Origin of the sequence: Sporomusa termitida (assembly GCF_007641255.1) — a bacterium.
Classification (GTDB): domain Bacteria; phylum Bacillota; class Negativicutes; order Sporomusales; family Sporomusaceae; genus Sporomusa; species Sporomusa termitida.
In genome coordinates, this window is record NZ_CP036259.1 from 5,063,329 (window position 1) to 5,177,500 (window position 114,172).

111 protein-coding genes (2 of these 111 running past the window's edge) are annotated in these 114,172 nt (G+C 48.7%); 91 read left to right on the top strand and 20 right to left on the bottom strand.

Annotation, left to right across the window (positions count from 1 at the left end; all coding sequences use genetic code 11):
- Window positions 1-1,395, top strand: the 3' portion of a protein-coding gene (locus tag SPTER_RS23320) for an N-6 DNA methylase family protein (RefSeq protein WP_144352574.1). 366 nt of this gene lie to the left of the window's left edge; 1,395 of the gene's 1,761 nt are visible here — the last part of the coding sequence; the start codon falls outside the window, past its left edge; the stop codon is at window positions 1,393-1,395.
- A gap of 55 nt (window positions 1,396-1,450) precedes the next feature.
- On the opposite strand, the gene SPTER_RS24960 is transcribed toward SPTER_RS23320, so the two are convergent.
- The gene (locus SPTER_RS24960; protein ID WP_170233381.1) at window positions 1,451-1,621 is read right to left on the bottom strand and encodes a hypothetical protein; all 171 of its coding nucleotides are present in this window, start codon (window positions 1,619-1,621) and stop codon (window positions 1,451-1,453) included.
- A 228-nt stretch (window positions 1,622-1,849) separates the two neighbouring features.
- On the bottom strand, window positions 1,850-2,131 hold the full coding sequence (locus SPTER_RS23325; protein WP_144352575.1) for a hypothetical protein: 282 nt from the start codon (window positions 2,129-2,131) through the stop codon (window positions 1,850-1,852).
- A gap of 342 nt (window positions 2,132-2,473) precedes the next feature.
- Between SPTER_RS23325 and SPTER_RS23330 the strand changes: the two genes are divergently transcribed.
- From SPTER_RS23330 to SPTER_RS23340, 3 genes are all read left to right on the top strand, one after another.
- Window positions 2,474-3,130, top strand: a complete 657-nt coding sequence (locus tag SPTER_RS23330) for a DUF3794 domain-containing protein (protein ID WP_144352576.1) — start codon at window positions 2,474-2,476, stop codon at window positions 3,128-3,130.
- A 36-nt stretch (window positions 3,131-3,166) separates the two neighbouring features.
- Window positions 3,167-4,114 carry an SPOCS domain-containing protein gene (locus SPTER_RS23335; RefSeq protein WP_144352577.1) on the top strand — a complete coding sequence of 316 codons (948 nt, stop codon included), beginning with the start codon at window positions 3,167-3,169 and terminating at the stop codon, window positions 4,112-4,114.
- A 351-nt stretch (window positions 4,115-4,465) separates the two neighbouring features.
- Complete coding sequence (locus SPTER_RS23340; RefSeq protein ID WP_144352578.1) at window positions 4,466-5,269, top strand: HipA family kinase; 804 nt, start codon at window positions 4,466-4,468, stop codon at window positions 5,267-5,269.
- Here SPTER_RS23340 and SPTER_RS23345 read toward each other — a convergent pair.
- Entirely contained in the window at window positions 5,231-5,716 is a 486-nt protein-coding gene (locus SPTER_RS23345; RefSeq protein ID WP_144352579.1) for a L,D-transpeptidase, read from the bottom strand. The two genes, SPTER_RS23340 and SPTER_RS23345, sit on opposite strands and share 39 nt — an antisense overlap.
- Before the next feature lie 142 nt (window positions 5,717-5,858).
- Between SPTER_RS23345 and SPTER_RS23350 the strand changes: the two genes are divergently transcribed.
- From SPTER_RS23350 to SPTER_RS23425, 16 genes are all read left to right on the top strand, one after another.
- Complete coding sequence (locus SPTER_RS23350; RefSeq protein ID WP_246105412.1) at window positions 5,859-6,707, top strand: cyanophycinase; 849 nt, start codon at window positions 5,859-5,861, stop codon at window positions 6,705-6,707.
- 12 nt (window positions 6,708-6,719) lie between these two features.
- Window positions 6,720-9,389, top strand: coding sequence for a cyanophycin synthetase (gene cphA, locus SPTER_RS23355; protein ID WP_144352580.1), 2,670 nt, complete (start codon window positions 6,720-6,722; stop codon window positions 9,387-9,389).
- Window positions 9,390-9,483: 94 nt separating this feature from the next.
- A complete protein-coding gene (locus SPTER_RS23360) occupies window positions 9,484-9,960 on the top strand; it encodes a chemotaxis protein CheW (protein ID WP_144352581.1) in 477 nt (158 codons plus the stop codon).
- Between the two features lie 10 nt (window positions 9,961-9,970).
- Window positions 9,971-10,831 (top strand): 4-(cytidine 5'-diphospho)-2-C-methyl-D-erythritol kinase, encoded by an 861-nt coding sequence (gene ispE, locus SPTER_RS23365; RefSeq protein ID WP_144352582.1) that lies wholly within the window; start codon window positions 9,971-9,973, stop codon window positions 10,829-10,831.
- 2 nt (window positions 10,832-10,833) lie between these two features.
- Window positions 10,834-11,517: a GntR family transcriptional regulator gene (locus SPTER_RS23370; protein ID WP_144352583.1), complete on the top strand. Its 684-nt coding sequence runs from the start codon at window positions 10,834-10,836 to the stop codon at window positions 11,515-11,517.
- 21 nt (window positions 11,518-11,538) lie between these two features.
- Entirely contained in the window at window positions 11,539-12,297 is a 759-nt protein-coding gene (locus SPTER_RS23375) for a nucleotidyltransferase family protein (protein WP_144352584.1), read from the top strand.
- 133 nt (window positions 12,298-12,430) lie between these two features.
- Entirely contained in the window at window positions 12,431-13,249 is an 819-nt protein-coding gene (purR, locus tag SPTER_RS23380) for a pur operon repressor (RefSeq protein WP_144352585.1), read from the top strand.
- A gap of 68 nt (window positions 13,250-13,317) precedes the next feature.
- Complete coding sequence (gene ilvA, locus SPTER_RS23385; protein WP_144353061.1) at window positions 13,318-14,526, top strand: threonine ammonia-lyase; 1,209 nt, start codon at window positions 13,318-13,320, stop codon at window positions 14,524-14,526.
- Window positions 14,527-14,660: 134 nt separating this feature from the next.
- Window positions 14,661-16,028 carry a bifunctional UDP-N-acetylglucosamine diphosphorylase/glucosamine-1-phosphate N-acetyltransferase GlmU gene (glmU, locus tag SPTER_RS23390; protein WP_144352586.1) on the top strand — a complete coding sequence of 456 codons (1,368 nt, stop codon included), beginning with the start codon at window positions 14,661-14,663 and terminating at the stop codon, window positions 16,026-16,028.
- A gap of 5 nt (window positions 16,029-16,033) precedes the next feature.
- Window positions 16,034-16,981, top strand: a complete 948-nt coding sequence (locus SPTER_RS23395) for a ribose-phosphate diphosphokinase (RefSeq protein ID WP_144352587.1) — start codon at window positions 16,034-16,036, stop codon at window positions 16,979-16,981.
- Window positions 16,982-17,109: 128 nt separating this feature from the next.
- On the top strand, window positions 17,110-17,766 hold the full coding sequence (locus SPTER_RS23400) for a GNAT family N-acetyltransferase (RefSeq protein WP_144352588.1): 657 nt from the start codon (window positions 17,110-17,112) through the stop codon (window positions 17,764-17,766).
- Window positions 17,759-18,577, top strand: coding sequence for a polysaccharide deacetylase family protein (locus SPTER_RS23405; RefSeq protein WP_144352589.1), 819 nt, complete (start codon window positions 17,759-17,761; stop codon window positions 18,575-18,577). Before SPTER_RS23400 ends, SPTER_RS23405 begins: the two co-directional genes overlap by 8 nt.
- A 1-nt stretch (window position 18,578) precedes the next feature.
- The gene (gene pth / locus SPTER_RS23410) at window positions 18,579-19,139 is read left to right on the top strand and encodes an aminoacyl-tRNA hydrolase (RefSeq protein WP_144352590.1); all 561 of its coding nucleotides are present in this window, start codon (window positions 18,579-18,581) and stop codon (window positions 19,137-19,139) included.
- A 4-nt stretch (window positions 19,140-19,143) separates the two neighbouring features.
- Complete coding sequence (locus tag SPTER_RS23415) at window positions 19,144-20,367, top strand: radical SAM family protein (protein ID WP_144353062.1); 1,224 nt, start codon at window positions 19,144-19,146, stop codon at window positions 20,365-20,367.
- Between the two features lie 677 nt (window positions 20,368-21,044).
- On the top strand, window positions 21,045-21,704 hold the full coding sequence (locus SPTER_RS23420; protein WP_211367373.1) for an N-formylglutamate amidohydrolase: 660 nt from the start codon (window positions 21,045-21,047) through the stop codon (window positions 21,702-21,704).
- 6 nt (window positions 21,705-21,710) lie between these two features.
- On the top strand, window positions 21,711-22,061 hold the full coding sequence (locus SPTER_RS23425) for a hypothetical protein (RefSeq protein ID WP_144352592.1): 351 nt from the start codon (window positions 21,711-21,713) through the stop codon (window positions 22,059-22,061).
- A 30-nt stretch (window positions 22,062-22,091) separates the two neighbouring features.
- On the opposite strand, the gene SPTER_RS23430 is transcribed toward SPTER_RS23425, so the two are convergent.
- Window positions 22,092-22,688 carry a ferritin-like domain-containing protein gene (locus SPTER_RS23430; RefSeq protein WP_144352593.1) on the bottom strand — a complete coding sequence of 199 codons (597 nt, stop codon included), beginning with the start codon at window positions 22,686-22,688 and terminating at the stop codon, window positions 22,092-22,094.
- 123 nt (window positions 22,689-22,811) lie between these two features.
- On the opposite strand from SPTER_RS23430, the gene SPTER_RS23435 reads away from it, so the two are divergent.
- From SPTER_RS23435 to gltA, 7 genes are all read left to right on the top strand, one after another.
- Window positions 22,812-24,347, top strand: a complete 1,536-nt coding sequence (locus SPTER_RS23435; RefSeq protein ID WP_144352594.1) for a GGDEF domain-containing protein — start codon at window positions 22,812-22,814, stop codon at window positions 24,345-24,347.
- 194 nt (window positions 24,348-24,541) lie between these two features.
- On the top strand, window positions 24,542-24,715 hold the full coding sequence (locus SPTER_RS23440; RefSeq protein WP_144352595.1) for a DUF362 domain-containing protein: 174 nt from the start codon (window positions 24,542-24,544) through the stop codon (window positions 24,713-24,715).
- A 185-nt stretch (window positions 24,716-24,900) separates the two neighbouring features.
- Window positions 24,901-25,311 (top strand): Crp/Fnr family transcriptional regulator, encoded by a 411-nt coding sequence (locus SPTER_RS25495; protein WP_246105414.1) that lies wholly within the window; start codon window positions 24,901-24,903, stop codon window positions 25,309-25,311.
- Entirely contained in the window at window positions 25,212-25,463 is a 252-nt protein-coding gene (locus tag SPTER_RS25500) for a helix-turn-helix domain-containing protein (RefSeq protein WP_246105415.1), read from the top strand. The genes SPTER_RS25495 and SPTER_RS25500 overlap by 100 nt, the downstream gene beginning before the upstream one ends.
- 282 nt (window positions 25,464-25,745) lie before the next feature.
- Window positions 25,746-25,886 carry a hypothetical protein gene (locus SPTER_RS24965; protein ID WP_170233382.1) on the top strand — a complete coding sequence of 47 codons (141 nt, stop codon included), beginning with the start codon at window positions 25,746-25,748 and terminating at the stop codon, window positions 25,884-25,886.
- A gap of 145 nt (window positions 25,887-26,031) precedes the next feature.
- Window positions 26,032-26,910, top strand: coding sequence for a sulfide/dihydroorotate dehydrogenase-like FAD/NAD-binding protein (locus SPTER_RS23450; protein WP_144352596.1), 879 nt, complete (start codon window positions 26,032-26,034; stop codon window positions 26,908-26,910).
- Window positions 26,910-28,298 carry an NADPH-dependent glutamate synthase gene (gene gltA / locus SPTER_RS23455; protein ID WP_144352597.1) on the top strand — a complete coding sequence of 463 codons (1,389 nt, stop codon included), beginning with the start codon at window positions 26,910-26,912 and terminating at the stop codon, window positions 28,296-28,298. The genes SPTER_RS23450 and gltA overlap by 1 nt, the downstream gene beginning before the upstream one ends.
- A 51-nt stretch (window positions 28,299-28,349) precedes the next feature.
- Here the strand turns inward: gltA and SPTER_RS23460 are convergent, their stop codons facing one another.
- The gene (locus SPTER_RS23460) at window positions 28,350-29,909 is read right to left on the bottom strand and encodes an IS1182 family transposase (RefSeq protein WP_144352598.1); all 1,560 of its coding nucleotides are present in this window, start codon (window positions 29,907-29,909) and stop codon (window positions 28,350-28,352) included.
- A gap of 89 nt (window positions 29,910-29,998) precedes the next feature.
- Window positions 29,999-30,688 (bottom strand): heparan-alpha-glucosaminide N-acetyltransferase, encoded by a 690-nt coding sequence (locus SPTER_RS23465; protein ID WP_144352599.1) that lies wholly within the window; start codon window positions 30,686-30,688, stop codon window positions 29,999-30,001.
- A 301-nt stretch (window positions 30,689-30,989) separates the two neighbouring features.
- Between SPTER_RS23465 and SPTER_RS23470 the strand changes: the two genes are divergently transcribed.
- The 3 genes from SPTER_RS23470 to SPTER_RS23480 all read left to right on the top strand — a co-directional run bounded on the left by SPTER_RS23470 (window position 30,990) and on the right by SPTER_RS23480 (window position 33,057).
- The gene (locus tag SPTER_RS23470; RefSeq protein ID WP_144352600.1) at window positions 30,990-31,334 is read left to right on the top strand and encodes a DMT family transporter; all 345 of its coding nucleotides are present in this window, start codon (window positions 30,990-30,992) and stop codon (window positions 31,332-31,334) included.
- A gap of 108 nt (window positions 31,335-31,442) precedes the next feature.
- Window positions 31,443-32,072 (top strand): DUF47 domain-containing protein, encoded by a 630-nt coding sequence (locus SPTER_RS23475; protein WP_144352601.1) that lies wholly within the window; start codon window positions 31,443-31,445, stop codon window positions 32,070-32,072.
- Window positions 32,065-33,057, top strand: a complete 993-nt coding sequence (locus SPTER_RS23480; protein WP_144352602.1) for an inorganic phosphate transporter — start codon at window positions 32,065-32,067, stop codon at window positions 33,055-33,057. Before SPTER_RS23475 ends, SPTER_RS23480 begins: the two co-directional genes overlap by 8 nt.
- Before the next feature lie 118 nt (window positions 33,058-33,175).
- On the opposite strand, the gene SPTER_RS23485 is transcribed toward SPTER_RS23480, so the two are convergent.
- Window positions 33,176-34,090 (bottom strand): LysR family transcriptional regulator, encoded by a 915-nt coding sequence (locus tag SPTER_RS23485; protein WP_144352603.1) that lies wholly within the window; start codon window positions 34,088-34,090, stop codon window positions 33,176-33,178.
- Window positions 34,091-34,286: 196 nt separating this feature from the next.
- Between SPTER_RS23485 and SPTER_RS23490 the strand changes: the two genes are divergently transcribed.
- From SPTER_RS23490 to SPTER_RS23505, 4 genes are all read left to right on the top strand, one after another.
- The gene (locus SPTER_RS23490; RefSeq protein ID WP_144353063.1) at window positions 34,287-38,066 is read left to right on the top strand and encodes a phosphoribosylformylglycinamidine synthase; all 3,780 of its coding nucleotides are present in this window, start codon (window positions 34,287-34,289) and stop codon (window positions 38,064-38,066) included.
- An 82-nt stretch (window positions 38,067-38,148) separates the two neighbouring features.
- On the top strand, window positions 38,149-39,282 hold the full coding sequence (locus SPTER_RS23495; protein WP_170233383.1) for an ABC transporter substrate-binding protein: 1,134 nt from the start codon (window positions 38,149-38,151) through the stop codon (window positions 39,280-39,282).
- Between the two features lie 16 nt (window positions 39,283-39,298).
- Window positions 39,299-41,074, top strand: coding sequence for a sensor histidine kinase (locus SPTER_RS23500; RefSeq protein WP_170233384.1), 1,776 nt, complete (start codon window positions 39,299-39,301; stop codon window positions 41,072-41,074).
- 2 nt (window positions 41,075-41,076) lie between these two features.
- Complete coding sequence (locus SPTER_RS23505; RefSeq protein ID WP_170233385.1) at window positions 41,077-41,448, top strand: VOC family protein; 372 nt, start codon at window positions 41,077-41,079, stop codon at window positions 41,446-41,448.
- Window positions 41,449-41,521: 73 nt separating this feature from the next.
- Here SPTER_RS23505 and SPTER_RS23510 read toward each other — a convergent pair whose 3' ends face one another.
- Window positions 41,522-41,743: a hypothetical protein gene (locus SPTER_RS23510; RefSeq protein ID WP_144352607.1), complete on the bottom strand. Its 222-nt coding sequence runs from the start codon at window positions 41,741-41,743 to the stop codon at window positions 41,522-41,524.
- Window positions 41,744-41,895: 152 nt separating this feature from the next.
- Between SPTER_RS23510 and SPTER_RS23515 the strand changes: the two genes are divergently transcribed.
- The 4 genes from SPTER_RS23515 (at window position 41,896) to SPTER_RS23530 (ending at window position 45,573) form a co-directional block, all read left to right on the top strand.
- Window positions 41,896-42,750, top strand: a complete 855-nt coding sequence (locus SPTER_RS23515) for a DUF2156 domain-containing protein (protein WP_144352608.1) — start codon at window positions 41,896-41,898, stop codon at window positions 42,748-42,750.
- Window positions 42,751-42,990: 240 nt separating this feature from the next.
- Window positions 42,991-43,833 (top strand): adenosylmethionine decarboxylase, encoded by an 843-nt coding sequence (gene speD, locus SPTER_RS23520; protein WP_144352609.1) that lies wholly within the window; start codon window positions 42,991-42,993, stop codon window positions 43,831-43,833.
- Window positions 43,834-43,870: 37 nt separating this feature from the next.
- A complete protein-coding gene (locus tag SPTER_RS23525) occupies window positions 43,871-44,482 on the top strand; it encodes a cytochrome b/b6 domain-containing protein (protein WP_144352610.1) in 612 nt (203 codons plus the stop codon).
- Window positions 44,483-44,559: 77 nt separating this feature from the next.
- Complete coding sequence (locus SPTER_RS23530; protein WP_144352611.1) at window positions 44,560-45,573, top strand: SpoIID/LytB domain-containing protein; 1,014 nt, start codon at window positions 44,560-44,562, stop codon at window positions 45,571-45,573.
- A 201-nt stretch (window positions 45,574-45,774) separates the two neighbouring features.
- On the opposite strand, the gene SPTER_RS25765 is transcribed toward SPTER_RS23530, so the two are convergent.
- Window positions 45,775-45,906 carry a hypothetical protein gene (locus tag SPTER_RS25765; protein WP_281289479.1) on the bottom strand — a complete coding sequence of 44 codons (132 nt, stop codon included), beginning with the start codon at window positions 45,904-45,906 and terminating at the stop codon, window positions 45,775-45,777.
- A 165-nt stretch (window positions 45,907-46,071) separates the two neighbouring features.
- Between SPTER_RS25765 and SPTER_RS23535 the strand changes: the two genes are divergently transcribed.
- The 6 genes from SPTER_RS23535 (at window position 46,072) to SPTER_RS23560 (ending at window position 52,201) form a co-directional block, all read left to right on the top strand.
- Window positions 46,072-46,494: a YwiB family protein gene (locus SPTER_RS23535; protein WP_246105653.1), complete on the top strand. Its 423-nt coding sequence runs from the start codon at window positions 46,072-46,074 to the stop codon at window positions 46,492-46,494.
- Window positions 46,484-48,157 (top strand): arginine--tRNA ligase, encoded by a 1,674-nt coding sequence (argS, locus tag SPTER_RS23540; protein WP_144352612.1) that lies wholly within the window; start codon window positions 46,484-46,486, stop codon window positions 48,155-48,157. The genes SPTER_RS23535 and argS overlap by 11 nt, the downstream gene beginning before the upstream one ends.
- 187 nt (window positions 48,158-48,344) lie before the next feature.
- A complete protein-coding gene (gene rpoE, locus SPTER_RS23545) occupies window positions 48,345-48,773 on the top strand; it encodes a DNA-directed RNA polymerase subunit delta (protein WP_144352613.1) in 429 nt (142 codons plus the stop codon).
- A gap of 94 nt (window positions 48,774-48,867) precedes the next feature.
- On the top strand, window positions 48,868-50,484 hold the full coding sequence (locus SPTER_RS23550) for a CTP synthase (RefSeq protein WP_144352614.1): 1,617 nt from the start codon (window positions 48,868-48,870) through the stop codon (window positions 50,482-50,484).
- 192 nt (window positions 50,485-50,676) lie between these two features.
- Complete coding sequence (gene sppA, locus SPTER_RS23555; protein ID WP_144352615.1) at window positions 50,677-51,603, top strand: signal peptide peptidase SppA; 927 nt, start codon at window positions 50,677-50,679, stop codon at window positions 51,601-51,603.
- 16 nt (window positions 51,604-51,619) lie between these two features.
- On the top strand, window positions 51,620-52,201 hold the full coding sequence (locus tag SPTER_RS23560) for a YIP1 family protein (RefSeq protein WP_144352616.1): 582 nt from the start codon (window positions 51,620-51,622) through the stop codon (window positions 52,199-52,201).
- Here the strand turns inward: SPTER_RS23560 and SPTER_RS23565 are convergent.
- On the bottom strand, window positions 52,198-53,865 hold the full coding sequence (locus SPTER_RS23565) for a DUF6044 family protein (RefSeq protein WP_144352617.1): 1,668 nt from the start codon (window positions 53,863-53,865) through the stop codon (window positions 52,198-52,200). The genes SPTER_RS23560 and SPTER_RS23565 overlap by 4 nt on opposite strands.
- A gap of 287 nt (window positions 53,866-54,152) precedes the next feature.
- Between SPTER_RS23565 and SPTER_RS23570 the strand changes: the two genes are divergently transcribed.
- From SPTER_RS23570 to SPTER_RS23590, 5 genes are all read left to right on the top strand, one after another.
- On the top strand, window positions 54,153-54,554 hold the full coding sequence (locus tag SPTER_RS23570) for a response regulator (protein WP_144352618.1): 402 nt from the start codon (window positions 54,153-54,155) through the stop codon (window positions 54,552-54,554).
- Window positions 54,555-54,726: 172 nt separating this feature from the next.
- Window positions 54,727-55,362 (top strand): hypothetical protein, encoded by a 636-nt coding sequence (locus SPTER_RS23575; RefSeq protein WP_144352619.1) that lies wholly within the window; start codon window positions 54,727-54,729, stop codon window positions 55,360-55,362.
- 32 nt (window positions 55,363-55,394) lie between these two features.
- Window positions 55,395-56,039, top strand: coding sequence for a fructose-6-phosphate aldolase (gene fsa / locus SPTER_RS23580; RefSeq protein ID WP_144352620.1), 645 nt, complete (start codon window positions 55,395-55,397; stop codon window positions 56,037-56,039).
- A 67-nt stretch (window positions 56,040-56,106) separates the two neighbouring features.
- Window positions 56,107-57,072, top strand: coding sequence for a class II fructose-bisphosphatase (glpX, locus tag SPTER_RS23585; protein WP_144352621.1), 966 nt, complete (start codon window positions 56,107-56,109; stop codon window positions 57,070-57,072).
- 146 nt (window positions 57,073-57,218) lie between these two features.
- A complete protein-coding gene (locus SPTER_RS23590) occupies window positions 57,219-58,118 on the top strand; it encodes a peptidoglycan DD-metalloendopeptidase family protein (protein WP_246105416.1) in 900 nt (299 codons plus the stop codon).
- A gap of 177 nt (window positions 58,119-58,295) precedes the next feature.
- Here the strand turns inward: SPTER_RS23590 and SPTER_RS23595 are convergent, their stop codons facing one another.
- Window positions 58,296-59,228, bottom strand: a complete 933-nt coding sequence (locus SPTER_RS23595; protein WP_144352622.1) for a bifunctional metallophosphatase/5'-nucleotidase — start codon at window positions 59,226-59,228, stop codon at window positions 58,296-58,298.
- A gap of 178 nt (window positions 59,229-59,406) precedes the next feature.
- On the opposite strand from SPTER_RS23595, the gene SPTER_RS23600 reads away from it, so the two are divergent.
- The 10 genes from SPTER_RS23600 to phoU all read left to right on the top strand — a co-directional run bounded on the left by SPTER_RS23600 (window position 59,407) and on the right by phoU (window position 70,449).
- Window positions 59,407-59,808, top strand: a complete 402-nt coding sequence (locus tag SPTER_RS23600; protein WP_144352623.1) for a hypothetical protein — start codon at window positions 59,407-59,409, stop codon at window positions 59,806-59,808.
- A 13-nt stretch (window positions 59,809-59,821) separates the two neighbouring features.
- The gene (locus SPTER_RS23605; RefSeq protein WP_144352624.1) at window positions 59,822-60,070 is read left to right on the top strand and encodes an anti-sigma-F factor Fin; all 249 of its coding nucleotides are present in this window, start codon (window positions 59,822-59,824) and stop codon (window positions 60,068-60,070) included.
- Window positions 60,071-60,168: 98 nt separating this feature from the next.
- Window positions 60,169-63,459: a transcription-repair coupling factor gene (mfd, locus tag SPTER_RS23610; RefSeq protein WP_425474377.1), complete on the top strand. Its 3,291-nt coding sequence runs from the start codon at window positions 60,169-60,171 to the stop codon at window positions 63,457-63,459.
- Window positions 63,460-63,649: 190 nt separating this feature from the next.
- The gene (spoVT, locus tag SPTER_RS23615; protein WP_144352625.1) at window positions 63,650-64,219 is read left to right on the top strand and encodes a stage V sporulation protein T; all 570 of its coding nucleotides are present in this window, start codon (window positions 63,650-63,652) and stop codon (window positions 64,217-64,219) included.
- A gap of 256 nt (window positions 64,220-64,475) precedes the next feature.
- Entirely contained in the window at window positions 64,476-66,077 is a 1,602-nt protein-coding gene (locus SPTER_RS23620; RefSeq protein WP_144352626.1) for a putative polysaccharide biosynthesis protein, read from the top strand.
- 1 nt (window position 66,078) lies between these two features.
- Complete coding sequence (gene yabN / locus SPTER_RS23625; RefSeq protein WP_144352627.1) at window positions 66,079-67,548, top strand: bifunctional methyltransferase/pyrophosphohydrolase YabN; 1,470 nt, start codon at window positions 66,079-66,081, stop codon at window positions 67,546-67,548.
- Between the two features lie 95 nt (window positions 67,549-67,643).
- Window positions 67,644-67,919: an HU family DNA-binding protein gene (locus SPTER_RS23630; protein WP_144352628.1), complete on the top strand. Its 276-nt coding sequence runs from the start codon at window positions 67,644-67,646 to the stop codon at window positions 67,917-67,919.
- Between the two features lie 135 nt (window positions 67,920-68,054).
- On the top strand, window positions 68,055-68,750 hold the full coding sequence (locus SPTER_RS23635) for a response regulator (RefSeq protein WP_144352629.1): 696 nt from the start codon (window positions 68,055-68,057) through the stop codon (window positions 68,748-68,750).
- A gap of 271 nt (window positions 68,751-69,021) precedes the next feature.
- Complete coding sequence (gene pstB, locus SPTER_RS23640) at window positions 69,022-69,777, top strand: phosphate ABC transporter ATP-binding protein PstB (RefSeq protein WP_144352630.1); 756 nt, start codon at window positions 69,022-69,024, stop codon at window positions 69,775-69,777.
- A gap of 15 nt (window positions 69,778-69,792) precedes the next feature.
- Entirely contained in the window at window positions 69,793-70,449 is a 657-nt protein-coding gene (phoU, locus tag SPTER_RS23645) for a phosphate signaling complex protein PhoU (RefSeq protein ID WP_144352631.1), read from the top strand.
- A 104-nt stretch (window positions 70,450-70,553) separates the two neighbouring features.
- Here phoU and SPTER_RS23650 read toward each other — a convergent pair whose 3' ends face one another.
- The gene (locus SPTER_RS23650; protein WP_246105417.1) at window positions 70,554-72,359 is read right to left on the bottom strand and encodes an ATP-binding protein; all 1,806 of its coding nucleotides are present in this window, start codon (window positions 72,357-72,359) and stop codon (window positions 70,554-70,556) included.
- Between the two features lie 177 nt (window positions 72,360-72,536).
- Between SPTER_RS23650 and SPTER_RS23655 the strand changes: the two genes are divergently transcribed.
- The 3 genes from SPTER_RS23655 to pstA all read left to right on the top strand — a co-directional run bounded on the left by SPTER_RS23655 (window position 72,537) and on the right by pstA (window position 75,634).
- A complete protein-coding gene (locus SPTER_RS23655; protein WP_144352632.1) occupies window positions 72,537-73,403 on the top strand; it encodes a phosphate ABC transporter substrate-binding protein in 867 nt (288 codons plus the stop codon).
- Between the two features lie 477 nt (window positions 73,404-73,880).
- Window positions 73,881-74,774, top strand: coding sequence for a phosphate ABC transporter permease subunit PstC (pstC, locus tag SPTER_RS23660; protein ID WP_144352633.1), 894 nt, complete (start codon window positions 73,881-73,883; stop codon window positions 74,772-74,774).
- On the top strand, window positions 74,774-75,634 hold the full coding sequence (gene pstA, locus SPTER_RS23665; protein WP_144352634.1) for a phosphate ABC transporter permease PstA: 861 nt from the start codon (window positions 74,774-74,776) through the stop codon (window positions 75,632-75,634). Before pstC ends, pstA begins: the two co-directional genes overlap by 1 nt.
- 16 nt (window positions 75,635-75,650) lie before the next feature.
- Here the strand turns inward: pstA and SPTER_RS23670 are convergent, their stop codons facing one another.
- The 4 genes from SPTER_RS23670 to SPTER_RS23685 all read right to left on the bottom strand — a co-directional run bounded on the left by SPTER_RS23670 (window position 75,651) and on the right by SPTER_RS23685 (window position 81,504).
- A complete protein-coding gene (locus tag SPTER_RS23670) occupies window positions 75,651-77,249 on the bottom strand; it encodes a CYTH and CHAD domain-containing protein (protein WP_144352635.1) in 1,599 nt (532 codons plus the stop codon).
- Between the two features lie 182 nt (window positions 77,250-77,431).
- Window positions 77,432-78,232 carry a zinc dependent phospholipase C family protein gene (locus tag SPTER_RS23675; protein ID WP_170233386.1) on the bottom strand — a complete coding sequence of 267 codons (801 nt, stop codon included), beginning with the start codon at window positions 78,230-78,232 and terminating at the stop codon, window positions 77,432-77,434.
- 39 nt (window positions 78,233-78,271) lie between these two features.
- Complete coding sequence (locus SPTER_RS23680; RefSeq protein WP_144352637.1) at window positions 78,272-79,426, bottom strand: MGDG synthase family glycosyltransferase; 1,155 nt, start codon at window positions 79,424-79,426, stop codon at window positions 78,272-78,274.
- A 155-nt stretch (window positions 79,427-79,581) separates the two neighbouring features.
- Window positions 79,582-81,504 (bottom strand): GGDEF domain-containing protein, encoded by a 1,923-nt coding sequence (locus SPTER_RS23685; protein ID WP_170233387.1) that lies wholly within the window; start codon window positions 81,502-81,504, stop codon window positions 79,582-79,584.
- 163 nt (window positions 81,505-81,667) lie between these two features.
- Here SPTER_RS23685 and SPTER_RS23690 point away from each other — a divergent pair, with 163 nt between their 5' ends.
- Genes SPTER_RS23690 through SPTER_RS23710 form a run of 6 tightly spaced genes read left to right on the top strand, consistent with a single transcriptional unit; the run spans window position 81,668 to window position 88,019 of the window.
- A complete protein-coding gene (locus SPTER_RS23690) occupies window positions 81,668-82,642 on the top strand; it encodes a SpoIID/LytB domain-containing protein (protein ID WP_144352639.1) in 975 nt (324 codons plus the stop codon).
- Between the two features lie 47 nt (window positions 82,643-82,689).
- A complete protein-coding gene (locus tag SPTER_RS25770; protein WP_281289481.1) occupies window positions 82,690-82,818 on the top strand; it encodes a hypothetical protein in 129 nt (42 codons plus the stop codon).
- 13 nt (window positions 82,819-82,831) lie between these two features.
- On the top strand, window positions 82,832-84,493 hold the full coding sequence (locus SPTER_RS23695; protein WP_246105418.1) for a spore germination protein: 1,662 nt from the start codon (window positions 82,832-82,834) through the stop codon (window positions 84,491-84,493).
- Window positions 84,480-85,592 carry a GerAB/ArcD/ProY family transporter gene (locus SPTER_RS23700; protein WP_144352641.1) on the top strand — a complete coding sequence of 371 codons (1,113 nt, stop codon included), beginning with the start codon at window positions 84,480-84,482 and terminating at the stop codon, window positions 85,590-85,592. The genes SPTER_RS23695 and SPTER_RS23700 overlap by 14 nt, the downstream gene beginning before the upstream one ends.
- A complete protein-coding gene (locus SPTER_RS23705; RefSeq protein ID WP_246105419.1) occupies window positions 85,561-86,808 on the top strand; it encodes a Ger(x)C family spore germination protein in 1,248 nt (415 codons plus the stop codon). Before SPTER_RS23700 ends, SPTER_RS23705 begins: the two co-directional genes overlap by 32 nt.
- On the top strand, window positions 86,805-88,019 hold the full coding sequence (locus SPTER_RS23710) for a Ger(x)C family spore germination protein (RefSeq protein ID WP_144352643.1): 1,215 nt from the start codon (window positions 86,805-86,807) through the stop codon (window positions 88,017-88,019). The genes SPTER_RS23705 and SPTER_RS23710 overlap by 4 nt, the downstream gene beginning before the upstream one ends.
- A gap of 9 nt (window positions 88,020-88,028) precedes the next feature.
- Here SPTER_RS23710 and SPTER_RS23715 read toward each other — a convergent pair whose 3' ends face one another.
- A complete protein-coding gene (locus tag SPTER_RS23715) occupies window positions 88,029-88,259 on the bottom strand; it encodes a hypothetical protein (RefSeq protein WP_144352644.1) in 231 nt (76 codons plus the stop codon).
- A gap of 117 nt (window positions 88,260-88,376) precedes the next feature.
- Here SPTER_RS23715 and yabP point away from each other — a divergent pair, with 117 nt between their 5' ends.
- From yabP to SPTER_RS23780, 13 genes are all read left to right on the top strand, one after another.
- Window positions 88,377-88,658, top strand: coding sequence for a sporulation protein YabP (gene yabP / locus SPTER_RS23720; RefSeq protein WP_144352645.1), 282 nt, complete (start codon window positions 88,377-88,379; stop codon window positions 88,656-88,658).
- 1 nt (window position 88,659) lies between these two features.
- Window positions 88,660-89,388, top strand: coding sequence for a lytic transglycosylase domain-containing protein (locus SPTER_RS23725; RefSeq protein WP_144352646.1), 729 nt, complete (start codon window positions 88,660-88,662; stop codon window positions 89,386-89,388).
- A 33-nt stretch (window positions 89,389-89,421) separates the two neighbouring features.
- Complete coding sequence (yabQ, locus tag SPTER_RS23730) at window positions 89,422-89,901, top strand: spore cortex biosynthesis protein YabQ (protein WP_170233388.1); 480 nt, start codon at window positions 89,422-89,424, stop codon at window positions 89,899-89,901.
- A gap of 146 nt (window positions 89,902-90,047) precedes the next feature.
- On the top strand, window positions 90,048-90,275 hold the full coding sequence (locus SPTER_RS23735) for an FtsB family cell division protein (RefSeq protein ID WP_246105420.1): 228 nt from the start codon (window positions 90,048-90,050) through the stop codon (window positions 90,273-90,275).
- A 106-nt stretch (window positions 90,276-90,381) separates the two neighbouring features.
- Entirely contained in the window at window positions 90,382-90,831 is a 450-nt protein-coding gene (locus SPTER_RS23740; RefSeq protein ID WP_144352649.1) for a S1 domain-containing RNA-binding protein, read from the top strand.
- A gap of 236 nt (window positions 90,832-91,067) precedes the next feature.
- On the top strand, window positions 91,068-93,524 hold the full coding sequence (gene spoIIE / locus SPTER_RS23745; RefSeq protein WP_144352650.1) for a stage II sporulation protein E: 2,457 nt from the start codon (window positions 91,068-91,070) through the stop codon (window positions 93,522-93,524).
- A gap of 113 nt (window positions 93,525-93,637) precedes the next feature.
- The gene (locus SPTER_RS23750) at window positions 93,638-94,429 is read left to right on the top strand and encodes a threonine/serine exporter family protein (RefSeq protein ID WP_246105421.1); all 792 of its coding nucleotides are present in this window, start codon (window positions 93,638-93,640) and stop codon (window positions 94,427-94,429) included.
- A gap of 12 nt (window positions 94,430-94,441) precedes the next feature.
- Window positions 94,442-94,891: a threonine/serine exporter family protein gene (locus SPTER_RS23755; RefSeq protein ID WP_144352651.1), complete on the top strand. Its 450-nt coding sequence runs from the start codon at window positions 94,442-94,444 to the stop codon at window positions 94,889-94,891.
- A 3-nt stretch (window positions 94,892-94,894) separates the two neighbouring features.
- Window positions 94,895-96,277 carry a tRNA lysidine(34) synthetase TilS gene (gene tilS, locus SPTER_RS23760; RefSeq protein WP_144352652.1) on the top strand — a complete coding sequence of 461 codons (1,383 nt, stop codon included), beginning with the start codon at window positions 94,895-94,897 and terminating at the stop codon, window positions 96,275-96,277.
- Between the two features lie 14 nt (window positions 96,278-96,291).
- Window positions 96,292-96,831, top strand: a complete 540-nt coding sequence (gene hpt, locus SPTER_RS23765) for a hypoxanthine phosphoribosyltransferase (RefSeq protein ID WP_144353069.1) — start codon at window positions 96,292-96,294, stop codon at window positions 96,829-96,831.
- A gap of 110 nt (window positions 96,832-96,941) precedes the next feature.
- Window positions 96,942-98,870, top strand: a complete 1,929-nt coding sequence (gene ftsH, locus SPTER_RS23770) for an ATP-dependent zinc metalloprotease FtsH (protein WP_144352653.1) — start codon at window positions 96,942-96,944, stop codon at window positions 98,868-98,870.
- A gap of 247 nt (window positions 98,871-99,117) precedes the next feature.
- On the top strand, window positions 99,118-100,206 hold the full coding sequence (locus SPTER_RS23775) for a YibE/F family protein (RefSeq protein WP_246105422.1): 1,089 nt from the start codon (window positions 99,118-99,120) through the stop codon (window positions 100,204-100,206).
- 49 nt (window positions 100,207-100,255) lie between these two features.
- On the top strand, window positions 100,256-101,320 hold the full coding sequence (locus SPTER_RS23780) for a uroporphyrinogen decarboxylase/cobalamine-independent methonine synthase family protein (protein ID WP_144352654.1): 1,065 nt from the start codon (window positions 100,256-100,258) through the stop codon (window positions 101,318-101,320).
- A 114-nt stretch (window positions 101,321-101,434) separates the two neighbouring features.
- On the opposite strand, the gene SPTER_RS23785 is transcribed toward SPTER_RS23780, so the two are convergent.
- The 3 genes from SPTER_RS23785 to SPTER_RS23795 all read right to left on the bottom strand — a co-directional run bounded on the left by SPTER_RS23785 (window position 101,435) and on the right by SPTER_RS23795 (window position 104,285).
- Window positions 101,435-102,073 (bottom strand): hypothetical protein, encoded by a 639-nt coding sequence (locus tag SPTER_RS23785; RefSeq protein ID WP_144352655.1) that lies wholly within the window; start codon window positions 102,071-102,073, stop codon window positions 101,435-101,437.
- A 122-nt stretch (window positions 102,074-102,195) separates the two neighbouring features.
- Window positions 102,196-103,608, bottom strand: coding sequence for a sensor histidine kinase (locus SPTER_RS23790; RefSeq protein WP_144352656.1), 1,413 nt, complete (start codon window positions 103,606-103,608; stop codon window positions 102,196-102,198).
- A complete protein-coding gene (locus SPTER_RS23795) occupies window positions 103,605-104,285 on the bottom strand; it encodes a response regulator transcription factor (RefSeq protein WP_144352657.1) in 681 nt (226 codons plus the stop codon). Before SPTER_RS23795 ends, SPTER_RS23790 begins: the two co-directional genes overlap by 4 nt.
- Before the next feature lie 226 nt (window positions 104,286-104,511).
- Between SPTER_RS23795 and SPTER_RS23800 the strand changes: the two genes are divergently transcribed.
- The 10 genes from SPTER_RS23800 to lysS all read left to right on the top strand — a co-directional run.
- On the top strand, window positions 104,512-105,492 hold the full coding sequence (locus SPTER_RS23800) for a biotin--[acetyl-CoA-carboxylase] ligase (RefSeq protein WP_144352658.1): 981 nt from the start codon (window positions 104,512-104,514) through the stop codon (window positions 105,490-105,492).
- Between the two features lie 28 nt (window positions 105,493-105,520).
- Window positions 105,521-106,087 (top strand): biotin transporter BioY, encoded by a 567-nt coding sequence (locus SPTER_RS23805; protein ID WP_144352659.1) that lies wholly within the window; start codon window positions 105,521-105,523, stop codon window positions 106,085-106,087.
- A gap of 130 nt (window positions 106,088-106,217) precedes the next feature.
- Window positions 106,218-106,982 (top strand): type III pantothenate kinase, encoded by a 765-nt coding sequence (locus SPTER_RS23810; protein WP_144352660.1) that lies wholly within the window; start codon window positions 106,218-106,220, stop codon window positions 106,980-106,982.
- A 215-nt stretch (window positions 106,983-107,197) separates the two neighbouring features.
- Window positions 107,198-108,166 (top strand): tRNA dihydrouridine synthase DusB, encoded by a 969-nt coding sequence (gene dusB, locus SPTER_RS23815; protein WP_144352661.1) that lies wholly within the window; start codon window positions 107,198-107,200, stop codon window positions 108,164-108,166.
- Between the two features lie 161 nt (window positions 108,167-108,327).
- Window positions 108,328-109,290, top strand: coding sequence for a hypothetical protein (locus SPTER_RS23820; protein ID WP_246105423.1), 963 nt, complete (start codon window positions 108,328-108,330; stop codon window positions 109,288-109,290).
- A gap of 115 nt (window positions 109,291-109,405) precedes the next feature.
- Window positions 109,406-109,927, top strand: a complete 522-nt coding sequence (locus tag SPTER_RS23825) for a helix-turn-helix domain-containing protein (RefSeq protein ID WP_144352662.1) — start codon at window positions 109,406-109,408, stop codon at window positions 109,925-109,927.
- 15 nt (window positions 109,928-109,942) lie between these two features.
- Window positions 109,943-110,845, top strand: a complete 903-nt coding sequence (locus tag SPTER_RS23830; protein ID WP_144352663.1) for a quinate 5-dehydrogenase — start codon at window positions 109,943-109,945, stop codon at window positions 110,843-110,845.
- Window positions 110,846-110,859: 14 nt separating this feature from the next.
- Complete coding sequence (locus SPTER_RS23835; protein ID WP_144352664.1) at window positions 110,860-111,954, top strand: shikimate dehydrogenase; 1,095 nt, start codon at window positions 110,860-110,862, stop codon at window positions 111,952-111,954.
- 260 nt (window positions 111,955-112,214) lie between these two features.
- Window positions 112,215-112,697, top strand: a complete 483-nt coding sequence (gene greA, locus SPTER_RS23840; protein ID WP_144352665.1) for a transcription elongation factor GreA — start codon at window positions 112,215-112,217, stop codon at window positions 112,695-112,697.
- 30 nt (window positions 112,698-112,727) lie between these two features.
- Window positions 112,728-114,172: the 5' portion of a lysine--tRNA ligase gene (gene lysS / locus SPTER_RS23845; protein WP_144352666.1), read on the top strand. 55 nt of this gene lie beyond the right edge of the window; the window shows 1,445 of its 1,500 coding nt (coding positions 1-1,445); it begins with the start codon at window positions 112,728-112,730; its stop codon lies beyond the right edge, outside the window.

Sequence of the window (114,172 nt, forward strand, 5' to 3'; positions counted from 1 at the left end):
GCCGTCGCTGCGGCGAAACTTCGCCTGGCCGAAAAAGGGGGCGGCAAGGTAGTTAGTGCCGATGATCAGCTGCTGGTCTGCGATAGCTTGATCAAATGGGAAAAGGCTGACCTGGCCGATAACTATGATCGCCGAACCCCGCACTTTGAACCTGCGGTCCGATTCTGGGGGCTGGAGTTTGATTATATTGTGGGTAATCCGCCGTACATAAGTTTTGGGTTAAACCGGGCAGGTAAAATGCCGGTAGATCAGGCCGAGTATCTAAAGCGAAATTATCCGCATTCCGCTCAGTATAAGCTAAGCTATTATGCTTTATTTTTTGAAAGAAGTATTCAAGCTTTAAAAACCGGTGGTTATCTGGGATTTATCACACCTGACAGTTACCTGCTCGGACGCTATTATTCCAAAATACGTGAATATATTTTAAAAACTTGCTCCATTAAGGCCATCAGCTTGGTAAAGAGCAATGTGTTTGCCGGTGTTTTGGTAGGAATCCCGGCTATTACTATTCTGCAGAAGATTAACCGGGATAGTGCTGAAACTGCTGTAGCGGTCAGTAAAATTGACAACAGCGGGCTAAGCATAGACACCTATCAGTATGAACAACAGTATTTTGCGCGGCAGGTATATAACCGGTTTCGTTTATTTTTTCACGCTAACGATAAAATCCTTATCGATAAGATCGAGCAAGCTCCGTACATGTTCAAAGATCTCACCAAAACCAGGACCGGAATGCGTTCATTAACCACGCAGGCTGATATTAAAGGCAAAGCTAAGCTAGGGCCCACCTGGCAGCGGGGGTTAATATCTTCTGGCCAGGTATTACCGTTTGGCCTTAATTATCAGGGGGACTGGCTGGACGTAAACCCCGATAAGCTGAATAAAGGCGGCTGGAATGCGGCAATTATGGCCGGACCCAAAATTTTTCTGCGCCAAACTGGTGACAGCTTAATTGCCACAATTGACAGATCCGGCTTATATCATTTAAATAATATCCATTCCCTGGTGGCTTTACGGGCGGGAATAAACCTGGAATTCTTGGTATGTATTCTTAATTCAAAGCTGATGAACTATTATTATCATACGGTAACCTTAGAAAAAGGCCGGCCGATGGCGCAGGTGGATATTGAAACTGTTGAGAAGCTGCCCTTAATGACAGATCGCCATTATACGGATAAATTAGAGCGGCTGGGGTTAAAGCTGGCCCCACGGTCAGGTGCTGTCTGCTGTAATAGTCTGGAACCGCATACTGAGACCAGGACGGCCGGAGAATTTGCAGCACTGTTCAATGAGATGAATACACTGGTCTACAACCTGTATGGCTTGTCGGACAGTGAAATTAGCTATATTGAGCAGGCTGAAGTTTTCAAACCGGAAAAATTTTATAAAGAATAATGATAAGGAAGGGAAAGGACGTCAGACGGACGCCCTTTCGCACCACATTTTAAAACTATTGTTTTGGGCGGGTTGTGGCTGCTGTAGTGGCAGATATAATAGTAGCAGCCTTTTTGCTAGTTAGATTGTCGGTGTCTTTGCCGCCATATGGACCCGGCTGGGCCTGGGGCTGGCCGAAGGGACCATGTTTTGAATTGACATTATCATCATAAATTTTACCCATCATTACATCACCTCCCGGTGATAGTGTTCCCTTAACTGATTGTTTCGCGTCTGGTAATTTTAGTTTTTGGAGTGAATGCTGCAAGCAGCCAAATGTTAGTTCCTGCTGGCAGTAAAAACCCGCGCTTCAACAAAGCGCGGGTTTTACATCCTGATAGAAAGTATACCTTTTCCCGGCTAAGGGCAACAGCGGCTTCAGGCTCGGCGCAAGCCGTGTTTTATTTACAGATAACTACCTGCACTTGGGACAGCCGCCGCGGTGCTCGTGATAGTCGAATTCAAAACCGCAGTGTGGGCACAGTTTAAATAGGCGGTACGTGCAGATTCTGTATAACTTATAGTAGCATTTATAGGTTTTCACGCATTCTTTCGTTGTCTGGCATTTCATTTGGGGGGTACCGCAAGACATATCCATGTCCTGGCAGTCATCCATATCGCACTTATCATATTTTTCATTACAGCCGCATTTGTCGTCATCGCATTTCCAGTGGGGGTGCTTTTTATAACTCTTCATTAAAATATAACCTCCTTATATTTTGAGAAATAAGTCGTTTTACCTGTAAGGCAGAACAACATCCTGCTATATACTATGAAGAATACTGAGAGAATGTTATGTTGATTTATGCATAACATTCTTTTTATTAGAAACTAGTGAGAGCAGCCGCTCACTTACAATACGAATAAATACATATTTATCAGTACTGTTTTGGGAGCTTAGTTCATAGTAATAGGTAGGATGTGCCTGCGCTAACAGCTTTTGATCAGGGTTGCTGTCCTTTGCCGTTTTTTAGTTTTTTGTCACATAAAAATTAGAGCAGGCATATATATAACTAGAATATAAAAGGGGGGAATCTGCATGAACGATAGAGCCAACAACAACTGCACTCTTGGTGCGGAAACGCAAACTATTATCGTGCGCCAAATAATAGGGGAAAAGGAAAAACAGAAAGCTCTGGATATTCACGTGGTTGTTCCGGAAAGGAAACCTTCGATTGAGCAAATTGTCGATGTATTTGTCAAAGAAGTAGAAGTTTGCAGTGTTGATGTTATTACTGATAAAGTTATAGTTCGCGGCGAATTCGAAATCAAGGCTATTTATGTAGCCTCCTTGCCTGATCAGCCTGTTCATGCTGTGGAAATCAAGCATTATAAATGGACTCTTGATATTGATATTCCCGGTGCTCGCAGGGGGATGGATGCTGAGGCCAGTGTAATTGTTGAGTTTGTTGACTATGATGTGGATGATCACCATCGCGCGTACAAGTACAAGAATTTTGAACCTATTGACTGCGACGACGATGATGACCATGACGACGATGATTGCCACGACCACGACCATGACCATGACTGCCATGACCACGATGACGGCTGCGGCGGGCATCATCACCACCATCATAAACACAATTGCCGGGAATTTGATGTATCGGTGATCCTGAAGGTCACGGCTAAGGTTATGACTGACCGCGAAGTAAATATCGGTACCAGCAGCCTGCCCAGCAAACCAAAGGGCTAACAGTCAGAACAAAAGCCTTAATAAGGGGGGGAAACTATGGATGATGATAAAACAAGGGTAGTATCAGCCTCGACTGATACTTTATCCACAACAACCAAGTCGGTTTCAGGTGTAACAACAGTTGAAAGTTCAGAACTGGTATGCGGCTGCCCGGAACCGGGGCCGGAGACTATTGAGGTTGAGCAGGTCCTGGGGGCCGAAATGGCCCAGCGGGTTGTGGAACTTGATATGATCGTACCAACACAAAAGCCGGACATTGAACAAGTGGTTGACGTATATGTAAAAGAATTAGAAATTACTAAAATTGATGTTATCAGGGATAAGGTCATTATTCGCGGTGAGCTGGAAGTAAAGGTCATGTATGTGGCCGACCTGCCCAACCAGCCGGTGCATGCTTTTGAGAAACGGCATATTCGCTGGACGCGGGATATTGAAGTCGATGGTGCTGAGCCGGAAATGAAGGCGACGGCCGATGTCGTTGTTGAGTTTGTGGATTATGATTTTCACTGCCATCACGATAGGCGTAAAGTGCATGTTACGATTGTACTTAAAGTCTGGACCCGAGTGGTTACCACCACGGAAATGGATGTATACGCATTAAGCCCTATCGATGAGGTTGGTGTGCTCTCAAGTTCCGGATCAAGCGATAAAGCCAGTGCCAGCCAGTTTGACAATGAGACCGTATCGGCCTCCGAAACCGGTGGCGGTGATATCGAGGCTTTCGGTGAGCAGAATGTAATTGTTACCGGCCCGATTATTCCTTCGGCCGGAACGCCCACCAATGTCAGCGGTACGGTAACTGTAAATGGCAATAATGTGAACATCAGATCCGGACCAGGCACTAACTTCCCTGTAGTCACCAAGGTTAACAGGGGTACAACGTTAAATGTAAGAGAGCAGGCTTTCGGATGGTACAAAGTTATACTGTCTGATGGATCCACAACTGGTTGGATTGCCAGCTGGCTGGTTAATGGCACTCCTTGATCCAGAAGACTAATGATAACGACCCAGGGATGAAGAAAATCCCTGGGTATTGTTTTACATGGTCAGAAAGTATATCGTTTTCTGATCATAAGTAAGAACGACTATACCCTAAAGGGCACAGGCGGCTTCTGCCGACGTCCTAAAGGACTTGGCACAAGCCAAGTCTTTTCTTAACCCCAGCAGAATTTATAAAAATTCGATGCTGCTATCTAAGGGATAAATCTTTACCCTAAAGGGCACCGGCGGCTTCTACCGGCGTCCCAAAGGACTGGCATAAGCCAAGTTTTTCTAATGAGAAATCCCGGAAGCTGGCGCTGCCGGGATTTTGGATAAGGGAGAGGAGTTGGCTAGATGTATCGGGCGATTGAATATCTGGGTCCAGTAGGCTTGGGGGCGACGTCTCCCCAATTATTCCGGGCTGAAACCAACCAGTGTGAGAAAAAGATATGTGTTGTCAAACTATCCGCTAATCGGCTGGGGGCTAAAGTGCTGGTAAATGAATTATTAGCAGCCCGGTTTGGGCAATGGCTTAATCTTTGTTTTCCACCAGGGGGGCCGATCGAGATCTCTCCTGAAGTCCTTGGCCGCAGCGGACGGCTGACTGCTGCCGGGGTACTGCCGGGCTGGCACTTTGGCTGTGAGTATTTAAAAGGAGCCGGGTATGTAACTAAATATAACCTTCACCGGGCTGTAAATAAAGAGCAAATGGCCGGGGTCATGCTTTTTGACCACTTGTTTCATAATCCTGATCGCACTAAAAATCGCAAAAACCTGTTGATCAGGCGAGAAAACTCTGGTTATAAGCTCTATGCGATCGATAATTCTCATTTATTTCGCCGGGGAAGATGGACAACTGAGATGCTTAAAGATCTGACAGATAATATAACTTTGAATCACCGGCGGTCTTATGGTGTCCTGCTTAAGTACTACCTGAAACCAACCCATTTCTTTAAATATGTGCAGGCGGTTAAGGATATTCCCGGTGATAAGTTTACTGAGCTCATTGACTCTATACCGGAGGCGTGGCTGCCTGAGCCCGGTGAGCGCCAGGCTTTACTGGAGTTCCTGGTGGCCCGGTGCGGTAAGGTCGATTGGGTAATGCGCCAGCTGACCGATTTAATCCCTGATATACATCGGCGTACCAACATTAACTAGGGCAAACAGCTCTTCCACATGAGCATTATGCATACGGATGCAGCCATTTGACACCATTTTGCCGATCAGCCAGGGAGCACTGGTGCCATGAACACCGTAAGCATCATAATTAAGTCCCAGCCAGCGTGTTCCTAAAATTCCGCCGGGGTTCACAATTTTAGTGGCGATTGCATAATTGCCGAGCGGGGTAGGGGTTGACGGCTTACCGATTGCCACTGGATACTGCCGCAGGGGGCTATTGCCGTCAAACAGGGTTAACTGCCGCTGGGACTTGACAAGCAGGATATTGGCTCTGGTCAGAACCTTGCTGGCCCTGTCAATACGAGGGGCCAGTGTTACCTCGCTGACCTCAGCGGACTGATTCTGGCAATAGGTGATATAACGCTCATCTTCGGCAAGTTTAATGGTTTTTAACGATTCCGGGAGATATATTATTCTTACATTCATCGCTGGTAAACCTCCGTTTCCCGATTTCTCTGCTTCATTATATTCAGATCACCTATAATTGGTCAGCGTAATTAAGAGTATAAAGATCTGGTATTTCTGGTAAAAATAGGAGTAAAGGTGAAAACAGGAGATATTCAGACAAATGAGTAAAAAAATGGCAGAGAAGCAACACGAAGCACCGGGCAGTTTATTTATTATCGGTGGTCATGAAGATAAAACAGGCGAATGTATGATTCTGCGCAAATTTGTGGACATGGCGGGCGGGCGGGACAGCCTGATCGTAATTATCGCCACAGCTACTGACGAACCCCGTGTTGTGGGCAGTGAATATAAAGAACTGTTTATTTTGCTGGGCGCTGCATCGGTGTACCTGCTGGCTATTGCCAACAGGGATACCGCGAATCAAACCCAGCAGGCTGAGATTATTAAAAATGCCACAGGCATATTTTTCACAGGCGGCGACCAACTGCGGCTGACAAGTATCTTAGGCGGCTCGGCAGTTGACGCCGCCATTCGTGCTGCCTTCCGGCAGGGAGCGGTTGTTGCCGGCACAAGTGCCGGTGCCGCCGTAATGAGCGAAACTATGATTGTGGGTGGTCACTCCAATGATTCCCCGAAGAAATCATCGCTTAGTATGGCTCAGGGCATGGGTTTTTTGCGTGAGGCGGTTGTTGATCAGCATTTTGCCCAGCGGGGACGGATTAACCGGTTGTTGTCCGCAGTGGCCCAGAATCCCCATATGATGGGTATTGGGATTGACGAAGATACGGCACTTATTGTTGGCCCTGACCGGGTGTGCCAGGTAGTCGGCTCGCAGACAGTAACTATTATTGATGGTAAAAATATAATCTTCTCCAATATATCAGAGTCTAATCAGAATCAACCTTTGGTTATATCCAATGTTTTACTGCATATTTTACCGGCAGGCTATGGTTTTGACTTAAACCTGCGTTTGCCGCTTCAGCTTACAGCATACTCTAAACTAGGTTAGGGAGGATTACTCATGGAATTAATATATTCACGCTTTATTGGCGGGCCCAATGTATATAGCTACCGGCCTGTAATCAAAGCCTTGCTTGATATTGGCGCCTATGAGGATATTGCCAGTAATACTATTGCCGGCTTTGTGGCGCGGTTGCTGGCTTTATTGCCTGGACTGAATCAGCACTCCTGCTCGCGTGGGTATGCCGGCGGTTTTGCCGAACGCTTACGGGAAGGAACCTATTTGGCCCATATTTTTGAACATGTTGCCCTGGAACTGCAAACGCTGGCCGGTCAGGAATATATGTCAGCCTTTGGCAAGACCCGGGGTGCCGGCCAGCAGGGTGTTTACCAGATTGTTATTGGCTGTAAATCAGGCCCGGTCGGGCTGGCCGCTGTCGAAGGCGCTTACTGCCTGCTTACAGCTGTGCTCAGGAACCGGGAATTTAATGTGCCCGAGCTGGTAGCGCGGTTGAAACGGGTTGGTGATGAAGCTAGACTGGGACCAAGTACCGAGGCAATTTATGCCGCCGCCAGGCGGCGCGGTATTCCTATATTACGCCCTGATTATGATAATAATTTTCTCATTATGGGTTATGGCAGCAGGCAAGAGCGGGTCTGGGCCACTGTTACCGGCCGGACAAGTTCGGTAGCTGTTGATTTAGTTGGCGATAAATATCTCACGAATAAACTGTTGCGCCAGAATGCCATCCCTGTGCCCAGCGGGTATGTTGTTGCCGGCAGCGCTGAAGCACTGACGGCATTTGCGGCTATTGACGGGCCTGTTGTTATTAAACCGGCCGGAGGGAACCATGGGAAAGGGGTAACCCTTAATATCAGGAGTGAAGACGAGGTTGAGCCGGCTGTTCAGTTTGCCGCTCAGTATGATGGGCGGGTTCTGGTAGAGGAGTATATAGCAGGCCGTCAATACCGGCTGTGCCTGGTTAATGGCAGACTGGTTGCCGGAGCTGAACGGATACCTGCGCATGTAGTTGGCGACGGCAGCCATACAATTGCTGAGTTGGCAGATATAGTGAACCTGGACCCGGCACGGGGCTCAGGCCACAGCCGGGCTTTAACCCGGCTGGAGCTGGACGCCGCTGCCAGCACTACCTTGGCCAGGCAGCACCTGACGCCTGCGTCTGTACCCCAAGCGGGGCAATATGTATTTATCCGGGATAATGCAAACCTAAGCGCCGGCGCCACCGCGGCCGATGTAACCGAGGTTATCCATCCTGATACGGTACGGCTGGTGGAACGGGCAGTGCGGCTGGTCGACCTGGATGTGGCCGGTGTTGATCTGGTAATGCCTGACATTACAAGGCCGCTAACTCTTAACAATGGCGCCATCATTGAGATTAATGCCGCCCCCGGTCTCCGGATGCATCTGTATCCGAGTGCCGGCGTAGCCCGGGATGTTGGTGCCGCTATTGTCGATTATTTGTTTCCCGCAGGCAGTGATGGCCGGATTCCCATTATAGCGGTTACCGGTACGAACGGTAAAACAACAGTGACCAGGCTGATTTCCCATGTTTTCCGTCTCGCCGGCCATAAAACAGGAATGACTACCTCTGACGGCATTTATGTGGACCAGGAATGTATTGCCGGGGGTGATACCACCGGGCCGGTAAGTGCGGCCATGGTATTGGCCGATCCCACAGTTGAGGTTGCCGTGCTTGAAGTGGCACGGGGGGGGATCATTCGCGGCGGCCTGGGCTATGATGCTGCCAATGTTGGGGTTATTACCAATATTACGGAAGACCATATTGGTCAGGATGGTATTGAAGATCTCGATGATTTAGCGCATATTAAATCACTGGTTCTCGAAACCGTGCGTCCTGATGGTGCGGTACTTCTTAATGCTGATGATCTCCGGATCGTGACCCTTAGATCACGGGTAAAAGCGGAAATTGTTTATTTTAGCGCAAAACCTGATAATATCATTGTCAGACGCCACTTAGGTGAAGGCGGCAAGGCCTGTTTTATTAAAAACGGGGTGATTTACCTGGCTAGGGGGCAGAATGAACAGCCGGTTATTAACATCACCGACATTCCGCTGACCTTGCAGGGGTATGCCGGGCATAATGTTCAGAATGCGGTAATTGCCACCGCTGCTTGCTGGTGCCAGGGCCTGCAGCCGGGAGAAATTTGCCAAGGACTTGTCAGTTTTTGCGAAAACCCGGGCCGGCTTATGCTGATGGATATTGGCGACTTTCGGGTTTGCGTTGACTATGCTCACAATCCGGCCGGCTGTCAGGCCCTGGTGAGTACGCTGCGGCGCCTCAAGCCTAAGCGGCTGATTGGTGTTATTGCGGCACCGGGTGACCGGCGTGATGATATCATTGTGCGTTTCGGCCGTGAAGCAGGACAGGGTTTTGACAGACTGTATATCAAGGAAGATGCAGACCGGCGCGGCCGGCAGCCGGGTGAGACGGCGGCGTTGCTTATCCAGGGCGCGCTGGAAGCCGGTTTGGCTGGAGACCGGATTACAACCGTCCTTGATGAGTGTGAAGCGGTGACGGCGGCCCTGGCGCAGGCTGAACAGGGTGATTTGGTTGCTGTCTTTTACGAGCAGTACGGGGTAGTTCTGGAAACCATAACAAGTTTTTATAAAACTGATGCTGCCGGCCACGACGGGGTTAAAGCCGAGTATCAGGAACTGGTCGTTGCCGGCGTGCGGGTTGAAGGGTAAGAAAAAAAATTTGTCGGGAAAATTGGCAGTTGCAGGCAAATACATGAGCAGGTAGAATATAATACTGTAAGATGTATGTGGAGGTGTTCCCGGGATGGAGACAAGTAGCCTAATTGTTGATCAGGAACTGCAACTGGTGGTTTTTCGTCTGGCTAGAGAAGAATACGGCTTGCCTATTACCAAGGTTCAGGAGATAAATCGCCTGGTTCCCATAACTAAACTGCCGCAGACGCCGGCCTTTATGGAAGGTATTATAAACTTACGCGGACGGATTATCCCCGTAATTGACTTAAGAAAACGTTTTCAGCTAGAGATTTCCAGCTATAATGATGAGAGCCGGATTATCATCGTCGAGGTTGATGGACAGACTGTAGGGATTATTGTGGATTCTGTGACCGAAGTGGTCCGTTTGGCGGCAGTAAGTGTGGAACCGCCGCCGCCGACCTTTATTCTTGATGCCAAATATATTCAAGGTGTAGGCAAGCTTGACGACCGGTTGCTTATCCTGCTGGAAATTGACCGGATTCTGACTTCACAAGAAACAATAACCTTAAAACAGTTAAGTGCCTAAGGTGTCTGGTATGCTGACACTTAAAGCCTATGCTAAAATTAATCTGGCGCTTGATGTGTTCTCGAAACGGCCTGATGGCTACCACGAAGTGGCTATGATCATGCAGTCCGTTAGTCTTGCCGATACAATAGTGTTAACTGAACAGCCGGCAAGCATTGATCTTAGTGTTACTATTCCGGGTTTGCCGGCAGATGGCAGCAACCTGGCTTATCGTGCCGCCGCGCTGCTGGCGGAATATGCGAAACCCGGCAAGGGCGTACACATTCACCTGGATAAGCAAATTCCGCTGGCGGCAGGACTGGCCGGCGGCAGCGCCGATGCCGCCGCAGTGCTCAGGGGACTTAATCAGCTGTGGGAGCTTAACCTGAGCGTGGACGAGCTCAGCAAACTAGCAGCACAACTGGGATCAGACGTACCTTTTTGCCTGTATAACGGCACAATGCTGGCAACAGGCCGGGGAGAGATTGTAAGGCCATTGCCGCCGCTGCCTGACTGTTATGTCATATTAGCCAAACCGGCGGTTGCGGTATCAACCGCCTGGGTGTATGGCCGGTTTACGGCTAATGAGATCAGAGTCCGGCCGGATATTAATGCAATGTGTGAAAATCTTGCGCAGGGAAACCTTGCCGGTGTAGCCGGCCGTTTGACAAATGTTCTTGAAAGTGTCACAATTTCGGAGTATCCGCAAATTGCAGCAATAAAAAATGCTATGTTGACATACGGGGCCATGGCGGCATTAATGTCAGGCAGCGGCCCTACTGTATTCGGTCTTGCCGGCTGCCAGCGCCAGGCTGAAAAGATTGCCGGGCAGTTAAAGGCGCAAGGGGTGCCGGAAGTATTTGTGGCAAAAACTGTATCAAAGGTGGAGTGATTGTGGAGAGGCGATTGGTACCGATTAAATTAGACAGCTATAAACCGCTGCGGGAAGTTGTGGCGGAAACGCTCAGAGAAGCGATTGTAAATGGCACGCTGAAGCCTGGCGAGCGCCTCATGGAGATTCAGCTGGCTGAAGAACTGGGGGTTAGCCGGACACCGGTCCGTGAAGCGATTAGAAAACTGGAACTGGAAGGGTTTGTGGTGATGATTCCCCGCCGGGGAACCTATGTGGCTGATCTGTCAATCAAAGATATTAATGAAGTCTTTGAAATCCGGACAGCTCTTGATGTTTTGGCAGCCGGACTTGCCGTTGAACGCATTACCGAGGATGAACTTGAACAACTCGAACGTCTGCTGGTCGAGATTGGCGAGTTGATTGAAGAGGACGATGCCGACAAAATCGTAGAATCTGACAGCCAATTCCATGATATTTTATACAGGGCCAGCCGGAATGACCGGTTAGTGGGTATTATTAATAATCTTAGAGAGCAGTTTACCCGTTTTCGGTCAATCTCGATTCAGTATCCGGGCCGGATGCAAAAATCAGTAGAAGAGCACCGCCGACTGGTGGAAGCGATTGCCAGCCGGGACACCGATCTGGCGCAGCAGCTGGCCCGCGAACATATGGAAAACTCAGAGCAGACACTGCTCCAGGATCTGAACGAACGCCGTCAGACTTAAATCTCGAAAGGGTGTATTCACATGTATGATGCTATAATCCTAGCTGGTGGCGAAAACAATGAGCACCTAAACCGTTATACATCCCAGCCTTATGAGGCGATGATTGATATTGCCGGTAAGCCAATGGTTGAACTTGTGGCCAGTGCTCTGGCGGCCAGTTCACAGGTATCCCGCATCTTTATTGCCGGTCCGGTTCGAGAACTGACCCAATGCTCCTTTCCGGACAAAGCAGTCATTGTGGCTGGCGGCCGGACGATCATCGAAACCATCAGCTTAGGGATGAAAGCATTAGGACATGAAAACCTGACACTGGTAGTGACGGCCGATATTCCCTTGTTAACGCCAACGGCTGTCGAAGATTTTCTGTCACAGTGCGCCGGTATACAAGCCGATTTATATTATCCTATCGTTACCCGGCAGGACCATGAATACCGGTTTCCCGGGAATAAGCGTACTTATGTGCGCTTACAGGAAGGGACTTTTACCGGGGGGAATATTTTCCTGGTCAATCCTAAAATAGTGGCACCGTGTATGACGGTGGCGGAAAGAATTATTGCTCATCGCAAGAACCCCTTTAAGTTATGCTGTTTGTTAGGCTGGACCTTTGTTGTGCAGTTTCTTTTCGGCAGGCTTAAACTAAAGCAAGTGGAAAAAAGGGTTGGCGATATTTTAGGGATCAAAGGTGCGGTTATTCGGTCGCAGTATGCCGAGCTTGGCATTGATGTGGACAAACCCAGCGATTTGGAATTAGTGCGCAGCTGTTTTATACAAAGTCTTTAAAGACGCGGATAATCCGCGTTTTTTGTTTTTTTTCGCTGCCGGGCAGGAATTGCCGCGTCTATAGAGAATGTGAATAAAAAAATATATTTAGGAGAAAATATTCGGTATTTCCTTGATTGTGGAGGCAGTAAGAATGAATAAAGTACGGAAAATGGAGCGGGTATCTGCATTAACCAAGCTGATTGCAGACAGGCCCCGGCATTTGTTTTCACTCAGTCAGTTTAGCGAGCTGTTTGGGGCCGCTAAATCAACAATCTGTGAAGATATTACCACCATAAAGGAAACCCTGGGGCATTTTGGGCTGGGAACCATTGAGACAGTCGCGGGGGCAGCCGGCGGAATACGGTTTATTCCTGCAGTATCGCCCCAAGAGACCGACAGGCTGCTGCAGGCACTGGCTCAGCGGCTGGCTGAACCTGACCGTATTATCCCCGGCGGTTTTTTGTATATGTCAGATTTACTGTTTACCCCGCATCTAATGGTCAAAGTAGGCGAGATATTTATGGAACGTCTGGCCCATTTATCGCCCGATTATATCCTGACAGTTGAGACTAAGGGGATTCCGCTGGCCTTTATGACCGCCCGGGCCTTTGACTTGCCGCTGATTACTGTGCGGCGCGGCAGCAAAGTAACTGAGGGCTCGGCAGTTAGTATCAACTATGTAACCGGATCGTACAAACGCATTCAGTCCATGTCGCTGCCTAAACGGGCCCTGCCGGCCGGGGCCAAGGTACTGATTATCGATGATTTTATGAAAGCCGGCGGCACCGCCCGGGGCATGGTAGATCTGGCCCAGGAGGTAGGGGCTAAGGTGTGTGGTATCGGTGTACTTGTGGCCACCGCCGAGCCTGAGCCCAAATTAGTGGAAGACTATCTGGCCTTGCTTATTTTACATGATGTACATGAACATACTAAAGTAACAGATATCAGGCCGGTGCTTACGACCGGCTGATGTGATCTTACGGGCTGTAAGTGTAAGCCGATTATTCGTGTAAAGGGGGCAGACAGGTGTTTAATCCTATGACCGGTGTAACACTGTCAGATATTGAGCAAGCCAGGGAGGTGCTGGCTGGCGTTATTCATCATACTACTCTTGATCGCAGCAGTACTTTTAGTTCTCTGGCCAGCAGTGATGTTTATTTAAAATTAGAAAACCTGCAAAAAACCGGGTCTTTCAAGATCCGGGGTGCCTATAATAAAATTAAGAGCTTAACCCCGGAGGAAAAGCTGCGCGGGGTTATCGCCGCTTCGGCGGGCAATCATGCCCAAGGCGTCGCTTATGGTGCCAGGGCAGCCGGGATTAAAGCCACGATTGTCATGCCGGAGATTGCGCCTTTGGCAAAGATTACGGCTACCCGGGGCTATGGGGCTGAGGTTGTCCTAGCCGGAGGCGTCTATGATGAAGCCTATGCCAAAGCGATTGAACTTCAGGCCGAAACCGGCCAGACCTTTATTCATGCCTTTAACGATCATGCCGTTATTGCCGGGCAGGGGACCATTGGTCTGGAAATATTAGCGGATCTGGAAGATGTCGATGCCATTGTTGTGCCTATTGGCGGTGGTGGTTTGATTGCCGGTATTGCTGTGGCCGTGAAAGAATTGGCGCCGCATGTAAAAGTGTATGGCGTGCAGGCCCAGGGGGCACCGGCCATGTATATGTCCAAAAAGGCGCATGCCATTAAAACAACCAGGGACGCGGAAACCTTTGCTGATGGTATTGCTGTTAAAATTCCCGGGGACCTGACTTTTGCGCTGATCGAAAAATATGTGGATGATATTTTTGTCATTGATGATGAAGCAATTGCCGGCACAATTCTGATGCTGTTGGAGCGGGCCAAACTGATGGTGGAAGGGGCCGGGGCCATTAGTCTTGCTGCTATTTTGCATGACCGGATTCCGGCCAAGGGCAAGCTTGTCAGTGTAATTTCCGGTGGGAATGTTGATGTTAATTTTATATCCCGGATTATTGAACGTGGTCTGGTGAAGGCCGGCCGGCGTGTGCGTCTTCAGACTGTTGTCGTAGACCGGCCGGGCAGTCTGCAGCGGCTGCTGGCTATTATTGCCCGGTTGCAGGCCAATGTTCTCTATGTTTCCCATGACCGGGTTGAACGGCATGTGCCGTTGGGCCAGGCTGTTGTCGAGATTGGGCTGGAGACAAGAGATGTTCTTCATACTGAACACATTATGGCATCCCTGCGTCGAGAGCAGTATAAGGTAGAGATTATTTAAACGTTCGTTTGGAGGCCAAAGCTGTTTTATTTGCATACCTTAAAGGAATATGATATTTTGTGTCGAAGGGATATTACTTGTTCCAGATTGAGCAATCCTGATCGTTAACAACCATCGGGAATGGAGGTATATAGATGTCGAATTTGATGACCATCATCCTGGCAGCTGGTAAAGGCACCCGTATGAAGTCGGCTTTGCCGAAGGTGTTGCACCAGGTTGGTGGTAAACCTATGGTTCAGCAGGTGCTTGATGCCGCCAAGTACGCCGGCGCCGTCAGGAATGTTGTTGTCATTGGTTTTGGTGCTCAGAGTGTAGCGGACGCACTGGCGGGCCAGGCAGAGTTTGCTGTGCAGGCAGAACAGCTTGGTACCGGGCATGCCGTGATGCAGGCCAGGCAGCAGCTGGCGGTATTTGATGGTACGGTGATGGTATTATGCGGTGATACGCCGCTTTTGACCGGAGCACTTTTGCAAAAGATGTATGACGAGCATTGCCGCGCGCAGGCTGTGGCGACTGTACTTACCGCAGTTATGCCTGATCCGGCCGGATATGGACGGGTAATCCGCAATCCGGCGGGCCAGGTTGTCAAAATTGTTGAACACAAGGACGCTAATCCGGCTGAACTGGCAGTAAACGAGGTTAATACCGGTATCTATTGCTTCGCAGCCAAAGAATTGCTCAGCGCGCTTGACGGCCTGACCTGCAATAATGCCCAAGGCGAGTATTATCTCACTGATGTCATTGCCATTTTAAACAGCAATCAGCATAAGGTATGGGCAGTGGCGGCCCCTGACTACCATGAGACCCTGGGCATAAACTCCCGGGCGCAGCTGGCTGAGGCCGAAGGAATAATCAGGCGCCGGCAGCTGGATTTGCTCATGGACAGTGGCGTCACGATTATGGACCCGGGCAGTACCTTTATTGACGCACAGGTTGAGATCGGTCCTGACAGTATTATTTACCCCTTTACATGGATAGAAGGCAATAGTAAAATCGGCGCTAACGCAGTGCTTGGCCCTAATAGCCGTATCGTGAATACGGTTATCGGCCCTCGTTCCACACTGCATTTTACGTATGCCCATGACTGTGTAATTGGTGAAGATGTAACTGTAGGGCCCTATGTCCATTTACGGCCGAACACGGAAATAAAAAATGGCGCCAAAATCGGCAATTTTGTGGAAGTAAAGAATACAGTTGTTGGTGAGAAGAGTAAAATACCTCATCTTAGTTATATCGGCGACACCGATATGGGGGCTGGTGTAAATATTGGATCAGGTACGATTACGGTTAATTATGATGGCAAGCATAAACACCGCACTACCATCGAAGATGAGGCTTTTATTGGCTGCAATACCAATCTGGTAGCTCCTGTTACTATTGGCCGTGGTTCTTATATAGCGGCCGGGTCAACGATTACCAAAAACGTTCCCCCTGGTTCTCTTGGAGTAGCGCGCTCACGCCAGAGTAATCTTGAGGGCTGGGCGGAAAAACAGCGGAGGTAAGAAAAGTGGAAGATACTAAACGGTTACGAATATTCAGCGGCAACGCCAATCCAGCGTTAGCCCACGAAATTGCAGCTTATCTCGGGTTGACAGTAGGCGATGCTTTTGTCGGCAGGTTTAATAATGGTGAAATTCAGGTTATGATTGATGAAAGTGTCCGCGGAACAGATGTCTTTATTGTTCAGCCGACAAGCTATCCGGTTAACGATAATATGATGGAAATGTTAATTATGATTGATGCTGTAAAACGTGCATCGGCCAGAAACATTACTGCAGTTATTCCTTATTATGCATATGCCCGCCAGGACAGAAAAACCCGCGGCCGGGAACCTATTTCCGCCAAACTGATGGCTAATCTCTTAACGGTAGCAGGAGCTACCCGGGTAGTTACCATGGATCTCCATGCCGGTCAGATTCAGGGTTTCTTTGATATTCCTGTGGATAACCTGCCAGGTGTACCTACCCTGGCTGAATATATTATGTCCTTGCAACTGGAAGACCTTGTTGTTGTTTCTCCCGATCTGGGCGGTGTTTCTAGGGCCCGGCTGTTTGCTGACCGTATGCATGCGCCGATTGCTATTATCGAAAAGCGCCGCCCGGCCCCGGGTGTAGCTGAGGTAATGAACCTGATTGGCAATGTCGAGGGAAAAACAGCTGTTATTGTCGATGATATCGTTGATACGGCCGGTTCACTGACGGAAGGGGCTAATGCCCTATCCCGCATGGGCGCCAAAGCGGTGTATGCCTGCTGTACTCACGCCGTGTTGAGCGACCCGGCGGTAGAGCGGATACAAAAGTCGAATATTACCGAACTTATTGTTACTAATACTATTCCCATGTCGGCAGCGAAAGCCAGTTCTAAGATTAAAGTACTGTCGGTTGCCCCGCTCCTGGGGGAGGCGATTATCCGGATCTTTGGTGAACTCTCTGTCAGCAAATTGTTTGACGATTAAAGTAATAGGGGGCAGCCCTACGCTATGAGCGCTTTAGATAAAGACAGTTTCGTTTTGGCGGATAAGATATAATGGAGGTCACTTACATAGGGCGCGACGACTCGCGCCCTATTTGTAAGTAAGCGAATATGGACAATTATGCGATTACCCGGGCCCGGATTACGGATGTTCCCGCTATTGCCGGCCTGTTTACGGAAAGTTTTATGGATAGTGTACTTCATCATTGCGGCGGGCGTCTGCCTAAACCCCAGGCGATGGAGGACGTATTCCGCCTGGTGTATACGGCAGAGCCGGAAGCGGCCCTGATTGCCAAAACGGACTCAGGGGAACTTATCGGCTACTGTTTTGCACCAGTCAGGTTAAACCGACTCTGGCTTCAGGCCATTACGGGCGGCCATCTTGCCAAATGGGCCTGGCGCTGGTTAACGGGTAAGTACGGTTTTGGCCTCCATCCTGTCAAAATAATTGTCTTAAACAAACTGGCATTTCTACGCTCGGCTGCCGTTCCCGGGAAAGCTGCCAATGCCCGTATCTTATCTGTTGCTGTTGCTCCAACCGCACGCGGTTTGGGTGTGGCCAGCGCTTTAATGGCGGCAGCGGACGGTTACTTCCGGGAGAAGCAGGTAACGCGGGTACGGCTGGAAGTACGGCCGGATAACCGCCCGGCTATCCGGGTGTATGAGAAGTTAGGCTATTATCCTGAAGGGACAACCTATGACTCACAGGGACCCTGGTTGATCATGTTCAAAGATTTTTGTGAAACGGGGTTAAAGGCCAATGTTTGACATTAAATTCCGGCTTATCAGCATGCTGGGGCTATTAACAACAGTAGTTATTATTAGTTTGGTTCTTGACTATTTCCGCGTGCTGTGCCGGCCGGTCCGTCTGGGGCTGGGAATCGCCATTCTTGGCATTACCGCCGGGTTTGTTCTTACCCTTAACGCCGTGCTGCCGGAAAACCGTTTTTACGGTCCCGTGTTTTCCGGGGTCCAGACAAGTGAAAAATTGGTGGCCCTTACCTTTGATGACGGGCCATGTCCGCCGTATACCGAACAAATTCTGGATATTTTGCAAGAACGGCAGATACCGGCCACCTTCTTTGTTCTGGGGTACAATGTTGCCCAATACCCGGATTTGACCAGGCGTATTGTCGCCGAGGGGCATCAGCTGGGGAACCACACCTATACCCACGTGGATCTGCTCAAACTTAACCGGCGTGGTGTTATTGAGGAGATTGAGAAGACCAACCAGGCAATTGCCGCTGCCGTAGGCTATGCACCGCATGTTATGCGTCCGCCCCATGGTTTTCGCGATGCGGTTGTTATGGATATCATGGCTGAGTATCAGCTGAAGGTCGTAGAATGGTCTGTTGCCAGCCGCGACTGGCTAAATCCGGGTACAGCAGTTATTGTGGACAGAACGCTGCGCAGAGTGAAAAACGGATCAATCATCCTGCTGCATGATGGTGACGGCATAGCCGGCAGGTTACCGCGCACGCAAACAGTAGAAGCTACCAGGCTGATTATTGACAGATTATTAGCCCAGGAGTACAGGTTTGTTACTGTTGATGAAATTCTTGAGAGTATGGAGGAGTAGGGTGAAAATTATTGTCGGTCTGGGTAATCCCGGGCAGGAATATGGGGCTACCCGTCATAACATAGGTTTTAGGACTGTCGATAAATTAGCGGAACAATGGTCAATCACCACGTGGCGTGAACGGTATAATGCCCTGGTGGCTGAATACCGGGGTGAGGAAACCGTGCTCCTGGTTAAGCCTCAGACCTACATGAATCTGAGCGGCAGGGCACTCGCGCCGCTGGTTGCTTTCTATAAGGTGCAATATAATGATATTACTGTAATCTATGATGACCTTGATTTACCTGCCGGACGGCTGCGCCTCCGGCTAAAGGGCGGCTCAGGCGGCCACCGGGGTATTGAGTCAATACTGTATGAATTAGGCAATGATGATTTTACCCGGGTGCGGATTGGCATTGGCCGGCCGCCGCAAGGCTGGGATACTGCCAGTTACGTCCTTGGCCGGTTTACCAGTGAGGAAGCACCGGTTATTAGTCAGGCCATTGACGAGGCTGCCGGTGCGGTAGAATGTATTTTGCAGGAAGGCTTTACTAAGGCCATGAATAAATTTAACAAAGGGTAAAATGATGATTACAGCTCTGTATGCTGATAACAACGGAGAGATATTTGACGCGCCCGGTTACCAGGCTGCTGCCCGTCTTGGTGCCGGCTTGCTGGCGCTGAAGCCGGAAGACCTGATCAGGCTGCCTGAGGGGGCTGAACTGATGTTTCTGCCTGGACGGGATTCGCTTTATCTTGCCGGTAGCACTTTTAAACAGATGAAAGGCTGCAAAGCGGTGGCGGCGATGCTGCCTGTAGGCTATACCCGTACCCTGTTGCCTGCTTACGCACGGCAGCAGGGGGCGCCTCAACTGCCCTTGTTCGGCTATACGGCGGCAGCGCTTTATCATGATGAAATCTATGTAGCGGCTGTAAAAACAGCAGATAATGAGAAATGGCATCCGTACCGGTATAATACCCCTGGCTTAAAAAAACGGGTTGCCCAAGTCAGGCGGGAGTTGCCTGGCAACCGCTTGGTAGAGCATTTAGCCAACTGTTCCCTGGTATGGCACTGCTGTACCGCGCAAAACCTGTTTTACCGTCGCTGGGAAGCCGGCATTCCTGTTTCTCCGGCTTGCAATGCTCATTGTCTGGGGTGTATTTCGCTGCAGCCCTCTGAATGTTGCCCTGCGCCCCAAAGCCGTATTTTATTTTCACCGACACCGGCAGAGATAGCTGCTGTCGGACAGTATCACCTCGCGCATGCGCCGGCGGCAATCATTAGCTTTGGCCAAGGCTGTGAGGGGGAACCGTCACTGGCTGCCGAATCTATTGCTGCCGCTATACAAAGCATCCGTAGTGCCACAACCCGCGGTCAGATCAATATAAATACCAATGCCGGGTATACCAGCGGTATTAAAGCCATTGTTGATGCCGGCCTGGATAGTATGCGGGTCAGTATAATCAGTGCCCTGCCGGTGACCTATCAGGCGTATTATCAAGCTGGTTACAGCCTGGACCATGTGCGGCAATCGATTGCTTACGCCAAGCGGCGCGGAGTCTATGTAGCATTAAATATGCTGCTTTTTCCCGGGCTTAACGACCGGCCGGAGGAAGAGGCTGCCTGGCTTGATTTCCTGGGTGAAACCGGGGTGGATATGATCCAGCTCAGGAACCTCAATTTTGATCCGGACACTTTTCTGGCGTCTATGCCTGCAGGTGGTCTCCCGGGCGGTGTCCGCAATTTCCTTGGCAACATTACTAAAACATACCCGGCAATCAGACTGGGGAGCTTTACGGAGCGAATTTAGGGAAGGCTGCGGTTTTTTTAGAAATTAAAACAATACAAGCATATAAGACGGCGCGGTATACCGCGCCGTCTTGTATGCGTTTTTTGTCCTGCTGGAAAGTGTAACTTTCCCTGGATAGGGGGCAACATAGGCTTACGCTTTCGCCACAGGCTCGGCGCAAGCTGTGTTTTCTTTATTTGGGGCATGTTATATATACTTATCGGGGGCTGCGGCTAGAAAAGGGGCATGAAACAATATGTGTATTGACAATGAACATAAGCAGTTGTATGATGAATACATGATAAAATATTCATTTAAATTAGTGTAACCATGTAAAGATAAGGAGTGATGGGACTGTGTGCGAAAAATCACAGGGAGATCTTGATTCCCAGGCAGGTAATATAATCCTGCTTCCAGACGGATTTAGCGAACTGGGGAGCCTTGACCCCAATGTTGACCAGAATTTACTGCGTTTATCTGGTACTGTGTAACCGAACACCCGGAATTTCAGCAATATCTGGAATTTCGGTGTTTTTTTTGCAGGATTTACCGGAACAAGTAAAGAATTATGGGGATATCCGGTTGCTGCATTTCAAAAAATAATCTTACAGATGTAATAACCCCGGCATAGTGGGCAATATACAAACACCAGGCCGGCATTATATTCGGAAGATAAAAAAACTGCAGGGGGCGGAATTTTGAAAACCGGTAATTATATTAAATATTGTTTCGGCACCACCTATTGTCATGTTGATGCTGTACATGCGGCTTCACCTAAGGCTGACCGGTTTACCGATGAAATCGTGGCCGGAATTATTGCGAAAACAGGCTGTGCCGGTATTATTGGCACTGTTTCCCGGACGGTTGCCGATCTTAACCGTCCGCCCGGACCGGGCAATGACGAAGCTGTATGGGAATACCGGGATGTGATCGGCCAGTTTCTATATAATACAGGCTTACTTGCGCCAGGCAGCCGGAGCCTGGCAAAACCATATCTGCATATTGGCATTCATGGGATGAAAGATCAGCCCCACGGTCCCTTCAGTATTGAAGTGGGGACGATTTATGGCCAAACGTGCTCATTCCGGGTAAAGAAATGGTTTGGTGAAGTTCTGAAAGCCAGAGTCAGGGAATTTTCCCCGGATATTAAGGTTATTTTCGACAAGCACTGGGTAGGGAATAAGTCGCTGGCTTCACACCGCTGGGGCGAGGGCCGGCGCTATCCCGGTTATGGTAAGAATTATAACGCTTTTCAGGTGGAAATTTCCCGCACGCTAAGGGAACACCACCGGCCGGCGATCATCGATATTTTTACTGCCGTTGTGGCAGATTTTAGTCTTATGTTTTGCAGGAGGTAATTATTTGTGGCTAAGATCAAAAAAAATCTCAGTGACAGCGACATGTTAACAGGATGGCATGAACAGGTGACCTTTGAAAATGCTGTTAATGATGAACAGCCTGTCCTGCCTGTGGTTAAAACGTCCAGGAAGGATCAGGCTGAAGATATTAACAGCGCTTTTTTCACACCGGAACTTAGGGAGTCTGTGGGCAAAGCGCTGTTAGAGCTTAAACTTAATCTATATAAAGAAGGAATTGTTGATTACCAGGTAAAGGTCTCTTGCCAAGGCCACCAAGTATTACTGACGGCAGTACCGCTAAAAGCTAAATTGTCCAGTAACCAGCCTGTACAGCAGCGCGGCAGGAGTAAAGGATAGGTTAATCGGGCCTATCCTTTTTATTACCATTTAATCGTGGGCCAGTGGCAGCGGTTCATTAGTAAGTTCGAATAGTGCCGCCGTAAATTCGGTAATGTGCTCTTTTTCTTCATTCATTAAATGGCAAAAAAGTAGTTGGACATCTGTGTTCTCGGCAGTTAGCATATAGCGCTGATATTTATTGGTAGCGAGAAATTCACCATTCAGGGCTTGGGTTAGCAGGTTAATAGTCGGCATCTCTTTGCGGTCTGGCAGGGTTATTTGCGAATCGGCTACCATACTTGCCTTGGCGGCTTTTGATTTAGACGGAAACAGCGGGCGGGTCATCACCAGCAGGTCAAGACCAGCTGCCCTGAGCAGTGTAGCCTGTACCGGGTCTAACCGGGATATTGCCCGCATAATTTCCACATAATGCTCCATTTCAGTGGCGGCAATATCGAGAAATAACTGGGGCATACAAGAGTTTCTGGCAGCATCCAGATATAAGGCAATCGCTGTTCGTTCATCTGCGGCAGCATCCCTCAAGAGCAGCAAATCCGGATCACTGGGGCATGCTTCAATCGGGCATGCACTAGTTGTTTCGGCTAAGACCTTAGGTTTATTCTTACGGGCTCGGAACATAGCCATACATCCACCTCCGATAATAACTAACTTATATATTGTATGCCGGAGGGGCGTGGGTGTTAACTCTGATATTATTGCATGTGTCAGCAATAGTGCCGTAATATTTTACAAAAAGAGGCGGGCGGGATGGAAGAAAAACAACAACCTGATAAGTATATTGAGGAACTTATTGCTAAACTGGCACTGCTCGAAGCCGAAAATGTCCAACTTAAGCAGACTCAGCAACGGATAGCTGAAGTAAATAATAATTATTTGATGCTGCATTATCTGACCAATAACATTCAAGACTGCCAGACGACGCAGGAGCTCTGGGAAGCCTACCTGCACAACCTGAGTGGCTGTGGCTTTAATTATGACTATGTTGCTGTTATCCTGCCTGATGATAATGACAATTTTACCATTAAGCTTACCCTTGCGGACGGCAAACTCCTGCAAGCGGCATTTGAGTTAGAGGCCGGTTATATCCTGCAGGCGGTTACCTGTAAGGCCGCTGTTTCCTCAGCTGATAATTTGCAGGTTGCCGCCCCCGTTGTGAAAAAAGCGGGAATTGTCAGAGCGGTTATCTTGGCTGAAAAAACCAGCGGCATCTTTTTTGAAGACTTACAGCTCCTGGATGTCTATATCCGGCAAACAGCGGCTATTATTGAAAATATTATTCTAACTGAAAGTCTCCGGCAGTTTCAGGAATTATTAGGGCGGCAGCTTGACCAGTTTGTCATGCTCCATTATGTTACCAAAGCCATTCATGATGCCGGTAATTACTATGATGTGCTGACGAACTATCTTACGACATTATGCTCGCCGCTGGGATTTGGCTTTCAGGAGGGAATTCTTTATATTCTGGCTGAGAATAAGCCGCAAAAAGCCACGCTCAAGGGAGACCGGCTCATGCTAGACGAGCTCGATTTATTTGAAAGCGGCCTGATTGAGCGGATTATAAAGGCCAAACATTATCAAATATCGCCGGATCACAGTCATTTGTTAATGCCGCTTAAATCCTTTGGCAATATTACGGCGGTTATTGAAATAAACCATGATAAAGGGATCATGCCTGAACAGGTGCAAATGCTGGAGATATTTGCCATGCAGACATCTTCGGCTATTGACAATACCAGACTTAAACTTCATCTGGAGTATTTAAGCTTCCACGATCAATTGACCAAACTCTATAACCGGGCCTATTTTGAGACAGAAATACAACGGATTGAGTCGGAAAACCTTTATCCGGCCGGTATCATAGTCTGTGACCTGGATGGGCTCAAAATGGTCAACGATACTTGGGGGCATGACGCCGGCGACGAATTTATTGCCGCCGCCGCACGCCTTATCAGGACAGCCACGCCTGACAATGCAGTGGCAGCCCGCATCGGCGGTGATGAATTCGGCATTATCATTACCGGCAGTGCTGCTGAGACAATCGATAAAGCCGGGCAAAACTTAAAAAAATTGCTTAGCAAGTACAATGCCGGCGGGCCGGATATTCCGGTCGGAATGTCAATTGGGTGGGCAGCCAGCGAGACCCCGGTGGCAGTCATTGAGATTTTTAAACAGGCCGATGCGCAGATGTATCGTGATAAATCACTTAACGCTGCCGCCAGCCGCAGGCATATTCTCAAGATGAATAAACGGCGTTTGGGCACTGGGGCCGAGAAGCTTCGGTAAGGTAATACTTTTAATTATATCGTAATACATACCCATTTTGTAATGGCCGTATCTTAAAAGCCAGGAAACTGCAGATACTACATGTAGCTTTACTGGAAACAAACCGGACTGGGATAAGTCTGGCTGTTTACAGTATAAGCAGTATAGAACGGCCGGAGGTTCGATGAGTAATAGCGCGTAAGGAGGAAAAGTAAATGGCATATAAGATTGACTCTGAATGCATTAAATGTGGCGCCTGTGCATCGGTCTGCCCGGTTGAGGCTGTTTTTGATGGTGATACCCAATACGTGATTGATCCTGGCCTTTGTATTGATTGTGGTACCTGTGCGGCCGTGTGTCCGGTAGGCGCGATCAGCCCGGGGGATTGATGGGCCGCATTCCGGCCTGGGGGCTGGACTTTATACACAAGCCCCGTTGCGGGAGGAGCGGTTTACATGTTGGAGTCTGACTATTTAAAGCATCTGCCGGTTTTTGAAGAACTGGCTCCTGCTGATCTGGCTGCCATCAGCCAGGTGACCCTTGAACGGCGCTACAAAAAAACATGATCATTTTTATGGAGGGAGAACCAGGGGAAGGCTTTCATTATGTGAAAAGCGGCAAAGTAAAAATTGTTAAGGTAAGCCAGGACGGCCGAGAACATATGATTAATATTCTCGGGCCCGGGGAGGTTTTTGCCGAGGTATTGCTCTTTAATCACGGACCGTATCCGGCTACTGCGGTTACCTTGGCGGATTCGGTTATTGGCATTATAAAAAATACCGATCTGGAAAATGTAGTAGCCGGTAATGCCCGGATTGCCCTTCATATTATTAGGGTTATGAGTAAAAAGCTGCTGCAGGCCCAAATGAAGATAAAACATTGGCGTTGTCGGATACCTTTTCGCGCACTGCACAAATCCTTATCCGGCTGTCACAGCAATATGGGCGGACTGTTGCCGGCGGTGTTGAGATTGATCTTGAGATGACCCGGCAGGACTTAGCCAACCTAATCGGCACAACCCGTGAGACTGTAAGCAGGGTGCTTAACTCTATGAGAAAAGACAAGGTTCTTCATTTTGCCGATCAGAAAATTATTATCTTAGATGAGCAACGTCTGGACAGGTACCGGGAAATGTAATAGGCACAAGCGAACAAAACTGCAGCCGTGGTGGCTGCAGTTTGTTGCCAAGTAATCCTATTCATACCTTCTTCAATTTTCCATAGTGTAGTTTTGCCCTGATCCCGGCAAACTATGTACAGTGCTTTGCGCTGCTGCCGCTGCGCAGAACAAGTATGAAACCGTGTCGGCCCTTGGTATTTACAAAGCCCTGAATGACTATTATTTAAATGGTATGCCCTGTGACCAGACTGATTCAGTACAGGAAAGCACACCGGACAAACTCATCTGGGAGAGTGAAGTTTGTTTGCAGGTGCCAAACTGGCTAAGGCCGGGGCTGACGGGAACATGATGAAAGAATTTTATCGTCAATGGCTTACCGCCTTTGTCCAAAACCTGAATTTGCTTGTAAGCAAACCACGGCTACAAAGGGCGGAAGGCTAATTACCAGGTATGAGATTGTCCGGGTCTAACCCGTGCCGTAGCTCAGCGCTGCGGCTTTTCCTATTCCCAATCATGGCAATTTGTGATATAATTTTTGTTATTGATTTTGTCGTATAATGTCGAAAAAATAGAGGGGGAGGCTAAAATGTTCACAATAGTTGAGAAACGAAAATTAGCAGCGCAAATTTATCTAATGGATGTAAAAGCTTCCCGGGTGGCTAAGGCGGCTAGGCCGGGGCAATTTGTCATTGTAAAGATGAATGACAAAGGGGAAAGAATTCCTTTAACCATTTGCGATTATAGTACCGAGAGGGAAACTGTAACCATTGTGTTTCAGACTTTAGGTCATTCGACAACAGAGATGGCTAACTATAATGCCGGTGATTCTTTTTCTGATTTTGCCGGGCCGCTGGGAAAAGCCTCAGAGTTTGTTTTTGATGACATTGAGGCTTTGCAAAAACAGCGGTTCGTTTTTGTGGCCGGCGGGGTGGGGGCAGCGCCGGTGTATCCACAGGTAAAGTGGCTGCAGCAGCGTGGTGTTCAGGTTGATGTGATACTTGGTGCCCGCGCTAAGGATTTTGTCATTCTTGAAGCTGAAATGCAGGCGTTGGGGGCTACGGTGTATGTTACGACCGATGATGGTTCCCATGGCCGCAAAGGCCTTGTAACTGATGTTTTAAAAGAACTTATTGACGGCGGTACCAGGTATGACCAGGTGATTGCCATTGGGCCGATGATTATGATGAAGTTTGTGGCTAAACTGACAAAAATCTATAATATTAAGACAACCATCAGCTTAAACCCGATCATGGTTGACGGTACCGGCATGTGTGGTGCCTGCCGGGTCACGATTGGCGATGAGACGAAGTTTGCCTGTGTTGACGGGCCTGAGTTTGATGGCCACTTAGTTGATTTTGATGAAGCCATACGGCGCCAGGCAATGTATAAAACGGAGGAAGGCCGCTGCCTGCTGGCGGCAGAAAAAACCAGTCATACCGGCGGCTGCTGTGGAGGTAATAGATAATGGGTAAAGCAGCCAGAGTACCGGTCCGCGAACAATGTGCCCAAACCCGGGTCGGTAATTTCGAAGAAGTATGCTTAGGCTATTCATTGGCGGAGGCTGTTGCCGAAGCAGCCCGGTGTCTGAACTGTAAAAATGCAAAATGCGTGGGTGATTGCCCGGTTGCGATCGATATTCCGGCCTTTATCAGTTATGTTAAGCAGGGGGAAATTGCCGAGGCGGCTAAAATAATTGCCAGGGCCAGTGCCCTGCCGGCGGTGTGCGGCCGCGTGTGCCCCCAGGAAAGCCAATGTGAGGGCAAGTGTATTCTTGGTCATAAAGGGGAGGCGGTTGCGATTGGCAAACTGGAACGGTTTGTTGCCGACTGGGCCAGGGAAAACCAGGTGGATATCAGCGCAATAGCAGAAAAAAACGGTAAAAAGATTGCTGTTATCGGCAGTGGGCCGGCAGGGTTAGCCTGTGCCGGTGATCTGGCCCGTAAAGGTTACTCCGTTACTATTTTTGAAGCCCTCCATGAACCAGGCGGTGTGCTTGTTTATGGTATCCCCGAGTTTCGCCTGCCCAAAGAGAAAGTGGTAAAAAATGAGATTGCCAATCTCAAAAAGATGGGTGTTCGCATTGAGACCAATGTCATAATCGGCAAGACAGTAACAATTGACGAACTTTTAAATGAGGAAGGATTTGAAGCCGTATTTATCGGATCCGGGGCCGGACTGCCCAAGTTTATGGGGATTTCAGGCGAGAATGCCAACGGGGTATTTTCGGCTAATGAATTTTTGACCCGCAACAACCTGATGAAAGCATTTAAAACAGAATATGCGACCCCCATTAAAGTGGGAAAAAAAGTTGCGGTTGTCGGTGGTGGCAATGTTGCTATGGATGCCGCCAGAACAGCCGTCCGGCTGGGGGCGGAAACCCATATTGTCTATCGCCGGTCGGAAGCTGAATTGCCGGCACGGGCCGAAGAAGTACACCATGCCCAAGAAGAAGGCATTATTTTTGACGTATTGACAAATCCAACCGAGATTGTGGTAGATGATAAAGGCTGGGTAAGCGGCCTGCGCTGTGTTAAAATGGAACTGGGCGAGCCTGACGCCTCAGGCCGAAGAAAACCTGTTCCAGTACCCGGTTCTGAGTTTATTATGGCAGTAGACACTGTCATTATGTCATTGGGCACTTCACCGAATCCACTCATAGCTTCAACCACCAAGGGGCTTGACGTCAATAAATGGCAATGTATTGTTGCCGATGAAGCAACCGGCCTTACCAGCCGCGAACGTGTCTATGCCGGCGGCGACGCCGTCACCGGTGCCGCCACGGTAATTCTGGCTATGGGGGCAGGTAAAAAAGCGGCCCAGGCCATTGACGACATGCTCACAGGCAACAAATAACAGAACCAAGGGGACGGTTCGAAACCACTGATATAAGCCTGTTTTTTTTAACTAACCTTGGGTAAAAATCGGAGTCAATCGGCAATAGGCTGCAAAATTGACAATTTGTTGCATAAACGCATGGCCGCAAAAGGATATCAGGGCTGCTATCCTTTTCAAATTCACGGCTAAGGCCGTCAGTTTGGCTTGCAGGGACATGCTTTTTAGACCATACCCCCGGGCACGGTCTAATCCATGGAAACGTTTCATTTCCCCGTTCTTCCACTCATGGCTGGCTCGCTTTTTGTACTTTAGCTTGAACTGATCGCTCTTGGCAAGCTGACTATGTTCGTAATATTGCGCGCAGTGTTCACTGACGCGCAGTACTTTTTTCTTCGTATTCTTGCCAGCACAGGTCAGCCGTTGCGGACACTGCATACAGTGCGATTTCACAAAATGATAGCGGTACACGTCATTTTTGTTCTTGTATTTTTGGCGCACTTTCTTCTCGGTATGATTGCCCATTTCGCAAAACCACTGGTCGCTGTCTTTGTTGTAACTAAACCGGCTTTCGTCTAGCTTGTAGACACAGGCGTTTACGGGAATGATGGCTTCTACCGCCTCGGTTTGTAAGGTATCTAAGATCGGTTTGCGAAAATAGGCCTTATCTCCATACACCTCTTGGATGGGTAAGCCGCAGGCTTTACTTCGCTGATACAATTCCTCAAATTGGCTGCCGTCCACATAGGCGCCGCTTTCCACTGTTACCGCCGTAATGATCCTTGTTTCCGGGAGCATGGCAAATTCTACTTTATAGCCGTAAAAGCTGTCTGTTTTTGATTTGTAGCCTACGCGCGCCTCTTTGTCTACCAGCGATCGGACTCCTTTTTGGACCATAAATTTCGGATCTTCCAGGATTTCTTTGGCTTCGTTAACCGCTTGTTGGCTGTTGGGCAGGATAGACAAATCGACATGGCTTTCGGTTTTCCCGATCAGTTCTTCCACATAGGACTTCATTTTCTGCTTCGCTTCGTTGTGGTCTTCTATGAGCTTATAGTCGGGAACTTCGCTAATGAGCTCGGCGGGGATTACCCCGTTTTCTTTCTCAATGGCCCTTATGATTCTTCTTCCCAGATGCTTCATGATTCTTTCCGGCACTTTTTTTTTAGTATTGGCCTGGGTATGCGTGGCGTCAATGCTTAGTCCGGTTCCTTTAATTATGCCTTTTTCCACACACTGGCGAACCACTTCCTGAATCATATCATCCACACTGGTTTCTTTTAGTCTATGTTTCCTAAACTTGGCCAGCAGGCTGGCGTCCGGCAGATCCTCTTCGGGATTGAGTCCCAAAAACCACATATAGGCTAAGTTTAATCGGGCTTCTTCTATGACTTTGACATCGGATAAGTTATATAGATATTGCAAAATGAGGATCTTGGCCAGCATTTCCGGTTCTTTGGCCGGCCGCCCCAGATGCTGGCAGTACGAATCCTTCAGCAACTCGTTAATGAAGCTAAAATCCACATTACCAGCGATAATCTTCAGAATATGATTACTGGGAATTTTATCATAGAGCACGCTATATATACTTAATTGGTGCGGCACATTTTTTAGCAAGGCAAGCCCCTCCATTACGCAAATATCTACCGTTATATTTTACCATAATTCAGGGGCGCTTGCTTTATTGACTTTTTCAGTGCTTTCGGACGGTTCTCTTGAGCCTAAGGTTTTATTATCTGGAGGAGTGCCAATATGACCGGCTGGTGTATAAGATAGATAAGCAGAGACCGGCGACCTAACCAGCTTAGCCAGCGGAGGAACCGGTAATCTGCTGCGGCCGGCCACCGCGTTTGTCCGGCAGGGTACAATAGTTTTCCTAAGACCATGCCATAGAGGATAATACCCAGCCAGGGCAGCAGGGGATAGTAGTCAAGAGAGGTAAATTCCGGTGGCCTGAGACCAAAAGGGAGCAGCCAGGCAGTGGTTGCTGTTAGCTGGGAAAAGGCATTGCCAATGGCAATTATTGCCGTGCCGGCGAGGCTGAGCGGCAGAGCGCCGCCCCTGTTCAGAAGCGGGGTGGCAAGCATGGCGGCACCCAGCAGATGCAGAATGCCAAAACGGATATAAACGGCAGGATTGTAGCAATAGGTAATGGCCGTAATGAACAGGCCTGTGCCAAATACAATTAGGCCGCGGCGCACCGGCCGGCGGCTAAGAACATTGCTGATGCCAGAGATCAGCATGAATAATAGGGCGGCAGCTTTGCCCTGGTAGTACCAAAAACCTTCCAGATAATTAAGCGGCCAGTTATAAAAGAAAGCCAAATCAAATATGGTATGAAAAATAACCATAAGCAGTATCGCTATTCCCCGTAAAATATCCAGTTCAACAAGCCGGACAGCATTGGACACGGTAAGCTCCTCCCTTGTAGGCGGCGGTAACTCCTTCTATGCTAACAATAAATGACAGTTTAGCCGCCGTCAAGTAACTGCACAGTTGCTTAATGGGCTTAGTTAATTTGTGGAAACGGTAATTAGAGCGCCCGTTTGTCGCTGGTAATCTTAGCCTCAGGCCTACTTCCTGATAAAATTGCCAACTGCAAGGGAAGATTGATAACCGCTTGGGAGGAATACCTTGGCCAAAAGGGAATATACTACCAAAGACAAGTTTTGGGTTATGTACACTCAACCCTGACCACAGGACGGTGCAGGCATGAAAGATATTTATATTATATTATTATCTGTTTTACTGGGGGCTGTTGGGCAAATTGCCTTTAAGTTCGGTGCTGTACGTATTCCAGACACCGGTTCTTTGCTGGTGAAGATGATAACTGCCTGGCCAATATTTGCCGGCTTAGGTTTATACGGAGTGAGCACGCTACTCTGGATTTATGCGTTACGCACGGTTGAATTAAGTTATGCTTACCCGCTTATCAGCTTAGGTTATATACTGGTGTTTATTGCTTCATTTTTTCTGTTTCATGAGGCTATCAGCCTGCTCAGACTGGGGGGCCTGGTTTTAATATTGACCGGTATTATCCTGGTGGCTAACTCGTAACCGCAGTGCTGAATTAACCGAATCTTAACATTTCTTTACAATTAGTTAACAAAGCCCGAGAGTATATGCTATAATCAGTTTGAATCCGACAAATTGAGGAGGCTAAGTATGGGATTTGGCTTAAAGCCCCGTGAAGAAAAGTTTTATGGTTATCTTTTGGCAAATACTCAACTTATTCGGGATGCGGCCGAAGTGTTACAAGAGGCGTTAAACAAAGATGGAGATTTGTTTGAATTAATGGCTCAGATAGACGAACTGGAGCAGAAGGCTGACGAGAATACGGCTAAGATTGTCGGCTTGTTGCACAAAACATTTATTACGCCCCTTGACCGTGAAGACATCTATAGCATTGCTCACAAACTTGATGATGTTATAGACTGTATGCAAGGCACGATTGAACGTATGGAACTCTACAACGCCGGTAAGGCATCAGAAGGGGCCAAAGCTCTTGCCGAACTGGTAGGTAAAAGTGCCAAGCAGATTGATAAAGCGTTCAGTCATTTGCCGGAAATTAAAAAGCAAAAAGACAAGCTGGAAGAGCGCTGTGCCCGGATCATTGAGTATGAGTCACAGGGAGACCGGTTGTACAGGCAGGAGATGGCCAAACTGTTCAGAGAATGCAAGGATCCTATTGAAATCATCAAATGGAAAGAAATCCTGCTTCATCTGGAAGAGACTCTTGATATCTGTGAGGATATCGCCAATTTATTAAAGGGAGTCATCGTAAAGTATGCCTGATATGACACTGGTTTACATTGTGGTCTTTTTTGCGCTGGCCTTTGACTATATCAACGGCTTTCATGATACAGCCAACGCGATTGCCACCTCGGTATCGACCCGGGCCCTGGACCCGCAGTATGCGGTAATACTGGCGGCGATTCTTAATTTCGCCGGCGCGCTCTATAGCACCGGCGTAGCCAAAACAATTGGTGGCGATCTTGTTAAATCGGCTTCGTTAGTTAGCCAACCGGTAATTATTTCCGCCTTGTTCGGTGCGATTGTCTGGAACCTGATTACCTGGTGGATGGGCATTCCCAGCAGCTCATCCCACGCCCTTGTCGGCGGTGTCCTGGGAGCAGTTATAGTAGGCGCCGGTTTTGACGCCATTAACCTTACCGGTGTTGAAAAAATTGTCCTCTCCCTTGTCCTGTCGCCGCTTATTGCGATGGCCGGCGGCTATGTTATCATGATCGCCATGATGTGGATTTTCGGGCGGCAGGAGCCGGGAAAGCTGAATACCGGTTTCAAAAAAATGCAGCTTTTATCTGCCAGCCTGATGTCTTTCTCCCATGGCTCCAACGATGCGCAAAAAGCTATGGGGATTATTACTTTGGCGCTTTTGAGTTCGGGGCAGATACCAGAACTGGAAGTCCCGCTGTGGACAAAAATCGCTTGTGCCACTGCCATGGGCCTGGGGACGGCGGCCGGCGGCTGGAAGATTATTAAGACTATGGGTGGTAAGATTTTTAAACTGGAACCTATCAATGGTTTTGCTGCCGATATGAATTCGGCAATGGTCATTTTTGCCGCTACAAACCTGCACCTGCCGGTCAGTACTACCCATGTGGTATCTGGCTCCATTATGGGGGTTGGTTCGGCCAAACGGATTTCCGCTGTGCGGTGGGGGGTAGCCCAGCAAATGCTGTTTGCCTGGATACTGACCATTCCGTTCAGTGCAGTAACAAGTGCACTTATGTATAAGTTTCTGATGTTATTCTTATAAATTTATTCAGGCCTGCAGGGTGAAGCAAAACAATGGCGTTCAGCAGGTAAAAAGATATTTTAACAAGGCAGCTCCGCAGAGGCAAGGGCTGCTTTTTTGTATCTTCTTTGTGTAATTATTACTTATTGGCTTCCGTAATCAGGTGCATGAATTTCTGGGCTGCGACCGGCAGCGGCACAGTACTGTTGGTAACAGCTCCTAAATAGCGGGGCGGGATATCCTCACTAATTGCCAAGCGGAAAAGCTGTTCTTGTGCCAGCTGGGTTGCCATGTATTCCTGGGGGGCGAAGGCAATGCCAAGCCCGATTTGGGCCAGATCGATCAGCAAATCAATGCTGCCGAGCTCTATTTCGGGGGTTAAAGATACGTTATAACGCTTGAGCAGGTCGTCAAAATAGCTGCGGGTAACTGTATTTTTCTCAAGAACCAGTATGGGATAATTTACCAGATCTTTTATGGATAGTTTCCGCTTATGCAGGCTATGGTAATCTTTTCCTGCCACGAAGACATCATGGATTATATTTAGTTTGGTAATAGCAAGCTTACTCTCCCGTTCTCCTGTCCGGAGCTGTGATTGGTGGCGCAGATTAACAAAACTTATATCTGCCAGACCTTTGCGGACAAGTTCAGTGCATACCGGCGATGTTCTGTTGGTGATGTTGATCTTAATGGCAGGGTATAACTCATTAAATTGTTTTAGGTAAGATAGTAAATAATATCTGCACAGGGTGTCGCTGGCGGCAATTTTAAGTTCGCCCCGGGTCAGAGAATGAACATCCTGGATATTGCGTTCTCCTGTCTTGAGGAATTGGTAGGCTTGCTCCACAAAGGAAAATAACATAGCTCCCTCCGGGGTCAGCCTTACCTGCTTTGTGGTACGGGCGAACAGGCGGCTGTTAAGTTTCTCTTCCAGCAGGTGAATCGACTGACTAACAGCAGACTGGGAAATATGCAGCTGCGTGGCGGCTTCTGAAAAACTTAGTGTTGCTGCTACATGATAGAATACCTTATAAAGCTCGAAACTAACATCCATATATAAGTACTCCTTATTAATATAATAATCAATATTAATTTTTATTATTAATTATATTGTGTTACGATAGTGATGTAAAGCGTTAGTACCTTGACCGGATTGAAATTCAGGTTAGGTTGCGGAGATTTTTTCGTCCAGCGAGGCGGAGGAGCCGCGCAGATGGTACTTAGTACAGGAGGCGGATAATTTGAACACAGTGAAAAATATAATACGTCGAATATTTGTCGAGAAGAAGCCTGGCTTTCAAATTGAGGCGGCAGGTATTTATTCTGATCTTAAAGAGAATTTAGGGATAAAAGGCTTACAGTCGGTGAGAGTACTGCACCGCTATGATATATCCGGTTTGACGGAACAGGAATTTACCAATGCCGTTCATACTATTTTCTCCGAGCCGCCTGTAGACCTTGTCTATTTTGAAAACATTGACCGCCAAGACACCGACCACGTATTTGCCATAGAATATTTACCGGGGCAGTACGACCAACGGGCAGACTGGGCGGCACAAAGTGTGCAGATATTAACGCAGCAGGAACCGCCGGCAGTGAACACGGCGAAAGTTCTTATTCTGACAGGCGAAATTAGTGAGCACGAATTATTAGGAATCAAGGGTTATTGCATTAATCCGGTTGAAGCGCGGGAAGCCTCACTGGCAAAACCGGACTCTCTAACTATGGTATGTTGTGTTCCCAGTGATGTATTGGCGGTAAATGGTTTTATTAACAAAAGTCCGCAAGACCTGCTAGATTTTATGAACACCCAGGGTTTGTCAATGAGCTTTGAGGATTTGACTTATTGTCAGCAATATTTCCGGGATACCGAGCGCCGTGAGCCGACGATCACCGAGATTAAAGTAATCGATACGTATTGGTCAGATCACTGCCGGCATACGACGTTCTTAACCGCGATTCAGTCGGTTTCGATTGCCGCGGGCAGGTTCTCCAGGCCGGTCGAAACGGCGTATCAGGCGTATTTAAAATCCCGGGAATTTGTCTATAACGACCAGGAAAAAGATGTCAGCCTGATGGATATAGCCACTGTGGCGATGAAAGAGCTGAAAAAACAGGGACAGCTTACTGATCTGGATGAATCGGAAGAAATCAATGCCTGCAGCATTGTTGTACCTGCTGCTGTCGATGGCCGGACGGAAGACTGGCTGGTCATGTTCAAAAATGAGACACATAATCACCCCACCGAAATTGAGCCATTTGGAGGAGCGGCTACCTGTCTGGGCGGCTGCATCCGTGATCCCCTGTCAGGCCGTTCTTATGCTTATCAGGCAATGCGTGTTACCGGCAGTGGTAATCCCCGGACTGCGTTAGGAGCCACGTTGCCGGGCAAGCTGCCGCAGCGGAAAATAACGACAAGTGCAGCGGCCGGGTATAGTTCCTACGGGAATCAGATTGGTCTGGCAACAGGCCAGGTGACTGAGATCTATGATGAGGGTTATATTGCGAAACGGCTGGAAATTGGGGCGGTCATGGCGGCTGCGCCCAAAGAGAATGTTGTGCGCGCCATTCCTGAACCAGGCGATGTTGTTATTCTGGTTGGGGGCCGTACCGGCCGGGATGGCTGTGGGGGAGCAACCGGCTCCTCCAAGGCTCACACGGAGGAATCGCTTATGAATTGTGGGGCCGAAGTCCAGAAAGGAAACCCGCCTACGGAGCGTAAAATCCAGCGCCTGTTTCGCCAGCGTACAGTCAGTACCATGATCAAACGCTGCAATGATTTCGGTGCCGGCGGCGTGTCGGTGGCCATCGGTGAGCTGACTGACGGCCTGAATATTAATCTGGATGCCATCCCCAAAAAGTATGAGGGTCTTACAGGTACTGAGCTTGCTATCTCGGAATCACAGGAGCGGATGGCGGTAGTGGTCGCCGCGGCCAATGCGCAGCAATTTATTGATTATGCCGATGCGGAGAACCTGGAGGCGACTATTGTTGCTACCGTTACTGGCAATAACCGGTTACAGATGATATGGCGCGGCCAGGCTATTGTCAATATCAGCCGGGATTTTTTGAATACGAATGGCGTCAAACAGCATACCGCGGCAGCTGTGGCTGCTCCGTCGGCAAACAGCTATTTTGAAAGGTTGCCGGGGCCGGCTGGTAAAAGCCTGGCAGATCTTAAGGCCGCCTGGCTGGTTATGCTGCAAAACCTTAATATCTGTAGTCAGAAGGGGCTTGTTGAGCGTTTTGACAGCAGTATTGGCGCCGCGACTGTACTGATGCCCTTTGGCGGCAAATACCAGGATACGCCGGTGGAAGGCATGGTTGCCAAGCTGCCTGTGCTGGCAGGAGATACAACGACGGGGACAATTATGACCCATGGGTTTAATCCCGGCCTCGCGGCCTGGAGTCCTTTCCACGGTGCGGTTTATGCTACAATTGAGGCTGTTGCCAAGGTTGTCGCCTTAGGGGGGGATTGCCGCACAGTCAGGCTGACTTTACAGGAATACTTTGAAAAGCTGGACAAGGACAGCGCAAAGTGGGGCAAGCCCTTCAGTGCGTTACTGGGCGCATTTTACGCCCAAAAACAGCTGGGGATTCCGGCTATCGGCGGCAAAGACAGCATGTCAGGCACCTTTAAGGAGCTTACTGTGCCGCCTACCCTGGTAGCTTTTGCGGTAACGGCAGTTGACGTGCGGCGTGTTATCTCCCCGGAGTTTAAGCTGACCGGGAGCAACGTGATTTTGGTCCGGGCCCGGCGGGATGAAAACGAGCTGCCTGACTTTGCGGCCTTAATTACGGCGTATGATTGTGTGCACCAGCTGGCCGCCGCCGGCAAAATTCTGGCAGCTTATACCGTAAAACTGGGGGGAGTGGCCGAAGCTGTCAGTAAAATGGCATTTGGCAACCGCATTGGCATCAAGTTTACCGCCGCCGTTACGGAAAATTCCTTGTTTACCCCGGATTACGGTTCGCTGGTGCTGGAACTGCCGGCGGCTGTACAGCTGGAGCAGGAACTCACCGGTCTGGATTATACCTTGATCGGTAAGACCACAGCCACCCCTGTTATTAGCGTTAATAGCACTGAAATCTCTATTGAAGAAGCTTTGGCCGCCTGGGAGCAGACGCTGGCAAAAGTGTTTCCTGTCCGGTCTGAGCTGGTTGATGGTGAGCCGGCCCAATTTACCTATCATCACAGGCGCAACACTCACCGGCCGGCTGTCGGTATTGCCAAGCCGAACGTGCTGATTCCGGTTTTTCCCGGTACTAACTGTGAATATGATACGGCAAAAGCGTTTGCGCAGGCCGGAGCCCGGCCGGAAATCCTGGTAATCCGCAACCGGACCGCGGCTCAGGTTGAAGAGTCTATTAGTGTGCTGGCCCGGAAAGTAGCCACTGCCCAGATTGTTATGCTTCCAGGGGGATTTAGTGCCGGGGACGAACCCGATGGTTCCGGCAAGTTTATCGCCGTCATGTTCCGTAATCCCCGGGTAAAAGCAGCCCTGACTGAGCTCTTGCAGCAGCGTGATGGTTTGATGCTGGGTATTTGCAATGGTTTCCAGGCGCTTATTAAGCTGGGGCTTGTTCCTTATGGCGAAATCCGTGATCTGACTGCAACCAGTCCGACGTTAACTTTTAATAAAATTGGCCGGCATATTTCGTGCATGGTCAATACTAAGGTTGTTTCTACCTTGTCGCCCTGGCTGAGTCATACTCAAACCGGTGACGTGTTTGTTATTCCCGCGTCGCACGGAGAAGGCCGGTTTTATGCCACCGAAGCGGAAATCAGCCGGCTGGCGGCAAATGGCCAAATTGCTACCCAGTACGTCGATTTGGCTGGCCGTGCCACTTATGACGGTAAATTTAATCCGAACGGCTCTTGCCATGCCATTGAGGCAATTACAAGCCCCGATGGGCGGGTACTGGGAAAAATGGGACATTCCGAGCGGACCGGCAGCAGCGTAGCCGTCAATATTCCCGGGAGCAAAGACCAGCAGCTGTTTAGGGCCGGCGTTAAATATTTCAGGTAAATAACAGGCAGGAGAGCAGGAAAATAATTCTTTCATGGCTAATTAACTACTATTAATAATAATTGTCGGATGGAGGGATATTGTGACAGCTGTGAAACGTTTTCGGACGGCAGTTTTACCAATATTCCTGCTCATAACCCTGTTTGTTGCCGGCTGCGTTGACCGGGCGCCGGTTAAAATCGGTTTTGTTGCCGGTTTGACCGGCCGTCAGTCTGATATTGGGGTTGCCGGCCGCAACGGGGTAATTCTGGCGGTTGAGGAAATAAATAAGGCCGGCGGTATTGCCGGCCGCCAGGTGGAACTTATCGTTAAGGATGACAAGAATGATCCTGCTGTAGTCCGCCGTGTTGATGCAGAACTCATCAATACCGGTGTACGAACGATTATTGGGCATATGACCAGTGTGGCAGCAGTAGCTTCACTGCCGGTAATTGCCGGTGGCAAGGCTCTGATTATAAGCCCGACGGCGCGGGCGGACAGTCTGAGCGGTCATGATGATTTCCTGATTACCGTGATGCCGCCGCTTAGTGTTTCGGCGCAAGCGCAGGCGTCTTATGCGGTTGATGCGCTGGGCCTTAATAAAATGGCGGTTATTTATGATATTACCAATGGTGACTTCTCTCAGTCCTGGCTGCAGGCTTTTACAGCTAAATATGAAGAACTTGGCGGCACGGTTGCGATTACATACCCGTTTATATCAGGCAAGAGCGTGGATTATGTGAAGCTGGCAAACACTGTTGGCGGCTGCTGGCCTGAGGGTGTACTTATCATTGCCGGCGCGGTGGATGCTGCGCTTCTTAGTCAATGGCTCAAAAAGAATCAGCCGGCTGTTCCATTATTTTCCAGCAGTTGGGCTATGACTGACGATTTTATTCACCACGGCGGCAGTGCGGTGGAAGGGGTAGTTTTTAGCAGCCCCTTTATACCCGATCCCCGGGGGCTGTCTTACAGCCGGTTTGTCCGTGTTTACCAGGAGCGATTTGGCAGTCGGCCCAACTATGCGGCTGCTTATGGCTACGAGGCTGCGCAATTGTTAGCGGCAGGTATTAAGCAAGCCGGCAATACCGAAGCGCAGGCTGTCAAGGCCGCCATTCTAGCTCAGGGACAGTTTCCGGGGCTATGGAGTGAGATTGTTATTAATGCGACAGGTGATAGTCAACGGCTTGGGGGGCTGATTACTGTAAAGGACGGTCAGTTTACTCCCCTGATTAATTAAAGTGAGCAGATGGCATATGAACAAGATTGCAGGCAGCCTAAAACGGGTTATGACCTTTAATTTTATCGTCGCCGCTGCGGTGCCGATCCTTGTTATCAGCGTGATTACCATTACGTTGTTGTCTCGCAGTATGGGTGAGCAAGTCATTAAATATAACACGCAAATGGCTAATGATCTGGTAAAAGGTACCGAGGATTTCCTGGCGATGGCTGACGCTGTCATCAGGCAGGCCGCCACTACCCTGGCTGCAGGCGGTTTTGACAACCGCCAGATCCAGTATTATCTTGACACCCTTGTTGCCAGCCATCCCTATCTGGATGCCGTACATGTGGTTGATGAAGATGGTCACTCGGTCTTTGTTTCGCCTTTTGATCCCAGTTATACGACACTGGATCTGTCAAGGCAGCCTTTTTTTCAGGAGACTAAGCGAACCGCCCAGGTGCACTGGTCAACTACCTTTATCTCACAGCATACTGGTCAGCCGACTCTAACGATTACAAGGCCAACCGGAAGCGGCATGGTCGTCGGCTATATCAATTTAAGCAAACTGAACGAACTGGCCGCGAAAGGCGACGGCAATCAGCATAGTTGGGCTGCTATTCTTGACACTGAAGGCACTTTTATCGGGCACAGTGACCGGGAACAGGTGTACCAGCGCAATATTGGCGACCGGGAATTTATAACAACTGCCCTGGCTGGCAAGGCTAGGACTATGAGTTTCAGGCAGGGGCGGGACAATTATCTTATTACTGTTGATGTCGTTACGCCAACAGGCTGGCCGGTCCTTGTAGCCCAACGGACCGATATAGCCTTTGCCCCGGTGAATAATACCCGGAATATATTTATTGCCGGTTCACTGCTGGCTTTAGGGTTAGCAGTTGTTATTGCCATGGGCAACCTAAAAAGGATTTTACTGCCGCTTGATGTATTTACCCGTAAAACCCTACAAGTAGCGTCGGGCAATTATAATCTGCCGCTGGAGCGTTACGAATTCACGGAGATAAATACAATTTCAGAGCACTTTCAGTCAATGGCCGAGGCTGTGCGTCTGCGTGAGGATGAGTTGCGGCGCCAGCAGCTGGAATTGGCTAATTACATGCGGACACTGGAGCGCAGCAACCGGGAACTTGATCAGTTTGCCTATGTCGTTTCCCACGACCTGAAGGCGCCGCTGCGGGCCATTGCCAATTTGTCACAGTGGCTGGAAGAGGATTTAGAAGGCAGTCTTGAGGCTGAAGCCCGGCATAAGCTGGAGCTTTTGCAGGGCCGGGTCCAGCGGATGGAAAATCTGATTGCAGGGATACTGGAATATTCACGCATTGGCAGGATTAAAGCGGCCGCTGAACCGGTGAAGGTCGGCAATCTGATTGCTGAAGTGCTCGAAGACCTGGCCCCTGTCGGCGGACTGCGTGTTCAATTTGACACGGAAATGCCGGAGATTATCACTGCCAGGGTCAGGCTCAAGCAGGTATTTGCTAATCTTATCGGTAATGCTGTCCGCCATCACAACAAGCCGGACGGCCATATATGGATAACCGTCAGTGATTTAGGGAGCTGGCTTGAGTTTAGTGTGGCTGATAACGGTCCGGGCATTGCCGCCGATTATCATCACAAGATTTTTGAAATATTTCAAACCCTGCAGCCGCGGGATACCCTGGAAAGTACGGGGGTTGGTCTCGCTCTTGTCAAAAAGATTGTGGAAGGACAGGGCGGTTCGGTGAGAATTATTTCAGCTGAAGGTCAGGGCGCCAACTTTATTTTTACCTGGCCTAAAGCTGTAAAGGAGGAATAATTTTGTTTGCGGTTGCGCATATCGGCCTAGTGGTTACCAATGCCGATCAATCACTGGCGTTCTATACCAGGATTTTAGGTTGCCAGGTGGAGGACCAATACGAGGATGAACGCATTCGCCTTATCTTCATTAAGTCAGGCCAGCTGACGATCGAGCTTATCCAATATCAGGCAGACTCTGTTCCTGTCCGCAGTGCGGGACGGGTTGATCATATTGCTTTTTTTGTAAACGACATCACTGCCGAGATTGCCAAACTCCGGCAGCATAAAATCCCTTTGTTATTTGAGCAGCCGCAGATAGTCGGCAAACAAAAAATTATGTTTTTCACCGGTCCTGATGGTGAGCGCCTGGAGTTTGTACAAAAATTACAATGACCAAAGGGACGATTTTTGCCGTGCACATCAATTGCAGGTCAAAAACCGTCCCTTTGTTGCAGGTTTTTCCCTGTTATCCCAGGCCTATACCAGGGGGATGTTTGGGGGCGTTTTCCACCAACGGACATTTTTTCAGGGGGCATTCATCAGCAAAATCACATTCTGTTTCCTGAACATGATAGTGTGGTACCGCTTTACCGGGAATGCGGGTTTCCTGATATACGGCAATTATGCTGTGGCGCTTTTTAAGATAAGGGCAATCACCATATAATATAGCAGGGGCCCGTTTTGACATATTATCACCTCCGTAGCTGATTGCGTGTTCGTAATGCCCGGAATATAATAGAGGGTACTACTAAATGTTAGATAGGCAATAGAGCCAGTCTATATTTAATAATTGGGGGGCTTATTATCAATTTTCAAGAAATTACCTTAGCGCAAAAACCTATGTTTGATAAGTATTTTAGCCAGCGCCGCTACGAAAACGCTCATTTTAACTTCACTAATTTATTTATGTGGCGCAACATATATTCTATTAAATGGGCGGAGGAACACGACTGCCTGGTGATCAAAGCTGCCTATGACGGTCAGCAGTATATGCTGCAGCCATTTGGCCCTGACGAGGCAATCGCACCGGTGCTTGAAGCCATGAGTTCCTTCTTTGCCAGGGAAAACCTACCCTTTGTTATCCGGGGGGTGGAGAAATTTATGGTTGACCTTATTGAAGCCTGGCGGCCTGGTCAGTTTAATTTTACCGGTGACCGTGACAATTTTGATTATGTTTATCATAGCAAGGATTTAATTGAATTAAAAGGCCGTAAATATCACAGTAAGAAAAATCATATTAACAGTTTCCTGCGCTCTTACAGAAATTACCAATATGAACCGCTGACACCGGAGTGGGTGCCCCACTGTATCGAAACCCAGCTGGAGTGGTGCCGGAAAAAAGGCTGTGACGATGACCCGACATTGCAGGGGGAAAACAACGCTATCATTGAAGTTTTTACCCATTGGCCAGAGCTTAATTTACAGGGTGGCCTTATTACCATTGGCGGCAAAGTAGAAGGATTTACTTTTGGCGAACAGTTAAATACCAATATGGCTGTTATTCATGTGGAAAAAGCAAATCCTGATATTCGCGGGGTGTATCCGGTTATTAATCAGAAGTTCTGCGAGCATGCCTGGCAGCAGCTTGAATATATCAACCGGGAAGAAGATATGGGTTTAGAAGGCTTGCGCAAAGCCAAAGAATCATATTATCCGGCAAAAATGATTGAAAAATATATAGTCGCTTTTAAATAGTAAATTGACTAACGGGCAAAACTAGGTTTGACAATATCTGAAGACCTGTAGCGACAGCTGCAGGTCCAAAAATTTTCCGTTAACTACCCTATACTTTTCGGCTTGATGTGGTATAATTTTTAAAGGATTTTTTGTTGCTTTCCAGAAATATTTGTGTTTAATTAGCAAATTAGAGACTGGTCGCTGCTGCGCTTTTGGTTGTAGCCAATATTATATCTGTGAGGAGAAGGACAACGTAAGATGGAAATTAAATCAATTAAAAAGTTAAAGCTCTACGGATTTAATAATCTCACCAAAACGGTTAGTTTTAATATGTATGATATCTGCTATGCAAAAACGCCGCAGCACCGCCACTCGTATATAGAATATATTGATGAGGAATATAGTGCTGAACGGCTGACCAATATTCTTACCGAAGTGGCTAATATGATTGGGGCCAATATTTTAAATATTGCCAAGCAGGATTATGACCCGCAGGGGGCCAGCGTTACCATGCTCATTTCAGAAGAACTGGTCAATCAGCCTGGTGAACACGTAGACATTGAGGACTGCGGTGAGTGTGAACTCAATGAGCCGCTGCCGGAGGCGGTTGTCTGCCATTTGGATAAGAGCCACATTACTGTCCATACGTACCCGGAAAGCCATCCGGATGAAGGGATCAGTACTTTCCGGGCTGATATTGACGTATCTACCTGTGGCCAGATCTCACCACTTAAGGCTCTCAATTTTTTGATTAATACTTTTCGGCCGGACATTGCGGCGATTGACTACCGGGTACGCGGTTTTACCCGTGATGTGAATGGCAAGAAATTTTTTATTGATCACAAAATAAATTCGATACAAAATTATATTTCCAGTGACAATCGTGACTCGTATCAGATGATCGATGTCAATGTATATCAGGAGAATATCTTTCATACGAAGATGCTCCTAAAGGAATTTGATCTTGATAACTATCTATTTGGCACTGCAAAAAAAGAATTGATGGTTGGTGAAAAGAAAAAAATAAAACAGCGGCTTAAGAAAGAAATGGCAGAAATATTTTATGGTAAAAATATTCCCAAAGTACATCGTAAATTATAGGTACATTAAAATCCCCCATTCGGGGGATTTTAATGTTATGAAACTATTATTACATCCGTTAGCCATACGAATTTTTCACTGGATACTGGTCCTGTCTGTCACATACTTAGTGATAACAGGGCTGTACCTGCATGACCCCAAAGGTAACCTGCCTTTTGGCCTGCTGCGCAAAACACACACGCTGGTCGGAATGATGCTTATAATCAATCTTTTAGGGCAAATTTACTATTATAGCATTACCGGCAAATACACGGAAGTGTTGTTTACCAGGCGGGACATTCCCAATCTTCGCAGCTTTTTCCGGTATACCCTTTTTATTACCGCAAATCACCCCAACTATGGCCGCTATAACCCCGGACAAAAAGGTTTGTTTACTATCTGGGTTCTGGCCATTATGTTATCAGGTCTGGCCGCCCTGCCGCACTTGTTGCCGGAATATGCCTCCTGGCTCAGCCGGCCGCTAGGTGGTCTTATGGGAACCAGGGTTATTTTTTACGCCATTACTATGTTATTTTTGGCAACAATTCCCCTGCATGTATACCTGGTTTTTACCGAGGACCCGGCTAAGCTTCAGGCTATGTTTTCCGGTTATCTGAGGCAAGAGCCCAAGGACAAGGCGCCGGCGAGTGAGAGAACTGACTCTCGCTAATAACCTTTGTTTGGTAAGGGCTGGCTGACGCATAAGCCGGCAACGGATATGACATACTAATTATGAGGTGGGAGCGCATGAAAAAATCAACACTAAATTCCGCACTAGTTGTAGCAACAGTATTTTTATTCATCTCGGGAGCATACACACTACTCAAGCCTCCCGCCCCAAAGCCTGCACCGGCGCCTACCGAACAAGTACCGGCCCCGGCTGCACCGACACCGCAGCCGATCCCGGGTGTACCGGCTTTTAACGCCGCGAAATATCCGCGTGAACCCCAGATAAGGGTCTATCTGGCCGATAAGGGTTATGTTACCACTATGGCTTTGGAAACATATATTGAAGGCGTTATTGCGCAGGAGATGCAGCCTGATTGGCCGATGGAAGCATTAGCTGCCCAGGCCATTGCTTCGCGGACACTGACAATGAGTGCTATTGAGGCGGGTACAATTAAAAGATTGCACAATGCTGATGTCAGCACCTCCAAAGAGGAGCTGCAGGCCTATGCCCCGCAAAAAGTAAATGCTAGTGTGCGGCAGGCTGTAAAAAGTACGCGCGGGGAAATATTACTGTATGCAGGCGGTCTTGTTAATGCCATCTATAGCTCCTGTAACGGCCAGATTGGTGCGACCAGGGAAGAGAGCTTTCCGAAGGAGATTGATCATCCAACCCCTTATTTTCAACCTGTGACTGATAATTGCTTTAAATATGCGCCAGACAATATAAAATCATGGACAGTTAAAATTCCCGCGTCCCAGGTTGCCAATGCTATTGGCTATAATGGCAGCCCCGGCAATATCCGCATACTGGAAAAAGGTCCCTCTGGCCGTATTCTTTATATTGGTGCCGGTAATAAAAAAATGTACGGTTCTGATTTTCGGCGTGCAGTCGGTTATGACCGGCTTAAGTCAACGCTGGTTACTGAAATGACGTATGATGGCGGCAACTTTATCTTTAAGGGTCTTGGCTGGGGTAATGGCGTTGGCCTATGCCAGTGGGGCGCCTATACATTTGCCAAGGAAGGCAAGCAGGCTAAAGATATTATTAATCATTATTATCCCGGTGCAGCGGTAAAAAAACTATGGCAGTAGGATAGATAAAGTGAATTTTAATCCTGATATTGCATACATTAATTACGCGAGGTAGTATGGCGGCTACCTCCCGGGGAATGCGCCGTCTGTCTGGTACGCACGGACAGGCGGCGCAGCTATTCCCGTTCCACCAAAGCAATTTGGTTTGCTAGAGCGAGCCGGTAAAAAATTACAGGCAGAAATGACCGGGTATAAGCGAAGTCAAGCTGGTGATAAGAGCAGTTTTTGCAGCATGCCTGGCAGGAAGTCTTTAATGGAGTTCATATAGTTATACTGATAGGCGCTTGCCGTACCTGCTGCCTGACTGGAGGATTGCGTTTTTTCTCCGGTCATTGCCACAGGTACGGCCAGCTTATTTTTGTTTTATAAATATTTTTGCAGGAATATTGGCAGTTGCTTTCGACTACGCTATACTATTATAGTTAAGGTACTCTGAAAGGACTGAGTCTGACAGTGGCATTAAACGGCAATACTGGTATTAATGGGGTGTTAATCACTGTGACCGGTTGCCAGCGGGACGCTGATGGTGTTGAAAATATAATTGAGTTGTTTACTTGCGGACATAGTTATATGAGAAACGGGGTTCACTATATCAGCTACCGGGAGACTGAGGTTACCGGCTTAGAAGGGGCAACTACGCTGCTGAAAGTATATGCGGACTATGTTATTCTGATCCGTACAGGCCGCGTAGAGCAGCGCCAGGAGTTCCGAACCGGCAAATGTTGTTCCTCCAGCTATATTACACCCTACGGCACGATGAAAATGGGTGTACGGACAAAGTATCTGACCATAACCCGCTGCGTTGAAACAGACCTGGTTCGCGGGGTAGACATTGAATACGAACTTGAAATTGACGGACAGTGGCAAAGTAGCAATAAACTCGCCGTCATTGTACAGGGGGATAAAAAAAATGGACATTAAACAACAGCTAATCACTGCCATTGAGCAAGCGGCTGCTAAAGCAATGGCTGACGGCGTATTTACGGCTGGGCAACTGCCGGATATAGCGCTCGAAGTGCCACCGCAAAAAGATTTTGGAGATTATGCCACTAATTTTGCCATGCAGTCAGCCAAGGTTGCCAAAACGAACCCGCGGGTCATTGCGCAGGCCATTATCGAGCGGCTTAAGGCCTCCTGGCTGGAAAAAGCAGTGATTGCCGGCCCGGGATTTATTAATTTTTATTTAAAGCCTGACTGGTTGTATCAGGAACTGGCAAAAATACTGACAGCAGGCGATGGTTTTGGCCGGACCAATGCCGGCCAGGGGCAACGTGTTCAGGTTGAGTTTGTTAGTGCTAACCCCACTGGACCACTGCATGTAGGACATGGCCGGGGGGCGGCTTTCGGCAGTGCCCTGGTTAACTTGTTAAAAGCGGCTGGCTATCAGGTTGAAGCCGAGTTCTACATAAATGATGCCGGCAATCAGATTGATAATCTGGCCGCTTCCGTTAATGCCCGGTATCTGGAACTGTTGGGACAGGCTGTTGAATTTCCGGAGGATGGCTACCACGGACGGGATATCATTGATACCGCCCAGCGAATTATTAACAATTATGGCGATAAGTACCTGGCTTTACCGGCGGCGGAGCGGCTGGCGGAGTTTAAAGAGCTTGCGCTTGGGGAAAAATTGGCAGGCGTAAAAGAAGATCTTGAACAATTTGGCGTGACCTTTGATGTCTGGTATAGTGAGCGTACGCTCCACCAAAATCAGGCAGTGGCCAGGACCTGCGAGTTCTTACAGGCCAATGGCAATATGTATGAGAAAGACGGGGCCTTGTGGCTTAAGTCAACTGCTTATGGTGATGATAAAGACCGGGTAGTTATCCGTGACAACGGTATTCCTACCTACCTGGCATCCGACATTGCTTACCACCGGAATAAATTTGACCGTGGTTTTGAGCGGGTTATTAATATCTGGGGGGCCGACCATCATGGCTATATCAGCCGGGTCAAAGCGGCTATTGCGGCCATGGGCTATAACCCTGATAACCTGGAAATCCTTATATTGCAGATGGTTAGTCTGTATCAAAACGGCGAGCCTGTCAAAATGTCCAAACGGACAGGCCAGGGTGTGACCTTAAGCGAATTGATTGAAGAAGTCGGCAGGGATGCGGCGCGCTTTTTCTTTATCATGCGTTCCATTGACAGTCAGCTGGATTTTGATCTTGATTTGGCGAAATCAAATTCCAATGATAATCCGGTCTATTACATTCAATATGCTCATGCCCGTATCTGCAGTATTTTCCGGCAGGTGGCCGAGGCCGGCGCTGTTGGACCGGCAGTCCCGGACAACACTGCCAGTTTGTTATGCTTATTGAAGGAGCCGGTGGAAATTGGCCTGATTAAAAAAATGGCGATATTTCCCCAGGAAATTGCCTGTGCGGCCCGGGAACGGGCACCACACCGCATTGCCCGCTTTGCCCACGAGCTGGCGGGGATGTTCCATACCTTCTATAACCAATGCCGGATTATGGGGGTCGAACCAAACCTGCAGCTGGCCCGGATAGCGCTGGTGACGGCAGTAAGAGCAACGCTTAGGCAGTCGCTGGCGATTTTGGGAGTAGCTGCTCCGGAAAAAATGTAGCAGGAATTTGCCTCTGCATGTTGAATATAAAGTGAAACTTGTCGCCAGAGGTGCTATTTTGGTGTTATTCTTTACACGGGTTAACTGAACGGAGCCAGGGCTTGCAAGTCGTTATAACAATGAAGATGGTATTAGTGATGCATGGTTTTTGGATAGCAGCGGATTGTTAAGTGCGGAGGTTAAGATTATGGCAAACAATATATTAAAGAATGATTTTGGGGAAGTTAGCTTAGCGTATCAAATCCTAAAGACAGCAGGCCATCCGTTATACTATAGAGAGTTGATCGACAGGGTAGTTGCCGCCAAAGGCAGTACCATTCGTCCGCCTGCGCATATCATTGCAGAAATTCATACCCAGATTAATTTAGACAGCCGGTTTGTGCATACCGGTAAAAGTACCTGGGGACTGACCGAATGGTCGCCGCAGCGCATTAGTCTGCGCGAAACCGAGGAAACGGCTGCGGCCCGCCAGGATGATGTACGGCGGGAAAAATTATTGGCTGCCATTCAGCAGGATTTTGATCATGAAGAGGCCGGACTTGCCGAAGAGCCGGCTGATTTGATGGAAGATGAAAATGAAATTGAAGAAGATGAAGAAGAGCTGGAAAGCAACTAGCCGGTCGGATAAATCGGATAAAAACAGTAAACAGCTGGTAAAACTAGCTTTTGTAAGGCAGCTAATTGTGGGAAGGTAGTAGGAGGATATTTTTATGGCTAAATATATTTTTGTGACTGGCGGGGTGGTATCTTCGCTAGGTAAGGGGATTACGGCCGCATCGCTGGGACGTCTGCTGAAAAGCCGCGGTCTCAAAGTCACCATTCAGAAGTTTGACCCGTACATAAACTTTGATCCGGGGACCATGAGCCCCTATCAGCACGGCGAAGTATTCGTAACGGAAGACGGCGGTGAGACTGATCTGGATCTCGGTCATTATGAGCGGTTTATCGATATTAACCTGAGTAAAAGCTCAAATGTTACCGCCGGCAAAATATATTGGTCGGTGATCAGCAAAGAACGTAAAGGCGACTATCTTGGCAGTACAGTCCAGGTAATTCCTCATATTACCAATGAGATTAAAGAACGCATTTACCGGGTTGGCAAGGAAGATAATGCCGATATTGTTATTACTGAAATCGGAGGCACCGTTGGTGATATTGAGAGTCTGCCGTTTTTGGAAGCTATCCGCCAGGTTAAGAAAGAAGTAGGCCGCGGCGGGGCACTTTATATTCATGTTACGCTGGTGCCATATATTTCGGCAGCCGGTGAGCTGAAAACAAAACCCACTCAGCATAGTGTAAAAGAACTGCGCAGTATCGGTATTCATCCGGATGTTATCGTATGTCGTACCGAACATGAGATTTCTCCGGAAATGAGAGAAAAACTGGCGCTGTTTTGTGATATTGACGGCGATGCCGTCATTCAGAACAAAAACGCCGCCAGCATCTATCAGGTGCCGCTTATGCTGAAAAAAGAAGGGCTGGACCGTATTGCCCTGGAGAAATTAAATATTGAGGATACCGGGGCCGATATGAGCGACTGGCGGCAGATGGTGGATAAGATCGTCCATCCGTCCCATAGTGTGCGCATTGCGGTTGTCGGCAAATATGTTGCGCTGCAGGATGCCTACATGAGTGTGTCTGAAGCCTTACGGCATGGTGGTATCGCCAATGATGCCGCCATTGAGATCAAATGGATCAATGCTGAAGATGTGGAAGAGGAGCATGCTGATCTTTCGGTCTATCTGGGTGATGTTGACGGGATTCTGGTGCCGGGAGGATTTGGTGACCGGGGCGTAGGCGGCAAGCTTAAAGCTATCCGCTATGCCCGGGAAAACAAGGTGCCATTTTTTGGACTTTGCCTGGGTATGCAGTCGGCGGTTATTGAATTTGCCCGTAATGTCTGTGGTTTGGCTGATGCCCACAGTACGGAATTTAACCCGGATACCCCGCATCCTGTTATTGATCTTATGCCTGAGCAAATGGCCGTTGAAGATAAAGGCGGCACAATGCGTTTAGGTGTGTATCCCTGTAAAGTGACGGAAAATACGCTTACCTATACGGCTTATGAGGATGAGATTATTTATGAGCGCCACCGCCACCGTTTTGAGTTTAATAATGCCTATCGGGATCAGCTTTCGGCGGCCGGGCTGATTATCAGCGGCACGCTGCCTAATGGCCGGTTAGTTGAAATCGTAGAAGTAAAAGATCACCCCTGGTTTGTCGGCACGCAATTCCACCCCGAATTTAAATCACGGCCGACGGCGCCCCACCCTTTATTTAGGGATTTTGTCAAGGCATCGCTGGCCAATAAACAGGGTAAGCTATGATGAAGAGAAAACTGTTGGATAATCTCCAGCAGTTTTCTTTTACCCCTTCAGTTTATGAAAATTCGCTGCTATGAGCTAAGGGCTAAGAAAAATCCATACCCTAAAGGGCAAAGGTGGCTTCTGCCGGCGTCCCCAAGGACTTGGCACAAGCCAAGTTTTTCTAAACTAGCTAAAGTATAAGGAGGCAGGGTTGTGTTTAAAAGATCAGTGGTTCTTTTTCTGGCAGGTATTATCGGCATATCCATGATTGCCGCACTGTTTGTCACCCCGGGATTCAGACAAAAGAAAATGGCCGGTAATGATAAACTGGCAGTCATTTATGTGGAAGGCATGATCATCGGCGGCCGGGGTCAGGTCGGATTATTTGGCGAGGGTGGCGGTACAGACCATCTGATTCGGCAATTGCATGCTGCCCGGGATGATGCCGCTGTTAAAGCAGTCATTCTCAGGATTAATAGTCCCGGCGGCACTGTTCCTGCCTCGCAGGAAGTGGGGGAGGAGCTTAAGAAACTACGGGCGGCAGGTAAGCCGGTTATAACGTCTATGGCCGATATGGCCGCATCAGGCGGTTACTGGCTGGCGGCCTGCACCGACAAGATCTATGCCAATCCCTCCACAATAACGGGCAGCCTGGGTGTATATATGCCCTATTCCAACTGGGAAGAGTTATATAAGAAAATTGGTGTGCGCCAGGAAAAAATTAAAAGCGGACCGCATAAAGATATCTTATCACCAGACCGGCAGTTAACAGTAGAAGAACGGGCGATTGTTCAAACCATGGTTGATGATATGTATAATCAGTTTGTTGATGTCATTGCCGAAGGCCGGCATCTTCACCCGGACAAAGTTCGTCAATTGGCTGACGGCCGCATTTTTACCGGGCGTCAGGCCCGGGAACTGGGGCTAGTCGACGAGCTGGGCAATATGTATGACGCGATTGATGGTGCTGCTGCGCTTGTTGGTATTGAGGGCAAACCTGAAATTGTTGAATATGGCAAAGTTAGTGTTTTCGAAGCCTTGTTAGGAGCTCAGACCAGGTTTACTTCAGACGGGATTATGCTTCAACGCCTACAGGAATTGCTCTCGGCCAGTCCGGCGGCTGTGCCTCAGAGCAATTAAGGAGAGGAGCAAGCTTATGGGAAGTTTTATTGAAATAATCTATGATGTACTATTTAAGCCTAAGGCTGCCATGCAGTATATTGCTGAAAAAAAACTGGCCGGGCAGGCCGTAATCATGTTTATCATCGGCATGCTTGTGCCGGTATGGGCGGTATATACCGGCGTCAAAGACACCGCAGGCTTGCCGGCGCTGGGTTTCCTGTTTATCTTGCAGGTAATCGGCAGTTTTACTTTTTGGGTGCTTAGTGCCTCCATTCTTGCTTTTATTGCTGAGCTGGCCGGCGGCCGGGGGACGCCTGTCGGTCTGTTTTCCGCATTGGGGTTTTCTCATCTTCCGCGGGTTATCGTTATGCCGTTATGGGTGATTGCCTCGTTGCTGCCGGCAGGTATTCAGGAAATCTGCTTTGGCATTATCGGGGTGCTGATCTTGTTTTGGACCCTGATTTTACATGTTGCCGCCCTGCAGGGCGCTTATGAGCTGTCAGGCGTACAAGCGGTACTTGTGCTGCTGATGCCGCTGCTTGTGAGCATGGCAGTTGCGGCAGTGATTATCATTTTTGCCGGCTCAGCCCTGCTTCACTTGCCGTTTCATGTTTAGCGGGCCCGGTAGAGGTAAATTTCCCACGGTGACCAGGCTTCGGTAAAACGCTGTAAAAATTCAAGCTGGTTTTCTTCATAATTTGTGATTTCGGCGGCCGATAAGATATATTGGCCGCCTAATTTTTTGAAGGCTTCGATATCAAGTTCCAGGTGATTTAGTTTTAGCTGATACGATTTTCTTACCTGATAATACTCAAGCTCGGCGGGAAAGATGTAGCAGGTTATGCCCCAATCATCAAAATAACTTTGCCAGAACGGGTTTTTGGCCAGTTCTTTGGCTATAATCTGACGGAAGGCATGCTTATAGGCAAGCGGATAAATATTGAGCCGCCCGTCCAGGGTGTAAAAACCATTGTACTGGGTGATTGCCGGATAGAGGCCGATGCTGGCAATCCGGTATTCCTGCTTGGGCCGGCCGATATAATTATCAACTTTTTTGAGCAAACTGTCCGAGAAAAACTCACCGTAACTTACATTCTCGTACAGCCAGGCATTTTCCATAACCGAGAACCCTGTCTGTTTTTGGATAACCAGATTATATTCGCTATGGTTGCCAAATAAAAAACCAAGCTGCAGGCCAATGAGCAGCGTTGCCAGCAACCGGCCAATATACCGGATATTGGCAATAACAGACAGGCAGAGGGCGAAAATGATATACCAAATAAGCGGATGCAGCCAGTGAAAGCGCTGGATCTGGAAGGTATTAAAAAAGCTGATGCCGGCGACGGCGGACATGAAGAACTCCGAATAACGCAAGCCATAGAGAATGGATAGGCAGAGTGTTAATGTCAGTAGCAATACTATCTGTTTAAACTCGCGTTTCTGTCGCCAGCCCAGGGCTAATGCCAGTGGCACGGCAATAAACAAAATATATTTATGCAAACTGACGGCATGGTATTGCCCATTGGTAAAGTTCTCCGTAATTAATGCCTGAACACCGGCCCAATCCCGGGCCTGACCCAGGCTAATCCGGTTAATCTCCTCGCGGCTGGAAACAAAACCTGCACTGAAAAAGGCATTATATATAAGCCATAATTCAGTAATACAGTAGGCGGCGGCCAGGAGGGCGATTCCTCCCCAGAATTGTGGCCGATTTTGCCGATGCTGCCAGTAATCATAGAGGGCGGCAAGCCCGAGTGCGGCCAGAATGAACACACCGGCAAGCGGCAGGGAGGAATAGAGGGCGAAGGTAATAATAATAATGACAGAAACAATCACTTTCTTATCATGAAATAGATTCGTCATTGCATAGAATAGTAGGGGCTGTCCGGCGATAGACAGTCCATAGACTGTATAGAAGGGGATGGTGGCAAACGCGGCCGCACCTGCCCACGCTAACCAGCTCTGACGCTGATCAGTAAGACAGTAGTGCCTCAATAAAAGATACATGCCAATAAATGCGGTGCTATGCACAAGGAGCAGGTTGACGAGATAAGCGCGGAACGGCGGCAAAACAAGATATAACCAGGTAATTATATTAAAACCGCTTGGCAGGCAGCTGCGTGGCACCTCGCCCAGCATTTGCCCGACCGTTCCTGTCAGGTTAAATGTTTTGCCACTATTGGCCAGCACTGTCCAGGCGGTAATCCAGTCCAAATTATCATTAATGGTAAAGTGCGCATTTTGCCGTAAGATTACAAAAGGTGCTAAGTAGGCTATCAATATACAGGCAAAAAAAAGGGCCGCCTTGTGCCTTGATAAGGATCTGAAAAGCTTATACAGCAGGGGTATCATAATTTGGCACCTCATAAAAAAATGTTTTTATACAAATAGTAGCATAATTTTTTACATTTTAAAAATTTTTTGAAGATCAATAGAAAAAAACAAAAAAATTTCTATTTTCTTCCAGATATTAGCAGGATATTTTCAATTTATTGCGAATATGGATATATTAGGAAAAGTTAAGGAATATCATGGGCGAAACTATGGAGAAAGCAAGGTGCAGAGTAATGAGCAGTTCCCGGGCAACGATTCTCGTGATTGATGACCAACCTGGAATTAGAAGATTGCTTACTGAAGTTCTCCAGGATGAAGGTTATAATGTAATGACAGCCTCCAACGGCTATGAGGGTATACAGGTAGCGAATGAAGTTAAGCCCAACGTAATATTGATGGATATGAAGATGCCTGGTATGGACGGTATTGAGACACTTAAGGAGCTTAAGCGCCACGGTCAGGGCGATCAGGTCATTATGATGACAGCTTACGGGGAATTGGATATGGTAAACGAAGCCAGGGAAGCGGGGATGCGTGATTATATTACCAAGCCGTTCGATATTATGTCCCTGTGCCGGATTATTGAAGAGCATATCGGCAGCAGTTTTGATGCACGCCGACTGTTGATCGGCTAACCCAGAGCAGATGACCCGGGGCACACAGGCCCCGGGTCATTACTTAATTGGCGCTGCTGGCCTGCACTGGCGGCCCGCCGGGTTTTTTTCCTGATGTTACCATGTTGAATAAAAGGCAGGCAGGATTTTTACTGCTGGCGGCGAAGTATATGGAGCAAGGGGGGGATATCAATTGTTTATTAGCGCTGTGTCCACATTGGCGCTTTATTGTTCGCGCTGTGGCAATATTGAACTGCATAATGTCTCCCGGTTTGCTCTCAATAATTCACGGCGGCAGCTTGCCTGCAGCTGTGGCGAGGTGCAAGGCGCCATTGCCAGCGCGGGGCGGCGTCAATATTTACTGGATATTCCCTGTGTCGTATGTGAGACTAATCATTTGATTTTCCTTGACAGCCAGTTGTTTCGGCAGCCTAAGGCTAGTAAAATATATTGTGGCCAGGCAAATCTTGAACTTGGGTTTATTGGCAGTCCGGCTGCTATTGCTGAGATTATTGCCCGGCATAAGCAGGAAGTCGCCAGTATAACCAGCGAAATGGCAGAACTGCCGGACGGCCAGGGGATAGAAAATTCGCAAATTTTACTGGAGATTCTCAATAAAATTCATGATATTGCCGAACAGGGCGGGGTATACTGCTGTTGTGGCAATGCCAATGTTGAGGCAGAGGTGTTAGTCGATGCCATTGAGCTGACCTGCAGCCAGTGTGACGGCCGGCTGGTTATTCCAGCCAAAGATGAGCGTGATTTGGCCCGCGTATCGGTAATGGGTATCATTGAATTGGCACCTCTCAGGCGTACTAGCCGTAAGTAAAGATAAAGAATGAAAAAAGCAGGTGAGCATCTGTGAAATTTTTTCTGGATACAGCTAATATTACCGAGATAAAAAATATTCTGCCCTTAGGGGTTGTGGCCGGGGTAACGACTAACCCCTCGCTTATTGCCCAAGAAAAACAGGATATCCGGGCGGTAATTAGAGAAATTGCCGCATTGACACCAGGGCCGGTGAGCGCTGAGGTTATTAGCACTAAATTCGAAGATATGCTGCCGGAAGCACACGGTTTGGCGCAACTTGGCAAAAATGTGGTCATTAAAGTGCCGGTAACTGTGGACGGTTTAAAAACGGTAAGTGCTTTGGCTGCTGACGGCATCAAAACCAATGTTACTTTGATTTTTTCCGTCAATCAAGCCCTTTTGGCTGCCAGGGCAGGCGCTGCTTTTGTAAGTCCGTTTGTTGGTCGTCTTGACGATATCAGCCAGGATGGCATTGCCCTCATTAAAGATACTGCTGATGTATTTGCTATTCACGGTATTGGGACTGAGATTATTGCCGCCAGCATCCGCCACCCCCTGCATGTTACGCAGGCGGCACTGGCCGGTGCTCACATTGCTACTGTGCCGGCTAAGGTACTGGTATCACTGCTAAACCACCCGCTGACTGATGCCGGCATACAGCGTTTCTTGTCAGACTGGCAAAAAGCCAACATGTAAACTGGTAAGCTGCCGGGCGGACGCCCGGCATAATTTTTCCATCAGGAATTTAAGGAGATGTAGTACTATGGAACGTGAATTAGCACTGGAATTTGTACGGGTTACCGAGGCTGCGGCCATTGCCAGCGGCCGGTGGATGGGACGTGGCGATAAAATAGCCGCTGATCAGGCGGCAGTGGATGGCATGCGCGCCGCTTTTGATACAGTAAATATTAGTGGCTGTGTGGTAATCGGTGAAGGAGAAATGGACGAGGCGCCCATGTTGTATATTGGTGAGCACGTGGGGCACGGCGGCCGGGAAGTCGATATTGCCGTTGATCCGCTGGAAGGTACCAACCTTGTAGCAAAAGGTCTGCCCGGCTCTATTGCTGTGCTGGCCATTGCGCCGCGCGGCTGCCTCTTGCATGCACCGGATATGTATATGGATAAAATTGCTGTCGGGCCGCGCGCCAGAGGCAAAATTGACATCAATGCCCCGGTGCAGGAGAACTTAAAAGCAGTGGCTGTGGCCCTTGACCGCGCTGTGGAGGATCTGACAGTCGTAATTCTTGATCGGCCGCGGCATGCCGCTATTGTAAAAGAAGCCCGGGATGCAGGGGCACGGATTAAACTGATTTCTGACGGTGATGTGTCGCCGGCCATCAATGCTGCTATTGAGGGGACGGCTGTCCATATGCTTTTAGGGATTGGCGGCGCCCCGGAAGGCGTATTGGCGGCAGCGGCTGTCAAATGTCTCGGCGGCGACATGCAGGCCCGGCTGTGGCCGGAAAACGCTGCTGATATTGAAAGGGCTAAGGCCATGGGTATCGATGATATTAATAAAGTGTTTACCATTGATGATTTGGTTAAAGGCGATGAAGTTATATTTGCCGCCACTGCCATCACCCAGGGGGATCTCTTAAGCGGGGTCCGCTATTTTGGAGGCGGGGCCCGTACTCATTCTATTGTTATGCGCGGCTCGACCGGTACGGTGCGTTTTGTTGACGCAATTCACAAATTTGATAAAAAACCTATGCCGATTAAACGGACATAATATTTTGGCATGAAATAGCTCAGAATATGTATGATTTCAGAAAAATAATCCAAGTTATGCATATTTTGAGGGCCTGTCGCTTATGCTAATACTGGGGAGATTTAAGTCAACAGCTATTTGTTGGCTGAATAAGCCTAGTAAGCGAGGTGATAGTATTGAACCTGCTGAAAATGAATGCCAGGCAATGGGCCTATGTTGGCGTTGGCGGCGTAGCGCTACTGGCCGGCGTGTGGGCGGCTCCTGGCGGAGTACAAACAGTGCCTGAACCGGCGACCATGCCGCCACAGGCTGAGGAGCAGCAAGTGACACCGATGCCGGTCACTAGTGCAGAGCCCAGCCAGCAAGCCTTGCAGAAACACATTGTTGTTTCCGGTGATACCCTGTGTGGTATTGCTCAGCACTACGGTATTGACCTTGAGACACTTATGGCAGCTAACCCTGGTGTAACTGATCTGATTCACCCGGGTGACGAGTTAGTCATCCTCCCGCATAAAGGCGTTGTTTATCAAGTAGATACTGGTGATACTTTGTGGGACATTGCCCGCGTATATGGTGTACAGGTAGAGACCATTAAATCAGCCAATGCCAAAAGCAGTGATGATATTGCGGTTGGTGAGAAACTCTTTATTCCCGGTGCCCGCTGGGGCCGGGCTGAACCTGCGGTAGCGAGGGCTTATGCCAGCCGTTTTACCTGGCCGACCAGGGGGGAGATTTCTTCACCCTTCGGGTGGCGCTGGGGGCGTTTGCACGCTGGTGTTGATATTGCCAACGACCTTGGTACCCATGTAATGTCTGCCCGGGCCGGGCGTGTGATTTGGGCTGGCTGGCGAGGCGGCTATGGCTACACTGTCATGGTTGATCATGGTGGGGGTTATGTAAGTTTATATGGTCACCTTGACAACTATTATGTTGAGCGGGGCCAATACATTCGTGCCGGTCAACGCATTGCTTCAATGGGGAATACCGGCAATTCCACCGGGCCACATTTGCATTTTGAAGTTCAAAAAGATGGTCAGCCGGTTGATCCGATGGGATTACTGCCATAACAAGGAGAGTGCCACGTTGTTACGACGTGGCACTCTTTTTGTTTACCCCATCAGAATTATAAAAATTCGCTGCTATTATCTAAGGGCTAAGAAAAATCTTTGCCCTAAAGGGCACAGGCTGCTTCTGCCGGCGTCTTAAAGGACTTGGCATAAGCCAGCCACTAACCGCAGTGGAAATTACGGGCGTTTGTTCTGGTGTTGCAGCGTAGCATCGTGATAAGGCCAGGCAAAGTCTGCCATCGATTTATCAGCCGGGGCAATGACAGAATAAAGGGTGGAGGTTTCTGTGTGTTGAAGCTGCCACTTCTTCCCCGTTTTTTCGAAAGTGAGTTCTATCCGGCTTAAGCTGCTGCCATATTTACCAGGAGCTGCCACAGCGGTGCCGCTAATTTCCAGGCCATTGTTTTTGACAACGATGACCGCATCTACTTTATTTTGCAGCTTTTTAACCGTAGCGTTAAGTGCGGCTGTTTGATCGTCAAAGGTAATTCCGGCATAGTTTTCCGGATTGGTGGTAGTGTCGGCTGTTGTTAAGCCAATAATACCAATCCGGATTTTTTCCTTCTTTTTTTCTTTGCCTACCTCAAATTCTTTAATTGTATAGGGCTTAACGGTGGGCAAACGCTGACCGGGGCGATGGACATTAGCGGACAAAACCGGAAATCTGGCGGTAGCGAGCGCCTGAGACAGGAAATCAGAACCATAGGCAAATTCGCCTTCACCGAGCACAACTGCGTCATAGCCAAGATAATTATAGGCGGCTATCATCGGATTAGGAAGTTTGGAAGGCTCAGAGGCGAACAGGCTGGTCAGGGGCGTACCTGTGAGCATATTGCCGCCATCGACTAAGAGGGTGTGGGAATTAGCCTGGCGTTCTTTTTTTACCAGGCTGGCAATTTTAACAAGGCCAAAATCAGCCGTCTTGGGCACAGTATAATCCCAGTCAATGATATGACCGTAGAGTCCGGCTGTCGCCAGCACTGTTATTTTAACAGGTGCCGGCGGCGGCGTAGGTTGCTTCGGTGCTGCCAGTGTAATGGTCGGCAGGCACCAGATAACGGCTAACCCAACAACGGCTAGCCGGATTAATCGGTTCCAGTGTTTTTTCAAAGCGATCCCTCCAATTTTATAGTCAGGTATTATACTTAATTTCGCCATATAGGGGTTTTTTTCCTGTATTTTATTGTTTGCCAGCAAAAAATACCGTAAAGGCAGGTACGGTATACAGGCCTATTTATTCGGGGAATAATAATTATACATTCAATTGCCGGATTTGTGAGGATGAGTTATGGAATATGTAATTGCCGCCCTAATGGCCGGTCTGAGTTTTCTCGTAAACAGGCTGTTTGTGCGGTATATCGGTCCGGTAACTGTCATCAGCCTGGGACCGGTTGCTGAAGAAGCGGCAAAAACACTGTTTGCTTATTATCTGGGAGCCGCCATTATACCGGTACACGCGCTTTTTGGGGTAATTGAAGCTATCTACGACTGGATCCAGGATGAGGGCAGGCATCTCACAGCCCCGCTCCTGAGTATTATGGGGCATAGTTTCTTTGGTGCCGTGACTGCCGGTGTCCTGAGTAAGACCGGCAGTGTGTGGCTCGGACTGGCTGTAGCCTCCACGGCCCATGTGACTTACAACGTATTTGTTGTCAGAATCCTGGCCAATAAAGCAGACAAAAACAGATGAAAGAGGGATAGCCATGAAAATTTTCTATACTTGTGAATATTGCGGTGAACATATCGATACATTAGAAGTAGACCAAATCGATGAGGTTAAGTTTGGCTTTGACTGCTTGACTGCTCAGGAGCGTCAAGATATAATTAAAACTGATGTGGAACAAAATACTGTCCATGTTAAGTCACTATGCGATTTCTGCATAACTTCAATGGGAATGGATGATAATGTTGCACTGGGGATGCCTGCCATTAACAAAAGCTATATTCACTGAAAATTTTTAAGCGCATATAATACAGGGCTTTAGCCTAAGCTAAAGCCCTTTTGGTACTACCTGTGACTTATTGAGAGGTATATATGGGAGAGAAAACAATATTAACGCTGTTTGCTGCTTTCCATGAGGATAAGCAGCTTATGGCCGCGCAAGCCGCTTTCGGGGCAATCGGTAATCAGAGCGTCATTTATGGCGTGACTGGCGCGCAAAAAAGCGTACTTATGGCGGCTGCATTTCAGGCATCGCCCCGGCCGACCATTATCATTGCCGCCAGTCACGAAGCCGTTGAAATGCTGCGCACTGATTTTGCGGCCCTGCTGCCGCAGGTGCCGGTCGTGGAATTGCCGGCGATTGATATGATTACTTTTGCGGCCGCCGCTAAGAGCGTTGAACTGGCTTCCCGGCGCATGGACGTTTTGAGCCGGATGGTACGGGGGGAGAAAATTATTGTTTTGGCAACTGCTGAAGCTGCGATGCAGCGGGTTTTGCCGAAGCAAGAATTTCTAAACAGTCGGATTACGATCCAGAGCGGCGGAACGATAAGCCGCGAGAATCTTATTAGTGCTCTGGTCGAATTTGGCTATGAGCGGGTTGACCAGGTGGATAGTGCCGGTCAATTTAGTATCCGCGGTGGTATTATTGATATTTTTGCTGTTAACCGGAGCCTGCCGCTCCGGTTAGAGTTGTTTGGCGATGGGGTTGATTCACTGCGTGAGTTTGATCCGGCCAGCCAGCGCTCGGTGACAGATATGGGATTAGCCGATATTATGCCTCTGACTGAGCCTGAGCACAGTGGCAAGCCGGCGGTATTTGTGTCTTATCTTCCTGCCGATTCCTGTCTTGTGCTTGATGAACCGGCACGGATCAGGGAACAGATGACTAAAATTGTCAAAGAAAACCCGGATATAAAACGCCGGGTTTTTAGCTGGACTGAGCTAACCGCTGCCTGCCAGGCGTATACGGTCATTTATTTATCCTTGCTGCTGCAAAAAATACCCGGCACGCAGCCTGCCTCTATTATCAGTATTGCGGCCAAAGGCATCGCGCCGTTCCATCGCCAGATGGATATGCTGATTGCCGAAATTAAAAACTGGCAGGATAAAAAACAAAATATTATTTTATTTATGCCCAACCGTGACAAGGCAGCCAATATTCAGCAGCATCTGGCCGAAGAAGGGATTACAGCGGTCATGGCCCAGGAGGGGCACATGCCGCTGATTCCGGGCGCTGTTGTTGTATCGGCAGGTGCTTTGTCAGGCGGCTTTGAATTGCCTCAGGCCAGGCTGGTTGTTTTGACCGAGTTGGATATTTTTGGCCGTCAGAAGAAGAAACGGCGCCCGCGGGTTGGTAAAGACCAGCAGATTACCTACTTCCGGGATATTAATCTTGGCGATTATGTTGTTCATGTTAATCATGGTATCGGCAAATATGTTGGCGTTGAAACCCTGGAGGTCGGCGGTGTTCATAAAGATTATCTCCATATCCGCTATGCCGGTGACGATAAGCTGTATGTGCCAACAGATCAGGTAGGCCTTTTACAAAAATATATTGGGTCTGAGGGGGAAGTGCCCCGTTTAAGCAAAATGGGGGGCAGCGACTGGCTGAAAGTAAAGACCAGGGCGAAAGCGGCTGTGGCCGATATGGCTAAAGAGCTGATCGAACTTTATGCCCAGCGTCAACTGCAGGTCGGTCACGCTTTTGGTCCTGACACCCCCTGGCAGCGGGAATTTGAAGATGCTTTTGCCTATGAGGAAACCCCGGATCAACTGCAGGCTATTACTGAGGTTACTCATGATATGGAACAACCACGTCCCATGGACCGGCTGCTGTGTGGTGATGTGGGCTTTGGGAAAACGGAGGTGGCGATTCGTGCCGCTTTTAAAGCCGTCATGGGGGGCAAGCAAGTGGCGGTCCTGGTGCCGACGACGGTTCTGGCGCAGCAGCACTATCAAACCTTTAGGGCGCGGTTTGCCGGTTTTGGCCCGGTTGTTGATGTTGTCAGCCGGTTTCGCAGCGCCCGGGAACAAAAGGCAACTCTGCAGAAGCTGGCACTTGGCCAGGTAGATGTGCTTATCGGCACTCATCGTATTCTTCAGGCCGATGTGGAATTTAAAGACCTGGGGCTGCTGATTGTTGATGAAGAACAGCGGTTTGGTGTGGCCCAAAAAGAGAAAATGAAAAGACTGCGGGCCAATCTTGACGTACTTACCCTAAGTGCCACGCCGATCCCGCGTACGCTGCATATGTCACTGGTGGGCGCACGCGACATGAGTATTATTGAGACGCCGCCGGAGGACCGGTTCCCGGTGCAAAGCTATGTTGTGGAATATAATGAGGAAATTATCCGTGAGGCCATTGTGCGTGAGCTGAAGCGCGGCGGCCAGGTGTATTTTGTTTACAACCGGGTACAGACTATCGATAAGGTACGCCAGCGTCTAACCGAAATTTTGCCGGACGCTACGATAAAAACAGGCCACGGCCAGATGCCTGAAGAACTGTTGGAACAGGTAATGCTGGATTTTTATGAGAACCGGGATGAAGTGCTTATTTGTACGAGTATTATTGAAAACGGACTGGATGTGCCTAATGCCAATACGATTATTGTCTATGATGCCGATCACTTTGGCCTGTCGCAGTTATATCAGATGCGCGGACGGGTTGGCCGTTCTCATCGTATGGCTTATGCCTATTTTACTTACAGGCGCGACAAAGTGCTTACCGAGGTGGCGGAAAAGAGGCTGCAGGCCATCAAAGAATTTGCTGAACTGGGCTCCGGTTTTAAAATTGCCATGCGTGACCTTGAAATCAGAGGCGCCGGCAATCTTTTAGGCCGGGAACAGCACGGCCATATAGTCAGTGTCGGGTTTGAAATGTACTGTCGCCTGCTGGACGAAGCGGTTGCGGAATTAAAGACCGGAAATCCGGTTTTACCAATTCCGGAACCGACCATTGAACTCAACATTGATGCCTATCTTACAGGCGACTATATTAGCGATGCCATGCATAAGATTGAGATATACCAGCGGATTGCAGCTGTGCGCCAGGAAGAGCATTTAGCAGAACTGATTGATGAACTGGTTGACCGGTTCGGTGAACCGCCATTACCTGTAATCAACCTTCTGGGGGTGGCCCGCATCAAAAATCTGGCCCGCCGTATTGGCGTGCGCTCCATTTCTGAGCGGGAGAGCCGGATAGAAATTATTTTCAGTGAAACGCCGCATGTTGCTGACGGTGGTTTAATGAATGCTAAAAATCTTTTTCCCGGTAAACTTGCCTTTCTTCCCGGGCCGCCGGAGACGATGCGGCTGACGACATCACGGCTCTCGCTGCCGCTCATAGATGCATTAACCAAGCTGTTTCAGGTATTGACAGGTACAGAAAAATGTTAACTGAAACCTTTGCAGCTTAAACCAGAAAAATGAATAAAACACACTTGCTGGATATATACTACTATCAATGAATGATTAGGCTATTGCTAACAGTAATACCTGATGTATTCGCGATTCAAAATTTGACATCGACAACGTTAGTAGGTTAATCTAGCTAAGCTTGGTTAAAGCTGTAGAAAGGGGGATACTGGTGAAAGCAACCGGAATTGTACGTAGAATTGATGATTTAGGGCGAGTTGTAATACCGAAAGAAATCAGACGAACTCTCAGAATCCGTGAAGGGGATCCGCTGGAGATATATGTAGATCGTGAGGGTGAAGTAATACTCAAGAAATACTCTCCGGTAGGTGAACTAGGGGACTTTGCTAAAGAATATGCAGACTCATTGTTTGAAGCTATAGGACATATTGTTCTGATCGCTGACCGCGACAATGTAGTAGCGGTGGCTGGTGCCTCAAAAAAAGAGTTCCTGAGCAAACCGCTTGGCCCGGCTGTTGAAAAAGTGATGGAAGAGCGTAAAACCGCTCTGATCAGCAATCCAGGGGAATACAAGCACTGCAAAGGTTGCGTCTCTCAATGCGAGGATGATGATGAGACCTGCAAATTTACTGTTGAAGTTATTGCCCCTATTATCGTCGAAGGCGATGCAATCGGTGCCGTTATTATCTGTTCCAAAGAGCCTGGCGCTCAAATGGCTGATATGGAGGTCAAACTAGCCGAAACAGCAGCAGGGTTCCTGGCAAAACAAATGTCTCAATAACATCGTACACAGCAGAGTAAATGGCAAGTAGCGGACACTAACAATTACTGTTAAGTTCGCTACTTTTATATTACTTTTACAATAGTTATAGCAAAGGCAAACAGCAGCACCAAATCGTTTTTTGAAACTGATACAACTGCAATTATAGGCAAATTAAATTATCGCTATGCATATAGTGTGTTTTATTGCTGGTAAGATTTTGTTATAATAGTAAAAGTGGCTAAACCAGGCCAAATTTTGGAGAGGAATGACTCGTTTGAGTAAAGATACATTTTTAAAAGGGGCATTTATTCTGACGGTGGCCGGTATCGTTGTAAAAATTATCGGATCAGTCAACCGGATTTTGTTATCCCGCCTCCTTGGTGGCGAAGGGGTAGGCCTTTATCAGATGGCTTATCCAATTTATTTATTGGCACTCAGCGTTTCTTCAGCTGGTATTCCAGTAGCCATCTCAATTATTGTGGCCGAAAAAATTGCCCGCAGCGATTACCGGGGGGCTAATCATGTATTTCGCATTTCTTTGGGGGTATTGGCTGCCACCGGGCTGTTTTTTACGTTTCTCTTATATTATGGTGCCGGTTGGCTGATTGAGCATAACTTTGTCCGCGATCACCGCGCGTATTATGCTATTGCCGCGTTAGCACCGGCGATCTTCTTCGTTACTGTATTATCGAGTTATCGCGGCTATTTTCAGGGACTGCAGATGATGACGCCAACGGCTGTTTCCCAAATATTTGAGCAGCTGATACGGGTTGTAACCATGATTGCCTTTGCCTATATCCTGTTGCCGCGCGGTCTCGAATTTGCTGCCGCCGGCGCCAGTTTCGGCGCCGGTCCCGGGGCTGCGGCCGGACTTTTGGTGCTGCTGTACTTTTATTGGCGGCATAAGCCGGGCTTTAAGCAGCAGATGGAAAACCAGCCGCAGATCAAGCAGGAGTCCAGTCTGAGCATAATCGGCCGGATTGTCAAACTGGCGCTGCCGGTGTCGCTTGCCAACATCATGTTGCCGGTAGTATCTAACATTGATCTCCTGATTGTGCCGGCCCGGCTGGAAGTAGCCGGCTATAGCGTCGAGCAGGCCACGGAAATGTTCGGTTATCTCACCGGTATGGCTGTGCCGCTTGTTAATCTGGCGACAATCCTGACGGCGTCGCTGGCCGCCAGCCTGGTACCGGCGATATCGGAAGCATACACACTTGGCAACAAACAGCGGATTTACCAGCGGACGGCGACAGCAATGCGCATTTCCAACCTGATTACAATCCCCAGTTTTGTAGGTATGACACTCCTGGCTACCCCTATCTCACTGATGTTGTATGGCACACCTAATGCCGGTGTCCCTATCGCCATATTGTCGGTAGGAATTTTTCTCCTGGGTATACACCAGGTGACAACCGGCGTTTTGCAGGGCCTTGGCTACACTGCTATTCCGGTAATTAACATGGCAGTTTCCGCTGTTGTCAAGATTGTTATGAGCTGGGTTTTGACAGCAGTTCCCTCTCTCGGAATTATGGGGGCTGCATGGGCTACTGTAGCCGATTTTGGTGTGGCTGCACTGTTAAATATGTTTTTCGTATACAGGTATGTCGGTTTCAGCCTGGACATTAAGGATACCTTTAAAGCCGTGCTCGCATCCGGGGTAATGGGTGTTGTCGTACTCCTGTCCTATGATGCTATTATGAGCCAAATGCTTCATAATACACTGGCTACTATAGGCTCCATCGCTGCCGGGGTGACCGTATTTGGCATAGTTCTGCTGCTCGTGGGTGGGGTTGAGGCCCGTGATATTGAACAAATTCCCCGCATCGGTGGAAAAATTGCTGCTATTTTGACTACATTGCGACTGTTGAGGCGATAAAATGGGAATTACTATTATTGGGCTTGGCCCCGGAAGTTTTAAACATCTAACACTGGAAACCTGGGAATTGCTGAATGGTACCGATGCTCTCCTTTTACGCACGGCCAAACATCCCTGCGTGGATATCCTAAAAAAGCGGGGCGTTGTATTTACCAGTTTTGATCATTTGTATGAGCAAGCGGATAGTTTTTCCGGTCTCTATCAGGCGATAGCCACTGAAGTTGTCGGCCGGGCGGCGCAAGGAGAGAACCTCATTTACGCTGTACCCGGCAGCCCGCTGGTAGCCGAGAAAACTGTGGAGCTTATTACTGAGCAGGCGAAAGCGGCAGGCATAGAGTTTGCTATTGTGCCGGCAATGAGTTTTCTGGAAGTGCTGTACACGCGGCTGGGGGTTGATCCCATTACCGGTCTTACCATTGTTGATGCCGCTGAATTGGCTGCCTTGCCGCCTGATCTGGTTACTGGTCTCATTGTTACCCAGGTATATAGCCGTCAGGTGGCGTCAGATACCAAATTGGCGCTCATGGACTATTATGGCGATGAATATCAGGTCACAGTGGTACATAATCTCGGCCTGCCTGATGAGAAAATTCACAGGACTATGCTGTTTGAGCTGGACCGCTTGCCGGAGATTGATCATCTTACCAGTGTATATGTGCCGCCCCGGCCCGCGCGGAGCAAGGTATTTTCTCTGGATCCGGTTGTTGACGTGATGGCGCGTCTCAGATCGCCCGGCGGCTGCGTCTGGGATATTGAACAGACCCATCTTAGTTTACGCCGTTACCTTGTGGAAGAGGTGTACGAGGTGCTTGAAGCCATAGAACTGGCTGATGGTGCCAAATTATGTGAAGAGCTGGGGGATTTGCTGCTCCAAATTGTTTTTCATGCCCGCGTCGCCGAAGAGAGTGGCGGGTTTACCATGCAGGATGTCATTGATCATGTCACCGAAAAAATGGTACGCCGTCATCCTCATGTATTTGGGTCGATCACTGTGCGTGATGCGGCAGAAGTTGTTGTCAACTGGGAGCAAATTAAAAAACGGGAAAAGGCAGGTGAGCGGACAGGTGTACTAGATGGTATTCCAGTGGGGCTGCCAAGCTTAATGACTGCATATAAGCTACAGGCTAAAGCTGCTAAAGTGGGCTTTGACTGGCCCGAGATTGGCCCGGTGTGGGACAAGATTGCCGAAGAACTTGCTGAGCTCAGGGAAGCAGCCCGCCTACCGACAGCGGCAGGCGAGCAAAACCGCGAGGATGAACTGGGTGATGTATTATTCACGGTGGTAAATTTGGCGCGATTTATGGGCATTGATCCCGAAACGGCCCTTAACCGTACCAACAGTAAATTTAGGCGGCGATTTGGCTATGTTGAGGCTTGTCTCCAAGAACGGCAACTAGCCTGGGCAGACATGGATTTAGCTGATCTTGATGCTTTATGGGATGAAGCCAAGGTTAAAGAAGCCAAGTCATGAGTTTTTTTACCAAATTTTTTTGTGGCAGCAGGAATAAAAAGTTGCGTAGCGAATAAAGCTAATCGTAATCGATTTATGTTAGGGGGAGCAAGATTGTGAATAAAACTGACCTTGTAAAAGCAGTGGCTCAAAAGGCTGATATGACTCAAAAAGATGCCGAGAAGGCTATCAACGCAGTATTTGCCTCGATTGAAGAAGCTTTAGCCAACGATGATAAAGTACAAATAATTGGCTTCGGTACTTTTGAAGTAAAAACCAGGGAAGAGCGCAAAGGGCGTAATCCTCAAACCGGCAATGAAATTACTATCCCAGCTTCAAAGAATCCGGTATTTAAAGCCGGCAAAGGATTGAAAGATACCGTAAACGTCTAATTTTACAGTGGACATGCTACCACCAAACCAGGTTATAAACCTGGTTTTTGTTTAATAGGATCTCTGCGTTCCGGTAGGCGGAGAAAGGATACTGGCGGCTGCGTTTGCTCTAAGGATGAATAAGGGGAGAATTTTATGGCAGGCAAAATTTTGGTTGTAGATGATGAACTAAATATTCGCGAACTCATAAAATTTAATTTAGAGAAAGCCGGCTATAAGGTTCTTGAGGCCGACGACGGCCAGGCCGCGGTGGATATGACCAAAGGTAACCGGCCCGATCTTATCGTCCTTGATCTGATGTTACCTGGTATTGACGGCCTTGAAGTATGCCGGTTAATAAAAAATGCCCGGGAAACGTCGGCCATCCCGATTATTATGCTGACTGCCAAAAATGAAGAAATAGATAAAGTAATCGGCCTTGAACTTGGGGCCGATGATTATCTGACCAAGCCGTTTAGCTCACGGGAGCTGTTGGCCAGGATCAAGGCCGTGCTCAGGCGCAGTCAGAAAGACAGTTCGGTGAGCGGAATACTGTCTGTCGGTAAGTTGACCCTGAATTTTAGCCGCTATGAAGCGTATATCGGCTCATTCAAACTGGAACTGACGCCTAAAGAGTATGAAATGCTTAAATTATTTGCTACAAATACCGGCAAGGTATTTACCCGCGAACAGCTGCTTGAGAAAGTATGGGGTTACGAATATTTTGGCGATACCAGAACCGTTGATGTGCATGTACGTCACTTACGGGTAAAATTGTCGCAGGACAATGATATTGCCGAAGCAATTGAAACCGTGCGCGGTGTTGGCTATCGGTTTCGCGATTTAGAATAAAAAATACAAATTGCCTTGCTGACAGTGTGATGACTACGAGGAATTTCCGGTTGTTGCAAATGTTAGTGAGGCAATTTTTTTATTTGTGTTAAAATATAGGTGTTTGGGGGATAAGAGAACAGAGGCTGCCGTTTTTGCCAGGGCCTTGGATAAGCCTTGATTTTCTCTCTTTTGGTACCGGAATCTAAAATCTTAACAAGATGTTAACATTCACACTGCTGATTTTATGATATATTGCATATGAGAAACTACAGGAGGCATAGACTAACTTATGAATGTTAAAGTTCAAGTAAACAAACTCGGGTTATATTATGGAGATGTCCTGGCCCTGAAAAAAATCTCTATTGAAATCATAGAAAATAGCGTACTGGCCTTAATCGGACCATCCGGCTGCGGAAAATCGACCTTTTTAAAGACGCTAAATCGCATGAACGATTTAATTGATAGTGTGAAAATTGAGGGTGAAGTCTTGCTTGACGGCGAGAATATATATCATCCTAATATTGATACAGTAATGTTAAGAAAGCGGATTGGTATGGTTTTTCAGCGGCCCAATCCCTTCCCCATGTCGGTTTATGATAATATTGCCTATGGTCCGCGCATCCATGGGCAGGCCAAAAAGGCTGTGCTTGATGAAATTGTTGAAAAAAGTCTTACCGGTTCGGCCCTGTGGGATGAAGTTAAAGACCGGCTGCATTCATCGGCGATGGGGCTTTCAGGCGGTCAGCAGCAGCGGCTGTGTATTGCCAGGCTGCTGGCAGTAGAGCCGGAAGTACTGTTGATGGATGAACCCTGTTCAGCCCTTGACCCGATATCGACAATGAAGATTGAGGAATTGGTAACAAAGCTTAAAGCCAGCTATACGATTGTTATGGTTACTCACAATATGCAGCAGGCAGCCCGGGTTTCCGACTATACCGGGTTTTTCCTAAGTGGTGATCTGGTGGAACAGGATAAGACGGATACGATTTTTACCCGTCCGCAAGATAAACGGACCGAGGACTATATTACCGGGCGCTTCGGATAAAGGAGGAAGCAGAAGATGACAGTAAGGCATAACTATGATCAGGAATTAGAACAGCTGCGGCAGAGCCTGCTAGACATGGGGACCGCCGTCGGCAGCGCCATTGATGATGCCGTGGTTTCACTGGCCCGGGGGGACATAGAGTTGGCCCGCAAGGTTATGGCGTTCGATGATGAGATTGACCAAATGGAAGTTGGCATTGAGGATAAATGCATGGTTCTAATCGCCAGGCAGCAGCCAATGGCTCGCGATCTCCGGATTATTGGCACCGGCCTTAAGATAACTACTGATTTAGAGCGAATGGGAGACCATGCTTATGATATTGCCAAAATCACTTTAGGTCTGGCTAACCAGCCGTTGATTAAACCCCTGGTGGATATTCCCCGTATGGCGCAAATGGCGCAAAAGATGCTTAAAGACGCACTGGATGCCTATACGACTCTGGATATCCCGCTGGCCGAGCAGGTATGCCTCAATGATGATGAGGTAGATGATCTTTACTATCAGGTGTTCCGGGAATTGCTGACCTATATGATGGAAGATCCCAAAACCATTACGCAGGCCACTCAGCTTATCTTTGTTGCCCGTTACCTGGAGCGGATTGCCGATCATGCCACTAATATTGCGGAATGGACAATTTATCTGGTGACAGGGCAAAGACGGAGAAAAAAATAACTGTTTAAATAAAAAAACCTGCTCCAGCCGGCTCCGGAGCAGGTTTCTTACATGCTTAGCAAGTATGCGTATCCTTGATGTTAAGCAAGACGACGCAGGCTTTTTTAGGTGTTACTGACGGCTTCATAAGCAGGCAGTGTTATTGTGAACGTCGTGCCGACATCAACCAGGCTTGCTGCCTCAATCCGGCCCCCTAGCATTTCCACAATAAACTTGGCAATGGCCAGGCCCAGGCCGGTACCGCCGGCAGTGCGGGCCCGGGCCCGGTCAACCCGGTAAAAGCGGTCAAAGATCAGCGGCAGGTCTTTAGCCGGGATACCGATACCGGAATCTTTGACTTTAATTTTTATCTCATTATCTTCCTGCCAGCAGGTTAAGAGTATCTTACCGCCGGCGGGGGTATACTTGATACTGTTTTCCAGTAAATTTACAATAACCTGTTTGAGCCAGTCCGGATGAGCGAGGGCGGTCAGAGGCTCTGTAGTGCCTGTTATAATCAGGGTGTGATTTTTCTGCTGCCAGCGCGGTGTTAAATCTTGTTTGGCGGCTTCTACTACGGGACCTACCAGCACGGCATCCAGCCTGACCTGCTCGCGGTATTCCTGGGCGCTGAGCCGGGCCAGCCTGAGCAGATCCAGTACCAGTCTGTGCATACGGTCAGCCTCATCGTAAATGATGCGGACAAACTTTTCGTTAAGCTCCGGCTGAGTAAGCGCGCCATCCAGCAGCGTCTCGGCAAAACCCTTGATTGCCGTCAGGGGCGTAGCTAGTTCATGGGAGGCATTTGTTACAAAATCAGCCTGTCTGTCATGCATTTCCTGTAGTGTGGTTATATCATGAAATACAGCCAGAACACCGGTAATATCTTTTTCATTACCGGTAAAAGGGGCCAGGAATACCTGGAAAACCCGCTTTTTTCCATGAATATTGGTTTTAAGGTCAATGCTTTTACTCTCTTTTTGGCGGATAGTCTCTTGTACCGCCTGGTCTAAAAGACTGTTGCCGATTACCTGAATATTGTGCTGCCCCAGCATCTGGCTGGTTATGCCGAAGATTGTCAGCGCCATATTATTAGCGGTGGTGACTTTGCCAAAACGGTCAAGCAGAATGACGGCATCACCCATGTTTTGCAGAATAAGCTGCAGCTTACGGTGCTCGGCCAGGGCATCATTGACTTTATCCTCCAGGCTGGAGGTTAAATTATTGATAGAATGGGCGAGGATCTCCAGCTCATCCCCTGTTTTGATGAATACCCGCTTATGTAACTGCCCTGTGGCGATATCGTTGGCGGTATGTATAATATTGTCAAGCGGGCGGGTATATTTATTGGCGAGAGCCAGGCTGAACGCGATTGCCACAAGGGATGTCAGCAGACTGGCTGCCAGCAGCGCCGATAAAATTTTTCTATAACCGGCGTCTACATGATCAAGCGGCATAGCCACCCGGACTACGCCGGTGATCTCATTCTGAAAAAAAATCGGCGTGGAAACGTATAACAGTGACTTGTCCTGGGTTGTGCTGGTGCGGATGGCATAGCCGTTATTACCGGCCAGCGCCTCGACTATTTCCGGGCGGTTAGTGTGGTTTTCCATCTGGGCCGGACTCTGCTGGGAGTCGGCAATAACAGCGCCGGCGGTATCGATGACCGTTACCCGTAAATCAATACGGGAGCTGAGCTCTTTGATCTTTTCATCAATCTGATCTTTTTGGATGGGACCGGCCATGTCCCGGTAGATGAGTTCCTCAATAATTTTTCCCTGGTTAAGCATTGCGGTATTGAGGCTGGCAATATTATGCTGGTAGAAAAACCAGAGGATATAGCTGCCAAGGACTGCTAATGTAAAGATAATGAGCGCTAAAAATGATACAACCAGCCGGTTGCGGAGGCTGCGGGCAAACATGTGGATCATCCCTCCCGGGAACTAATTTGTTGGCAGTATTACTATTACAAATAATAACTTAAATTATGGGTTACCGCTACCTGTATTTTCTTAACATTCCTTTAACATTCTCTTAACACAACAGGCGGGTAAATGCTCTACAATAAAAATAAGTTGTGTACAAACTTTGAGGAGGTCAAATTAACAATGAAATTTTCCGGAAAAATGTTAGCAGGTGCCCTGGCGATGCTGCTGGGCGTTAGCGTAGTAGCTGGCTGTGGCGGTCAACAAAAAGCGGCCCAAGAAGCGCCGGCAGCACAAGCTGAGCTAGCCGGTACTGTTACTGCATCTGGGTCAACCGCACTCTTGCCGTTCTTGAAACCGGCCCAAGAAGAGTTTCAGAAGAAAAATGCTAAAGTTACCGTAAATATTGCCGGTGGCGGCTCTTTTACCGGACAAAATCAGGTGGCTGCAGGCTCAGTCAATATTGGCAACTCTGACGTACCACTGCAGGACAGCCTGAAAGATAAAGGCCTTGTCGAAACAAAACTTGTAGGCATTCCCTTTGTATTCATTGTAAATACTGATGTGGCTGTTGATAACCTGACCCAGCAGCAATATGTGGATATATTTACAGGTAAAGTAACCAACTGGCAAGATGTGGGCGGCAAGAATCAAAAGATTACCATCATCCATCGCGCCAAGTCATCCGGTTCCCGGGGGGCTATCGCCGAGATTGTGCTCAAGGGCGCCGCTTTTACTGATAATGCCGTTATCCAGGATTCTAACGGTGCTGTTAGAGCCGCTATCGGCAGTACACCGGGTGCTATCGGCTATGTTGATGCCGCCTATGCCGATCAGTCAGTCAAGACTCTCGCCTATAACGGTGTTAAATATAGCATCAATGAGGTAGTAAACGGTCAATATCCGGTATTTACCTATGGCCGTATGTACACTAAAGGCGAACCGGCCGGCGCGGTGAAAGCCTTCATTGATTACGCGACAAGCAACGAGTTCCAGGAAGCGTATGCTGAGAAAAACGGCTTTGTGCCTATTAACAAAATGAAACAGTAATTAATAAAAAAGCTCTGACCGGAAACACCGGTTCAGAGCTTTTTGCATTATCAGAAAAGGCCCCCCTTCCCATGCCAGCTGCCGGGCGTAGCCGTTCGTCCCTGCGCACACATCCGGGCAGCGGCTGGGAAGTACGCGGGTACTGATTATTTCCTGACTTTGCTGGTAGTATGCCGATAAAGCTCTTCTACTTGCTAAAAGCAAAGATTTATGCCAATAATACAAAGGATAAGTAAGGGAGAAGCACATCTGCTGCCGCCGATTCTTTCAGGTCGAATGATATGGCCGGCAACCTCTTGGGCAGGGTATGTGTCACGGCTCCCTTGCTGCCTGCAGTTGGCAGGAGTCAATAATATCGGTTGAGCTGTAGGCCGCGGTTATATAAATTTAACATAAATTTAACATGAGATTAACAAAATCGGCTGCCCCAATACCGTATAATTAAAAAGAATTATTTTTTAGACAGGATGTGACTGTATGCCAACCACCGCTGCCGAACGGGAACATCGGCGCAAACTGGCGTATGACAGGTATGTGCGCTATTTGTTTATTGCCAGCGCTTCACTAATGACAATTATTATTTTATCCATCATTGTATTTGTCGGGCAGCAGGGACTAATGACCTTTAAGGAAGTGAGCCCGCTCGAGTTTTTCTTATCGCCTAAATGGGATCCCACAGAAGATCGTTACGGGGCCTTAAGCTTTATCCTGGGCTCGCTGTATGTCACCGTCTTGGCGGTACTGTTCGGGGCGCCGCTTGGCCTGGCCGGGGCTATCTTCATGGCCAAGATTGCACCGGCGTGGCTGCGGGAGATTATGCGGCCGGCGACCGATCTGTATGTTGCTATTCCGTCCGTTGTCTATGGTTATGTGGGGTTGACCGTACTGGTGCCGTTTATCCGTGAGTTTTTTAATGTGAGTACTGGTTTTGGTTTGTTTGCAGCTTCCATAATCCTGGCCATTATGATTTTACCGACAATTATCAGTATCTCTGAGGATGCTATCCGGGCTGTGCCTAAAACCCTGGAAGAGGCTTCGCTGGCGCTGGGGGCGACCCGCTGGCAGACCATTGCCAAGGTTTTGCTGCCGTCTGCCCTGCCTGGTATTCTTACCGCCATTATTCTGGCAATGGCCAGAGCCATCGGTGAGACGATGGCCGTGCAAATGGTCATTGGCAATACGCCGCAAATGGTCACGTCCCTGTTTATGCCAACCTCAACCCTGCCCAGTGAGATTGTTGTTGAGATGGGGAATACCCCGTTTGGCTCAGCCTGGGGCAATTCTTTGTTCCTGATGGCACTGGTGCTGGTACTGTTATCGCTGGTCATGATCCTGGTTATTAGGCAGATTGCGGCAAGGAGGATGGTCTGATGCTGGCGCGGAATAAGGATAAAATAGCCACAGCGGTTATGTGGCTGGCAGGAATAATCATTTTGGCGATACTGGTGGTGTTTCTGGGCTATATGCTATATAGAGGGCTGCCTGTTTTAAGCTGGAGCTTTATTACCGGTATGTCGAGCGATATTAACGCCGGCGGCGGGGTTGGGGCGCAGTTTTTTAATTCTTTCTATATTCTGGGGTTGTCAATGGTCTTTTCTATTCCTGTGGCTGTGGGGGCGGGGATTTATTTGGCCGAGTATGCCGGCAATGACCGGTTGACAGATATGATCCGGTTAAGCACCGAGAGTCTGGCAACGGTGCCGTCGATCGTACTGGGGTTATTCGGTATGATTATCTTTGTCAATATGTTTGGTATGGGATTCAGCATCATCGGCGGGGCCCTTACCTTGTTGCTGCTGAACCTGCCGGTGCTGGTGCGGGTCACTGAGGAATCGGTCCGTACAGTTCCTGCCTATTACCGGGAGGCCAGCCTGGCGCTGGGAGCCACTAAATGGCAGACCATCTGGCGGGTAGTGCTGCCTAATGCGCTGCCAGGTATCATTACAGGCATTACACTGACTGCCGGTCGTGCTTTAGGTGAAACTGCGATTTTGATATTTACCGCCGGCACTACTGTATCCCGGACAATACCTGATTTTAATGTAATGGCTGCCGGGGAAACTCTGGCTGTTCATATGTGGTATGTGATGGCTGTCGGCCTTGTGCCTGACCGGGTAGCTGTTGCTGACGGCACCGGTGCCCTGTTACTTATTACCATTCTGATATTTAATCTGATGTTTACCTTACCCAGCAAATATATACAACGTAAGATGGCCGGGGGCGGCCATTAGAAAGAAGTCCTGAGAGCTAAATCTCAGGACTTCTTTTTGGGGGAGCAGCATCATCGTTAAGTTTTAGTTTTTTTTGTTTTAAGGCTGTTTTTTTTACCTTGTTCCAGACTTTATGCCAACTATTGATGGCGGCGGCTGATCTGGCTAACTGCCAGCCAGTGATAAGACCGGCTTCACGATGGGTCAGCCGGCTGGCTGAGGCCTTTACAAGCTCATGCAGGAGTGGTGGTGTGTAGGCAACATCCTGAACATTGCCTAATAAATCCTGAAGTTTTTCCAGGCGTTTGCTGAGCAAGCGGGTATTTTCAGGCAGAACGGGAGACAAGGAATCCAGCGTATACCTAAGACGTTTGCCGGCAGTCCGGAGCTTCTGGACGGCCGGCAGATCGGTAAGGTCAAGTTCATCACCGAGGACCAGAAACTGTTGTAACCAGTGAGTTAAGCGAGTTAATAAAAAATCTTTAAATATTGGCGAGGCAGTTGCCGCATTTTTATCGGCCCAGGTTTCTATAAAAGCCCATAATCCTAACAGAGCAGGTGTCAGCTGGCCGCTAATGACAGCCCGATGGAGGCTGTCTCTTGCATTATCGTGTTTGGTGTCAATTAATGCTGCCAAACCTGATTTGCTTGCAGTTTGCGGGAGCATTTCCGCCATGTAATCAGCCATTTCCTCCCAGGCGGCACTAAATACATCCAGATCGCGCATATCCCCCAGTTTATTGCCCCAGATACTCAGTTTATCCTGCCAAAACAAATATTCCTCTATATCCAATAGCGGTTTGGCGAAATGGAGTAGTGCTTGCAGTTTGCGCAGAGCTATCCGGAAGTCATGCAGGGTCTCAGGATTGTCGGGACAGCTGATGTAGCTTTGCTGACCTGCGATTGCCTGGTGAATCGCGAAAACAATAATTTGGCAAAGAACCTTACAGGCTGGCAGGGCAGCACTCTTTTTTTTCAGGGGGGAGGGCTGTGGGGTATCATCAGCCCGAGCATCAGCCAACCCGGCCAATAGGGTTGCTCGGTACAGTTTGCTCTTTTGCTCCGGCAGTAGTGCAAACTCTGCGGCCAAAGCAGCTCCCAGCCAAACTAAATCCCGGGTGTGGCCTGCTTTTAGTTCAAGCTCAAGCTCTAAAATCTGTTGCTGCTTAGCGCCGGCGCAAATATTGCCATTGTCAAGTGCCAGTTCGATGCTGCTGCCGTTTGGCGTAATAATATCCAGCAGGTAGCGTTCAAAGTTAGTGCTGAATATGGGTTCTAACCGGCTGGAACCGGCGGCTTCGGCCAGGCGCCCGCCAATATCTGTAGTCAGAAATGGTTCAATGCTGGGGAGCGGGCTGTCTGTCGGAATGTTATACTCTTTACGCTGGTGCAGTCCGCCATCACTGGTACCGTCTGCCTTGACGGTCGCGATCCACTGCCTATCAGCCAGGCGCAGCCGGTAGGACAGGCGTGATTTTAGTAAACGCTGATCAGCTGTGTCGTAATAAGTGGTTTCAAGGCGCTGGGCAGAGGCGGGCTGAACAGACAGTTCTGTTAACAACGGGGATGTTAGCAAACGCTCAATGCAGGCAGGGTCAGCCAGGCGTAATTTAAGTTCCGCTTCCGTGTTTGACACAGGCAAAGCACCTCCTTTACAGTATGTAATGTCCCAATAAGAATAATTTTATAGGTATTCGCCTTAGGACAGGCAAGGACCTTGTCCGGCAGAGGTTTTTTAATGTTTTTAATCAGAGAAAAAATGACTCAAGAGAACCGTCCGAAACTGCTGAAAAAGTGCCACTCGTCCTCGAATACATACTATATATAGTTGTCCAATATAATTTCATTCTCAATATATTGTAGGAAATCGGTTTTAATATTGACTTTTTCAGTGGTTACGAACCGTCCCCTTGAGTCATGGTTAATACCGGACAGGGTGTAAAAGCGTTCAAACAAGCCAGCTGTTGTCCGCTGGGCGCGGGGTAAGAGGCAGGCGGTTACTGTATGAAAACGGGGCTGGTTCTCTTCCGTTAACCATTCGAGGTAATCGGCAGCGGCTAAGGCATTACTGACCAGCAAACTGTAGGGGTCTTTGTTGGCAGGGTATAAGCCCTGGTTTTCTACTGCGAACGCGGCATGATTCAGTCTGACCCAGCTCTCATATTCTTTATGGCCGGAGAAGAGTCTGGCCCGGGCGTGATGGGGGACACACAAGTCCTGCAGCAAATGCGCAGCCGCCCCCAGCAAGAACGCGGTTTTAGCAAAATCATGCTGTCTGGCGCTGTGTAAGGCAGCTTTAAAGTAAACCGAGAAACTATCAAGAGCGGTGGCAAATTGCCATAACCCCTTACCTGTCAGTGGTTCATAGTAATGGCTGACATTTTTCCAGCCTTTATCAGCCCACTGTACACCGGCATTGAGTTCGGTAAGGAACCGCTGCAGGAAACAGGCACAATGGGTAAAACCATCGTTATTCAAAATGATAATCGCTTGTTTGTTGAGGAATTCATGGGTTATACTGGGGCGGTCAAATAAGCTTTGCAAAGGACTGGCAGCAGCCAGCAGCAGGTTGGCTCCTGCCAGGTCTGCCTGTAGTGCGGGTAATGACACTGATTTCATAGTCATCTCCTCCTATTTCAGGCCAGACCACCCGGTTTGTTAGCGCGATACAGCCGCTTCTGCGGGAGAGAGTTTTTGCCAGACTGTGGTTGCAATCGCTTTCGCCGCGGCCGGACGGCCAAGCATGGAGGCCATCTCCCGCATATAGTTTAATCGCTCAGGCGTAGTTATCAATTCATAGACACTACTTGCCAGCGTGTGCGTGTTTTCAATCCACAGTGCGGCCCCTTTTCTGGCCAGGTAGGCCGCATTTTCCTCTTCCTGGCCGGGTATCGCCTGATAAAGGAGCATGGGCAGCTGTACAGAGAGTGCTTCGCTGATTGTGAGTGCGCCTGGCTTGGTGATAAGTAAATTGGCGGCTGACATTAACTCCGGTATATGCCGGGTATAGCCAAGTACTTTGACCGGATGGATAAGGGCCTCGGCTTTGGCTGTGAGATTTCGCCGCAGTGTGGCATTGCGGCCGGCGACAACGATTAAATTGAGTGGCAGCGGCAAAGTGTCAATAGTATGGACCGCCTGCTCCAGATCGCCCATTCCCAGGCCGCCGCCCATCATCAGGACAACCGGGTCATTGTTGGCAAACCCGAGTTCACGGCGAATTGCCGCTTGCTCAAAGGGTTCAGGCCGGCGGCAAAATTTGGGTCCGACCGGAATGCCTGTGGCGTAAATGCGGTTAGGAGCAATGCCTTGTACTGCCAGCTGGTGTTTGAGTTCAGGGGTCGCAACAAAATATAGGTCAGTTTCGTTATAGCACCAGAGCCGATGAATGGCAAAATCAGTAATGACACCAATCAGCGGCACGTTGATTCGCCGGGTGCGTTTCAGATAGGCAGCGGCGCCACAGGGAAAAGGATGAGTGCAGATAATAGCATCCGGCCGATGGGTATTAATCAAGGTCAGCATACTGCGCTTCATGGCTATAGCCAGCAGGCTCTGCACCTTACTGCCTGGCAGCGGCATCTGCGATAACCGGTATAATAGGTCATACATATCGGGAAACATATCAATCATTTTGAGATAGGCATCTTTTACCAGCGTATTCAGGTACGAATTCTGACCAGCCATGAAATCAACCAGCTGTGAGACCGCCGGCTGCTGATGCTGACTCTCCAGAGCCGTCTGAATAGCCCGGGCTGCCTGGGTATGACCGGAGCCCATTGATGCTGAGACTAATAAAATTTTAGCCGACATAGTGGTTCACCTCGTTATTAATCTCATTTTTATTCTAACAGATTTTATGGGCCAGACTGTTAACGTCAGGTTAAGCGGGTGTTAATTCTGCTAAGTAAAAAAACGCCCGCGTTCATTGCTTACGAATTTTGCAAACAAGAGCGGCGCGTTGTCTGTTAATCTATATGAGGTTTGGTCTGCGTAGCGGCCCTGCGGCGGTCACAAACCAGGCAGGAACCGGTCTGCTGTTTCGCCAGTTTTTTGAGTTCAGCGGCTGCCTCGGCAATCTCCAGGTAATTGGTAAACTTATGTAGCCGATTGCTTACGACGGCAATGGAGATGGACATAATGGGGAAGTGCTCAGGCTGACCCTTGCGATTTTTAATCTCTAAATAACCTTTGCTCAAATCAGCGGCATGATATTGACCTTTGATCTCCCGGTCGAATAACCCGATAATGCTGGCAGCAAGGCTTGGAACATTATCGGGCTTGGTAATGAGAATAAAATCATCACCGCCAATATGACCGAGAAAGTCATCGACAGATCCGGATTTGCCGATACTGCGGCTTAACACCTGTGCGGTTAAGAGCAGTACTTTATCGCCGCGCTCAAAGCCATATTTATCATTGTACGCCTTAAAATTGTCAAGGTCAAGATACATAACCGCAAAAGGCTCACTGGTCTCGACAAGTTCTTTCAGACGGTCTTCAATCACCCAATTCCCCGGCAGGCCGGTGAGCGGATTGGAATTATGGGCCCGGCGGATTTGGAGGTTAGTGATTTTGTTAAGCAGGGACATAATGGACACCACCCCCCAAAAAATTCCGTCTCTTACGACAATAATAAAGTCATAGAGATGAGAAGCCTCCCGGATCATCGCCATTTGCGAAACAGCCTCAAGCGGAAGTTCCGCATTGACGATAAGCGGGTGTTTATCCATAACGCGCTCAACCGGGCGGCGGTGATAGAGCGATATGCCATAATTGGTTCCTAATTGATAATACAATTTATCTTTCATTAACAGGCCAACCGGACGGTCACCATCAACGATGACAATACCGCTGGTATGTTCTTGTGTAAATATCTCCTCAACGACGCTGACAACAGTGGCAGGCGGGATTGCTGGGACTTGTTCGACAATTTCACCGATGTTTACCCCAAGACCCTTGCGGGAGCCGGATTTAGTCTGTACATCCCGGCAGTTGCACTCGGCAATTATTGCAAGCACCGCCGGCGATACTTCCGGTGGCGGCAAGCCAGGCCGTGCCAACAAAAAACCCTGACCATAGTGAACCCCTTTACTGATTAACATGGCCAGTTCGTCAGCTGTCTCAATCCCTTCGGCGATAATCTTGCTGTGAATAACGGCAGCCAGCCTGGTCATGGCATCTACCATTGCCTGTTTTAGCGGATCTTTATCAACATCATGGACAAGAGAGCGGTCAAGCTTGATATAATTTGGCCTGAGTTCGGCAATGGACTGCAGGCTGGAATAGCCTGCCCCGGCGTCGTCGATTGCTATGCTGTAGCCTTGCGCCCGGTAATGGCTGAGTGATTTGCTAAAGCTGTCAAAGTCGGTAATGGCTGTACGTTCCGTAATTTCAAACGTAATCTGCTCGGGATTGAGGCCCTGCCTGATGACCAATGTTTTGGTCAGGCCGCCGCGGAAATCCGGGTCTTTGACAACCTCGGCATTCATATTTAGAAATAATCGCTGATCCCTGCCCAGGCTGGTTAAATGGCTGACTGCTGCTTCCCGGCAAATCTGTTCTAGCACCAGGAGTTTACCGTTATCGACGGCAACACGGAAAAGTTCGAGCGGATAGTGCAGCGGGCTGCCGGCCGGCCCCCGGCTCAAGGCTTCAAATCCCATAATCCTCCCTGTATTCAGATTAACGATAGGCTGGTACACGGGGACAATTTCTTTATTTTTGATAATGGTTATGAGTTCTTCTTTGAGGTCTGCCGCTGTATCGTCTGGCCTGGGCGGTTGGGTCCCGCTAAAAAAAGACAGGCCGCCGGTGGGGAGCGCCGGTGTGTTGAACGCTACAATATTGTTATATAGGCCTTTTACCAACTGCAGCAGCTTACGCGGCATAGAGAAATACCTCCCGGAAATAAGCGAGTACTGTTTACCTCCATTATAAGCCAGCAGCTGGCAAAACTTTGTAATGATTGTGTTAACTTTTTGGAAATGTATGTAACCGGCTTTCATTTGCCATAATAACAGAGAAGTAAATGTTTAGTGAGGTGGATTTAGGATGAACAGAAAAAGCATTGTTTTTCTCACCATGATTGTGTTTGTTTGTCTGGCGCTTGCAGGCTGCAATAATCAGCCGCAGCAGAAACCGGAAACCCCGCCGATGTCTCCGAATGCATCAACCCCCCAGCCGGCAGATCCGCAGACTGAACCGGAAATTACTGTGTTTATGCATGAAACAGGGGAAAAGAAAAGCATGAAAATGGAAGAATATATTGCCGGGGTTGTGGCCGGGGAGATGAAAAATGACTGGCCGGTACAGGCGCTGGCCGCCCAGGCGATCATAGCCCGTACCTTTACCATTGAAGCCATTGATACTAAGGGCGGGGTTCCCGAACGAGGTACTCAGGCTTCAACTGATATTAAGGAGTTTCAGGCCTATAGTGCCAAGGATGTTAACGACAATGTGAAAAAAGCGGTGGAAATGACGCGCGGTATGGTAATTACCCACCAGGGCACACCCATTAAAGGCTGGTTCCACGCATCTGCGGGCGGGGTTACAGCCACTGCCAAAGAAGGGCTGAATTACCGGGAGGCCGAACCGCCCTATATCCAGTCAGTGCAGTCACCGGATGACCTGGCACCGGCTGATGTAAAAAAATGGACAGTCGTTTTCCCGAAAGAAGCTGTTATTGCGGCAATGAATAAGCTGGGTAAACAGGTAAATGACATCAGCAGTATTCAGATTACGCAGAAAGGCCCTTCCGGCAGGGCGACAATGCTTATGGTCAATAAGGCGGTTGAGGTTTCCGGACCTGAACTCCGAGTCGCATTAGACAGCACCAAGCTAAAATCCATGTTGCTGGATAAAATTGAAGTGAGTGAAGATAATGTAACCTTTGCCGGCAAAGGTTACGGCCATGGTGTCGGCATGTCGCAATGGGGCGCTCATAGTATGGCGAAAGCCGGCAAAAAACCGGAAGAGATAGTTACTCATTATTTTAAAGATGTACAGGTGGAAAAACGCTGGGATTAAGGCCAGCACACACTTAGAGGCTGGGGAAAGCCGGAAGGAAAACAGTTATGGCCAGAATTGCCTGCCGTGAAGGCGCCAATATTGCTGTTATTCCCGGCGTTCCCCCAGTCTGGTTGCATGGTGGTCTGCCGTTTTTCCCGGCTTTGGCTTCATTGCCTTGGGCAGCTACATGGTAAAGGGGGTCTGATAGTGGGTAAAAATAAAAATAAGCGGTTCCATGCTGGCAAACTATCAGATATCCTGCCGGATAATGCGCTGGATTCCCTGAAAAAACGCGTAGCTGATTTAAAGAAACTGACTCAGGTCAGCGCTGCCCTGGGCGAGGATATGTCCAGAATTGTAGCCGGCATCAGGGCTGTGCCGGCTCCGGATGATGAGATGTTTGTGTTTACACCTGAGCTGGCGCAGAATGTTAAGCTCCTGCAAACGGTATTTCGTGATTGTGATGACGTCAAATTTCGTTTCTTTAAAACAGCCGGGCGGCAGGCCCTGTTAGTATCGTTAGATGGCATGACCGACACCACCGCCCTGGAAGATAATATTCTCAGACCGCTTATGCAGGCAGCCGCTAAAAACTTTGATTTAAGGCAGTTTACGGAAGAAAAACTGACGGTGTCCGCTATTACTATTGAGCTATCTGCCGATATTGCTGTTGAGGCGGTTATGAGCGGCCGGTCACTGGTTATGATTGACGGGTTTGCTGAAATTTTGACAGTGGGTGATCCCAAGTATGTCAAGCGCAGTGTCGGGGTGCCCAGTGTGGAAGAAAACATTCGCGGCCCCCGGGATGCGTTTAACGAGACCCTGGTTGACAATATTGTTCTTATCCGCCGCCGGGCCAAAGACCCTAATATAAAAATTCGCATCGTTGAAGTCGGCGAGCGCAGCAAAACCAGGGTTGCCATTGTCTATTCCGCCAGCCTGGTCAAGCCGGGGCTTAGCGAAGAGGTAGAACGGCGCATAAGAAATATCAGCATCGACCGTGTGATCGTTTCCAAGGTGGTTGAAGATGCCATGGTAGAGCATCCCTGGACACCTTTTCCGCAGTTGGATTCGACAGAAAGGCCGGAGAAGGTGCTGAACGCCATCTATGATGGCCGGGTTGGCGTTATTGTTGATAATACACCGGCGGTCATTATGGTGCCGGCAACTTATGCCAGTATCATGCATACCGTAGAAGACTATACCATGCCGGCCTCGATTGCCAGCCTGATCCGGATCACCCGGCATATTGCCGCCTTTATCGCTATCTATACGCCGGCGCTTTATATTGCCGTTGTGTCTTATCATCCCGGTATGCTGCCTACCGGTCTGGCTATCTCCATTGCCGAACTCAGGGCCCGTACCCCGTTTCCGTCTTTCCTGGAAGCGGTGATGATGGAAACGTTATTGGAACTTTTTCAGGAAGCGGTGGCCAGGCTGCCAAAAAAGATAGCAAGTGCAGCCAGTATGGTAGGGGCGTTTGTTATTGGCACAACAGTGGTTCAAGCCGGCCTGGTTAACCCCCTCCTGGTAGTAGTCACTTCTGTTTCTGCTATCGCCTCCTATGTGATGCCTTATTATTCTTTTGGTCTGGCCCTGCGGTCTCTGCGCCTGCCGATGTTATGCCTGGCGGCTACGCTGGGGTTATATGGGGTTATGTTAGGGATTCTTATCGTTACCGTCCATCTGTTCTCACTGCGTAATTTTGGCGAGTCTTATATTGGCGGCGTCACAGATGTTGCTCTGTGGTCTGACTGGAAAGACGGGTTGATCCGGCTGCCGCAAAAATTTATGAAAACCAGGCCGGTTGAATTCGGTGCTCAGGATCAGCAACGGCAAGGAGATAACAAGGGTTATGGCCAATCTTGAAGCAAAAAACAAAATGTCGGTGGCCCAGTTTGGTCTGTTTCTTACTGCCGTGATGTTCGGCACCCAGATTATTGGCCTGCCAACCAAAGTGGTTCCCCAGGCTGAGCAGTTTGCCTGGGTGAGTGTAGTTTTGAGTGGCGGGTTGTACTTTATCGCCGTCTGGATCCTGATGAAGCTGGGAGAAATCTATCCCGGGCAGGATTATACCGCTTACCTGCCGCAGCTCTTGGGAAAATGGCCGGGGCTGACAGTAGTGGCGGCCGTGCTCTTGCTGTTGGTAGTTTTTGTCTGGGTAATTTTTAACCAGTTTAGCAGGGGTCTGGCTTTTTTTATGTTTGACCGGACACCCTATGATGTTATTATCATGGGCATGCTGGGGGTTGTTATTTACTGTGCCCTGCAGGATTTAGGGACAATTATCAGGATTACTCAGTTCACCTTTTTTGTTTCTACGGTCATGATGGGCAGTATCTGGATATTGGGACTGTTTAATTTCCAGCCGGAAAACCTGCTGCCCCTGTGGACGGACAAGCCGTGGGGTATTGTCGAGGCCACTTTCAGCACCTGGGGTGTGTACGGTGGTTATGAGATCATTCTATTATTATTTCCTGTTATCAATCGGACCAAAGGCCGCCTGGTGCTGGCACTGGCATTGGCAATTGGCTTTGTAATGCTGATTAGTTTTGTTGTCGTTATTATAACAATCGGGGTTTTGTCGGTGGAGGGGGTAAAGAATGAATCATACCCCGTTTTAGTCGTAGTAAGAAGTGTTGAATTACCGGGGACCTTCATTGAACGGTTGGAGAATTACCTGCTGATCGCCTGGATTCCCTCGGTTTTTAATACCATGGCGGTATTGGTGTATGCGATTGGTCAGACCCTGAGCCGGGTAAGCGGGTTCGCCGACCACCGACCCTGGATACTGGCGGTTACACCGGTTATTTTTCTAGGGGCGACCCTGCTGGACGGGATGGAAATGATTAAAGTGGCTGATAAGATGGTCAATTGGTTAGGGGCGGTTTTATCACTGGGGATTATGCCGCTTATCTATTTGCTTGCCAGGCGGAGTGAACGGAGGCGGATGTCAGGTGCGGGATAAAGGACGGATCAGCGGTATCCTGCTGGTGATAATTATTGCTATGATAAGCAGCGGCTGTTGGGACCAGCGCGAGCTGCAGGACCGGAATTTTGTCCTGGCAGTTGCTATTGATGCGGCCGAGGCGGGGGAGCAACCCGGCCAGAGTCCGGCCGCGAAAGCGAACGAAACCTTTGCTCAGCCCCACGGGGAAAAACGGTACAGGCTTAGCCAGCAGGTTTTGCGCTTGGGACCGGCGCGGGGCGGCGGCGAGGGACAGCAGGACAGCGGCGGCGGCCAAGCCGGTGGGCGGACCTATGTCCTGTCAAATACCGGTCAATCGCTGTTTGAGATTATCCGCGATACCCTGGGCCAAAGCAGTAAACCTCTGTATTTCGAACATATCCAGACTATTGTAATTAGCGAAGCAGCAGTGCAGCAGGCCGGTTTAAAACCGATTGTTGACTTCTTTTTACGCGATGCCGAGATGCGCTGGCGGATAAAAGTTTTTATCACCCCCGGTGAGGCCAGAAAAATCCTTGAATATGTACCGCCTAACAAAGATGCAGGCGGCATCTATCTGGCCAACATCCTGCGCAACCATGTCAAAAACATCCATGTTGCCGGTACGCGCACTGATTTAGGCAATATCAGTGTTATGCTGGGTAATAAACAGGACCTGATTATACCGCGCCTGGATATGGCGGATAATATTGTGAAAAGCAGTGGTGTGGCTTTATTTAATAAAGACAAATTTGTTGGTTATGCCGACGCGCAGGCTGTGGCCGGCATAAAAATGATCAGGAGTACCGAAAAATCGGCAATTATTACCGTGCCGGGCGATAAAGCGGATGAAGTGGTAGCCTTTGAGCTATTTATGCATGATACCAAACTGGCGGCCCATGTGGACGGCGATCAAATTTATTTTACCCTGGACATTAGTATGACGGGAAATTTGGGGGAATACCAGGCCCCGGGCCAGATTAAGGGGGCGGCTGACCCCGATTTTATCCGCAGAATTGAGGTTAAAACAGCGGCAGAGGTCAAGCGGATTGTGTTATATGGTAAAGACACCTGTCAGGCAGCAGGGTGCGATGTGCTTAATTTTTCGGCAAAACTCAAGGCTCACCATCCGCAAACCTGGGCCAAAGTAAAAGACCGCTGGGATGAACTATTCCCTTATATCCCGCTGGTGGTATCTGTTAATGTGGTTATTGCTCAGATCGGTGAACACCGATGAAAGTATTGCTGTTTCCCCGCCGCGTTGGCCGGATACTGGCACTCTGGCTGCTATTAACCGCGCTGTGCCTGATGCTGACCGGCTGCTGGGATCGGCGGGAGCTGCAGGACCGGCATTTTGCCCTGGCTGTGGCTATTGATGTGGCAGACGGCACTATAAGCGCCGCCGAAAATTTTGTTCAGCCTTATGGCGGCAAGCTGTTCCGCATGAGTGTGGAATTGCTTGATTTTGAACCCAGTCAAAGCGAACGGGGCAGCCTGTCGCCGATTAAAACCTATGTGGTTACCAATGCCGGCCGGTCATTTTTTGAAATGAACCGGGATATGATCAGTCAATTAGGCAAACCGATATCGTGGGAGCATATTCAGGTTATTGTCATTAGCGAAGCCGCCCTGGCTGCCGGCGGGCTTGATCAATTGATTGACTGGTTTCTGCGGGATAACGAGATGCGTTGGCGGATGCGTTTGTATGTTACCCCGGGAGAAGCCCGGCCGGTCATTCAGTTTAAGCCGCCCAGCGGTGAGCCTGCGGGCATATTTTTGGCCAATGCGGCCCGCAATTATTTTAGGAATCCTCATATTGTCGGCATTCAGGACGTTGGTTTTACAGCAGTGAGCCTTGATAAAAACTCGCCCCTCGTTCTGCCCAAGGTTGAACTAACTGATGATATTCTCAAGCTAGGGGGCACCGCTGTTATTGATAAGACCGGCAAACTGGCGGCATATCTTAATGAATATGAGACGATGGCTGATAAAATCATAATCGGCCTGGAAAGAGGGGCAGTGATTACGACTCCGTGTAGTGAACATCCCGATTATATTTTTGCTTACGAATTATTCCGGCATGATACCCGCCTGCATGCTCATGTGGACGGCGACAATATCTACTATACCCTGGATATCACAATGTATGGCAATATTGCCGAGATGCAGCGCTGCCCTGAACCCCATATGCATGTCAGTGATAATCCCGCCTATGCCCAAAAGCTTGAGCGCCAGTTTGCCCAGGAGGTAAAGCAGATGGTGGAGCATGGCATCAAGGTGCATCAGGATATGGGTATTGATGTTCTGTTTTTTGGCCGGAGACTCAAAATCAGTCACCCCAGGAAATGGGAGGCGGTCAAAGAGCGCTGGGATAAAGAGATTTTTCCGAAAATCCCGGTAATCATCTCTGTTAATATGAATATTAACGGGGTGGGTGAACATAAATAACGAGAAGAATTAGTTGAAGAAAAAACTGCAAAACCATAACACAAAGGCGGCGGCGGTGTAAAATGCCGCCGTTTTCCGGGCGAATCTGGCTTCCCGGCCCCGGGCGTTATGCTGATTGAGGACTGATTCCAGTCCCCAGGCTACGACCGATGTCGTGAAAAAGACGATAAGCAGCCATATAGTGGTTTGGTGCACGATCTGATACATGAGCTTTTGCCAGTAGTAGGCCAGGTCGGTCATTTAAAAAACCTCCGTAAACACTGGGATGTAATTGCGCTATTTTAATCTCTTGTACTAATAATTTGTTTTGCGGCATATACATAACTTGAAATAGCATTGGCCGGGAGGGTGAGTTTTATGCCAATAGATAATAAGACGCCAAAGTGGCGGCATCAGCTGACACTCGTTGATAGGGAAGATCTTAATGTTGACGGGGTCGTCAGCCTGGGGAGCTATGATGAAAAAGAAATTATTATGGAAACTGACCAGGGAATGCTGATTGTTAAGGGGGAAGGGCTTAATATTAAGCAGCTTAATCTTGACCAGGGGAATATTATTATAGAAGGAATCGTAAAAGGCATGAATTATGAGGATGAACAACGGCAGCGCAAGGGCTTGCTGGAACGGTTTTTAAAATAATATGCGTAGCCGGCTCCTGTCATTATGGCTGATTCTCCTGATTGCGCTTACAGTTCAGGCTGTAGCTTACAGCCTGGCTGTCAGTCTGGCTGACTACAGCCGCAGGGCTGTATACGAAAAGTTTTCATCAGGAGTTGTGGTTATGAAGGAAGTGAGCGGACTACCCTATGCCGATAAAATAAACCAGACTGGCCGGGCGTACGGTATTAATCCAGAGATCATTGCTGCTGTTATTAAGGCGGAAAGCTCTTTTCACCCCCGGGCTTTGTCTAAGGCCGGGGCCTATGGGTTAATGCAGGTTATTCCCGGCACCTGGCGGCTGGTAAACAGCCAGGCTAAGATCTGCAATGGCCGGCATGAAGGAGAATGCGGCAGTGACTGTTTTTATGATCCTGATCTTAATATTACTGTAGGCACCTATTATTTGAGTCAGTTAATACAACGCTACGGTGTTCATGCTGAATTAGCCGTTGCTGCCTATAATGCCGGGCCCGGTGCTGTTGACAAATACGGCGGCATTCCCCCCTATACCGAGACCACACGGTATGTTGAGCAGGTAGTAGCTAATTGGTGTGAGATAAGCGGCCACTGGCCGCCTGGGGCGGCAGCGGCTAAAAAATGGGAACAGGCCGCCTTAATGCTGGTCTGGGTAATTATGGTAACGGTTGTTGCCCTGTTTTTTGTGGGCAAACAGTTATGCTGCCGGTATAAATCCCTGCGCTGGCGATAAGGGAGAGTGCGCTCATACAAAAGAGGTGAACAGGTGGAGTTTTCAACCCAATTGAATACCTTCCTGTTGATTGCCGCAACAGGAATCTTGCTGGGTATGCTTTTTGACACCTACCGGGTGTTGAGGGGATATTACCGTCCTCCCTGGCTGATTACTTCAATTACAGATTTATTATACTGGCTTGTGGCGGCAGGTATTGCTTTTGTAGCACTTATTATGGGTAACTGGGGTGAGTTGAGATTCTATGTGTTTATCGCCATGTTTACCGGTGTAGCTGCCTATTACCGGTTAGCCAGCAGACATTTTCTTAGATTGGTTATCCTGCTTTTTAAGCTGGCCAGCCACCTGTGGCAGACCGGGAAGCGTATGCTGGTGTTTACCTTTATTAAACCGGTGAGGTTGCTTGTAAAAGCATTGTTTTGGCCGGTCCGCTATATAGGCAGAAAGTGTTTAGCTTGGTATAAGAAACGGCAGCCACCGCCGCCGCCGCCGGAAGAGGTACCGCCTCCCTGAAATTTTCATATAATTTACCATAAATAAAAAGGAATTGCCGCTTAAAGAGCGAATACAGTTAAGATCAAACGCAGTATGGTGATGTTATGGCGCAGAAACGTAAGAAAGCAATACGGTTTAGCTGGTTTAGGCTATGCATATTTATCATGGCCGGGTACTTTTGTTATGTAATTATTCTTCAGCAGACGGAGCTTTATCAAATCCGCCGCGAAATGGATGTTGTGAATACCCGCTTGGCTGAGGCTGAAGGGGTTAATAAAAGTTTGACGGCTGAGAAGAAACAGCTGAGTATGACCGAGTATATCGAAAAAGTAGCCCGTGAGCAGCTTGGTTTGGTAAAACCGGGGGAAGTACCATATATTCCGGCCAGATAAGCGCCATTCCTTGACACATTTTCATTATCAAGAGTATAATATGGATTGCGGGTTCCAAAACAGGATACAAAAAGTACGAAGATTTTAAGGAGGAAGTTTGATTAGTATGTCCATTGAAGTTGGCAGTGTTGTAGAAGGAGTTGTGACCGGCATAACAAACTTTGGCGCTTTTGTCGAATTGCCGGGTGGGAAGGTAGGATTAATTCACATCTCTGAAGTTGCTGACGTATACGTCCGCGATGTCAAAGATTTTTTGAAAGAACAAGACAAAGTTAAAGTTAAGGTCTTATCTGTAGACGATCGCGGCAAAATTGGCCTTTCTATTAAGCAGCTGCAGCCTCCTGCGCCAAGAAAGCAGCATTCCAACGATTTCCGCCGCTCTAATAGAGTGAATAGCTTAACCTTTGAAGATAAGCTAAGCAAATTTTTAAAAGACAGTGATGAGCGCCTGACTGATTTAAAGCGCAACACCGACTCCAAACGTGGCGGTAATGGTGGCCGGGGTGGTGCCGGCGGCGGCGGTGGCGGTGGCAGTGCAGCGCGCCGGGCTGAATAAATAGGAGTACTTGCATAGTTTTATTGGATTATCGACAAAAATGGAATAACTTAACCTGAAAAATAGAACTAAAACCACTCGGTCATGGCTTGACCGGGTGGTTTTTTGCCTATTAGCCTACCTTTTATGTCGGTTTTTTTTATTAACAGGTCGACGTAAACAGACAAATATTTTCATGGTAATATCTGTAAAATTTTAGATACGGTGCAAGACACTTTTTACAGGGGTGAAAAATCATGCCAAAAGTATCTATTATTACCCTGCCTGAAGAAATGCTGCAGGCGCCGCCTGTCCGGCAACCGGCAGATTCTGTGCCTGAGGATAAGCCGGGGTTTCCCTGGCGGGAATTCTTTGACTGGATCAGGCTGAGTTTAAGGGCTCTGTTTCATCAGGACAACCTGCCGGTAAACCTGCTAGCCCTCTTAATTGGGAGAGTTTCGCTTATGGGGGAGATAGCCCCCTTCGGGCTGGCTTTATTTGCCGCCATTGCCGGGCTGGCCCGGGAGCGGGCCGCTGCCGCAGGCGTATGGGCACTGGCCGGTGTCATCAGTGCGGGCTTCTATCAGGAGGGAATTATTTATTTATTGTCAATGCTGCTCTACTGGCGCTTGTCAGACAAGCTTTCGCGCTATGAGAGAAAAGTACAGGCGATTCCGCTTTTTATGTTTGGCTGTGTATTTTTGAGCGGGATGGCACTTACCTCCCTGGGAGCATCTTCACTGTATGGAACCATGCTGGTTGTGTTTGATGCAACATTATGTATGATACTGGTTTTTGTTTTTCAATATGGGGCGCCCCTCTTCCTGCATAACAAAATTCATCAGGCCGGGGCGGAAAACCTGATTTGTGGAATTATTATGCTGGCCATCGCTGTAGCCGGGTTGGGCAGTTTAACGATATATGACTTTAGCGTGCGTAATATTGCCGGCTCGCTTATTGCCATGACCCTGGCATTTAGCGGCGGTTCCGGGCTGGGTGCTTCAGTCGGAATTATAACCGGCCTGGTTGTTGGCTTAAGTGACGGGGATGCCGCTTCAGCTATTGCCATGTATGCACTGGCAGGCATGTTGGGCGGATTATTCCGGGAAATGGGCAAGGCAGCCGTATTATTAGGCTTTATTTTAGGCAGTGCGATTGCGGTATTATATTTTGGACAGCCTGGTGAGCTGCTGCTGGCAATGGGTGAAGCAGCTGTGGCCGGGGCCGCCTTTATGCTGGTTCCTGCCGCCAGGATGAGCCAATGGCGCGAACCCTGCATCGACCAGGCCGGCAGTGCCGAGGCCGTACGGCAGACAATCAACAACGCAGTGGATAAACTGACTAATATTGCTGATATCTTTAAAGACTTATCCGGGGTCTTTGATTCTGGCAGCATGAATGACAGTGCTGCCTATAGTGCAAAGCTTAAAGACCGGCAGCTGTCGCAGCTGCTGTCGGCAGTCGGGGAAAGTATATGCGGACCCTGTGAGCGCCGGGGCCAATGCTGGGATCGTGATTTTTATCAAACCTACCAGGCTATGCTTGATATGCTGGCTTGGGCTGAAGCCGGAAAGCTTAAAGCAGAAGCTATTCCCGGCATTATAAGAGATACATGCATAAACCGGCAGGAGTTGGTAGCTCTTATCAGTCAAGTGGCGGAAAGCAACAGGACACACTGGTACTGGCACAGAAAGCTGACAGAATGCCGCCAGGTGGCGGTTGAACAGATGAAGGCCACCGGGGACATAATTGGCAATCTGGCGCAGGAGTTAAAAAAAGGGCCGCAAACAGATGCTGAGGTTGCAGGTATGCTGGCAGAGCGGGCCGCAGTATTAGGCTGCCCGCTAAGCAGAGTACGGGTGATCGGCGAGCGGGGCAAGGTGACGGTAGAGGCTCACAAAGCTGTGTGCGATGGCACGCGGGAGTGTGTTAATACGGTCCTGCCGCTTACGGCCAACTTATTGCAGGAAAAAATGGCATTACAGGCTGAGTGCGGCAGTAGGATACGGCATAAGACCTGTAGATTAACCATGGAACTGGGGGAGCGCTATTTTGTGGAAACAGGTATGGCAACAGTGCCCAAAGAAACCGGCGGAATATCTGGTGATACCTGTATTGCCCAGCCTGTCGGCCGGGGCCGGACAGCACTTATCTTAAGTGACGGTATGGGGAGCGGGGACGCAGCGGCCAGCGGGAGCGGACATGCTGTAAAATTTCTACAGCAGCTGCTGGCGGCAGGCTTTGAAGTTGATACAGCTATTAAAACAGTAAATTCAATGTTATTGATAAAAATGCCGGGAGATATGTTTGCTACAGTGGATATGGCCGTAGTTGACACGTTTACCGGTGAAACGGAATTTCTGAAAGTGGGCTCGGCCCCCAGTTATATAAAACGGGTGCGGGAAGTAACGACAATTAATCCGGCCGCCCCGCCGATGGGCATATTGGAGAATGTCGAGATTGAACCTGTGCGGCGGGTATTGGCTCCAGGTGATATTATTGTTATGGTCAGTGACGGCATGATTGATGCGGCCCGCAGTTCGGAACGGGAAACCTGGGTGGCGAACTTCCTTCGCCGTATAGGGAGCGAGCGGCCACAGGATATTGCCGAGAGATTATTGAAACAGGCAATCGACCTAGCCGGCGGTGTGGCTAAAGATGATATGGCCGTGCTGGTAGCCAGGGTGGCTGAACGGCCGGAGCTTGTGCAGTAACTGCAGGGAGCAAACTGAGTCAGACTTAGTTTGCTCCGTTTATTTTTTGCTGACATAGGAAAGACTACCATAATGTCTAATTTATGGCAGGAAATTATTCCAACAGGCGCGAATTGACAACTAAAACAGGCGGCGGGGAAAATATGCAAATCCTGTTAGAACAGATAGTCGACATAACAATTCTGGCCGGGGACATTATGCTGAAAAATGGGGCCGAAACCAGCCGGGTGGAGGAAACTATGTTTCATATTGCCCGGTCGTTAGGGGCCGTTAAGGTGGAGAGTTTTGTCATTCCTACCGGTGTATTTGTTACTGTCACTGATACAACCGGCCGGACCAGTACTATCATGCGCCGGGTGCATGACCGGACAATTAACCTTGACCGTATTGCCAAAGTAAATGAATTATCCTGGCGGCTGACGGACAGGCGGATTGATTATCAGCAGGCCTATGCCCATCTTGAGCGCATTGCCAGAGAACGGACCGGGTTTTCCCTTGTTCCCTCCATGCTGGCATCCGGGATCGTGGGCGGGGCGGCGGCAATTCTTCTAAATGCCGGCGTAGCTGAGAGTCTGGCTGCTTTTACCACCGCGCTGATTGTCCGGTATATTGCCCATGTCATTTCCCGGCTGCATGGTGTTAAGTTTACTTTCGAATTTTTTGGCGGTATGACAGCGGCCCTGGTAGGGATGTTGTTTAACCATATGTGGCCGGAGCTCCGGCCAGACAATGTTGTTGTGGGGGGAATCATGCCCTTGGTGCCGGGAGTGGCGATAACCAATGCGATTCGGGATGTTATTGCCGGTGACCTGCTAAGCGGGTTGTCCCGTGGGCTTGAGGCAGCGTTGACCGCTGTCGCCGTATCCATGGGGGTTGTAATCATTTTGGCTGTCAGCGCCTATTGACTGGGGTGATATATGTTTATTGTTAAGGTTGTAGCCGTTTTGGCGATGAGTATTGCGATCGGTGTCCTGTACCGTATTCCCCGCAGGCTTCTGGGCTATGCAAGTGTTACCGGGGTAGTGGGGTGGATTGTTATGCATGGGGTGGTTCTGAATGGGGTAAACAGTATAATGGCCAATTTTCTTGGCAGTATGGCTGTTGGCTTGCTTGCTGAACTTTTGGCCAGAATTCTAAAAAAGCCAGCAACAATTTTTATTGTTCCCGGCTTTATTCCTTTAGTCCCGGGGCGTGAAGCCTACACTGCCATGCGCTTTATGGTAGAGGGCCGGTATGATGAAGGGGTAGCCATGGGCATGCTGACACTGTTAACCGGAGGAGCGATTGCTTTCGGTATTTTTGTAAGTTCTACTTTGTATCGGTTAACACGCTTGAGCACAGACTATCAAATAGAGAGCCGGGGATAGAGGATGCTTGCTAAAGTAAAGGCCTGGGTGAGCCGTCATCGGCTATTAGTACCGGGCAGCCGGATTTTGGCGGCTTGTTCGGGTGGCCCTGATTCGCTGGCTCTGGTGCATATACTCAACCAACTGAAGGATGAATATGGCTTCTGTCTGGCAGTAGCCCATATGAACCATATGTTTCGGCCCGAAGCAGCGCAGGAAGCAGAATTCGTCGCGGCTTTTTCCGCCGGTCTGGGGCTGGCGTGCCAGGTAACGTCAATTAATGTCCCTGGCTATCAGCAGGCCAATAAACTGTCGGCAGAGGAAGCGGGGCGGATACTCCGGTACCAATATCTGCGTCAGGTAGCTGCTGACTGGGGCGGGGCGCAGATTGCCACAGGCCATCATCGGGATGACCAGGCAGAAACGGTACTGATTAATTTACTGCGTGGTGCCGGTAGTGGCGGACTCCGGGGCATGCAGCCGCTAAGCGGTGATATTATCAGGCCGCTGCTGGCGGTAAGCCGCTGGGAAATTGAAGAATATTGCCTTAGGCAACAGTTAGCTCCCTGTCAGGACAGCTCTAACCTTACGACTGATTATTTGCGGAACAGGGTTAGACTGAACCTGCTGCCGGTGCTGGAGGCCGATTATAATCCCGCTATCCGTGAGGCGTTATGGCGTCTGGCGGTGCTGGCCGGTGATGAACATGATTATATTTACCAGGAAGCTGGCAAACTATGGGGGACAATCATTAATGCTGACCGGGGCAAGGCCGTCATTAACAGCCGGGCTTTGGCTGATTTGCATCCGGCCCTGCAGCGTGCGTGCATCCGGCAGGTTATTGAGAAAAAACGTGGTACCCTGACAGGAATAAGCTTTATTCATGTGGAAAATTTAACAAATATGGCATTAGCGGGTGAAGTCGGATCGCAGATGACACTGCCGGGGGGGCTGACTGCCAGGAAAACATACACAACGCTGGAAGTAGGGGCAGCTTGTATTACCGGCGTGGAGCACCGGCTGGGGACGGTACCGTCAGAAGTCGCTATACCTGGTATAACAAGGATAGACAGCTTGACGGTAACGGCCGAGATTGTTTCTGCGCCGGCCGCCGGGGGGAGGGCAACGGCCGTTTTTGACCTTGAGCAGCTTTGTTTGCCGGTTACCCTGCGGGGCCGCCGGCCAGGCGACCGGTTCCGGCCGCTCGGGCTTAACGGCAGCAAGAAAATTAAAGATTTTTTTATTGATAGCAAGGTGCCTGAATCTCAGCGGGACTCGGTTCCCATTGTCTCTGATCAACAGGAAATTATCTGGGTAGCCGGCTATCGCCAAAGCGAACATGGCCGCATCACCGGCAATACGAAAAAGATTTTGCAGCTTAGTATTACTAAACAGGAGGAAATTTGAATATGAGTAATAATATGATGGATGACGTGGAGAAGATATTGTTTAGTGAGGAAGAGCTGACTGCCCGGATTAGGGAGATGGGGGCAGCGATCACTGCTGATTATGCAGGCAAAGAAATATTGATGATTGGAATTCTGCGCGGGGCGGTTTTCTTTATGGCTGATTTGGCCCGGGCTGTCAAGCAGACTGTGGCTATTGATTTTATGGCTGTTTCCAGTTACGGGGCCGCGACTTCCTCCAGCGGCGTTGTCAGGATTTTAAAAGACCTGGATGAAGATGTGGCCAATAAGCATGTGCTTATTGTCGAGGATATTATTGATTCAGGACTGACACTAAACTACCTGATGGAAAACCTTTGGTCCCGTAAACCTGCCAGCATTAAGATCTGTACGTTGCTAAACAAGCCTGAACGGCGTAAGGTGGAGGTGCCGATTGCCTACAATGGCTTTACGATTCCCGATTACTTTGTTATCGGTTATGGACTGGATTATGCTGAGAAATATCGTAATCTCCCGTTTATCGGGGTGCTTAAGCCTGAAGCTTATGCAGGATAAATGTTTTTCCGTAATTGTCAATTATTACTTAGTATGCTATAATTATGCGATATGAATGGTAACATGTTTCTAACGCCGTTTTTGTGGTCCAGCGAGAGGAGGGCTACTTGTTGAACAAGTTTTTCCGGAATGTAAGTTTTTACCTGTTGATTATCATCATAGCCATATCGATAATCGACTATTATTCGTCACGGACGACCCCTAAACAGGAAATCAGCTATACTCAGTTCCTAAAGCAGGTAGAGGAACAGAAGGTTGAGCGGGTGACTATTGTTGACAATACCATTCGCGGTAAGCTGAAAGACGGGCAGGAGTTTACCACCATTGCCCCCGATGATCCTACGCTGATCAATCAGCTGCGGGATAAGAGTGTGGATATTAAGGCCGAGCAGCCGCCGCAGCCTCCGTGGTGGACGACTATCTTTTCTTCTATTCTGCCAATGCTGTTGCTCATTGGTGTGTGGTTTTTCATCATGCAGCAGACCCAGGGCGGCGGTAACCGGGTAATGTCGTTTGGCAAATCACGGGCTAAGCTGCATGGGGAAGAGAAAACCAAGGTTACGTTTGCGGATGTGGCCGGTGCTGATGAATCCAAGCAGGAATTGGAGGAAGTTGTCGAATTTCTGAAGCATCCCAAAAAGTTTAATGATTTAGGAGCCCGTATCCCGAAAGGCGTGCTGTTATTCGGGCCGCCTGGTACAGGCAAAACGTTATTGGCCCGGGCGGTAGCCGGTGAAGCCGGGGTTCCATTCTTTAGCATCAGTGGCTCTGACTTTGTTGAGATGTTTGTTGGTGTTGGGGCATCAAGGGTACGGGACCTGTTTGAGCAGGCCAAGAAAAGTGCGCCCTGTATTGTATTTATTGACGAAATTGACGCTGTCGGCCGTCAGCGCGGGGCCGGTCTTGGCGGTGGTCATGATGAGCGCGAACAGACATTAAATCAGTTGCTTGTTGAAATGGATGGCTTTGGTGTCAATGAGGGGATCATTATTATTGCTGCCACCAACCGGCCGGATATTCTCGATCCGGCGCTGCTGCGTCCCGGCCGGTTTGACCGCCAGATTGTGGTTGACCGTCCTGACGTAAAAGGCCGGCTGGAGATATTGAAAGTGCACACCAAAGGCAAACCTGTTGCCAAGGAAGTAGACCTTGATGTGCTGGCGCGCCGGGCCCCGGGTTTTACCGGCGCCGATTTGAGCAATCTGGTCAACGAAGCCGCGCTGTTGGCTGCCCGGCGTAACAAACGCCGTATTGAAATGCCGGAACTCGAAGAAGCTGTTGAGCGGGTAGTCGCAGGACCTGAACGCAAGTCCAAGGTTATCAGCGACAAAGAGAAAAAGCTCACAGCCTATCATGAAGCGGGTCATGCGCTGGTCGGCATGATGCTTACGCATACCGATCCTGTACACAAAGTATCGATTATTCCCCGCGGCCGGGCTGGCGGTTATACACTGATGCTGCCGAAGGAAGACCGTTACTATGCTACCAGGACTGAACTCTTAGAGCAGCTTAATACCCTTCTCGGCGGCCGGGTTGCGGAGGCTGTTGTGTTGGGTGAAATTAGTACCGGTGCGCAAAATGACCTTGAACGGGCCACCGATCTGGCGCGCAAGATGATTACAGAATATGGTATGAGTGAAGCGTTGGGGCCGATTACCTTTGGCCGCCGCCAGGAGCAGCAGGTTTTCCTGGGCCGGGATATTTCCCGGGACCGCAACTACAGCGAAGAGGTAGCCTACTCAATTGACAAGGAAGTCCGGCGGATGATTGAAGCCGCTTACGCTAAAACCGAAGAAATGCTGAAGGACAATATTGAGAAGCTGCATCTTGTTGCCAATGCGCTTTTGGAGCGAGAAACTCTGGAAGGCGAGGAACTGTCGCAACTGTTAAACCAGGGTAAAATTAATCAAAAAGATAAAAATAGCGATGATGATCAGCCACCTGTTGATGTGGCGCCTGTCAATGCCCAGGATGGGCTTGATGATGGCACAGGACCTAAGGTTGTTTATAGTTTTGGGTTACCGGATTCACGCTATTAATGGGTCCTATAAAAACGGCAGGAAGTTATCCTGCCGTTTTTTTTTAATCCATCAGAATTTATAAAAATTTGCTGCCGTGATCGAAGGGATAAGAAAAATCTGTACCCTAAAGGGCACCGGCGGCTTCTGCCGGCGTCCTTTAGGACTTGGCTAAGCCAAGTTTTCTAATGCCTGTAAGCTGGTTTTAGTTGAAAGAACCGCTTAGGTGGGCTAATATGGAAATAGTATCCGGGACAGGAGGGTTAGTTTGAAAAAGCAGCTATTGTTCATTCTGGTAATGCTATTGTCAACTGGTTCACTGCACGCTGCTCCGACCCCGGCAGTTGCCTATGAAAAGGGAACAGTGGTCTTTGTCGGTCCCCTTGATCAGTCTATGCAGAAGCAATATCAGATGGCTAAAGGCGAGCTTGTCAGTATTCGAATGACAAGTGGTCCGGAAGCCGGTAAGGTTGTTGATACGTTTAATTTTGTCTCGTCCCATTCCGCGTATGAGATAAAAGTTAACCCCGGGGATAAAGTCATTGTTGCCGTTACTCACGACCTAGGGAAAACCAGCTATTATGTCAGTGATTTTGACCGTTTTGACTATGTATATGTTTTAGGGGGGTTGTTTGTTCTGGCGCTGGTTGTGTTTGGTGGCTTTATTGGCGCTAAGTCCGTATTCGTTATTGCCTTTTCGGTGCTGCTGATTTTTAAATTTTTTATCGGCCAGGTACTTGCTCATCAATATAGCCTGACACTTTTAACGCTGGCAGTGGCGGCAGTGATTGCCATGGCAACACAGCTTGTCATCAGCGGCTTATCCAGAAAGACGCTGGCTGCCGTATTGGGTACAATTGGCGGGGTGGCGATAGCCGGACTGCTTTCCATGCTGGCGATAAAACTTATGCATCTGACCGGGCTTGATTCGGAGGAAGCCATGCTGCTTAAAGCTTCAACCTTGTCGAACATTGATTTTCAGGGTGTGCTGTTTGCCGGTATGGTCTTTGGGGCGCTGGGCGCGGTTATGGATGTTACGATCTCAATTGCCTCAGCTGTATATGAAGTCAAGAGCGTACATCCGGCGATCAGTTTTAAAGAACTGGTACAGGCTGGTATGAATGTGGGGCGGGATATTATGGGGACAATGTCTAATACACTGATTCTTGCCTATGCCGGCAGTGCTTTGCCGCTCATGTTACTAATAGCCTCGCAGCAAAATGCACCGATGCTGAAAATTCTTAACCTAAACCTGATTGTGACGGAGTTTGCCAGGGCGCTTACAGGCAGTATCGGCCTGATTTGTGCCATACCACTGACGGCAATGATTGCAGCCATGCTGCTTAACCGGGATTAACAACAAGCCAGGAGCCGGCTCCTGGGATTAAAATGGGGAGGTAAACAATATGAGTTGGTTACAATCGCACCGGGCCACCGGCATTGGGAGTTTGCCCTATCAGGATGAGGCAGCCGCGCTTGCGGTAATTGCCAAAGCAATGCCGTACTGGCCGCATTGGCCGCAACTGCCGGCGAAGATGCCGGAGCAGGGTTTTGTTGTGCAGTATGTACAGCCGCTGATTAAACTGGGTGTATTATCGCTTATTCCGCTTAAAGACCCGGTTTTTGATCGGCTTGCGTCTGGCTGGACGGATAAAACGGCTGAGTTTTTTGAACAGTATATGGCGTTTATGAGTGGGGACAACGGTGCCGCCGGCGGGTTTGCCCTGACCGGGGAAGCGTTTGCCGGGCTGGATGCGTTCATTAGTCATTTTGACCGATATTTTCCCCGGGCTGAAGGGGTAAAAGGTCATATCAGCGGGCCGCTGACAGTGGGACTGCAGATCAAGGATGAACGGGGGCGGGCCTGTTTTTATGATGAGTCGCTGCGTGATATATTAGTAAAATGTCTAGCCGTACAGGCCGCGCTTGAAGCCAGGCGCCTTAAGGCGCTCGGCTTGCCTGTACTGATATTTATTGATGATCCGGGCTTGTTTCTCATTAACACATCCACCCATATAACACTGACTAAAGAAGCCGCTGCAGCGGCACTTACGGCGCTTATAAACATCCTGCACCGGGAGGGCGTCCGGGTGGGGGTCCATACCTGTGCCGGGATTGACTGGTCAATTCTTTTTGAATTGCCGCTGGATATGATAAGCTTTGATGCATACCATTACTTTACCGGTATGGCGCTGCAGGCTGAAGGACTGGCCGGATATCTGCAGCAAGGCGGTAAACTGGCCTGGGGGTTGATACCAACCTCTGAGGAGGCCTGGCAGGAAACACCGGCAACTATTCTTGACCGGTTTGGCGGGCAGGCCGCTGAGTTAGCCAAACGGGGTGTCGATCCTGCTGTGCTAAAGCGAAATATCATTTGGACACCCAGCTGTGGTACAGGGACATTACCCTATGATTTGGCCGGGCATATCTATGATTTAACAGCAGGTGTTGCTGCCCGGCTGAGTGTGTAACAACCATTTTTATACAAATAAAAAGCGGGAGTGCCGCAGGCGCTCGCATGGCCGGGAGGCTGGAGGAGAGCAGCCTTGGCAATGCGGACCTGTGAGCATTCTCGCTTTTACGGTTTATGACTTGGGATTATGTTTATTCCGGCCTGCTTCTTGTTTTAGTGCCTTAAGGTCGATGCCAAGTTCGGCAGCCACATCATGCCAGGTGTTATTGACCTTTTTCATAGACATCACTTGCTCAATGGCTTGGTTGCTTTGTTTGGCAAGTAAGCCGGCCATCGCAATATCGCGATGCTGATAACCTTGGTTGAACAGGTTTTGAATATCCTCCTGATTCAAACCGTACTTGAGGGAAATGCGCTTGGCAGCTAATTCCTGACGAACGGCTTTGGCTTGCTCTTTATCGATACCTAGTGTATCGGCAACATCTTTCCAGGTATTTGTTTCTGTTTTAAGCGCCAGAACTGACTCAAAAGACTGGCCGCTGACTTTGGCGTAGAAGGCAGCGTGGTACAAATCTTTATCATTTTTACCTTCTTGTTGATATTTACTGATCAGCGACTCATCCAGACCAAATTCTGTTGACAGACGTTTGGCTGTCTGTTCAGGATCAAGCTTACGGTGTTTTTGATGGTGGGCCGGCCGGTCTTCGGTTGTTGCTTCGGCCTGGGCAATCAGGGGAATGGTAATGCCGCCAAGAATAAAAGCACCGACAACAAAAGCGGCAATTGCTTTACGTGACGCTGTGGAAAACATCTGAATCCCTCCGCTATTTATTTTTTCTATTTTATCAGCTGTTAGCTGCTAGGTATAGAATAGCGGAAAGATATGACAAATTTATGACAAAATGATCCAATTTGGATTTTTATGGAGATTTTTTATTTCGCCGGCAAAGTAATGGTAAAAGTTGTAATCTTCCCCGGTGTACTGTCGGCATTGACAGTACCGCCCATTGCCGTCACCAGTTTTTTGGTAATGGCCAGTCCTAAGCCTGTGCCGCCGTCGCCACGGGAGCGGGATTTATCAACCCGATAGAATCTTTGCCAAATATACGGCAAATGTTCCGTCGGAATTCCCGGGCCGGTATTGCTCACGGCAATAAAGGTTTGGTGGTGGTGGGTATGGGCGGTTATGGTTATCTCGGAACCGGTATCGGCATGGCGGATGGCATTAGTCAAAAGATTGCCCAATACTTGGCCGAGGCGGTCCGGGTCAGCAATAACCACAGGGTTAGCTTCCGTTAAATTTGTTGTTAATGTTAGCGATTTTCCCTCCAGGAAGGGAACTAGTTTGGCGGTATGGACAGTGATTAGTTCTGGCAGCGATACATGATCGCGGACAATGGTCAGCTCGCCGGACTCAAGCTGTGATAAGTCGAGTAAATCGCCAACAAGGCGGCCTATGCGCTTGGTTTCACCGACAATGCTTGTGAGATAGCGTTTCCTCTGCTCAGGTGTTTTTGCTAAGCCGTCCAACATTGTTTCCGCTAACGCCTGGATAGAAGCAACAGGTGTTTTTAGTTCATGCGAGACATCGGACAGGAAGTCCCGGCGGTTTTGTTCTGTTTGCGCCAGTTCAGACGCCATACTGTTAAAGGTGCGGCCCAGCTGACCTATTTCGTCGGACTGAACAGCATTGGTACGGCTCTGATAGTCGCCGCCGGCAAAGGCAGCCGCCGCCCGGCTAATATCGGCCAGCGGGCGGGTTAGGCTGCGGGCCATTAACAGACCGATTAAGGCTGCAGCCAGAATACCGGCTCCCAGTGAATAGAGAAGCAGTTGTTCAAGCGCCAGGGCGGTACGGGTAGCACCTTTAACCGGTGAAAAGAGAAAGAGGGCTGCCTTTTGGCCTGAATCCTGGGCCGGCAGCGGCAATGCGGCAATTATGGCCGGCTCGCCGCGACGGCGTGGTTTTAGGATTTTTTGGCTACCGCTGCCATCCTGCCAATCGGCTCTGTTCCAAAATTCTGACAGGTTTTGGAGATGGCGGCTTTTCCAGCGGGCCGGCGGCTGACCGGCAATGATTTGGCCGGTTTTATCCATAATCCAGATATCGCCGCCAGCCATATCGCTCATCGCATCAAGCAGGGCATCAGAAGGTTTTTGTCCGTTCGCCAGCAGCGGTGTTACTATCGCCGCTGCCGCACTGCCTTTGGCTAACAGATCAAGTCGTTTGTTTTCAACAACATGATCGCGTACCAGGTAGGACATTAATAAACCCAGCGTTAGCATACTTACCAGAATGATTACCAGATGTGAAAGCAGCAGTTTGCCAAAAATAGATCTCATCATTTGCTGGTTACCTCGAATTTATAACCTATTCCCCACACCGTATGGATATAGCTAAAATCAGGGTTATCGATTTTTTGCCGCAGCCGCTTGATGGTGGCATCGACTGTGCGGTCAGCTCCATCGAAGTCATAACCCCAGACGTTGATTAAGAGCTGGTCACGGGAAAACGCCATTTTGACATGGCGGGCCAAAAAAATGAGCAATTCGAACTCCTTTGGCGACAAAGATGTGTTCTGATTACCGGAATGCACTGCTTGGGCAGATTGATCAATAGTTAAGCCGGGGAACTCCAGGCGGGCGCCGGATTCAGTGATCCGGCCGCTGCGCCGCAGCACGGCTTTAACTCGGGCCATAACCTCCCGGGGGCTAAATGGTTTAGTAATATAATCGTCAGCGCCCAGGGAAAACCCGGTTAATTTATCAGTTTCCCCGCTTTTGGCTGTTAAAAAAATGACAGGCACATTACGTTCGATGGCTTCACATATCTCCCAGCCGGACCGTTTGGGCAGCATGACATCAAGAATTAACAAATCGGGGCAATATTCCTCTTCGACAGCCATCGCTTGCTGACCATCAGCCGCTGTAAATACTTTAAACCCTTCTTGCTCGAGATAAAGCTGTAAGACTTCAGTTATGTTAGGCTCATCATCAGCTACCAGTACCTTAATTTGTTCCATAAAGGCCACCTCACATCCTAAAATATAGGTCACTGGATAAGGGTAACTACCTCCAGCTGGGTTAACCCCGTCTGAAGCTAGGTTTACTTTATTGCTTTATATAGAAATGCTATCATACTCCTGTTCTGATTGTAAATGCAAGAATTCAGCTTAGAGTCCAGATTGACAATTGTTAACCGGTGATTTATTATTAGGATAACAATAATGTTTTCAGAGGTGAATGATATTGCGGTCAGCAATACTTGAGGTACTAAAACATAATTCCGGCCAATATGTATCGGGGGAGGATATCTCGCACACCTTAAAAGTTTCGAGAACGGCAGTATGGAAACATATCCGGGGCCTTAAAGAGGATGGCTATGATATTGAGGCTCATCCCCGGCTTGGCTATGCGCTGCGGCATAATACCGACAGGCTGTTGCCGGCCGAGATTAAAGCCCAGTTAACTAGCCGTATTTTGGGGCGGGAAATTCATTATTTCAGTGAGACTGATTCAACTAATAATGAGGCCAAAAAACTGGCAGCAGACGGTTGCCCTGAGGGGACGGTTGTTGTGGCGGAAGCGCAGGTAAGCGGGCGGGGCCGCCTGGCCAGAGGCTGGTTTTCGCCGTATGGCAAAGGAATTTGGCTGTCTGTTGTGCTACGGCCGCCGTTTAGCCCTATGGAGGCTGCAAAATGCACCTTAATGGCAGCTGTTGCTGTTAACCGGGCTATTAATGCGGTGACCGGTGCCGGCTGCGGCATTAAGTGGCCTAACGACATATTGTGCAATGGCCGCAAAGTAGTGGGTATACTTACGGAAATGAGTGCGGAAATGGATGCAATTAACCATATTATTATTGGTATGGGGATCAACGTGAATATCGAGCCGTTTGATTTTCCCGCGGAGCTTGCTGCCACTGCCACCTCGCTGGCTATTGCCTCCGGACACCAGGTTTCAAGACTCAAGCTGCTGACTACTATACTTGCTGAATTGGAAAATGTTTATATTCCTGTTAAAACTTCAGGCTTTGGATCAGTGCTTGAAGATTGGAAAAGCCAGTCAATCACGCTGGGGCAGTTGGTGGATGTCCGGGGGTTTGATCGCAGCTTTACTGGTGTGGCTATTAACATTGATGTTGATGGTGCCCTTTTAATCGAAACCGCACAAGGACTGGAAAGGGTGTTGGCCGGTGATGTCTCCATTCGCCCGGCTGCGCCTAATTAATTATAGCTGTCTTATAAGGAGGGTAATCATGAATACAAAAAATATGGCGCTTACAAGTTTATTTGCCGCCCTGCTTGCGGTCAGTGCCCAGGTCTCTGTTCCTCTTGGTCCTGTGCCAATTACAATGCAGATCCTGTTTGTGCTGTTGGCAGGGATAATATTAGGTAAGCGTTTGGGACCGGCCAGTATTGCCGTGTGGGTGCTGCTCGGTATATTTGGTTTGCCGGTGTTTGCCCAGGGGAAAGCTGGAGCAGCTGTTTTAATTGGGCCAACCGGTGGCTATATTTTTGGCTATTTTCTGTGCACGTATATTGTTGGTTATGTTGCGGAACACTTTGAACTGACATATAAACACACTGCCATTGCCATACTGACAGGCCTGGCTGCTATCTACATAATTGGCTTGGCTGGCTTTATGCTGTCTTTTCAATATGTGCTGCACAAAGCCATGCCGCTGGAGAGAGCACTTAATTTAGCCGTATGGCCTTTTTTGCCGTTTGACCTAGTTAAGGCAGCGATGGCTGTATATATTGGGGTGCGGGTTCGCCGGGCGCTTTTAAAAAGCGGGCTTGTGCCGATTAAGCAGCTGAACTGATGGAAATTTCCCTATGCAGTCGTATATTTACAATTTCCCTGCTTTTAAGGTACAATAACAAGTATTGATAACCTAGAGGTCATTTCAGAATTGACGGAATACGGCCTATAGTTATAGGGGGATTTTACTCATGTTATTAGTGGTTGATGTTGGTAACAGCAACATCGTTCTGGGGGTTTACGAAGGCCAAGAGCTCAATTACCACTGGCGTATTTCCACAGATAAGCAAAAGACCGGTGATGAGTACGGGGTGCTTATTTATAACCTGTTTACTTACCGCGGGCTAATGATGGAGGATATTGAAGCAATTATTATTTCTTCAGTAGTGCCACCGCTGGTGGTACCTTTAACCAGGATGTGCCAGCGGTATTTTAATGTTGAGCCGCTTGTCGTTGGCCCTGGAATTAAGACCGGTATTTGTATTAAATATGAAAATCCGCGCGAAGTAGGCGCTGACCGTATTGTAAATGCCATTGCCGCTTATGCGCAATATGGCGGTCCGTTGATCATTGTTGATTTTGGTACGGCAACTACATTTTGCGCTCTGGCCGAAAATGGAGATTACCTGGGGGGCGCGATTGCTCCGGGTATTGGTATTGCAACTGAAGCCTTGTTTCAACGGGCGGCTAAATTGCCACGGATTGAACTGATTAAACCCAAAAGTGTAATCTGCCGCAACACCATAAATAGTATGCAATCAGGTATAATCTATGGTTTTGTTGGCCAGGTAGATGAAATTGTCCGTCGTATGCGGGATGAAATGGGACAACAAGTAACCGTAATTGCTACCGGGGGGCTGGCCAACTTAATCGCGCAGGAGTCCCATACCATTGATAAGGTAGATACCTTCCTGACTTTGGAGGGCCTAAGACTTATATATGAGCGGAACCGGTGATTTAGCCTGTAAGGCGGCCTGTTAGTAGCTTGGTCATGTTAGATTTTAGTTTTAAGGCGAGACAAAATGGCAAAGGGGCAGCCCGACGCATACTGGCAGGGGTCTGCTAGGAGGGGCTGACGCCGCCATTTGCCATTTTAGCCGTCAGCAACTAAAAAGATAATGTGGCCAAGACACTAGGCCGCCTTTTGAGACTGGTAAAAGAGGAGGTATATATGCGTATCGGTCACATTGAACTTGCCAATCCAGTGATCTTAGCCCCTATGGCCGGTGTTACCGACCTGCCGTTTCGCCTGTTGGTCAAGGAAATGGGCTGCGGCCTGGTATATTCAGAAATGGTAAGTGATAAAGGCCTTATATATGATAATACAAACACTAAGAAACTGCTGGCGATTGATGCGCGGGAACGCCCGGTGGCGTTGCAGATATTTGGTTCCGAGCCTGAAAGTATGGCTAAAGCGGCCCGTATTATTGCTGACGCCGGCGCCGATGTAATTGATATCAATATGGGCTGTCCAACCCCTAAGATTGTAAAAAATGGCGAGGGTTCAGCTCTGATGCGCAATTCCGGCCTGGCCGGCCGTATTATCGCTGCTGTTGTTGAGGCTGCCGGTGGTATACCGGTTACTGTTAAGTTTCGCAAAGGCTGGGATGAAACCAGCGTGAATGCCGTGCAAATCGCCAGACTGGCCGAGCAGGCCGGAGCGGCGGCGGTGAGTGTCCATGGCCGTACCCGGGAACAATTCTACTCCGGACAGGCTGACTGGTCGATTATCAGTGCGGTAAAGCAGGCTGTTGCCATTCCCGTTATCGGCAACGGCGATATTCGTACCCCCCAGGATGCGGAGCGAATGTTGACTGTAACCGGCTGTGATGGCATAATGATAGGGCGGGGGGCCCAAGGAAATCCCTGGATTTTCCGACAGGTTGCCCACTACCTGGCAACAGGTGAAACACTGCCGCTGCCCACGCTCGGGGAGCGGATTGATATGCTGCTCAGGCATCTCGACCTGCTGGTCGTCCATAAAGGCGAATACACCGGCAGCAGAGAAATGCGCAGTCATGCCGCCTGGTACACGAAAGGCCTGCCCAACTCAGCGGAGCTCAGGCTAAAATTCAACCAGGCCGCCACCAGAGCAGACTTTATCCGGATCATGGAAAACTATCGTGATGCTATAATCTAAATTTGTCAATATGCACAAGCCGGAAACTGCTTAGAAATGTCCAGTTGCTAGGCGCGACGAGGACGTGACCGCAGTCGTACTGGGAAGTACGTCGGAGGGAACGCCCGCAGGAGCAACAACGCAGATGGGCGTTTCTAAGCAGTTTCCGCAGGGGGATAAGGATGGATATGCTAATCATGCCCGTCGCCAACGGCATCCTGCCTAGGCCGGAGGGCGGCACAATTACAGGAATGTTTATCATGGAAAACGGTGGACAATTGCTCTTAGATGTCGGGGTGGGCCGGGAAATTTTTATTTGTCCGTGGCTTATTGAGGAACAGGGCCTGTACCCGATTGGTGTAATTGTCCGGATCGTAAATATCTGGAGTGAAATTGCGGCCGATGACACCGGCAATGAGATACCTGTACTTATGGCTAAACTGGAAGGGCGGGGGCATGCCCGCTGGTATACTTTGCGAACTGCCGGCAGCTATATCTATTCTACTGATATTGAATATATCAACCTAAAAAAAATGCGCAAAGAATATCCTTCTGTTTCCGGGGCGGGTTGGTCCCCGCAAGGTGGATATACTGAATTTCGCGATAAAAGTGATATACCGGTAACCGTTTACGGAACTGATCTTGAAACCGGCCAGGAAATTTGTATAACAGCTAATTTAGGCGGACTGGTCGAACTTGAACAGGCTCACACCATTGAACACTCTATTATCAGGGCCTTAACGATGTATGGCTTATGTACAGCCCGCACCCTGGTTGAAGCTATGAGCCGGGAAACGGACGAGCTTAAAAAATCTGTTGAATTTAGTATTAAACACACTTTGCCGGAAGTGCTGGGATTGACTGCCAGTGGTGCCTGTGGCAATCCAATGACTAATTTGGCGCAATTTTATCTGGCCCAGGAGTTTGTTGGTAATATACGGACGGGAAAGTCGTTGGATGAATCGCTGGCTAAAGCCCGCCGGGCTACGATGTCTCAACTCACTGGTGATATGGGAATTACAATGCAGCAAGGTATTCGTGTGCTGCAAGGCCTAAAAAAGGGCATGGCTCATGATGATACTGTATTAAAGCTTGAAACATATAAGAAAGTGATTAACCGCTTCCCTTTTGCGCCATGGGGGTAGCGGTAATTTTTTGTCGTTCCATTATATGGTAAAACTTGTTAATGAACAAAAAAAATGCTAGAATATGTATGTACACAACTTTGTGCACATATACTAACTGGGAGATGAACAAGCTGTGTTGTTACGCATTGGCGACAAGATAGTCAACCGCCAGAAAATACACCAGACCATTGATCGCATTTTGGATTTGCGGTGCGATGGTTTATCACAGCAGGAGGTTGCTGGGCGCCTTGGTGTTGATCGCACCTTTGTCTCGCGGCTTGAGACAATCGGTGAGATTCGCAAAGGCGGCCGTGTAGCGCTCATCGGTTTTCCTTTGCAGAACTGTCAGGAGATCTATGCTGTAGCCCGGCAGGAAGGTATTGATTTTTGTCTTGTTTTATCCGAACAGGAGCGTTGGGATTTTGTTCAAACCAAAAGCGGGGTAGAACTGTTCAATACAATTATGGAGATTGTGGGAAACGTCCGCAAATATGATATAGTTATTATTATTGGTTCAAATATGAGGATTAAATTAATTGAGACTATACTGGATAAAGTGGTGATCGGGGTGCAAATTGGCGAATCCCCTATTGCTGAGGATAAATATGTCAATCCGGAGGATATTCGTGCTCTCATCAAGCAGCTCCGATTCTAACCGGGAGGATAGTAGATGAAACAGGTAGTAAGCATTAGTCTTGGTTCATCGAAACGCAACGGAACTACATCAGTTGTATTCGGCGGCCAGGAATTTTTGATAAAGAGAATTGGTACAGATGGTAATAAGCAGGCTGCAGCCCAACTGATCCGTGAACTGGATGGGCAAGTGGATGCCATCGGCCTGGGCGGTACCGACTTATATATATATGCCGGCAGTAAACGGTACACCTTCCGGGAATCAGCAGGGTTAGCCGCTAATGCCCAAATAACACCGGTAGTTGACGGTAGTGCGATCAAGAATACACTGGAGCGGCAGGTCGTACCTTACCTTGAGGCCCAATATCGATTGAGTTTTAAGGATAAGCAGGCTCTGATCGTTTGTGCTGTTGACCGGTTTGGGCTGGCTGAAGCACTGGTGAGAGCCGGCAGCCGGCCTGTTTTTGGCGATTTAATGTTTGGTTTAGGCCTGCCAATACCTATTCATACACTCAACGGCTTGGCACGATTGGCAAATGTTGCCGCACCTGTTATCACCAAACTTCCGGTTAGTTTCTTTTATCCTACGGGCGACAAGCAGACACAGGGAACGCCCCGGTTTGCGTCTTATTTTCGTGATGCTGCGATTATTGCCGGTGACTTTCACTTTATCAGGCGTTATATGCCGGAGAATATGAGTGATAAACTTGTTATCACCAATACTGTTACCACAGAGGATGAGGTGTTGTTAAAGCAACGTGGTGTTAGGACACTGGTAACTACTACCCCGGAAATGGGGGGGCGCTCTTTTGGTACTAATATTTTAGAAGGGGTACTGACGGCTTTATCAGGTAAACGGCCGGAGCAACTAACAGCCGGAGATTATACCTGTCTTATTGAACAGGCTGGCATTAAACCCAGAGTCAAACAACTCATATAAGGAGGCGCGTGTATTTGCAAAAATTTGCTTTTGTAGTTCATCCGCTGGAAGCCAAAGATTTTAGCCGCAAGTTCGCTTTTACCAAAAATTGGCCGGACGGATTGGTGGAAGGGATTATTAAATACATACCGCCGTTTAAAGTTTCGCATATTAGCGGCATTGATTCAGGGCATAATGCGGCCGAGGGATGGTTCGTTGGCTGCCCGCTAACATCCCGGCAGATGATTACCATGCCGGAAAAATATGTGACTCAGAAAATTATCCAGGCTGGTAAAGTAGCCGAAAAAATGGGGGCTAAAATCGTTGGCCTAGGTGCTTTTACCTCAATTGTCGGCGATGCCGGCATAACCGTAGCCAAGAATTTAAAGATTGCCGTGACTACCGGTAATAGTTATACGGTAGCGACTGCGCTGGCAGGAACGCGACAGGCGGCTAAAGTTATGGATATCGATCTGGAGCGGGCCAATGTACTGGTTTTGGGGGCGACTGGTGCTATCGGTGCAGCCTGCGCTCAGATTTTAGCCCGTGAGGTGCGTTATTTGACCCTGGCGGCCAGGGATGAAATTAAATTAGAAAAAATTGCTAGACAAATTTTTAAGACATCAGGATTAGCGGTGCGGGTAACGGCAAATACTAAACATGCTATTCGCAATGCGGATGTTGTTGTTGCTGTAACCAGTGCGATTGATAGTATTATCGAGCCTGAGGATTTAAAACCAGGTGCGATTGTCTGTGATGTTGCCAGGCCGCGCAATGTTTCGCGCCGGGTAGCTGAAATACGCAAGGATGTCTTGGTTATTGAGGGTGGCGTTGTCGAAATTCCCGGCGATGTAAATTTTGGTGTGAATTTCGGATTTCCACCGAAAACAGCCTATGCCTGTATGGCCGAAACAATGATCTTAGCGCTTGAGGGCCGGTATGAGAACTTTACACTTGGGCGGGACTTAACCGTAAAGCAGGTTGAAACAATTGATAAACTGGCTGCCAAGCATGGTTTTAAATTAGCTGGGTTTCGAAGCTTCGAACGGGCCATTACCGCTCAGGAACTGGAAGTGATAAGAAATAGCGCCGCTGTTCAAATCAGTCAGGTGCAAAAAGGAGTACTTTAGAAAATATTGACAAATGATCTATTTATGCCTATAATAATGAAAAATAGAGGATGACCTTCCTAATCGCAAGGTTGCCTCTTACCTTCCACAGTGTCAAGTTTCTACTTGACACTATTTATATTGCCTAAGTCATGCGTTTCTGTAATTTTTCCGGGCGAGGAGGCAATTTTTTAGGAGAAGCGAATACACTATCTACAAAGTATATTTAGAATATTTGCAAAGACGTTTGCCAAATATTTAATAATAAAGAGGAGAATGACATCATGGAAAAAGACGTTATGCTGACAATAGACGGATTGAAAAAAATCGAGCATAAACTTGATCATTTAAAATCAGTCCGCCGCCGGGAGGTTGCTGAACGTATTAAGCAAGCGATCGAATTTGGCGATATCAGCGAAAACTCAGAGTACGAAGATGCGAAAAATGAGCAGGCCTTCATTGAGGGGGAAATCCTGACTCTGGAAAAAATCCTGCGTAACGCCAAAGTCATTGATGAAGGCGAGGTTGGCACAGACATTGTTGCCCTGGGTTCTACTGTTAAACTCAAAGACCTTGAATTTGATGATGAACTCGAATATACCATTGTTGGTTCGGCTGAAGCTGACCCGGCAGAATCTAAAATCTCCAATGAATCGCCTGTTGGTCAGGCTATACTTGGCCAGAAAGTGGGCAGCATTGTGGAAGTAAATGTTCCGGCTGGTATCTTAAAATATGAAATTATGGAGATTAGACGCCAGCACTAATTGGATAAAGTGAGACAGGGGAGAACGTACATGTCAGAATCAGGAGTAATACTCGATAAAGAACAAACAGCAGAAGAACTAAATGTGCTTATGAAAGTCCGCAGAGAAAAAATGGATAAAATCGCTGCACAAGGGATTGAGCCTTTTGGCCGTAAATATAACTTTACGCACCATGCCCAGACGATCATCAATAATTATGCCGAATTAGAAGGACAAACTGTGCGTATCGCCGGCCGGCTTATGGCTGTCCGCGGGCATGGTAAAGCCAGCTTTGGCCATGTAATGGATATGTCCGGCCGGATTCAGGTTTATTTCCGTCAGGACGTCATGGGTGAAACCGCTTATGAACAATTTCGCCTGTTGGACATTGGCGATATTGTGGGGATAGAGGGTGTAGTATTTACAACGCAAAAAGGCGAAATTAGTGTCAAAGCCAATAGCTTCGAGTTTTTGTCCAAATCTCTCCGGCCCTTACCGGAAAAGTGGCATGGGCTTAAAGATGTTGAAATGCGCTATCGCCAACGCTATCTTGATTTAATTGTTAGTCCTGATGTCCGCAATAATTTTGTTATACGCAGCAAGATCATCAAAGCTTTTCGCCAACTACTGGATGAACGGGATTTTTTGGAAGTGGAAACCCCGATGATGCATCCGATTGCAGGCGGGGCGGCAGCACGCCCGTTTATTACCCATCACAATGCCCTTGATATGAAACTGTTTATGCGCATTGCGCCGGAACTATATCTCAAGCGGCTGATTGTTGGTGGTTTTGAAAAAGTGTATGAGCTGGGCCGGGTCTTTAGAAATGAAGGCATTTCTATTAAACACAATCCGGAATTTACGATGGTTGAACTCTACCAGGCTTTTGCCGATTATCAGGATGTTATGAAGTTGACGGAAGAAGTCGTGGCCGGTGTAGCCCAAGCCGTTCTTGGCACAACCAGGATAACCTATCAGGGGCAGGAAATTGATCTTACACCGCCGTGGAATCGTATGACAATGCCTGAGGCTATAAAAAAATATTCCGGTGTAGATTTTAATGAAATTAAGACTATCGCTGAGGCCCGGGCGGCGGCAGATAAGCTGGGGGTCAGATATGAACAAAAACATGGTATTGGTGGCATTTTAAATAATGTTTTTGAGGAAGTCTGTGAACAACATCTGATTCAGCCAACCTTTATTATTGGACATCCTACTGAAATATCGCCACTGGCTAAGCGTAATAAAGAGAATCCTGAAATTACAGACCGTTTTGAAGCGTTTATATTTGCCCGCGAAATAGCCAATGGTTTTTCGGAACTGAATGATCCAATCGATCAGCATGGACGTTTTGCCGAACAATTGACTCAGCGTCTGGCTGGTGATGATGAGGCCCATATGATGGATGAGGATTACATTAATGCGCTAGAGTATGGTTTGCCGCCGACAGGTGGTTTAGGCATTGGGATTGACCGTTTAGTTATGTTTTTAACTGA

Excerpts from the sequence above, each read along its gene's own strand:
- SPTER_RS24960 (WP_170233381.1), bottom strand. The coding sequence starts at position 1,621 with ATGATGGGTAAAATTTATGATGATAATGTCAATTCAAAACATGGTCCC.
- SPTER_RS23325 (WP_144352575.1), bottom strand. The coding sequence starts at position 2,131 with ATGAAGAGTTATAAAAAGCACCCCCACTGGAAATGCGATGACGACAAA.
- SPTER_RS23330 (WP_144352576.1), top strand. The coding sequence starts at position 2,474 with ATGAACGATAGAGCCAACAACAACTGCACTCTTGGTGCGGAAACGCAA.
- SPTER_RS23335 (WP_144352577.1), top strand. The coding sequence starts at position 3,167 with ATGGATGATGATAAAACAAGGGTAGTATCAGCCTCGACTGATACTTTA.
- SPTER_RS23340 (WP_144352578.1), top strand. The coding sequence starts at position 4,466 with ATGTATCGGGCGATTGAATATCTGGGTCCAGTAGGCTTGGGGGCGACG.
- SPTER_RS23345 (WP_144352579.1), bottom strand. The coding sequence starts at position 5,716 with ATGAATGTAAGAATAATATATCTCCCGGAATCGTTAAAAACCATTAAA.
- SPTER_RS23350 (WP_246105412.1), top strand. The coding sequence starts at position 5,859 with ATGAGTAAAAAAATGGCAGAGAAGCAACACGAAGCACCGGGCAGTTTA.
- cphA (WP_144352580.1), top strand. The coding sequence starts at position 6,720 with ATGGAATTAATATATTCACGCTTTATTGGCGGGCCCAATGTATATAGC.
- SPTER_RS23360 (WP_144352581.1), top strand. The coding sequence starts at position 9,484 with ATGGAGACAAGTAGCCTAATTGTTGATCAGGAACTGCAACTGGTGGTT.
- ispE (WP_144352582.1), top strand. The coding sequence starts at position 9,971 with ATGCTGACACTTAAAGCCTATGCTAAAATTAATCTGGCGCTTGATGTG.
- SPTER_RS23375 (WP_144352584.1), top strand. The coding sequence starts at position 11,539 with ATGTATGATGCTATAATCCTAGCTGGTGGCGAAAACAATGAGCACCTA.
- purR (WP_144352585.1), top strand. The coding sequence starts at position 12,431 with ATGAATAAAGTACGGAAAATGGAGCGGGTATCTGCATTAACCAAGCTG.
- ilvA (WP_144353061.1), top strand. The coding sequence starts at position 13,318 with ATGACCGGTGTAACACTGTCAGATATTGAGCAAGCCAGGGAGGTGCTG.
- glmU (WP_144352586.1), top strand. The coding sequence starts at position 14,661 with ATGTCGAATTTGATGACCATCATCCTGGCAGCTGGTAAAGGCACCCGT.
- SPTER_RS23400 (WP_144352588.1), top strand. The coding sequence starts at position 17,110 with ATGGACAATTATGCGATTACCCGGGCCCGGATTACGGATGTTCCCGCT.
- SPTER_RS23405 (WP_144352589.1), top strand. The coding sequence starts at position 17,759 with ATGTTTGACATTAAATTCCGGCTTATCAGCATGCTGGGGCTATTAACA.
- SPTER_RS23415 (WP_144353062.1), top strand. The coding sequence starts at position 19,144 with ATGATTACAGCTCTGTATGCTGATAACAACGGAGAGATATTTGACGCG.
- SPTER_RS23430 (WP_144352593.1), bottom strand. The coding sequence starts at position 22,688 with ATGGCTATGTTCCGAGCCCGTAAGAATAAACCTAAGGTCTTAGCCGAA.
- SPTER_RS23435 (WP_144352594.1), top strand. The coding sequence starts at position 22,812 with ATGGAAGAAAAACAACAACCTGATAAGTATATTGAGGAACTTATTGCT.
- SPTER_RS23440 (WP_144352595.1), top strand. The coding sequence starts at position 24,542 with ATGGCATATAAGATTGACTCTGAATGCATTAAATGTGGCGCCTGTGCA.
- SPTER_RS25495 (WP_246105414.1), top strand. The coding sequence starts at position 24,901 with ATGGAGGGAGAACCAGGGGAAGGCTTTCATTATGTGAAAAGCGGCAAA.
- SPTER_RS23450 (WP_144352596.1), top strand. The coding sequence starts at position 26,032 with ATGTTCACAATAGTTGAGAAACGAAAATTAGCAGCGCAAATTTATCTA.
- gltA (WP_144352597.1), top strand. The coding sequence starts at position 26,910 with ATGGGTAAAGCAGCCAGAGTACCGGTCCGCGAACAATGTGCCCAAACC.
- SPTER_RS23460 (WP_144352598.1), bottom strand. The coding sequence starts at position 29,909 with ATGGAGGGGCTTGCCTTGCTAAAAAATGTGCCGCACCAATTAAGTATA.
- SPTER_RS23470 (WP_144352600.1), top strand. The coding sequence starts at position 30,990 with ATGAAAGATATTTATATTATATTATTATCTGTTTTACTGGGGGCTGTT.
- SPTER_RS23475 (WP_144352601.1), top strand. The coding sequence starts at position 31,443 with ATGGGATTTGGCTTAAAGCCCCGTGAAGAAAAGTTTTATGGTTATCTT.
- SPTER_RS23480 (WP_144352602.1), top strand. The coding sequence starts at position 32,065 with ATGCCTGATATGACACTGGTTTACATTGTGGTCTTTTTTGCGCTGGCC.
- SPTER_RS23485 (WP_144352603.1), bottom strand. The coding sequence starts at position 34,090 with ATGGATGTTAGTTTCGAGCTTTATAAGGTATTCTATCATGTAGCAGCA.
- SPTER_RS23500 (WP_170233384.1), top strand. The coding sequence starts at position 39,299 with ATGAACAAGATTGCAGGCAGCCTAAAACGGGTTATGACCTTTAATTTT.
- SPTER_RS23510 (WP_144352607.1), bottom strand. The coding sequence starts at position 41,743 with ATGTCAAAACGGGCCCCTGCTATATTATATGGTGATTGCCCTTATCTT.
- SPTER_RS23515 (WP_144352608.1), top strand. The coding sequence starts at position 41,896 with ATGTTTGATAAGTATTTTAGCCAGCGCCGCTACGAAAACGCTCATTTT.
- speD (WP_144352609.1), top strand. The coding sequence starts at position 42,991 with ATGGAAATTAAATCAATTAAAAAGTTAAAGCTCTACGGATTTAATAAT.
- SPTER_RS23525 (WP_144352610.1), top strand. The coding sequence starts at position 43,871 with ATGAAACTATTATTACATCCGTTAGCCATACGAATTTTTCACTGGATA.
- SPTER_RS23530 (WP_144352611.1), top strand. The coding sequence starts at position 44,560 with ATGAAAAAATCAACACTAAATTCCGCACTAGTTGTAGCAACAGTATTT.
- SPTER_RS25765 (WP_281289479.1), bottom strand. The coding sequence starts at position 45,906 with ATGACCGGAGAAAAAACGCAATCCTCCAGTCAGGCAGCAGGTACGGCA.
- argS (WP_144352612.1), top strand. The coding sequence starts at position 46,484 with ATGGACATTAAACAACAGCTAATCACTGCCATTGAGCAAGCGGCTGCT.
- rpoE (WP_144352613.1), top strand. The coding sequence starts at position 48,345 with ATGGCAAACAATATATTAAAGAATGATTTTGGGGAAGTTAGCTTAGCG.
- SPTER_RS23550 (WP_144352614.1), top strand. The coding sequence starts at position 48,868 with ATGGCTAAATATATTTTTGTGACTGGCGGGGTGGTATCTTCGCTAGGT.
- SPTER_RS23560 (WP_144352616.1), top strand. The coding sequence starts at position 51,620 with ATGGGAAGTTTTATTGAAATAATCTATGATGTACTATTTAAGCCTAAG.
- SPTER_RS23570 (WP_144352618.1), top strand. The coding sequence starts at position 54,153 with ATGAGCAGTTCCCGGGCAACGATTCTCGTGATTGATGACCAACCTGGA.
- glpX (WP_144352621.1), top strand. The coding sequence starts at position 56,107 with ATGGAACGTGAATTAGCACTGGAATTTGTACGGGTTACCGAGGCTGCG.
- SPTER_RS23600 (WP_144352623.1), top strand. The coding sequence starts at position 59,407 with ATGGAATATGTAATTGCCGCCCTAATGGCCGGTCTGAGTTTTCTCGTA.
- SPTER_RS23605 (WP_144352624.1), top strand. The coding sequence starts at position 59,822 with ATGAAAATTTTCTATACTTGTGAATATTGCGGTGAACATATCGATACA.
- yabN (WP_144352627.1), top strand. The coding sequence starts at position 66,079 with ATGGGAATTACTATTATTGGGCTTGGCCCCGGAAGTTTTAAACATCTA.
- SPTER_RS23635 (WP_144352629.1), top strand. The coding sequence starts at position 68,055 with ATGGCAGGCAAAATTTTGGTTGTAGATGATGAACTAAATATTCGCGAA.
- pstB (WP_144352630.1), top strand. The coding sequence starts at position 69,022 with ATGAATGTTAAAGTTCAAGTAAACAAACTCGGGTTATATTATGGAGAT.
- phoU (WP_144352631.1), top strand. The coding sequence starts at position 69,793 with ATGACAGTAAGGCATAACTATGATCAGGAATTAGAACAGCTGCGGCAG.
- SPTER_RS23650 (WP_246105417.1), bottom strand. The coding sequence starts at position 72,359 with ATGATCCACATGTTTGCCCGCAGCCTCCGCAACCGGCTGGTTGTATCA.
- SPTER_RS23655 (WP_144352632.1), top strand. The coding sequence starts at position 72,537 with ATGAAATTTTCCGGAAAAATGTTAGCAGGTGCCCTGGCGATGCTGCTG.
- pstC (WP_144352633.1), top strand. The coding sequence starts at position 73,881 with ATGCCAACCACCGCTGCCGAACGGGAACATCGGCGCAAACTGGCGTAT.
- pstA (WP_144352634.1), top strand. The coding sequence starts at position 74,774 with ATGCTGGCGCGGAATAAGGATAAAATAGCCACAGCGGTTATGTGGCTG.
- SPTER_RS23675 (WP_170233386.1), bottom strand. The coding sequence starts at position 78,232 with ATGAAATCAGTGTCATTACCCGCACTACAGGCAGACCTGGCAGGAGCC.
- SPTER_RS23680 (WP_144352637.1), bottom strand. The coding sequence starts at position 79,426 with ATGTCGGCTAAAATTTTATTAGTCTCAGCATCAATGGGCTCCGGTCAT.
- SPTER_RS23685 (WP_170233387.1), bottom strand. The coding sequence starts at position 81,504 with ATGCCGCGTAAGCTGCTGCAGTTGGTAAAAGGCCTATATAACAATATT.
- SPTER_RS23690 (WP_144352639.1), top strand. The coding sequence starts at position 81,668 with ATGAACAGAAAAAGCATTGTTTTTCTCACCATGATTGTGTTTGTTTGT.
- SPTER_RS25770 (WP_281289481.1), top strand. The coding sequence starts at position 82,690 with ATGGCCAGAATTGCCTGCCGTGAAGGCGCCAATATTGCTGTTATTCCC.
- SPTER_RS23700 (WP_144352641.1), top strand. The coding sequence starts at position 84,480 with ATGGCCAATCTTGAAGCAAAAAACAAAATGTCGGTGGCCCAGTTTGGT.
- SPTER_RS23710 (WP_144352643.1), top strand. The coding sequence starts at position 86,805 with ATGAAAGTATTGCTGTTTCCCCGCCGCGTTGGCCGGATACTGGCACTC.
- SPTER_RS23715 (WP_144352644.1), bottom strand. The coding sequence starts at position 88,259 with ATGACCGACCTGGCCTACTACTGGCAAAAGCTCATGTATCAGATCGTG.
- yabP (WP_144352645.1), top strand. The coding sequence starts at position 88,377 with ATGCCAATAGATAATAAGACGCCAAAGTGGCGGCATCAGCTGACACTC.
- SPTER_RS23725 (WP_144352646.1), top strand. The coding sequence starts at position 88,660 with ATGCGTAGCCGGCTCCTGTCATTATGGCTGATTCTCCTGATTGCGCTT.
- SPTER_RS23735 (WP_246105420.1), top strand. The coding sequence starts at position 90,048 with ATGGCCGGGTACTTTTGTTATGTAATTATTCTTCAGCAGACGGAGCTT.
- SPTER_RS23740 (WP_144352649.1), top strand. The coding sequence starts at position 90,382 with ATGTCCATTGAAGTTGGCAGTGTTGTAGAAGGAGTTGTGACCGGCATA.
- spoIIE (WP_144352650.1), top strand. The coding sequence starts at position 91,068 with ATGCCAAAAGTATCTATTATTACCCTGCCTGAAGAAATGCTGCAGGCG.
- SPTER_RS23755 (WP_144352651.1), top strand. The coding sequence starts at position 94,442 with ATGTTTATTGTTAAGGTTGTAGCCGTTTTGGCGATGAGTATTGCGATC.
- tilS (WP_144352652.1), top strand. The coding sequence starts at position 94,895 with ATGCTTGCTAAAGTAAAGGCCTGGGTGAGCCGTCATCGGCTATTAGTA.
- hpt (WP_144353069.1), top strand. The coding sequence starts at position 96,292 with ATGATGGATGACGTGGAGAAGATATTGTTTAGTGAGGAAGAGCTGACT.
- SPTER_RS23780 (WP_144352654.1), top strand. The coding sequence starts at position 100,256 with ATGAGTTGGTTACAATCGCACCGGGCCACCGGCATTGGGAGTTTGCCC.
- SPTER_RS23785 (WP_144352655.1), bottom strand. The coding sequence starts at position 102,073 with ATGTTTTCCACAGCGTCACGTAAAGCAATTGCCGCTTTTGTTGTCGGT.
- SPTER_RS23790 (WP_144352656.1), bottom strand. The coding sequence starts at position 103,608 with ATGATGAGATCTATTTTTGGCAAACTGCTGCTTTCACATCTGGTAATC.
- SPTER_RS23795 (WP_144352657.1), bottom strand. The coding sequence starts at position 104,285 with ATGGAACAAATTAAGGTACTGGTAGCTGATGATGAGCCTAACATAACT.
- SPTER_RS23805 (WP_144352659.1), top strand. The coding sequence starts at position 105,521 with ATGAATACAAAAAATATGGCGCTTACAAGTTTATTTGCCGCCCTGCTT.
- SPTER_RS23810 (WP_144352660.1), top strand. The coding sequence starts at position 106,218 with ATGTTATTAGTGGTTGATGTTGGTAACAGCAACATCGTTCTGGGGGTT.
- dusB (WP_144352661.1), top strand. The coding sequence starts at position 107,198 with ATGCGTATCGGTCACATTGAACTTGCCAATCCAGTGATCTTAGCCCCT.
- SPTER_RS23820 (WP_246105423.1), top strand. The coding sequence starts at position 108,328 with ATGGATATGCTAATCATGCCCGTCGCCAACGGCATCCTGCCTAGGCCG.
- SPTER_RS23830 (WP_144352663.1), top strand. The coding sequence starts at position 109,943 with ATGAAACAGGTAGTAAGCATTAGTCTTGGTTCATCGAAACGCAACGGA.